This is a genomic window from Colwellia sp. MT41, from assembly GCF_001444365.1.
Classification (GTDB): domain Bacteria; phylum Pseudomonadota; class Gammaproteobacteria; order Enterobacterales; family Alteromonadaceae; genus Colwellia; species Colwellia marinimaniae.
On record NZ_CP013145.1, the window covers coordinates 1672472 to 1787814 of the forward strand.

Annotated in this window: 80 protein-coding genes and 6 pseudogenes (2 of these 86 running past the window's edge); 57 read left to right on the top strand and 29 right to left on the bottom strand. The window is 37.3% G+C overall.

Annotated features, from left to right (window positions below; all coding sequences use genetic code 11):
- The 7 genes from CMT41_RS07195 to CMT41_RS07225 form a co-directional block, all read left to right on the top strand.
- Positions 1 to 3807, top strand: partial view of a type I polyketide synthase gene (locus tag CMT41_RS07195; RefSeq protein ID WP_058028169.1) — the end only. Its footprint begins 4464 nt before the window's first position; the window shows 3807 of its 8271 coding nt (coding positions 4465–8271); the start codon falls outside the window, past its left edge; the stop codon is at positions 3805 to 3807.
- Positions 3807 to 6437 carry a PfaB family protein gene (locus tag CMT41_RS07200; RefSeq protein ID WP_058026795.1) on the top strand — a complete coding sequence of 877 codons (2631 nt, stop codon included), beginning with the start codon at positions 3807 to 3809 and terminating at the stop codon, positions 6435 to 6437. The genes CMT41_RS07195 and CMT41_RS07200 overlap by 1 nt, the downstream gene beginning before the upstream one ends.
- Positions 6438 to 6936: 499 nt before the next feature.
- Positions 6937 to 12933 carry a hotdog fold thioesterase gene (locus tag CMT41_RS07205; RefSeq protein WP_058026796.1) on the top strand — a complete coding sequence of 1999 codons (5997 nt, stop codon included), beginning with the start codon at positions 6937 to 6939 and terminating at the stop codon, positions 12931 to 12933.
- A gap of 294 nt (positions 12934 to 13227) precedes the next feature.
- The gene (locus tag CMT41_RS07210; protein ID WP_058026797.1) at positions 13228 to 13515 is read left to right on the top strand and encodes a GIY-YIG nuclease family protein; all 288 of its coding nucleotides are present in this window, start codon (positions 13228 to 13230) and stop codon (positions 13513 to 13515) included.
- Between the two features lie 373 nt (positions 13516 to 13888).
- Positions 13889 to 14176, top strand: a complete 288-nt coding sequence (locus CMT41_RS07215; protein WP_058026799.1) for a GIY-YIG nuclease family protein — start codon at positions 13889 to 13891, stop codon at positions 14174 to 14176.
- Between the two features lie 487 nt (positions 14177 to 14663).
- Entirely contained in the window at positions 14664 to 16262 is a 1599-nt protein-coding gene (locus CMT41_RS07220) for a PfaD family polyunsaturated fatty acid/polyketide biosynthesis protein (protein ID WP_058026801.1), read from the top strand.
- Positions 16263 to 16415: 153 nt separating this feature from the next.
- Positions 16416 to 16766: a hypothetical protein gene (locus CMT41_RS07225; RefSeq protein WP_058026802.1), complete on the top strand. Its 351-nt coding sequence runs from the start codon at positions 16416 to 16418 to the stop codon at positions 16764 to 16766.
- Between the two features lie 27 nt (positions 16767 to 16793).
- On the opposite strand, the gene CMT41_RS07230 is transcribed toward CMT41_RS07225, so the two are convergent.
- Together CMT41_RS07230 and CMT41_RS07235 are read right to left on the bottom strand one after the other, a co-directional pair.
- Entirely contained in the window at positions 16794 to 16988 is a 195-nt protein-coding gene (locus tag CMT41_RS07230; RefSeq protein ID WP_058026804.1) for a hypothetical protein, read from the bottom strand.
- Positions 16989 to 17012: 24 nt separating this feature from the next.
- Positions 17013 to 17438, bottom strand: a complete 426-nt coding sequence (locus CMT41_RS07235) for a VanZ family protein (RefSeq protein WP_057180675.1) — start codon at positions 17436 to 17438, stop codon at positions 17013 to 17015.
- Positions 17439 to 17702: 264 nt separating this feature from the next.
- Between CMT41_RS07235 and CMT41_RS07240 the strand changes: the two genes are divergently transcribed.
- The gene (locus CMT41_RS07240) at positions 17703 to 17942 is read left to right on the top strand and encodes an RNA recognition motif domain-containing protein (RefSeq protein WP_057180676.1); all 240 of its coding nucleotides are present in this window, start codon (positions 17703 to 17705) and stop codon (positions 17940 to 17942) included.
- 90 nt (positions 17943 to 18032) lie between these two features.
- On the opposite strand, the gene CMT41_RS07245 is transcribed toward CMT41_RS07240, so the two are convergent.
- From CMT41_RS07245 to CMT41_RS07250, 3 genes are all read right to left on the bottom strand, one after another.
- On the bottom strand, positions 18033 to 18299 hold the full coding sequence (locus CMT41_RS07245) for a hypothetical protein (RefSeq protein WP_232300034.1): 267 nt from the start codon (positions 18297 to 18299) through the stop codon (positions 18033 to 18035).
- A gap of 307 nt (positions 18300 to 18606) precedes the next feature.
- Complete coding sequence (locus CMT41_RS19030; protein ID WP_157466300.1) at positions 18607 to 18756, bottom strand: hypothetical protein; 150 nt, start codon at positions 18754 to 18756, stop codon at positions 18607 to 18609.
- A 56-nt stretch (positions 18757 to 18812) separates the two neighbouring features.
- The gene (locus CMT41_RS07250; RefSeq protein WP_057180678.1) at positions 18813 to 19136 is read right to left on the bottom strand and encodes a hypothetical protein; all 324 of its coding nucleotides are present in this window, start codon (positions 19134 to 19136) and stop codon (positions 18813 to 18815) included.
- A gap of 234 nt (positions 19137 to 19370) precedes the next feature.
- Here CMT41_RS07250 and CMT41_RS07255 point away from each other — a divergent pair, with 234 nt between their 5' ends.
- Positions 19371 to 21044 carry a M28 family metallopeptidase gene (locus tag CMT41_RS07255; protein WP_058026807.1) on the top strand — a complete coding sequence of 558 codons (1674 nt, stop codon included), beginning with the start codon at positions 19371 to 19373 and terminating at the stop codon, positions 21042 to 21044.
- 156 nt (positions 21045 to 21200) lie between these two features.
- Here CMT41_RS07255 and ybaK read toward each other — a convergent pair whose 3' ends face one another.
- From ybaK to CMT41_RS07270, 3 genes are all read right to left on the bottom strand, one after another.
- Positions 21201 to 21668 (bottom strand): Cys-tRNA(Pro) deacylase, encoded by a 468-nt coding sequence (ybaK, locus tag CMT41_RS07260; RefSeq protein WP_058026809.1) that lies wholly within the window; start codon positions 21666 to 21668, stop codon positions 21201 to 21203.
- A 142-nt stretch (positions 21669 to 21810) separates the two neighbouring features.
- Complete coding sequence (locus CMT41_RS07265; protein ID WP_082606469.1) at positions 21811 to 22764, bottom strand: GGDEF domain-containing protein; 954 nt, start codon at positions 22762 to 22764, stop codon at positions 21811 to 21813.
- A complete protein-coding gene (locus CMT41_RS07270) occupies positions 22742 to 23113 on the bottom strand; it encodes a group I truncated hemoglobin (RefSeq protein ID WP_057180682.1) in 372 nt (123 codons plus the stop codon). Before CMT41_RS07270 ends, CMT41_RS07265 begins: the two co-directional genes overlap by 23 nt.
- Before the next feature lie 975 nt (positions 23114 to 24088).
- Between CMT41_RS07270 and CMT41_RS07275 the strand changes: the two genes are divergently transcribed.
- Together CMT41_RS07275 and CMT41_RS07280 are read left to right on the top strand one after the other, a co-directional pair.
- A complete protein-coding gene (locus tag CMT41_RS07275) occupies positions 24089 to 25090 on the top strand; it encodes a Fic family protein (RefSeq protein WP_058026810.1) in 1002 nt (333 codons plus the stop codon).
- A gap of 785 nt (positions 25091 to 25875) precedes the next feature.
- On the top strand, positions 25876 to 26517 hold the full coding sequence (locus tag CMT41_RS07280) for a class I SAM-dependent methyltransferase (protein WP_058026812.1): 642 nt from the start codon (positions 25876 to 25878) through the stop codon (positions 26515 to 26517).
- 472 nt (positions 26518 to 26989) lie between these two features.
- Here CMT41_RS07280 and CMT41_RS07285 read toward each other — a convergent pair whose 3' ends face one another.
- The 6 genes and pseudogenes from CMT41_RS07285 to CMT41_RS07305 all read right to left on the bottom strand — a co-directional run bounded on the left by CMT41_RS07285 (position 26990) and on the right by CMT41_RS07305 (position 32036).
- The gene (locus tag CMT41_RS07285; RefSeq protein ID WP_058026813.1) at positions 26990 to 27772 is read right to left on the bottom strand and encodes a hypothetical protein; all 783 of its coding nucleotides are present in this window, start codon (positions 27770 to 27772) and stop codon (positions 26990 to 26992) included.
- Between the two features lie 392 nt (positions 27773 to 28164).
- Positions 28165 to 29433, bottom strand: coding sequence for a tyrosine-type recombinase/integrase (locus CMT41_RS07290; RefSeq protein WP_058026815.1), 1269 nt, complete (start codon positions 29431 to 29433; stop codon positions 28165 to 28167).
- Positions 29414 to 29695 (bottom strand): excisionase, encoded by a 282-nt coding sequence (locus CMT41_RS07295; RefSeq protein ID WP_057180684.1) that lies wholly within the window; start codon positions 29693 to 29695, stop codon positions 29414 to 29416. Before CMT41_RS07295 ends, CMT41_RS07290 begins: the two co-directional genes overlap by 20 nt.
- 155 nt (positions 29696 to 29850) lie before the next feature.
- Positions 29851 to 30228 carry a hypothetical protein gene (locus tag CMT41_RS07300; RefSeq protein WP_058026817.1) on the bottom strand — a complete coding sequence of 126 codons (378 nt, stop codon included), beginning with the start codon at positions 30226 to 30228 and terminating at the stop codon, positions 29851 to 29853.
- A gap of 107 nt (positions 30229 to 30335) precedes the next feature.
- Positions 30336 to 30506, bottom strand: a pseudogene (locus CMT41_RS19355) (transposase); the annotation flags it as partial.
- A gap of 660 nt (positions 30507 to 31166) precedes the next feature.
- The gene (locus CMT41_RS07305; protein ID WP_198149793.1) at positions 31167 to 32036 is read right to left on the bottom strand and encodes a WYL domain-containing protein; all 870 of its coding nucleotides are present in this window, start codon (positions 32034 to 32036) and stop codon (positions 31167 to 31169) included.
- Between the two features lie 116 nt (positions 32037 to 32152).
- Here CMT41_RS07305 and CMT41_RS07310 point away from each other — a divergent pair, with 116 nt between their 5' ends.
- The 17 genes from CMT41_RS07310 to CMT41_RS07385 all read left to right on the top strand — a co-directional run bounded on the left by CMT41_RS07310 (position 32153) and on the right by CMT41_RS07385 (position 55530).
- Positions 32153 to 32422: a DUF4258 domain-containing protein gene (locus tag CMT41_RS07310; protein ID WP_057180690.1), complete on the top strand. Its 270-nt coding sequence runs from the start codon at positions 32153 to 32155 to the stop codon at positions 32420 to 32422.
- Complete coding sequence (locus tag CMT41_RS07315; RefSeq protein ID WP_057180691.1) at positions 32419 to 32736, top strand: hypothetical protein; 318 nt, start codon at positions 32419 to 32421, stop codon at positions 32734 to 32736. The genes CMT41_RS07310 and CMT41_RS07315 overlap by 4 nt, the downstream gene beginning before the upstream one ends.
- Positions 32726 to 33376, top strand: a complete 651-nt coding sequence (locus CMT41_RS07320) for a peptidase M15 (protein ID WP_057180692.1) — start codon at positions 32726 to 32728, stop codon at positions 33374 to 33376. The genes CMT41_RS07315 and CMT41_RS07320 overlap by 11 nt, the downstream gene beginning before the upstream one ends.
- Before the next feature lie 29 nt (positions 33377 to 33405).
- Entirely contained in the window at positions 33406 to 34644 is a 1239-nt protein-coding gene (locus CMT41_RS07325) for a DUF2130 domain-containing protein (protein ID WP_057180693.1), read from the top strand.
- Positions 34645 to 34711: 67 nt separating this feature from the next.
- On the top strand, positions 34712 to 35647 hold the full coding sequence (locus tag CMT41_RS07330; RefSeq protein WP_057180694.1) for a phospholipase D family protein: 936 nt from the start codon (positions 34712 to 34714) through the stop codon (positions 35645 to 35647).
- Positions 35648 to 35719: 72 nt separating this feature from the next.
- Positions 35720 to 39157: a TM0106 family RecB-like putative nuclease gene (locus CMT41_RS07335; RefSeq protein WP_057180695.1), complete on the top strand. Its 3438-nt coding sequence runs from the start codon at positions 35720 to 35722 to the stop codon at positions 39155 to 39157.
- A gap of 572 nt (positions 39158 to 39729) precedes the next feature.
- Positions 39730 to 41208 carry an IS66 family transposase gene (gene tnpC / locus CMT41_RS07340; RefSeq protein WP_058028170.1) on the top strand — a complete coding sequence of 493 codons (1479 nt, stop codon included), beginning with the start codon at positions 39730 to 39732 and terminating at the stop codon, positions 41206 to 41208.
- A gap of 146 nt (positions 41209 to 41354) precedes the next feature.
- Complete coding sequence (locus tag CMT41_RS07345; RefSeq protein WP_057180699.1) at positions 41355 to 42677, top strand: sensor domain-containing diguanylate cyclase; 1323 nt, start codon at positions 41355 to 41357, stop codon at positions 42675 to 42677.
- 394 nt (positions 42678 to 43071) lie between these two features.
- A complete protein-coding gene (locus tag CMT41_RS07350; protein WP_232300064.1) occupies positions 43072 to 44319 on the top strand; it encodes an IS4 family transposase in 1248 nt (415 codons plus the stop codon).
- Positions 44320 to 44824: 505 nt separating this feature from the next.
- Positions 44825 to 44986 carry a hypothetical protein gene (locus tag CMT41_RS19035; protein WP_157447797.1) on the top strand — a complete coding sequence of 54 codons (162 nt, stop codon included), beginning with the start codon at positions 44825 to 44827 and terminating at the stop codon, positions 44984 to 44986.
- A gap of 114 nt (positions 44987 to 45100) precedes the next feature.
- Positions 45101 to 45787: an RNA polymerase sigma factor gene (locus tag CMT41_RS07355; RefSeq protein ID WP_057180700.1), complete on the top strand. Its 687-nt coding sequence runs from the start codon at positions 45101 to 45103 to the stop codon at positions 45785 to 45787.
- Complete coding sequence (locus tag CMT41_RS07360) at positions 45784 to 46371, top strand: hypothetical protein (protein WP_057180701.1); 588 nt, start codon at positions 45784 to 45786, stop codon at positions 46369 to 46371. Before CMT41_RS07355 ends, CMT41_RS07360 begins: the two co-directional genes overlap by 4 nt.
- A gap of 429 nt (positions 46372 to 46800) precedes the next feature.
- The gene (locus CMT41_RS07365) at positions 46801 to 47355 is read left to right on the top strand and encodes a hypothetical protein (RefSeq protein ID WP_057180702.1); all 555 of its coding nucleotides are present in this window, start codon (positions 46801 to 46803) and stop codon (positions 47353 to 47355) included.
- Positions 47355 to 48038, top strand: coding sequence for a GIY-YIG nuclease family protein (locus tag CMT41_RS07370; RefSeq protein WP_057180703.1), 684 nt, complete (start codon positions 47355 to 47357; stop codon positions 48036 to 48038). The genes CMT41_RS07365 and CMT41_RS07370 overlap by 1 nt, the downstream gene beginning before the upstream one ends.
- Before the next feature lie 255 nt (positions 48039 to 48293).
- On the top strand, positions 48294 to 53243 hold the full coding sequence (locus CMT41_RS07375) for an nSTAND1 domain-containing NTPase (protein WP_058026820.1): 4950 nt from the start codon (positions 48294 to 48296) through the stop codon (positions 53241 to 53243).
- Positions 53244 to 53881: 638 nt separating this feature from the next.
- Entirely contained in the window at positions 53882 to 54625 is a 744-nt protein-coding gene (locus CMT41_RS07380) for a DUF2786 domain-containing protein (protein ID WP_083494236.1), read from the top strand.
- A 23-nt stretch (positions 54626 to 54648) separates the two neighbouring features.
- The gene (locus tag CMT41_RS07385; RefSeq protein ID WP_058026824.1) at positions 54649 to 55530 is read left to right on the top strand and encodes a hypothetical protein; all 882 of its coding nucleotides are present in this window, start codon (positions 54649 to 54651) and stop codon (positions 55528 to 55530) included.
- A gap of 48 nt (positions 55531 to 55578) precedes the next feature.
- On the opposite strand, the pseudogene CMT41_RS18600 reads toward CMT41_RS07385, so the two are convergent.
- Positions 55579 to 57120: pseudogene (locus CMT41_RS18600) on the bottom strand (IS3 family transposase).
- Positions 57121 to 57382: 262 nt separating this feature from the next.
- Here CMT41_RS18600 and CMT41_RS07400 point away from each other — a divergent pair.
- Positions 57383 to 58429: a tetratricopeptide repeat protein gene (locus tag CMT41_RS07400; protein ID WP_058026827.1), complete on the top strand. Its 1047-nt coding sequence runs from the start codon at positions 57383 to 57385 to the stop codon at positions 58427 to 58429.
- 40 nt (positions 58430 to 58469) lie between these two features.
- Positions 58470 to 58630, top strand: a pseudogene (locus CMT41_RS19040) (transposase); the annotation flags it as partial.
- An 84-nt stretch (positions 58631 to 58714) separates the two neighbouring features.
- On the opposite strand, the gene CMT41_RS07405 reads toward CMT41_RS19040, so the two are convergent.
- Positions 58715 to 58954, bottom strand: coding sequence for a hypothetical protein (locus CMT41_RS07405; protein WP_057180708.1), 240 nt, complete (start codon positions 58952 to 58954; stop codon positions 58715 to 58717).
- Between the two features lie 350 nt (positions 58955 to 59304).
- Positions 59305 to 59679, bottom strand: coding sequence for a hypothetical protein (locus tag CMT41_RS07410; RefSeq protein WP_057180709.1), 375 nt, complete (start codon positions 59677 to 59679; stop codon positions 59305 to 59307).
- A 1285-nt stretch (positions 59680 to 60964) separates the two neighbouring features.
- On the opposite strand from CMT41_RS07410, the gene CMT41_RS07420 reads away from it, so the two are divergent.
- Positions 60965 to 61507, top strand: a complete 543-nt coding sequence (locus tag CMT41_RS07420) for a recombinase family protein (protein WP_058026830.1) — start codon at positions 60965 to 60967, stop codon at positions 61505 to 61507.
- Positions 61508 to 61610: 103 nt separating this feature from the next.
- Here CMT41_RS07420 and CMT41_RS19045 read toward each other — a convergent pair.
- Positions 61611 to 62005, bottom strand: a pseudogene (locus tag CMT41_RS19045) (DDE-type integrase/transposase/recombinase); the annotation flags it as partial.
- A gap of 1298 nt (positions 62006 to 63303) precedes the next feature.
- On the opposite strand from CMT41_RS19045, the gene mobI reads away from it, so the two are divergent.
- The 4 genes from mobI (at position 63304) to CMT41_RS07440 (ending at position 66814) form a co-directional block, all read left to right on the top strand.
- Positions 63304 to 63813, top strand: coding sequence for a conjugative transfer protein MobI(A/C) (mobI, locus tag CMT41_RS07425; protein ID WP_058026831.1), 510 nt, complete (start codon positions 63304 to 63306; stop codon positions 63811 to 63813).
- A 244-nt stretch (positions 63814 to 64057) separates the two neighbouring features.
- The gene (locus tag CMT41_RS07430) at positions 64058 to 64249 is read left to right on the top strand and encodes a hypothetical protein (protein WP_058026833.1); all 192 of its coding nucleotides are present in this window, start codon (positions 64058 to 64060) and stop codon (positions 64247 to 64249) included.
- A gap of 376 nt (positions 64250 to 64625) precedes the next feature.
- On the top strand, positions 64626 to 65906 hold the full coding sequence (locus CMT41_RS18610) for an ImmA/IrrE family metallo-endopeptidase (RefSeq protein ID WP_083494239.1): 1281 nt from the start codon (positions 64626 to 64628) through the stop codon (positions 65904 to 65906).
- Positions 65903 to 66814 carry an IS3 family transposase gene (locus tag CMT41_RS07440; protein ID WP_058026835.1) on the top strand — a complete coding sequence of 304 codons (912 nt, stop codon included), beginning with the start codon at positions 65903 to 65905 and terminating at the stop codon, positions 66812 to 66814. The genes CMT41_RS18610 and CMT41_RS07440 overlap by 4 nt, the downstream gene beginning before the upstream one ends.
- 3 nt (positions 66815 to 66817) lie before the next feature.
- On the opposite strand, the pseudogene CMT41_RS18615 reads toward CMT41_RS07440, so the two are convergent.
- Positions 66818 to 67918, bottom strand: a pseudogene (locus CMT41_RS18615) (IS3 family transposase).
- 213 nt (positions 67919 to 68131) lie between these two features.
- Here CMT41_RS18615 and queE point away from each other — a divergent pair.
- The 10 genes from queE to CMT41_RS07500 all read left to right on the top strand — a co-directional run bounded on the left by queE (position 68132) and on the right by CMT41_RS07500 (position 87674).
- Positions 68132 to 68812: a 7-carboxy-7-deazaguanine synthase QueE gene (queE, locus tag CMT41_RS07455; RefSeq protein WP_058026838.1), complete on the top strand. Its 681-nt coding sequence runs from the start codon at positions 68132 to 68134 to the stop codon at positions 68810 to 68812.
- A gap of 220 nt (positions 68813 to 69032) precedes the next feature.
- The gene (dpdE, locus tag CMT41_RS07460) at positions 69033 to 72107 is read left to right on the top strand and encodes a protein DpdE (protein WP_058026840.1); all 3075 of its coding nucleotides are present in this window, start codon (positions 69033 to 69035) and stop codon (positions 72105 to 72107) included.
- Entirely contained in the window at positions 72107 to 74632 is a 2526-nt protein-coding gene (gene dpdF, locus CMT41_RS07465; protein WP_058026842.1) for a protein DpdF, read from the top strand. Before dpdE ends, dpdF begins: the two co-directional genes overlap by 1 nt.
- Positions 74623 to 75573, top strand: coding sequence for a protein DpdG (dpdG, locus tag CMT41_RS07470; RefSeq protein WP_058026844.1), 951 nt, complete (start codon positions 74623 to 74625; stop codon positions 75571 to 75573). Before dpdF ends, dpdG begins: the two co-directional genes overlap by 10 nt.
- A complete protein-coding gene (gene dpdH, locus CMT41_RS07475) occupies positions 75573 to 78641 on the top strand; it encodes a protein DpdH (protein WP_058026846.1) in 3069 nt (1022 codons plus the stop codon). The genes dpdG and dpdH overlap by 1 nt, the downstream gene beginning before the upstream one ends.
- Positions 78638 to 79432 (top strand): hypothetical protein, encoded by a 795-nt coding sequence (locus CMT41_RS07480; RefSeq protein WP_058026848.1) that lies wholly within the window; start codon positions 78638 to 78640, stop codon positions 79430 to 79432. The genes dpdH and CMT41_RS07480 overlap by 4 nt, the downstream gene beginning before the upstream one ends.
- Before the next feature lie 28 nt (positions 79433 to 79460).
- Positions 79461 to 83885 (top strand): protein DpdJ, encoded by a 4425-nt coding sequence (dpdJ, locus tag CMT41_RS07485; RefSeq protein WP_058026850.1) that lies wholly within the window; start codon positions 79461 to 79463, stop codon positions 83883 to 83885.
- Entirely contained in the window at positions 83882 to 84484 is a 603-nt protein-coding gene (gene dpdK / locus CMT41_RS07490) for a phospholipase D-like domain-containing protein DpdK (protein WP_058026851.1), read from the top strand. The genes dpdJ and dpdK overlap by 4 nt, the downstream gene beginning before the upstream one ends.
- Positions 84471 to 86669 (top strand): protein DpdD, encoded by a 2199-nt coding sequence (dpdD, locus tag CMT41_RS07495; protein ID WP_058026853.1) that lies wholly within the window; start codon positions 84471 to 84473, stop codon positions 86667 to 86669. Before dpdK ends, dpdD begins: the two co-directional genes overlap by 14 nt.
- A 153-nt stretch (positions 86670 to 86822) precedes the next feature.
- Positions 86823 to 87674 (top strand): hypothetical protein, encoded by an 852-nt coding sequence (locus CMT41_RS07500; protein WP_058026855.1) that lies wholly within the window; start codon positions 86823 to 86825, stop codon positions 87672 to 87674.
- A gap of 20 nt (positions 87675 to 87694) precedes the next feature.
- Here the strand turns inward: CMT41_RS07500 and istB are convergent.
- Positions 87695 to 88463 (bottom strand): annotated as a pseudogene (gene istB, locus CMT41_RS07505) (IS21-like element ISShfr5 family helper ATPase IstB).
- A gap of 31 nt (positions 88464 to 88494) precedes the next feature.
- Positions 88495 to 90039 (bottom strand): IS21 family transposase, encoded by a 1545-nt coding sequence (gene istA, locus CMT41_RS07510; protein ID WP_058028173.1) that lies wholly within the window; start codon positions 90037 to 90039, stop codon positions 88495 to 88497.
- Between the two features lie 205 nt (positions 90040 to 90244).
- Between istA and CMT41_RS07515 the strand changes: the two genes are divergently transcribed.
- Together CMT41_RS07515 and CMT41_RS07520 are read left to right on the top strand one after the other, a co-directional pair.
- Positions 90245 to 91276 carry a hypothetical protein gene (locus CMT41_RS07515; protein WP_058026859.1) on the top strand — a complete coding sequence of 344 codons (1032 nt, stop codon included), beginning with the start codon at positions 90245 to 90247 and terminating at the stop codon, positions 91274 to 91276.
- Positions 91277 to 91456: 180 nt separating this feature from the next.
- Positions 91457 to 91963, top strand: a complete 507-nt coding sequence (locus CMT41_RS07520; protein WP_058026860.1) for a hypothetical protein — start codon at positions 91457 to 91459, stop codon at positions 91961 to 91963.
- A 174-nt stretch (positions 91964 to 92137) separates the two neighbouring features.
- Here the strand turns inward: CMT41_RS07520 and queC are convergent, their stop codons facing one another.
- From queC to queD, 5 genes are all read right to left on the bottom strand, one after another.
- Positions 92138 to 92794, bottom strand: coding sequence for a 7-cyano-7-deazaguanine synthase QueC (queC, locus tag CMT41_RS07525; RefSeq protein ID WP_058026862.1), 657 nt, complete (start codon positions 92792 to 92794; stop codon positions 92138 to 92140).
- 37 nt (positions 92795 to 92831) lie between these two features.
- Entirely contained in the window at positions 92832 to 94031 is a 1200-nt protein-coding gene (locus tag CMT41_RS07530) for a DGQHR domain-containing protein (RefSeq protein WP_058026864.1), read from the bottom strand.
- A complete protein-coding gene (dpdA, locus tag CMT41_RS07535; protein WP_058026866.1) occupies positions 94031 to 95428 on the bottom strand; it encodes a tRNA-guanine transglycosylase DpdA in 1398 nt (465 codons plus the stop codon). Before dpdA ends, CMT41_RS07530 begins: the two co-directional genes overlap by 1 nt.
- 67 nt (positions 95429 to 95495) lie before the next feature.
- Positions 95496 to 96410 (bottom strand): hypothetical protein, encoded by a 915-nt coding sequence (locus CMT41_RS07540; RefSeq protein ID WP_058026868.1) that lies wholly within the window; start codon positions 96408 to 96410, stop codon positions 95496 to 95498.
- A gap of 3 nt (positions 96411 to 96413) precedes the next feature.
- The gene (gene queD, locus CMT41_RS07545; RefSeq protein WP_058026870.1) at positions 96414 to 96776 is read right to left on the bottom strand and encodes a 6-carboxytetrahydropterin synthase QueD; all 363 of its coding nucleotides are present in this window, start codon (positions 96774 to 96776) and stop codon (positions 96414 to 96416) included.
- 143 nt (positions 96777 to 96919) lie between these two features.
- Here queD and CMT41_RS07550 point away from each other — a divergent pair, with 143 nt between their 5' ends.
- Together CMT41_RS07550 and CMT41_RS07555 are read left to right on the top strand one after the other, a co-directional pair.
- Positions 96920 to 97111: a hypothetical protein gene (locus CMT41_RS07550; RefSeq protein WP_058026871.1), complete on the top strand. Its 192-nt coding sequence runs from the start codon at positions 96920 to 96922 to the stop codon at positions 97109 to 97111.
- A 1801-nt stretch (positions 97112 to 98912) separates the two neighbouring features.
- Entirely contained in the window at positions 98913 to 99395 is a 483-nt protein-coding gene (locus tag CMT41_RS07555; protein ID WP_057180719.1) for a low molecular weight protein-tyrosine-phosphatase, read from the top strand.
- 179 nt (positions 99396 to 99574) lie between these two features.
- On the opposite strand, the gene CMT41_RS07560 is transcribed toward CMT41_RS07555, so the two are convergent.
- On the bottom strand, positions 99575 to 100630 hold the full coding sequence (locus CMT41_RS07560; RefSeq protein ID WP_057180720.1) for a 3-deoxy-7-phosphoheptulonate synthase: 1056 nt from the start codon (positions 100628 to 100630) through the stop codon (positions 99575 to 99577).
- A 186-nt stretch (positions 100631 to 100816) separates the two neighbouring features.
- The gene (gene ppsR, locus CMT41_RS07565) at positions 100817 to 101626 is read right to left on the bottom strand and encodes a posphoenolpyruvate synthetase regulatory kinase/phosphorylase PpsR (RefSeq protein ID WP_057180721.1); all 810 of its coding nucleotides are present in this window, start codon (positions 101624 to 101626) and stop codon (positions 100817 to 100819) included.
- Between the two features lie 332 nt (positions 101627 to 101958).
- On the opposite strand from ppsR, the gene ppsA reads away from it, so the two are divergent.
- The 7 genes from ppsA (at position 101959) to CMT41_RS07595 (ending at position 113734) form a co-directional block, all read left to right on the top strand.
- Positions 101959 to 104352 carry a phosphoenolpyruvate synthase gene (gene ppsA, locus CMT41_RS07570; protein ID WP_057180722.1) on the top strand — a complete coding sequence of 798 codons (2394 nt, stop codon included), beginning with the start codon at positions 101959 to 101961 and terminating at the stop codon, positions 104350 to 104352.
- Between the two features lie 291 nt (positions 104353 to 104643).
- Positions 104644 to 107853, top strand: a complete 3210-nt coding sequence (locus CMT41_RS07575) for an FAD-binding and (Fe-S)-binding domain-containing protein (protein ID WP_058026873.1) — start codon at positions 104644 to 104646, stop codon at positions 107851 to 107853.
- Positions 107854 to 107908: 55 nt separating this feature from the next.
- Positions 107909 to 109069 (top strand): porin, encoded by a 1161-nt coding sequence (locus tag CMT41_RS07580; RefSeq protein ID WP_057180724.1) that lies wholly within the window; start codon positions 107909 to 107911, stop codon positions 109067 to 109069.
- Between the two features lie 506 nt (positions 109070 to 109575).
- Complete coding sequence (locus tag CMT41_RS18620) at positions 109576 to 109737, top strand: hypothetical protein (RefSeq protein ID WP_157466302.1); 162 nt, start codon at positions 109576 to 109578, stop codon at positions 109735 to 109737.
- 254 nt (positions 109738 to 109991) lie between these two features.
- Entirely contained in the window at positions 109992 to 110987 is a 996-nt protein-coding gene (gene pheS, locus CMT41_RS07585; RefSeq protein ID WP_057180726.1) for a phenylalanine--tRNA ligase subunit alpha, read from the top strand.
- A gap of 11 nt (positions 110988 to 110998) precedes the next feature.
- Positions 110999 to 113437, top strand: a complete 2439-nt coding sequence (pheT, locus tag CMT41_RS07590; RefSeq protein WP_058026875.1) for a phenylalanine--tRNA ligase subunit beta — start codon at positions 110999 to 111001, stop codon at positions 113435 to 113437.
- Positions 113438 to 113440: 3 nt separating this feature from the next.
- Positions 113441 to 113734: an integration host factor subunit alpha gene (locus tag CMT41_RS07595; protein ID WP_057180728.1), complete on the top strand. Its 294-nt coding sequence runs from the start codon at positions 113441 to 113443 to the stop codon at positions 113732 to 113734.
- 372 nt (positions 113735 to 114106) lie between these two features.
- Here the strand turns inward: CMT41_RS07595 and CMT41_RS19050 are convergent, their stop codons facing one another.
- Complete coding sequence (locus CMT41_RS19050; RefSeq protein WP_157466304.1) at positions 114107 to 114277, bottom strand: hypothetical protein; 171 nt, start codon at positions 114275 to 114277, stop codon at positions 114107 to 114109.
- 235 nt (positions 114278 to 114512) lie between these two features.
- On the opposite strand from CMT41_RS19050, the gene CMT41_RS07600 reads away from it, so the two are divergent.
- Positions 114513 to 115343, top strand: partial view of an ABCB family ABC transporter ATP-binding protein/permease gene (locus CMT41_RS07600; protein WP_058026877.1) — the beginning only. Its footprint extends 981 nt past the window's final position; only the first 831 of its 1812 coding nucleotides appear in the window; the start codon lies at positions 114513 to 114515; its stop codon lies beyond the right edge, outside the window.

Genomic DNA, 115343 nt, shown 5'->3' on the forward strand with positions numbered 1-115343 from the left:
ATCCCTGATTTACCTGAGCTTAACCCAGAAGATTTAGCCGAATTAAGAACCTTAGGCGAAATTGTAAGTTACATGCAATCTAAAGTAGCAGCGGCTCCTGTAGCTAATGAAACTGCAAGCACCGCAGCCAACGCGCAAGCTAATGATAGCGCACCAGTCATTGACCTTGAACACATTCAGTCTGTAATGATGACAGTAGTAGCTGAGAAAACTGGTTACCCAACTGAAATGTTAGAGCTTGATATGGATATGGAAGCCGATTTGGGTATCGACTCCATCAAACGTGTTGAAATCTTAGGTGCTGTACAAGAAACCATCCCAGATTTGCCAGAGCTTAATCCAGAAGATTTAGCTGAATTAAGAACCTTAGGCGAAATTGTTAGCTATATGCAGTCTAAAGTTGCAGCGACGCCTGTAGCTAATGAAACTGCAAGCACAGCAGCTAGTGCGCCAGCCAATGAAAGTGCACCAACAAATACAGTTACACCAACAATTGACCTTGAACACATTCAGTCAGTAATGATGACAGTGGTAGCGGAGAAAACTGGTTATCCCACGGAAATGTTAGAGCTTGAAATGGATATGGAAGCAGACTTAGGGATTGACTCAATTAAACGTGTTGAAATCTTAGGTGCTGTACAAGAGACTATTCCTGACCTTCCTGAATTAAATCCAGAAGATTTAGCTGAGCTTCGTACCTTGGGTGAAATCGTAAGTTACATGCAATCTAAAGTTGCTCCAACTGAACAAACTTCCGTTGAAAATAGTGTAGTAGGGAGTACTGCCGACTCAAGCACTCCGGCGATTGATGCTGACTATATTCAAAGCGTAATGATGACAGTAGTGGCCGAGAAAACTGGTTACCCAACTGAAATGCTTGAACTTGCCATGGATATGGAAGCAGATTTGGGTATCGACTCAATCAAACGTGTTGAAATTCTAGGCGCGGTGCAAGAAACTATTCCTGATTTACCTGAGCTTAACCCAGAAGATTTAGCAGAGCTGCGCACTTTAGGCGAAATCGTTAGTTATATGCAGTCTAAAGTTGCACCGACCGAGCCGACTGACCCAAAAGGTCCTGGTACTAAAACAGCGTTACCAGTAGCTGAAAAATCTAGCGATGTTAGTGCCAGCTTTCAAGGGGCACCCAGTGCCACAGTGGCGTTAACTGCCTTATCTTCAATTAATAAAATTGTGCAAACCTTCGCTAGTAAAGAGCAAGGAGCCAACGCACTAATCGTCGATGACGGTACTGGTGCAGCAGTAGCACTAAGCGCCAAGCTTATTAAACAAGGTTGGCAGGTTACCGCCTTAAAACCTAACTGGCTGGTTAGTAGCTCGAAAAAAGCCTTTAGCAAAGCAGTTAATGTTATTGAAATTGGTAGCAGCGAAAAAACCCTTGATGAAGGACAAATTAAAGACATCATCGAGAATAACGAACAACTTGATGCGGTTATTTATCTGCAAAGCCCTAGCATTAAAGGAACTGACTCTAAAGGTAAAAATACCGTTAATGCTATTGAATACCCTGAAGCGGCAAAACAAGGCTTAATGTTAGCTTTTGTTTTAGCCAAGCTGTGTAAGGTTAAGAATGCAACTAAAGCACGTGCTTCATTTGTTGTGGTAACACGTCAAGGTGGCGCGTTAGGTTTTGTCAATGCCGAGGGCGCGAATCAAGTTAAGGCTGATGTTAAAGCAGATTTAGTACAAGCGGGTTTAGCTGGTTTAGTTAAAACTCTGTCTCATGAATGGGGCTCTTCTCAAGGTGAAGGCGATAATGCAGTTTTCTGTCGTATCGTTGATTTATCAACTAAGTTAGCTGCAGATAAAGCGGCAACTATCATCAGTGATGAATTACTTGATATCGATACCAGCATAGTAGAAGTAGCTCATGATACGGATAACCTAAGTAACAACATTGGCGCACGTTTAACGCTAACTGGTGTGGCTACCGACAGTTATGCACTTGCAGCTGGCTCAAGTATTGATAACAAGTCAGTATTTTTAGTCAGTGGTGGCGCAAAAGGCGTAACCGCTCATTGTGTTATCGAAATTGCTAAACAATACCAGTCTACCTTTATCCTACTAGGTCGTAGTGTCTTTGACGAAAACGAGCCAAGCTGGGCACAAGGTATTACCGAAGAAGTAGCGCTGAAAAAAGCCGCGATGCAAGCCTTGATAGCTGCAGGTGATAAACCAACACCGGTGAAAGTGACGCAATTTGTTGGTCCAGTATTGGCAAATCGTGAAATTGCGCAAACCTTAACGGCAATTAAAGCCGCTGGCGGTCAAGCACAATATGCTGCTGCAGATGTTACTAACAGTGATAGTGTTACTACTGCTGTTGCGACCATTATTAAAGACTTTGGCGCTGACTATGCAAAAATTACCGGCATTATCCATGGCGCTGGCGTATTAGCCGATAAGTTTATCGAGCAAAAAACGCTAGCAGAATTTAATGCGGTATACAGCACAAAAATTGATGGTCTGTTATCGCTACTTGCAGTGACTGAAGAAAAAAACATTAAACACTTGGTTTTATTCTCCTCAGCTGCAGGTTTCTACGGTAATCCAGGTCAGTCTGATTACTCAATTGCCAATGATATTTTAAATAAAACCGCTTATCGCTTTAAAGCGTTAAACCCCAGTGCGCAAGTACTTAGTTTTAACTGGGGTCCTTGGGATGGCGGCATGGTAACACCTGAGCTTAAACGTATGTTTAACGACCGTGGTGTGTACATTATTCCGCTTGATGCGGGCGCAAAACTATTGGTTAGTGAATTAGCGGCGGACAATAACCGTTGTGCACAAATCCTAGTCGGTAATGACTTATCTAAAGATAAAAGTAAAGACCAAGCAGCAGGTGACTCTGTAAAAAAGCCACAAGTTAGTCGCTTAACAATAAGTGTTAGTAAAACACTTTTAGCGACTAACAATGCTTTTTTAGCTGACCACACTATTGGTGATGAACAAGTATTACCAACCGTGTGTGCTATTGCCTGGATGAAAGATGCCAGCGAACAAGCTTATCAAGGTTATCACTACCAAGGTTTAGACAATTACAAACTCTTTAAAGGCATCATCTTTGATGGCAATGAAGCGAGTGATTATAAAATTGACATGAACGCTGAAGTGTTTGACGATGGCGTTCGTTTAGTGGTTGAAACTAAGATCTCAAGCATCAACGCCCAAGGTAAAACCGTCTTTCATTATGGCGCACAGCTGACGTTAGTGAACAAGCTAGCAGTTAGTCCAACGGTTGAGTTAACAGTACCGGCAACAGGTGAAAGTGCCGCGGCACTTTATAGCAACGGCACATTATTCCATGGCCCAAGCTTACAAGGCATAAGTGAAATACTTGAGTGTAACGAGCAAGGGTTATTATTAAGTTGCCAAGTACCGGAAGTCGCCAGTGTTAAGCAAGGTGAATTCGCGCTGCCATGTTTAGGCAATATCATTGGCAAAAACCAAAGTAACATTTTCGCCAATGACCTTGCTTACCAAGCGATGTTAGTTTGGGTGAAAAAACAACTCGGTTTAGGCAGTTTGCCCTCAAGTACGCAAAGCTGGACGGTATACCGTGAAGTAGCGCTAGGTGAGCGTTTTTACTTGCAGTTAACCGTAGTTAAAAGCTCAGCAAAAGGCAAACAACGTGGTTCGTTAGTGGCAGACATACAATTTATTGCTGAAAATAAGCAGCTATTGTCTGAGTTAAAATCCGCTAAAGTGACCGCCAGTGCCAACTTAAATGGTTTGTTCTTGCCTAAAGCTGCGGCTAAAAAGGGCAACGATGAGGCAAGTGCTTAATGGCGAAAGGTAATTATAGCAGCGCCATTATTGGTTTAGATGCTCAGTTTGAAAATCAATTCACTGTGCAAAATAATATTGATAATGTCGAGCGAGCGCTTTACTTAGGTAAAGTGCAAGGTAAAAGTTTAGGTAAAAGTTTAGGTAAAACGCAAGGCCAAGAGCAAGATAAAGCGCTCTTGATAAGCGTTAAAGCCTCTGTTGAGCGAATGGCGCTTGCTAATAAAGTAAACAGCGCTGATATCAAGGTTATCGTCCTTGCTGAAAACGCTGCCAGCGAAATGGTCGACATTGATGTTGATGTAGATGTTGATAGTGCAATTGTGGTGAGTTCATTCGCTCAGGCCATGTTACAACTTGATGTGCTTATTGGTCAACATGCTTTAGTGGCATTAGTTGGTGTCAACTTAGCAGAAATTCTTAGCCACGCTTTGTCAGCAGAGCCAGAACAACAAAGTTCTGCTGGGAATGACTTAGCCGTAGAACCAGTAACTACTATCAGTTTTGATGAGACATTTACCGGTTATCAACACTGTCATGGCATAGCCGCGATATTATTTGCCTCGATAAGTTTTGCGCAAAGCAATAACAGTTATGTTTACTCATGGTTAAAAGGTTTTGCCGTTGGTGATGAGGTAACTAATTTTACTGAGGTGACCGAGGTTACTGCATCTGCACTCGATAATGCTCAAGTTAGCGCTAATGATATTGGTTTGTTAGAAGTTTCAGCATTAGCGGATAACAAGCTTTCCTTAGCAGAGTCTAGTGGTTTAATTGCCAGTTATGCTCATCAGAAAAAACTAAACACGGCAGTTTCTTGTGCCCGTAGTCTTACCGGTGAAGGGGCGGGTTTTTCGCAAGTATTTGGACTGTTACGCACTATTATTGCTTTGCAGCAGCGATATATTCCTGCTATCACTGATTGGCAACAGCCAGCAGAACATGAGCTAATAGACTGGCAAAACTCAAGTTTTTATCTTGCTACTGAGGCTCGACCTTGGTATCCACATCCAGAGGGTAATGCTCATCTGGCTGCGTATAGTTGTTTGGCGGCTAACAATGACTACTGCCATGTGATATTGGCAGAAAACAAAATTATTGTTGCCGGTGAAAAACATCCCTTGGTGGATATTCGTGACAATGGTTTTATTGCTTGCAGTGATTTGAAAATGGTACTGGTGGCAGCAGATGACCAGCAAAGCTTATTATCAAAGCTCACTGAGCTTGAAAACGATTTACAAAGCAATTTAGTAATGCCGGCGCAATCAATTCAAGCTATTGCGCTCAGTTATTACCAGCAAGCTAAATCTATAAAAAACACCTACAGCATTGTGTTGTTATGTGAATCAAAAACCGAGTTATTAAAAGAAGTAGCTTCTGCTAAGTCAGGCATTGTTACTGCACTTGCAACGGGTAAAGAATGGCGAACGCCAAAAGGCAGTTATTTTACCCCTAAGCCAGTAAATAGAGATTTAACTGTAAGTGAAGACTCCAACAATGTCTCGTTTTTATATCCGGGTATTGGCGCGACTTATATCGGTTTAGGTCGCGATTTATTGCACTTATTTCCTGAAATACATCAAGATGTTGCCAATTTAGCTGATGATATTGGCGCCAGTTTAAAAGATACCTTATTAAATCCCCGCTCGGTTGTTAGACCTAGTTTTAAAGCCCTTAAACAGCTTGATTTAGACTTGCGCGGTAATTTAGCCGATATCGCTGAAGCCGGGGTTGGTTTTGCTTGTGTCTTCACCAAAGTTTTTGAAAATGTCTTTAAACTTAAAGCTGACTTTGCCACAGGTTATAGCATGGGCGAAGTGAGTATGTATGCGGCGTTAGGTGCGTGGCAGCAACCGGGTTTAATGAGCGCACGTTTAGCCAATTCTGACACCTTTAATGAACGTTTATGTGGAGATTTATTAACCCTGCGTGAACATTGGGGCTTGCCTGAACTTAGCGAAACGACCGGTAAAAATGATGAGTTTATTTGGGAAACCTACACCATTAAAGCCACGTTAGCTGAAGTTATAGCTGCCAGTGAAGGTGAAGACCGAGTTTATTGCACCATAATCAACACCCCAGACAGCTTATTAATTGCCGGCTACCCAGAAGATTGCCTACGGGTCATTAAAAAGTTAGGTGTGCGCGCTATGGCGTTAAACATGGCTAATGCGATTCATAGTGCACCGGCAAATATCGAATATGATGATATGGTTGAACTTTATACCATGGATGTGACGAGTCGTTTGCCCACCAAAATGTACTCAAGCTCGTGTTACTTACCGATACCACAGTTGAGTAAAGCCATTGCTCACAGTGTTGCTAAGTGCTTGTGTGAACGCGTTGATTTTCCTCGTTTGATTAATACCATGTATGACCAAGGTGCACGGGTCTTTATTGAAATGGGGCCTGGTCGTTCATTGTGTAGTTGGACGGATAAGATTTTAGATTTTGACCTTAACGGTAAGGGTAATGGCCAGCGTAAACCACGTGTTGCTGTGCCAGTTAATGCCAAAGGCACCAGTGATGAATTAACCTATTTTAGAGCCGTGGCAAAATTGATAAGCCATGGCGTGACGCTAGATCTACAGCGCTTATTTTATGGTTCAATAATCGTGCAGAAAAAATAAAGTAAGTGGATATCCGACAAGTGAACTCGGATATGACGAAAACATGGTGGTTATACCGTAAGTGTGTGAGGCACTGGTCTCACAGCCGTCAATAACGAATGTGAAGTATGGTGAGGTGAATTTCCTCTAGTCGTCATCCCCGAAGTGTCTAATCGGGGAGCCATGTTGGTGATGTTTAGAATAATAACGAATGTGAAGTATGGTGAGGTGAATTTCCTCTAGCCGTCTTCCCCGAAGTGTCTAATCGGGGAACCATGTTGGTGATGTTTAGAACAATAACGAATGTGAAGTATGGTGAGGTGAATTTCCTCTAGCCGTCATCCCCGAAGTGTCTAATCGGGGAGCCATGTTGGTGATGTTTAGAACAATAGAATTGTAAATAAAATTGACTACAGGACAATGGGTTGCAGGCATTGTCTATTAAATGACGTCCATGCCAGGTCCGACAAAAGACTCGGCTGTGACGTTAAAAAGAATTATAAAATTTTTCGAGGAAAGTATGGAAAATATTGCTGTTGTAGGTATTGCTAATTTATTCCCTGGCTCAAGTGCGCCGGAAGAATTTTGGCAAAAATTACTTAAGAAACAAGATTGTCGAAGCCAAGCCACTAAAGAGCAAATGGGTGTTGATCCGGCCAAGTACACCGGCAAGAAGGGTGATACTGATAAGTTTTACTGTGTGCAAGGTGGTTATATCCGAGGTTTCGACTTTGATGCCACATCGTTTGTGCAAGCCAAAAATGGTTTAACCGCTGATTATCTCAATCAATTGGATGATTTAAACCAATGGGCGCTTTATGTTACCCAGCAAGCGTTAACCGATGCCGGCTATTGGCGCAGTGATAAACTTGCACAATGTGGGGTGATTTTAGGCAACTTATCGTTCCCAACCAAGTCATCTAATCACCTGTTTATGCCGCTTTATCATCAAGTTGTTGATAGTGCATTAAAAAACATCCTGCATAAAGATTTTCAGTTAAGCCATTTTTCACCTCTGCAACAAGCCAACTTAGCGGAAAACCTTCATGCGGATAATGCTTTAGTTGCCGGTTATCCGTCGGCGTTATTAGCCAAAGCGGCCGGTTTAGGTGGCACACACTTTTCTCTTGATGCTGCTTGTGCGTCAAGTTGTTATTCAGTGAAATTAGCCTGTGATTACTTGCATACTGGCAAGGCTGATATGATGTTAGCCGGCGCAGTTTCTGGCGCTGATCCTATGTTTGTTAATATGGGTTTCTCCATTTTTCAAGCGTATCCAGCCAACAATATTCACGCGCCCTTTGATAAAAACTCACAAGGTTTATTTGCTGGCGAAGGCGCTGGCATGATGGTGCTTAAACGCCACAGTGACGCGGTGCGTGATGGCGATAAAATTCATGCCATTATCAAAGGCGGTGCTTTATCAAATGATGGTAAAGGTGAGTTTGTCCTTAGTCCAAATACCAAAGGGCAGGTTTTGGTTTATGAACGTGCCTATGACAATGCCGGTGTTGACCCTCGTGATGTTGATTACCTTGAATGCCATGCCACAGGCACGCCCAAAGGTGATAACGTTGAGCTTGGCTCGATGGATACATTTTTTAGTCGTTTTCCCCGAGAAAACGGCAATAAACCTTTGCTTGGCTCGGTAAAATCTAACTTAGGTCACTTGCTCACTGCCGCGGGAATGCCGGGCATGACCAAGGCAATTTGGGCACTGAAAGAAGGCAAAATTCCAGCAACGATAAACCTAAATGAGCCACTCACGTCAAAAAATGGCTATTTAGGGGCAGAGCAAATGCCTACGGACACTATTGATTGGCCGATAAAAGCTAATAACAAACCGAGAACAGCAGGGGTGAGCGTATTTGGTTTTGGTGGCTCTAATGCGCATTTGGTTTTGCAAGAGCCAACACAAACATTAACACCGGTAACTAACACAGTGAAAGCCCGTCAACCGCTAGCTATTATTGGTATGGACGCACACTTTGGTGGCGCTAAAGATTTGGCCAGTTTTAACACGCTGATTCAGACTAATGGCAATACCTTTCGTGAATTGCCGACTAAGCGCTGGAAAGGCATTGAAAAGAACAGCGACGTGATGAACGCCTTATCTTTAACTAAAGCACCTATGGGTGGCTATGTTGAAGATTTTGATATCGATTTTCTCCGTTTTAAAGTACCACCCAATGAGCAAGACTGTTTAATACCACAACAGCTAATGATGATGAAAGTGGCTGACAATGCCGCTAAAGATGCTGGCCTTAAAGAAGGTAGTAATGTTGCGGTCTTAGTTGCTATGGGCATTGAGTTAGAGCTGCATCAATACCGTGGTCGAGTTAATTTAACGACGCAAATTGAAGAAAGCTTATTACAACAAGGTATTAGCTTAAGTGATGAACAGCGCGAAACCTTAACCAATATTGCCAAAGATGGTGTTGCCCACGCTGCCCAGCTTAATCAATATACCTCCTTTATTGGTAATATTATGGCGTCACGTATCTCAGCGTTATGGGACTTCTCTGGCCCCGCCATTACCTTGTCGGCGGAAGAAAATTCTGTTTATCGCTGTATTGAATTAGCGGAAAATTTATTCCAAACCTCAGATGTCGATGCGGTGATTATCGCTTCGGTTGATTTAGCCGGTTCGATAGAAAATATCACCTTAAGACAGCACTTTGGTAAGGTATCTGTTGATGCCGAAAGTGCCACTAATACATTGGATCAAGAGCAATGGTTAGTAGGTGAGGGCGCGGCGGCTTTTGTTATTATTCCTGAGTCAAAAGTACCGCAATCAAAAGTTGGAGAGCGCAGCGTCTACGCCACAATCGACAGCATTAGTTTTGCTAACGGCTGTGATGAACAGGCCATTGTTAAAGCCGCTAACAAATCATTAGCGCTTGCCGGCATTCAAGCCGCAGATATTAGCCAGGTAGAAGCCCATGCCAGTGGTTTTATTGCCGAGAATAGTGCAGAAAAGCAAGCGTTACCAAAACTGTACTCAGGCAAGACTATCAGCTCGGTTAAAAGCAATATCGGTCATACCTTTAATGCTTCAGGTGTTGCCAGTATTGTTAAAAGTGCGCTGCTTTTAGATGAGCGATCAGCTAAAACGAATACCGCGACTGATATTGCCCGTTCTCACATTGCAGTGAATGGTTTAGGAAAAGATGGCAGTTGTGCTCACCTTATTTTATCTTCAAGTAAATATGCTCATCAGTCAGCACCGGTATCTACTTTGACACTAGCCGGTAAGCCAAAACCTAAATTAATTAAAACCATTACCCTAGGTGGTAATGCCATTTTCGATGCTATTGTCGCCAAAGGGCAATTAAGCGACATGGTGAGTATTAAACACGCTTTTACTGGCAAAGTATTAACACCAGTAAAAGTAGGAATTACCTTAAATAATGTCAAGCCTAAGCTGCTTGCGCAACTAGCGGGGCAAGAAAAACATCATAGACCAATTCAAACCCTAGCTAATGTTCAAACTCAAGCCAAAGCCCGATCAACAATCGTAACTGGAGCACAAGTGAAAAGTACCTCTCAAGCGACTATTAAAAACAATGTAAAACATAAGGTCAGTAAAGAAATTTATCAAGAATCTGCTACGCATCAGGCATTTTTGACCACTCGTCAAGTAGCAGGTCAGCAAATTTCTAAGCTGATAGCAATGCAAGCCAACGCCAGTGCCGGCCAACCCGCTTATAGCGCCGAGCCTCAGCCGGTAAGTATTGTCCATACACCTGAACTTGCTGTTGTTAGCTCAACGGTTAACACCGCAACTTTAGCTGTGGTTAATGATAACTGGGCAGAGCAAACTGGTTTTAAAATTAAAGGTCCTAAAGGTTATAACTATCAACCACTGCAATTAAAAGAGCAATTTAGCCAACCGGAAAAAATCATTTGGGATACTGCTGATTTAGTTGAATTTGCTGAAGGTGATATTGCTAATGTTTTTGGTGAAGAATATAAAATTATTGACAGTTACTCACGTCGGGTACGTTTACCCACCACAGATTATTTGTTGGTATCACGGGTAACTGAGCTTGACGCGACCATCAATGAATATAAAAAATCATATATGTGTACTGAGTATGATATTCCTGTCGATGCACCTTTTTTAATTGATGGCCAGATTCCATGGTCGGTATCGGTTGAATCAGGCCAATGTGATTTATTATTAATTTCTTATATCGGTATTGATTTTCAAGCCAAAGGTGAGCGTGTTTACCGACTACTGGATTGTGAATTAACCTTCTTGGAAGAAATGCCCTTTGGTGGCGAAACCCTGCGTTATGAAATTCACATTGACTCTTATGCGAGAAATGGCGAACAACTATTATTCTTCTTTCACTATGACTGTTATGTTGGTGATAAAAAGGTATTAATCATGCGTAAAGGTTGTGCCGGCTTCTTTACTGACGACGAATTAAAAGACGGTAAAGGTGTTATTCATAACGATAAAGACAAAACGGAATTTGCCAATGCAGTTAAAAGTTCATTTACACCCTTATTAAATCGTCCACGTGATCAATACGATTACGCTGATATGATGAAGTTAGTGAATGGCGATGTTGCCGGTTGTTTTGGCGCTGATTATGATCAAAAAGGCCGTAACCCGTCATTAAAATTCTCCTCAGAAAAGTTCTTAATGATCGAACGTATTATTAATATTGATGCCAGTGGCGGTCATTGGGGTCTAGGAATTATTGAAGGTCAGAAAGATTTAGCCCCTGATCATTGGTACTTCCCTTGTCACTTTAAAGGTGATGAAGTGATGGCTGGCTCATTAATGAGTGAAGGTTGTGGTCAAATGGCGATGTTCTTGATGTTGTCATTAGGCATGCACGCCAATATGAACAATGCGCGTTTCCAACCTATGCCGGGTGAGTCGCAAACGGTTCGTTGTCGTGGTCAAGTTCAGCCGCAACATAATACCCTGACTTATCGCATGGAAGTCACGGAAATGGGCATGCAGCCATATCCGTATCTTAAAGCCAATATTGATATTATTCTTGATGGCAAAGTAGTGGTTGATTTTAAAAACTTGGCGATGATGATCATCGAGCAAGATGACAACTCGCCGTACCCAGTTACCTTACCTGACAATGTCGCCTTAGTAAGTGAAGTTGCTGCCACAGTAACCAGTGCAGCAGCAAGTACTGAAGTTACGGATAAAGTAAGTAACGAGCTTGACGAGCGTGGCATTAACCCGTTTAAACATATTGAACGCCCGTTAATGAAAGTAATGTCTGACTTTGATGCGCCAAAAGAAAAGGGTGTAACCCCGCTGCTGCATTTTGAAGCGCCAATGGTTGCCGGGCAAAATCGCGTGCCTGATACCGCGCCGTTTACCCCGTGGCATATGTTTGAATTTGCTACCGGTAATATCTCAAAATGTTTTGGCGCTGATTTTGACGTCTACAAGGGCAGAATTCCTCCGCGTACACCTTGTGGCGATTTACAAGTTGTCACGCAAGTGGTTGAAGTTACTGGCACACGTTTAGAGCTGAAAAAATCATCCAGCTGTATTGCTGAATATTATGTACCTGAAGATGCTTGGTACTTTACTAAAAACAGCGTCAATAACTGGATGCCATATTCATTAATTATGGAAATAGCGCTACAACCTAATGGCTTTATTTCAGGTTACATGGGCACTACCTTAGTTTACCCAGAAAAAGATTTATTTTTCCGTAACCTAGATGGCAGTGGTGACTTGCTTAAACAAGTGGATTTACGCGGTAAAACTATCGTCAATAAGTCGGTATTGTTAAGTACTACCATGGCTGGCGGTATGATCATTCAAAGCTTCACTTTTGAGCTTTATGTTAAAGATGATAGCCAAGCGGCACAAGCGCTTGATAGTCACGATTTATTTTATAAAGGCACGGCAGTATTTGGTTACTTTGGCGCAGATGCCTTAACGAACCAATTAGGCATAGATAACGGTAAAGTCACTTATCCGTGGTTTGTTGATAACAATACCCCGAAAGCAGATATTGAAGTGTTTGACCTAACGGATAAAACGTTAGCGTTATACCAAGCTCCTGCTAATAAGCCGCATTATAAACTTGCTGGCGGACAAATGAACTTTATCGATACCGTCTCTATTGTTGAAGGTGGCGGTAAAGCCGGTGTCGCTTATGTACATGGACTACGCACCATAGATGCCAATGATTGGTTCTTCCGTTACCATTTCCATCAAGACCCAGTTATGCCAGGCTCATTAGGTGTTGAAGCGATTATTGAATTAATGCAAACCTACGCGCTGAAAAATGATTTAGGTGCCCAGTTCACTAATCCAAGATTTATTGCACCAGCAACCTTAGTGAAATGGAAATACCGTGGTCAAATCACGCCACTCAATAAACAAATGTCACTTGATGTGCATATCACTGATATCGTTAAATCGGATGGTGAAGTACGTTTAATTGGTGATGCTAATTTATCGAAAGATGGTTTACGTATTTACGAAGTGAAGGATATTGTATTATCTATCATCGAAGCTTAAGTCAAAGCTCAATAGCACTGCACTAGCACCTCAATCGTCATTCCCGCGTTGTCTTGGCGGGAATCCATTGTTTTTAATGCACTGCGGCAAACTGGATACAGGACAATGTGCTCCATGCATTGTCTAAGTAAGTGGCATCCGTGCCACGTCCGACAATAGATTTCGGGTATGACGGAAATGAGATAGATCACTGCTAATAGTGAGGCGCTAATTTCTCAGCCGTCATCCTCGAAGTGTCTAATCGAGGATCCAGTGTCACTAATGACATAAGGATCAGTTATCAAGGAAGATAATATGAAAAAACCTGCGGTATATATACTAGCAAGTAAAAGGAATGGTACTTTATATATAGGTGTTACCAGTGATTTAGTTAAGCGTATTTGGCAACATAGGAATCATGTTATTAGCGGTTTTACCGATCTGCATGAAGTAAATCGCTTAGTGTATTTTGAGCAGCTTGATGATATGTATGCAGCTTTAACTCGTGAAAAACAGTTAAAAACATGGCATAGGGCTTGGAAAATCAGCTTAATAGAAAAAACTAATCCTAGCTGGCAAGACCTATACGATGACACTAGATAGTTAGAAAATGGATACTCGATCAGACATTTCGAGTATGACGATAAATGAGAGTTGTAAAGCGATAGGCAGCAGTCTCTTGCCAATATTAATCAACTTACCTTACAACCGTCATCCCGTGTTGTCTTGGCGGGAAGCCATGGGTAGCAGTGAAGAATTATAAGAAGTAGCAAACTGGATACAGGACAATGTGCTCCATGCATGGTCTAATAAGTGGCATCCGTGCCACGTCCGACAAGAGACTTCGGGTATGACGTAATCAGTAGCGAGTTTGCTTGATTGCGAGGCACTAGCCTCTCAGCCGTCATCCTCGAAGTGTCTAATCGAGGATCCAGTGCTCTTATCTTTAAAATATGCAGTTATCAAGGAAGATAATATGAAAAAACCTGCGGTATATATACTCGCGAGTAAAAGGAATGGTACTTTATATATAGGTGTTACCAGTGATTTTGTTAAGCGTATTTGGCAACATAGGAATCATGTTATTAGCGGTTTTACCGACCTGCATGAAGTAAATCGCTTAGTGTATTTTGAGCAGCTTGATGATATGTATGCAGCTTTAACTCGTGAAAAACAGTTGAAAACATGGCATAGGGCTTGGAAAATTAGCTTAATAGAAAAAACCAATCCTAGCTGGCAAGACCTATACGATGACACTAGATAGTTAGAAAATGGATACTCGATCAGACATTTCGAGTATGACGATAAATGAGAGTTGTAAAGCGATAGGCAGCAGTATCTTGCCAATATTAATCAACTTAATAGAAAAACCAATCCTAGCTGGCAAGAGCTATACGATGACACTAGATAGTTAGAAAATGGATACTCGATCAGACATTTCGAGTATGACGATAAATAAGAGTTGTAAAGCGATAGGCAGCAGTATCTTGCCAATATTAATCAATTTAATAGAAAAAACTAATCCTAGCTGGCAAGAGCTATACGATGACACTAGATAGTTAGAAAATGGATACTCGATCAGACATTTCGAGTATGACGATAAATAAGAGTTGTAAAGCGATAGGCAGCAGTCTCTTGCCAATATTAATCAACTTACCTTATAACTCGTCATCCTCGAGTTCACTTAATCGAGGATCCAGCACTAGGTACCAATGTAAGAATAATATTAAATAAAAGAATTAGGAAATAACATGTCGAATTTAAGTTTTAATAATAACAATGCCATCGATTGGGCATGGAAAGTGGATGCCAAAGACGTTAAAAGTAACAATGTTGAAATTAAATCAGCCTTACTGGATTTAAGTAAACCAGTGTACCTGGCTAAAAAAGGCAATGATTTTGGTGTCGCCAATGTCACTTCAACGTCAGGTGTTACTGATGTCTTAGCTTTTGCACAAAAGTTAAACCCTGAAGATTTAGGTGATGATGCTTATAAAAAGCAACATGGCGTTAAATACGCTTACCATGGCGGCGCTATGGCTAATGGTATTGCCTCGGTTGAGCTAGTAGTTGCTCTGGGTAAAGCCGGATTTTTATGTTCATTTGGCGCAGCAGGTTTAGTACCCGATGCGGTGGAAGATGCCATTAAACGTATTCAAGCTGAATTGCCTAATGGTCCTTACGCGGTCAACCTTATTCATGCACCAAGCGAAGAAGCATTAGAGCGTGGCGCGGTTGAGCGATTTTTAAAGTTGGGTGTTAACACCGTAGAGGCTTCAGCTTACTTAGGTTTGACCGAGCATATTGTTTGGTATCGCCTTGCAGGTTTAAGTAAAAATGCTGATGGTAGTGTTAACATTGGCAATAAGGTCATAGCCAAAGTATCACGTACCGAAGTAGGGCGCCGCTTTATGGAGCCGGCACCACAAAAGTTGATTGATAAATTATTGGCTCAAGGTAAAGTTACCCAAGAGCAAGCCGAGCTCTCCAAGCTTGTTCCTATGGCTGATGATATTACCGCTGAGGCAGACTCTGGCGGCCATACCGATAACCGCCCCTTCTTAACGCTATTACCAACCATTATTGCCCTACGTGATGAAGTGCAAGCTCAATATAACTTCTCACCCGCATTGCGCGTCGGCGCTGGTGGTGGTATCGGAACGCCTGAAGCCGCACTAGCAGCCTTTAACATGGGCGCAGCCTACATAGTGCTTGGTTCAGTAAACCAAGCCTGTGTTGAAGCTGGCGCCTCTGAATATACCCGTGAATTATTATCAAAAGTAGAAATGGCCGACGTTACTATGGCACCTGCGGCAGATATGTTTGAAATGGGCGTTAAATTACAAGTAGTTAAACGTGGTTCAATGTTTGCCATGCGCGCTAAAAAATTATACGAGCTCTATGTTGCTTATGATTCAATTGAAGCTATTCCTGCGGATGAGCGTTTAAAAATTGAGAAACAAATTTTCCGGGCAAACTTAGACGAAGTTTGGTCTGGCACGGAAGCATTTTTCCAAGAGCGTGATCCCGCCATGTTAACACGTGCACAATCGAGCCCTAAACGTAAAATGGCACTTATATTCCGTTGGTATTTAGGCTTAAGTTCTCGCTGGTCTAATACCGGCGAAAAAGGCCGTGAAATGGATTATCAAATTTGGGCAGGTCCAAGTCTTGGCGCTTTTAATACCTGGGTCAAAGGCACTTATTTGGAAGATTATACTCGTCGTGGCGCAGTAGATGTTGCTTTGCATATGTTAAAAGGTGCGGCTTATTTACAACGGGTTAACCAGTTAAAGTTACAAGGAGTTAGCTTAACGACTGAATTGGCCAGTTATCGCACGGATGATTAGTCAGCTGGTATGTAATCTTTACGGGTCTAATTCCCCGTCGCTTGCGGCGTAAAGGATTTTGGCCTTCGATTAATTTAGATGCCCCTGTTCGCGTAGCGAATTTAAGCCGAAGCGAACAGCCTTGGCGTGGGGGTATTTATTAAAGGAATTTATATGCCCACATGTACCGAATTTGCCGTGTTTGAGGTCAAACATGCTAATTTAGCGCGAGTTCTCGCCTTAAGTGAGTCGCTTTTTGCTGAAATTAATACTGAGCAAAAGAACATTGTTGCCCATGAAATATTAGTGAAAACTGCTGTTGCAAAAGGGCCTTTAAAAGAGCAGTTAAAAGAGAATTCAGTCGAGGGTGTACAAGAAGTTTGTTGGCATCTCACTTGGGCAAACGTTGCCGCTGTTGAGGCAAGTTCGAGCAAATGGTCAACCTACCCAAGCGCAGCGGAAATAGAGCGTTTAGTGGGTAAAAAGCTCTATTACGGACACTTTGTTAGTGTGATAGCAAAATAATACTCTTGCTGATATACCCATGTTACTTCAGTGACTAAAATCATCTTGCTTTGAAAAGTTTTGTAAAGCACCCGTTTGATAATAAACAAAGGACACGGCTCTCACTTTGATATCGCTACCGTCTTGTTCAAATAATGCTGATTCTAGGCTAGCGTTAAAAACTAAAGGCACTAACGTATTACTGTCTATCGTTGATGAATGCTCAATCACGCAATGAGGCATACTTTTCTCCGTTATTTAAGCTAGTTACTTAATATCGTTACTTAGTGAGTTTTTCGATTTTAATGTCATTTTATTTAAATAACTTGTCACGACACTGAAAAATGCTATACCAATAAAATCGGCCGACAAGTCAATTAAATCAAAAGTTCTATGGGGAATAAAGTACTGACTAAACTCTTCAATAACGACAAAGATAAACACCAAAATACTGCCTAGAAAGAGTTCCCTTGAAAAGAGAGGGAATGATTTAAACCTAAAGGCAATATTTGTCGCCAGGGTTAATAGACCAAATAAAAAAAAGTGGCCAAATTTATCCCCATAGGGAATACGGGCGACTAATTGAAAGAAAACACTATTCTGTCCGGTATTTGCTAAGTAAATAACCCAAAGAATAAAGCCGAAGAAAGCGACCGCAGCCAGAGGGATGAGTGTCTTTAAAAGGTGGCTCATATACCAATGAACCTTGGTATATAACCATCAGCGCTTGTCGCTGTATAGAGGGAATATTTCATCGTTTTATATTGCTCCTGCGTAAATATTACATCTATTGAATTAGCACAATTCTTGACTGCTTTTTAGTCATTTTACCCTCTCGGCAAAGGCAGGCCATCAGCTCGGTGTGGCTTACCTTTACCGTAAGGGTAAATAAAGTTACTTAGTCTGCGGTAAACTATGAGATAATTGAGATCGAAATCACATACTACATGGTCCATTATGAAACTTTTAGTTCGTAACCTTTCCCGTTCAACCACTGAACAAGAAATCCGTATTTTATTTTCTGAACATGGCTCAGTCACTGAATGTAACTTAGTTTTAGATCAAGCAACAGCTAAATCAAAAGGTTTTGCTTTTGTCGAAATGCCTAATGAAAAGGAAGCAGCCGCGGCACTGTCTGCTTTACATGAAAGTAGAGTTGCAAAGAATAAAATTAGAGTGAAAATAGCGCAAAGCTAGCGCCAAAAAGATAAAGTAAAAGCAAAGCCAGCGTTAAGTTAATGTTGGCTTTTTTGTCGGTTAGGTGTTCTTGTTCGTCCTATAACTACTCTAATCTTGTTTTTTCTTAGGTCTAGCAAAGTTTGCATAAATTGTTACCGCTACACCCGTAATAAGAGCAAGCATGGCAAAGCCAAACATGGCATCATCTTGGGCTTCGAAAGCAAAAAGGTATATAGCTAAGGCAACCAAGAGCAAACCCACTAGCACAAAAAGTTTTGGGTGTGCAGAGATGAGCCCCAATGAGTGAATATTTTTCACTGCTTTAAATTTTACCTTGGTTGACGCTTTTCGTTTGTGCTTATTTGTTGGCATCATCAATTCCTCAGATGTTATATCGCTGTTTTAAGTGGCTCAAATATGGAATGGCGTGATTTGCACCGCATATAAAAACACTAAGTAAAAACCTTAGTTTATTTCACTAGCTTAATCAAATACTTAATAACTATTATAGGGGTAAAATAGCCTGTTGAACGAAAATAAGATTATCAAAGGTAAGAAACTTAGCTAGCTATTAACCTAAAAAGTTGCAACCACAGTGACGCAGCAACCCATCAGCCTCAACACGTTCTTGATAAGTCCCTCCCACCCAGTATGCAAAATCATTAGCTGTACAACAAGAAAGTCATAACTCTTTATCTTTAAGAGTAGGGTCTAGAAATGAACTACAGCCATCAGATGTGCACGGTTTAATCTCATCTTCTGCATATACCGAGGTTGAGGCAATGCCTAAGTAGTATGATGAGGAGCCAGAATTTGATGCTGACACTGCCATATAAAGTCCGTTTAAATGGAAAAATAATTATTTAAAATGAATTAATTTAAAATGAATTAATTGAGGAAATTCATTTCCATCATGGCGAGTATTTGCTTCACGCTAACGTCTTTTAATACATGCTCTGATGAAGAGTGCACTACACCAGCTTTATCACCAAAGGCAATATTGACAGAGTCAGGCTTGCTATCATGTAGCACTAAGACGATTTTTTTATCCATAGTGATGCAGTCAATGGTTATCGCATCCGCATTCATGCCTTGCTTACGTAATGTTTTATCCATAATACCCATCAAGGTATCGACCTTTTTATTGCGGTCATAAAATAAATCATTGGCGGTGGCGACTATATCTGAGAGCAGTGTTAAGGATTCTTTCATTTTATTCTTATAAGTAAGGTGGCTGTTTAAACTGACAGGCGAGAGAACGGCTTACTGTAAACTAGCGAGTAGCTAAAATCTATCGCTAAGTAAAGCTATCGCTTTACCTTTGTGGCAACGGTGCGTGACAGTTAACGTACCTTGACCTGTGTTGATTTACCTATCCATACTGGTTAGTTGTTTTGAGAACATTTATACTGCGACCATCTTTTTCACAGTATAAGTATACTTATTATGATAAAAAAAATTGCATTATCACTTCTTTCGGTCGCCGTGCTGGTAGGTTGTGTGGCAACAACGTCTGATGACTCTTCTCAAGCTAACTCTTCACCAGTTAGCTCTTCACCAGTGAACAGTGCTCAAGACATTAGTGCTAGCTATGACAGTATCAATACCGCGCAATTAATTAAGCATATCAAAGTGTTATCATCAGATGAATTCGGCGGTCGTGCGCCATCAAGTGAAGGTGAAAAACTGACCCTTGCCTACTTAACGGAACAATTTAAAGCTTTAGGTTTTAAGCCAGGTAATGGTGATAGCTTTTTACAAGAAGTACCACTGGTATCTATTGAAGCATCAAGTGATATGACCTTGGCTATTGGCGGTAAAAACTACCAATACGGTACTGAGATGGTCATGGGCAGTGCGCGAATTAGTAATTTTGAGCAGCTTAAAAACTCTGAATTGGTTTTTGTTGGTTACGGTATTAATGCGCCAGAATATAATTGGAATGATTATAAAGACCTTGATGTTAAGGGTAAAACGGTTGTCATTTTAGTTAATGACCCGGGTTTTGCTACGCAAGATGCTGAGTTATTTACCGGTAATGCCATGACTTACTACGGTCGTTGGACTTACAAGTATGAAGAAGCAAGTCGTCAAGGCGCTGAAGGGGCCATTATCATTCATGAAACGGCACCCGCATCATACGGTTGGTCGGTGATAAAAAACTCGTGGACAGGTCCTCAGTTTAGTTTTCAACGTGATGATTTAAATAAAGACCGCGTTGCCGTAGAAGGGTGGATCAGCCGTAATGTTGCCATTGAGTTGTTTGACAAAGCCGGTCTAGATTTTACTAAAATGAAGGAACGTGCCGCCCAAGGCAGTTTCAACATAGATATGGGTGATTTAGATGCCTCTATTACCATTAAAAATACCATCAAAAAGTCAATATCGTACAACTTTATTGCGACCTTACCTGGACAGAAAAATGCCGATGAGCATATTATATATTCTGCCCATTGGGATCACCTAGGTACTGATTTATCTAAAAAGGGTGACCAAATTTATAATGGTGCTCGTGATAATGCCACCGGCACTGCCGCATTGATTGAAGTCGCTGAAGCGTTTGCAAAATTACCTCATAGACCTGAGCGTTCAATCACCTTTTTAGCGGTAACGGCGGAAGAGCAGGGTTTACTTGGTTCTAAGTTCTATGCAGCAAATCCCATTATCCCAGTGGCGAAAACCGTGGCTAATATTAATATGGATGCCTTGAATGTAAATGGTAAGAGTAAAGATGTTGCTGTTTATGGTTTAGGGCAATCAGAGCTTGATAACTTTTTAACTAAAGCGGCGTTAAAGCAAAACCGTGTGATCTCGGGCGATCCAAGACCTGCAGCAGGCATTTATTACCGCTCTGATCACTTTGCTTTTGCTAACGTTGGTATTCCAGCGTTATATGCAAAAGGTGGAACTATACCCGCCGACCAAGCAACAGCAGATTTAAGAGCGAAGTTAGACCCCATTTTAGCTAAGTGTTATCACGGTCTTTGTGATGAATACAGCGAAGAGTGGGACTTAACCGGTGCTGTTGAAGATATGCAATTGTTCTTTGACGTGGGCGTAGAGTTATCTAAATCTGGCGTATGGCCACAATGGAGCAAAACTTCTGAGTTCAAGCGTTAAGAAAAGGTGTTAAGAGTAGCCTTAAAATTATTATCTACTATAAGGTTAGGGCGACTCATCGACATGAATACTCATTGGTCCTTAGAAGTATTCATTAAGAAAATGGTAGTGTCATAGGGTACTACCATTTTTTTTCGCTATATTTTCGGGATAAATTTACTGACAAATGTCCGCCATCGTTGCCTGAGTTATGCCAGCCAGATCATTGGGACTTAATTCTATTTCTAAGCCTCTTTTGCCAGCACTAACAAAAATGGTAGTAAATTGTTTTGCCGTTGCATCAATAAAAGTGCGCAAGCGCTTTTTTTGTCCCAGCGGACTAACACCGCCAAGTACATAACCGGTTGAGCGTTCAACATCTATTTTTACTGCCATTATGGCTTTTTTTCCTGAATATGCCTTGGCTATCAGTTTCATGCTTAACATGGCTGATACCGGTATTACAGCGACAGCCAAGGCTTTATTATCAATACTCACCACTAAGGTCTTAAAAACTCTATTTTCAGCTATGCCAAGTTTTTGTGCTGCTTCACCACCATAAGACTCACTTGTAGAATCATGCTGGTACTCATGTAGATGATAAATAACCTTATGCTGTTTGGCGGCATTAATTGCGGGTGTCATTTTAATCTCTTTAGGGGAAGGTTATTGAATCAGTTTGAATATTGCCAGCTAGAACGCTATTTTAGGTGAGCATTTACTGGTGTGGGAATACTTCACTTAAAAAGACACTATTAAAGGCAACATAACGTTAGCTAGGTAATTTTTATTTACTGTTTCTAGCAACATCCTTTGTATAAAGTACATTTCCTCTTTTTTCGAATAATTCAGTTGAAAAAGGAATCACACATGAACGCCCATGTTGTTTAGCATAATATAACGCTTTATCTGCATTATTAAGTAGTACATCAAGGGTAGTGCCATCTTTTCCATATTCAGATACCCCAGCACTAAAGGATATATAGACCGTTTTGTCAGTTGGTGTATCTAATTGCATATCCTTTATGGATGCTAGTATTTTTTGAATATTACTAGTGCTAGTTTCTTTATCACTTTTATGTTGAATAAGACAAAACTCCTCGCCGCCAATGCGAGCAAAAAAAGACATAGGTGTGATTATTTTCTTTATCTGCTGACAAAACCGCTCTAACACATAATCACCAAATTCATGACCATAGCTATCGTTAAATTCTTTGAAATAGTCTATATCAAGAATACTAATGGAACATTTTAACGTGGGGTTAGCATTTTTTAATTCGTTAAATTTGGTAAACAATGCGCGCCGATTTGCTGTTTTTGTCAGTTGATCCGTATGGGCCAACATAAACATTTCATTACTATATTCTTCAAGCATAGCGCTTGAGCTCTTTAATAAGTATTGAGTTTTTTTCAGTTTACTAACATCTTGTACGTGGACAATAATAAGTTCATTATTCTTATAGGCGTTAAATTCATAAATATATTTTTGTCTTACTCTTATGACTTCTAGCTCAAATAAGTGAGCTTCGGTTTTACCTTGGTAGATGCAAGTTATTTCATTGAGTAACTTTATTACTAATTCATTTACTACATTAATGCTGCCATTAGCATTGCATAGTTCATCGAAGCTTTTATTCTTGAAGAGCAATTCTTTTTTAATCCCAGAAAATAAAGCTATCGGCATCATAAGTAAATCAAATGAATTGAATTGGCTTTGATTATCCATTACTGTTGAGTGCATAAAATAGTCTCTTTTTATTAGAAAGTGTATTTATAATCATTTCTGCATCAATTCTCTCCATACCAAACTCCAATAAAGAAAGCTTCAATAAAGTAATAACCTCATTCCACACCTCTTCATTAATATTTAAGTGCTGATGCACTGACTTTAAGTGCAGGTCAGTAAAGGATGTGGGACCACCTAATAAGGATGTTATAAAACGGGTTTGATGATCTATCAGTGTTTCCATATTACTATGCTCAAAATATACTCCTACGAGCACTGAATCGAGCATTTTTTCATAAAAATTTTCAATCAAGTTATGGATCGAAGCAAAACCGCCGTATTTAACAAATAATGAAGAGTGCACTAGTGAATCCTTATACTATGATGCTAATTATTATTAGAAAGTTCATCAGCCAGATACATTCCTTTTCATCTAAGGACGTTAAGCCGTTTTAATCATAGAACAAAAATAAACATCGTGTATTTTAATGCAGCTAGCTAAATGAAGTATGTTGATGATTAATCAATCATATAACTAAAACTATTCATTAAAAATATAGGTGAAATTTTGATTGCTGGTGGCTTGTTTTACCGCCGAAGTAAGGGGTTCAGCATACTTAATAGAGCAAAAGAGTCATTAAGTAATGGTGTATTTCATCATGAAAGTAACCCTATAGATAAATTCTTGAAATTAACTTAACTTAAGTAGTAAGTAGTAAGTAGTAAGTAAGTGAAGCGACGATAAGTGCCAATTTTCTAGTGGCAATATTTTAAAAATGCCAATGTTTGAGGTTGGCAAAGTGAATGCTGGGTTAGGATGATAAGTATAATTGTTATATTGTTCTTTATTTTTTGCTGAAAAAAACAGACAATAAAATTATCAATCTACTCCCGCGCAGCTGAAATACTGTTTGCTGCTATAGCTAGTGGGAAAATTCAGTAAACTACTCGATAATGGTGCTAAAAATGTCTAACAGTATAAACATAAAGGGAATTAACTTAGTATTATTTATCTGTATGGGCAACATACGCAAGTACTTATAAATCAATAACTTAAAATCATTCTCCAACGATTCCCCAACGATACCCCAATTCAGCTCCATCCAACCGACAAATATCAGGTAATAACAAGCCACTCAATCGAGGGGGGTTATAGTCTTGTAAATATTTGAAATATTGATGACTAACTATATAAAGCAAAAGACATTACCATCAACTCATAATTGAGAATAATCAAGTCTTTGGTGTTAATGTAATGTCGTATAAATAAAAGTTTGTCTGATAAATTATTTTATGAGACAATGCCGTATAAACCAATAATTGTCCGATAAAAATTCTTATGCGACAAAATAATACTGAAAAAGAACTCGTGTTAAATTACATAAGTTCGGCCAACAAAGCTGTAACCATCAGTGATATTAAAACAGCTACAGATTTCCAAGTTGACAATCGTACAGTACAACGGTGGCTGAATAGTGCGGCTAAGCAGGGTTTAATTTTAATTACAGGCGAGAGAAAGGCTCGTAAATACGTAAGCATGCCGGTGAAGAGTAAACCGACCTTTAAATTTTTAGAGGGCTTACCTAGCTCAAAACAACAAGAGTTACTGAGCATGTTGCGTACTATGTGGACGTACAACTCAACAGCACTTGAAGGTAACACACTAAACTTAGGTGAAACGCAGTTTATATTAAATGAAGGATTAACCGTATCGGGTAAGCCTTTAAAAGATCATAAAGAAGTCATGGGGCACGCGACAGCTATAGACTTACTTTACGATATGGTCAGTAGTGAGCTGACGTTAAGTAAAATCAAACTACTACATAAAGCCGTTCAGACTGACATTATATTCGATATAGATAAACCTTATGGCGATTTCAAAGTCGTACCTAATGGAACCTATTTAATACTTGATGATTTACTTGAAGGTAAGTCAAGTGTATACCATGCGTACTCACGACCATTTGAGGTGCCAAAACTTATCCTTGGTTTAGTCGAGTACATTGAGTCATGCAAGCCCCATAGTATTGACGAAGCGATCACTATGTATGCAACTGCTCATTTAATCTTTGGTCAGATACACCCATTTTGGGATGGAAATGGTCGTATTGCACGTTTAATAGCTAACCTTATTTTACTGAGAGCGGGCTTCGCTCCTCTTGTTATACCAGCCACACGTAGGCTGGATTATATAAATATTCTTTCTAAATACAGTGCTAAATATGAAGCACCTAGTGTTGGGAAACCGCTATATCACCTTGGAAATGAGCTTAAAGCTTTCATTGATTTTTCCAAAGAATGCTATCAAAATACGATAAATCTTATTGAGAATATCAAGTAAGATAAACTAAAGCTGACATTTTTGTCCGATTATAGGAGATGAAATAATAAGGCAATCATTCATACTTACCGCTCGAGCAGTTAGTTCTCCGTAGGATGAACTTTCGTTAAAAAGTTAGCCATAAGCGTATTCTATTCGCACAAAGTGCTCATAACTTCTATGGCGGTATGTGCCCCCATTGCGCCATAGGAATATAAAATTTAGGTCTGCTTTATGATCGGAAAGCTGCCCCTCGTTACATCTAATTATTTATGCCACCAACAACAGATTAATGATTAAAGTCGAGCTTTTAATAAGGTCCACTTTCGTATCAAAGTGGTCGTTAGCTGGGATGATGTTGACAGGTGAATTTAGACCGCTTTGTGGTAATAGTTATCGTTCATAGATAACGAACCACTGGCGGCTTTGAGCTTAAGTGTAAACCATATTATGACATAGCCCCTTCAACTGCCAATGGCTGCAAAGAGTATAGAGGGAACAAAGATGATGCTATAGTTATAAGATTGTAATTTTCTCTTTGTGATCGTGAAATGAGTCACACAACCTATTTTCGCAACGTCGGCTAAGCCTTAAGTTCTAAAGATACTTATCGTCCAGCTAAAGTCAACTAACTGGTGAGCATTTGACCTAGATAAACACACTAGATTTCAAAACCCAACTTCCGCAATGCGGTGTGATTTTAAATGGTCCGTGCAGTTTTTCTGGAAGAATTTGATGCCGACTATTTTCTAAAAACAGAACCAAGTATTGTATTTAATGAATACTGAATAATTGAAAAAACAACTATGAAAAAACAACAACCTAAATCGGTGCTCGATCGAATTGAATCTGAAACACTCGACCATTATGAACAGAATGCACTGTCGTTTTGGGAGGGGACTCGCGACCATGATGTCACTCAGAATATCGAGGCTTTTATTGCAGCGCTTCCCGTAACAAAGCCGCTTAATATTTTAGATTTTGGTTGTGGACCTGGCAGAGATTTAATGACGTTTAAATTAATGGGTCATAACCCCATAGGTTTAGATGGGAGTAAAGCCTTTTGTTTGATGGCTAAAAAGTACAGCGACTGTAATACACTCAACCAACAATTTTTGCATTTAGACCTTAAAGCTCATAAGTTTGATGGGATTTTTGCCAATGCTTCTCTGTTTCATATTCCTAGTCAGGAATTGGTCAGTGTTTTAAAAGTGTTACACCATAGTTTACGACCCAATGGTATTTTATTTTCGTCTAACCCTAGAGGTAATCAAGAAGGTTGGTCTGGTCAGCGTTATGGTCATTATATGGAGTTAAAAATTTTCGAATATTATTTAGCGCAAGCTGGCTTTAAAGTGCTTAATCATTATTATCGACCCGCTGGTAAACCGCGCGAACAACAACCTTGGTTAGCTGTTATCAGTCAACGGGAAGAGAAAATTAATTAACAGACACCCAGACTTATCAAGTATTCCAAAAGCAGTTTTTCGTTGGACATTGATTACAAGTTAATGCTCACTTCCACCACACAGCGGAAGTTTTTACACAGAGATATGGGGTCAACCAGAGGTCAGCTTTGCCAACACAACAGTCGTTCACGTAATTGTATCGGCATGACTTCAAAGTGCGCATTCCGGACGTTAGCGGTAGTCATAGCTAACGTCCGCTTCAAGCTCATACCTGTCATTGGTATTTTACCTCTTAACGCTAACTAATGCCACACATCGGAAGTTAGCATTTGAGAATTTACATTGAAATGATTTGTATTTTTTGATCTACAACAGACATGGCTGAACAATCACATTAGGCTACAAGTTTTCTGAAAGCAGACGTTACCCATAGATAAAAACATGAGTCTTTTGATGACGATTTTTATCTATGAGTCGTTCTGCCTGAGAAGTACTACCACTCAGTACTATACTAGTGCCTATGATTATTAGCGTGTTCCAGTGTCCAGGTTACATGTGTAATCCGTTTATTGTTGTTACCTAGGTCCATTTCGAAAACTTCCATTGGCCCGTGCTTGGAAACAAGACGACCCCATCCAGGGGGAACTGCAGCAGGATTACATTTTGGAGATTTTGGATTACAACTACTTCCGCCACCGTCACTACCACTAGCGATGTCAAGATCGTAATAAATATCTTCTAACTCGGAGTAGTCATGCGCGTTTGGATGTTGATTACTAATAGGATCTATTGTGTAATCCATGCAAGTGCCTAGGTTGCGATTACTAAAATTCACATCTTGATGACCTAAACCAAAGGTATGACCAATTTCCTGGCAAGTAACCATTTGTCGCCATTCAGGCGTATCATAACGTGCAGTATCAAAATAACTATCGTTTAATTTTACGTATCCGGCGGTTATATGACCACTGCTTACTGATATACCCGCTATTCCTAGCCAACCGTTATTGCCATACCTGAGATTACATACCTGCACATTACCTGTTTGAGTCTTACAGCGTCTCGCGCTTGTAGATCCATCGACAATGATTGTGGTAATGACTGAAGACACGTTCCAGTCACTTGATGCGAGAGCTAAATGACCGAACCACTTCTCGGTAACATTGTTACCTAAATCCAAAAAAAATGGATTACTAGATCGTTCCCAATGGTATGTGCTCCAAGCATGGCCCGCTAATGCGCTCGATGTGAATGCGATTGTAGATAAGATGAGTAGTGTATTAATTGTCTTCATTTTAATGCGCTCCTAAAATCTTTACAGCGATAATATCAAGTATAGATTCTTGTCTAATAACTATAGCAAAAATTTATTAACAGGCTAGTGTGTGTTACTTGCATTTTATGGTCATAAAATGGCGCTCAAAAGCGATTTCGGCAACGTCTACTAAGTTGAATGTTGAAGGTAGCTGTAGACCCGCTTAAGTCAACTACTGGTATACAGTTGACCACGAAAAACATTCACAATTTTTAACTCTTACTTCTTCTTTGCGTACTAAGTGATCATTAAAAATTAGATGATGAATGACCGCTTTGGTGGCTAAGCGGACTATTTATTGTGATGAATACCTGTCTAAATTAGGTCGGCTTTGTGGTACTAGTTGTCACTATAGAAATGAGATTTTTAATTTAAACAGCTTCAACTTTGGACCAATCACAACCACGTATATCGTTATAAACTTCTGTCATAGCTTCATGTTTATGGCCTAGTAATTTCTTGGTGTTAATTCCTTGCTCTCGATATTCACGCTCAGCTAATGATCTCAGCTCATGAAAAGTTGGTGGTGTTAAAATATATTCTAGACCAGTTGCTTTAATGGCTTTGGCGAAAGTTCTCGATACTGTATCGGCATGTAACGGATCACCAACTTTATTTGTTGAACGAGCAACTACATGGTGTAAGACGAAAGGCGAAAATTTAAAAATGTTAGCCTGGTTAATTACATCACCCACAGACAAGCCTAATTTATTCATTTTTAGAGATAATGGTATTCTCAATAAATTCCCTGTTTTCAATTGAAAAACACAAAGGTCATCATTTTCAATAAAGGAATAGGGAGCATGCTGAACTAACTTGGCGAAACTGGTGTATTCGCCTGTAACAAAGTGATTAGGGTTTATTCTATAGGCTTTGTACCGTTCATCCCAATCTTTACCCTTTCTTTTACGCATCAAACATAAATCTGTACGGCGCTGGGCTGTTACTACCGCAAGCAAGGCCGATAATCTATGAGGCTCATATTTATAGGCATCAATCGTTTGCTTGAAGTGTTCATAGGTTAAGCGTTCACGCTGTACTTTTGCAGTTGGGTTTAACGTTTTACTAGCAACATTTTCATTCAGGTAAGAGATCCCTTTACCTAGCGCAATTTTGTAAATGTCGATATAGGTAGAGCGAACGGACTGTGCCATTCTATTTTTGCCAGCCTTTACATAACTAGTGATCAACTCGTCAACTTGAGAAACGCTGATATCAGCAAAAAACAAATCTCCATGAGCCTTTTCGATCGCTAAAACGATATTCTTTTTAGTCCTGTAAGTATTGGGCTTCATGTAGCCTTGTTTCAATTTGTCCTGACAGTATGAAATATATTGCTCTATCCACTCTTTTAACTGAATCCCAGTACAAGTATTACTAGGCAGAGCAAGGATCTTACTCACCTTAGCATTGGCAATTTGGCCATATAAAACAGCATTTAAAGCAATAGCTTCTTCTTTAGCTGTTACAACATTAGATCCAAGACTATGAAACTGTTTGGTAGATTCAGGGAAGCGAGGATCACCAAAGCGAGGGTCTTTATACTGACAACTGAAACCTGTTTTACTGCGCTTATCACGTTTTATATACAGGTTTTTGATGTTGTGCCTATTCAACTCATTACGCAGCTTTGGAGTCATTATTGATAATCCTTAAAATTTTATCGTTCAATACTATATTGCTTGATTGATTTTCTTTTAATTCATTTTGTGCATGATCAGTTCGTTGTGCTTCGATAGTTTTTTCAACGTATTTAGCGTCAGGGTGTACTAACCATCTATTTCCAATTTTTTTTGGAGCAGGGTTTATTAAACCCTCACGTGACCATTTAGTTAAAGTAGCCATGGAAAAATGCACATCGTATGATTTTCCAGCCCAATCTTCTAATGTAATTAATTTCATTGCTATTCCTTGAGTTAAGTTAATTAGTACTTGTTCACTGTTATTCTAAGCTAGAAGTGACATAGCTCTACGTTGCATTATCCTTTTTTTAGCTAAAAAAAGGATGGCTAGCGCACTTTGATATGTTCGTAAGTATTTGACTCAACTTCACAGCTTTAGAGCAAACAGTCGTTGAAGCTTAGGATGATTGATAATGGCAAAACAGTAGTAAATATTCTGACAAGGTGCTCATAAAACGCATGAGTAGGTATTGAATAATCAATAAAAAATAGAATTGGGTAAGTAAAGTGGTACTTATAGTGTTCCTTTTTTGCCTGAGCATCTTCGGGCGTATTGACTAACTCTAAATAAATGATGTGCTCAGAAACTCTTAGTTCAAAGTTAATTGTGAGGTCTTGAACATACAAGTTAACGACTTGCTTTTGATAAGTAGTGTCAACGTCGCACGCTATTAAATAATTAGCGAGTAGTTTATCGTTGTTACTTTGATACTCTGTTATTTGTAAGGGTTCATTCGTTGATATATTGGACATAGTAAATACCTAGTTGATTAGAGTATTTACTATTTGATCACGAACGTGAAAACGCGCAACTAGAATAACAGTGGCTTACTCATGAATGTGATAACCTCAGCTCATTCGGAGCAAGCATCGAGAATGTCATTATATCCTTGAAAACACCAATTCGCTAAATGATGTTGGCGTAACCAACTCCGTACTTGTTCTATTGGATTCAGTTCGGGATGAATAAGGCGGTAACTTAATGATCGTTAAGTTGTTAATTTATCGGCTAGGGAAGTTTTTGACCAACCAGTTTTTCTTTATTCCAGCTAGCTTTTGGGGTGTATGGAATCATGTTATACATAATAGTGCTCCTAGGGGTAAAGGGACTATAAGTATGGCTGTGAGCTAATGTTCAAAGTTGTGCGCTAAGCGGACGTTAGCATTGGTTTCACTAACGACAGTTCTTCCGACAAAGCAGTCGTTAATAACTCAAAAAGTAATAGCTGCAATGTGGTAAAGGTCGAGGAGTCAAATGACTTACTTCGGATTTTTGTTGCTAAAATGGTGACTTTAGTTGTTCAGGATAACTAAGCTTAAATTAAAATCATATCGGCAATTTGTTGAATTTTATTGATTGAATCTACCAGACAAAACTTAAAATCAGCGTATATAAAGTAGCAAATCTTATGGCGTGTCTATTTTATAGTAGTTAATATTGGTAACTTCCCCTTGTAAAATCATAATTAATAATGAACTCACTATATAAAGTTAAGGGGCTAAGTCGAGTTGTTATATTTTCTAGCTCAATGATCCCAATATAGTGCTGGTTGCATCTATTTTTACCGTTAACTTCTGAAATGGACAGCAAATAAGCCTCGGCTGCTGATGTTAAGAACATAACTTTAGCGAAACCATGGTAAGCGTATAGCTAACGATGCCGCGCAGAAATTGTTGAGTTAATAACCCCATCAAAATAAATACTTCTTAACCTCATCTAAATTTTCAAGAATAACAGAATGCGGCATGTCAGCACTATAATCACGAAAGGGAATATGCATAAGCTGCAAATAATATTGAGCAAGTGGTGCTCTTATATTTATCACTTGTTTCATACCATCCATACCACGCTCTCGGGCAAATAATTTTTGTTGATCTGCTGTGTAACTAGGGTTTGGCACAATGACCAAGTCAATAAAGGTATGCCACAGTTTATCCTCTGGAACTTTGTGATTTAGTTTTTCATAAATCGTTTCTATATCACCCAAGAATCGACCTAAAACAAAATCTTTGTATTTTTTATCTTTTTCACAGTAAGCGCGAACGTGCCAGCGGTAACCACTGGTCACAAGTGTATGGGGAATAATATTTCTTTCTTCGCCTAATGGATTTTTTACCGAGGCATATTTAACATCTATGCGCTCTTTGTTACGGCAAGCTTTAATCAATGCCCTGATAATTTTAGGTTCAACAGCTCTGTTTGGTGGTGTTATTAATTCAATAGGTGTGTTTACTTGAGTTATTGAGGATACGTGTGAAGATGCATCTTTATTGAAGGATAGAAACTTAAGGTATTCATCAAGACTGCCATCGGTGTATTTAGCTTTGAAATACTTAGTGGTTTTGTAGCCTTTTAACTTAGTATCATACTCTAAATTTTCAGGGCAAAGGTTTCGATAATAGGTAATATCCTTTGATGCCTGTTGCCGTTTTATGCCGAAAGCTTGCATCATGCTCTTAGATGTAAGTCTTCCCTCCCAAAGGGCGATCATTTCAATCAGCCTAAGGCGCTGATATAGATCTAACTTTAATTCTCTATCTAAATTTCGCTTAATATTCACAATTAACCTGCCTGAAAAGTGTACATGTATATGTATACATTTATTGCATGTATCAAAAAGATACATATACTAGTTGTTATTGTCAATTAACTATTTCACTTAAATGGAGAGCGGTTATGTACACCAACCATGCACTAGTCAGAATGCAGCAAAGAGCTATTTCTCAAAGTACCATTGAAGCCTTGTTAGAGTTTGGTGAAATTGAATTTCATCGGGGCTGTGAAGTTTTTAGTTTACGAAAGTCTATTTGTAAAAAGCTAATAAAGCTAAAGATTATTTCAAAATCTTTATTTGAAAAGCTAAATGGCACTTACGTGATAATGAAAGGTGATTTAGTGATTACTGTTGGTCACCGTTACCGTAGATTTAAAAGGAGCAGAAAATGAGTCTATTAATCAATGTTGTTTTTGTCTACTTCGCGGTAGCTATTGCCAAGTTTATATTGCTGCTGCCAGTTACCTACAAGCAGGCACGATTTATTGCGCAGATATGTGAGAGTGAACAAAATTTTGTTCTTCTTAATATTCAGATGGTAATGTCATATGTTTTGGTAGTTTTAATCTGGCCTTATTGTCTTATGTCAGAGAAGTGGCAGTTTTTTTGTTTTCAACCATTTAATCGTGAAGCAAAAGCTGCGATAGCTTCGGCGCTAGATATTGATCTAGAAAATATAAATCAAGAGGGATCTGATGATGAATAAAGCTTTATTTAACGAGTTAGAAAAGATTGGTCGAATTCAACTCTCTGATAATTTCTTTATGCGTGAGTTTTTATATTCTGAAATAGCAATCGCTAACAACATCAGCAATTTGCCAGATGATTTAGACAAAGCAATAGAGGCCGGCACACAATTATGTGAGCAGATCCTTGAGCCGATGCAAAAAGCCTGGGGGCGAATTCATATTCGTTCGGGTTATCGCTCAAGTGCTGTTAACGACTTTGGTAATAAAAATAAAATGAATTGTGCTTCAAATAATACTAATTTTGGTGCACATATATGGGATGTTGCGGATGGCAATGGTTTTATTGGCGCTAGTGCCTGTATTGTTATTCCGCGTTTTTTACCCTATTTTCAAAAAACAGGTGACTGGGCAGTATTAGCTTGGTGGTTACATGAACATTTACCTAACTACGCTGATATGTGTTTTTTTAATACTAATGCGGCTTTTAATATTAGATGGTCACAAAACCCAAATGTGAAACAAAACATTAAGTCATTTTTAGTTAATCCAGATACCGGTAATAAAGAGGCGTTAGTTAAAAATGGCATTGAGCACGAAAAATATAAAAATGTTTTGCCTCTAGTGCGCTTTACAAATATCACCAATCTTGTAAGTTAAGTTAAGTTTAGTAAGTTAAGGAGTAACCTATGGAAAACATTATTCATTGTCCTAAATGTAATGAGAAAATTGATGTTTCTGATGCTATGTCACAACAAATGGAACAGCAGTTAAACGACAAGTATCAACAACAGTTGAAAAAACAAGATGAAGCGATTGCAGCAAAAAAAAATAAAATGGATGAAGCTGCGCGGCAGTTAGCCTTAGACAAAAAATCATTTCAACAAGATATTGACCTTAAAGTTGCCCAACAACTAAAAGCGGATAAAGTAGCATTAACTAAACAATTAAAAAGCCAGTTCGAACAAGATAACCAACTAGCTATTTCTGCGTTGCAAGATGATTTGACAGAAAAGTCGAAAAAACTAAAACTAATTCAAAAAATTGAAATAGAAAATGAACGGCTAAAACGAGAAAAAGATGAAGCCGTGCATGAAGCAAACCTCGCCGCTGAAAAAGCCATGTCTGTCCAGCTTAAAATTGAAAGAACAAAAATTAATGAGCAAGTTCATACCGAGCATGAATTAAAGCTTAAAGAACACCAGTCGCTTATCAATTCACTAAAAGAACAAATAGATATAACAAAACGTAAAGCAGAGCAGGGTTCTATGCAATTACAAGGTGAAGTACAAGAGTTAGCCATAGAAGAGTGGCTAGAAGCTCAGTATCCCTTTGACCAAATCGAAGAAATCAAAAAAGGTGCGCAAGGAGCCGATTGCCTGCAACATGTGGTTAATTCACTAGGCACTGAATGCGGCACTATTTATTATGAGAGTAAGCGAACCAAAAGCTTTCAGCCCAGTTGGATAGAGAAATTTAAACAAGACATACGTGATAAAAATGCCAGTGTTGGTGTATTAGTTACTGCGGTAATGCCCAAAGACATGAAACACATGGGGCAAGTTAACGGTGTATGGATTTGCACCTTTGAAGAGTTCAAGGGCTTAAGTTTAGTGCTAAGAGAGTCACTGATTAAATTATCAAAAGCGATAGCGGTACAAGAAAATCGCGGCGACAAAATGGTGATGATGTACAACTACTTAACCAGTAACGACTTTTCTTCGCGTGTAGAAGCTATAGTTGAAGGTTTTACCGAATTGCAAACTGATCTTAATAAAGAAAAACTAGCCATGGCAAGACTTTGGAAGAAACGTGAAAAGAACATTGAAAAAGTGCTGCTCAATACTACTGAAATGTTTGGTTCAGTGAAGGGTATTGCCGGTTCTTCGGTTGCTGATATAGGGTTGTTGGAGCTAGCGGAAGACTAAGTCTGTTACATAAGTTATTTTGATTTTATTAAATATAATAATTAACTAAACCTTACAAGGATAAAAAATGGAATTCCTATGTGATTCTAACGCTATTTTAAAAGCAATCAGTAATTTAATTGAAGGGCATTTGTCTGAAAATCCTATTGAAATAGCCGTAGCGTTTTGGGGGAAAGAATCCTCTGTCATTCTTAATGAGAATAAAAAGTTTAGTCTAATTTGTAATTTGAATATGGGAGGCACTAACCCTAATGAAGTTAAAAAAATATTAAAATTATCAGGTGTAAATATGCTTCAGCATGACAAGCTTCATGCAAAAGTGGTCATATCAAGTGAAGGAGCAATTATTTCTTCAGCTAATTTATCTTCTGCGGGGCTAGCATTTGATGGCAAGAAGGCTTCAAGTTGGAGAGAAGCGGGAATATATGTAAGTAATAAAAACCCTGAATATCACAAAATAAAAAAGTGGTTTCTTAATATAAAACAAGAGTCTAGAAAAATATTATCCGAAGATATCATCAAAGCACAAAAAAAGTGGGCAAAAAGAACATTTGAAGCTAACTGTGAGGGAGATGATATTAAAGTGAGTAAATCAGTTTTGCCAAAAACAAAACTTCAGACGTTTAACACCCTTAATAAACCAGGAAATGGTTTGCCTTTATATTTACGCTCAGCTGCTGCAGTAGTCGCTCTTAAGGGGGAAGGGGGAGGGGCTATGCCATATGATGCTTTTGTTTTTCTCTTTTCTGGGGACGGTGGTAGGGCATTTACTACTCACAAAAAAAGATTCAACATTAACTGTGATACGCAGAGTGTTAGTTTAGAGCCTGACTCTATTGGGTATTTCATTGGTGCTAATGGAAGTGTCGAAACAGCAACTGATAAAAAAAGAAAGAAACTGGATAATGATATTGTAAATGCTCTTGCTAATTGGATGATTAATGAAGGCCGAATACCAGAAGAAGCTAAGGGAAGGATTACAACTTGTGATTTTGAGGTGTAATAATTTTTTATTTGTAATTTACTAAATTTCTATGTTTATTTATCTAAAACAATAAAAAAGAAAGGAATCTCTATGTTTAAAGAAAACAACAACATCATCTTCTCGCCTACCGACTTAACTACCTTCATGAGTAGTCCTTTCGCCAGTTGGATGAATCGCTTTAAAATGGAATTTCCAGCTGACGCACCTCAATGCGATGAAGTTGATGCTTTATCTAGCTTGTTGTCTAAAAAAGGATTAGAACACGAAGACAATATGCTTACTCTGTTGCAAGAGCAGGGGAAGAGTGTTTGTGTTATTAAAAGTGAAGTTGATGGCAAAAAATTAACCATAGATAAGCAAAAATCAGCCAGTATTGCCGCCATGCAACAGGGCGTTGATGTTATTTTTCAAGCTGTGCTAGAGCATGCCTCTTTTCGTGGTCATGCGGATTTCTTAATTAAAGTGCCAGGTAGCAGTACCTTAGGTGACTATCATTATGAAGTATGGGACACAAAACTTGCCAATAAAGTAAAACCTTATTTTGTTATTCAACTTTGTTGTTATGCTGAAATGCTAGAGGCTATCCAGGGGGTATTACCACAAAATATCGTCGTAGCACTGGGTAACGGTGAGAATGAAAGCTTACGCACCGAAGATTACTATTTTTACTATAAAGCACTAAAAACGCAATTTATTGACTATCAATCCAAATTTAACCCGAGTAATCACCCTGATCCATCAGACTCAAAAGAGTATGGCCGTTGGTCAAACTATGCAGAGCAATTATTTGTAGACAAAGATCACCTTATCCAAGTCGCCAATATCACTCGTTCACAGATAAAAAAATTAAACCAAGCGGGAATTATTACTTGCGAACAACTAGTTGCAACTAAACTTGAGCGTGTTTCTGGCCTAAATTCCAGCATACTTAGCGCGCTTAAAGCTCAAGCAAATATCCAAAAACAAAGCAATGGCCAAATGCCACCGTTATTCGAAATTAAACACCATGAAAAGCATAAACAACAAGGCTTAGCATTACTACCTCCACACTCAGACCTAGATGTGTTTTTTGATATTGAAGGCTATCCCTTAGACGAAGGCGGTTTAGAATATTTATGGGGAAATACTTATTTTGATGAGCAAGGTACCAGACAATTTATCGATTTTTGGGCGCACGATGCCGAGCAAGAAAAAGTATGTTTTAAAGCCTTTATTGATTGGGTATATGCCAGATGGCAACAAGATCCCTCCATGCATATTTATCACTATGCCAGTTACGAAATAACCGCATGTCGTAAATTAATGAGCCGTTATGGTATTTGCGAAAATGAGGTAGACCAGCTGCTACGCAATGAAGTGTTTATTGATTTATACAAAGTGGTTAAAGGTGGCCTGTTAGTGGGTGAGCCCAAATATTCCATTAAAAATGTTGAGCATTTATACCGTGGCAAACGTGAAACCGAAGTGGGTAGTGGTGGTGACTCAGTAGTTGTTTATGAGCACTGGCGCGATAATTTTCAAAAAGGCTTGGATGGCGGAACTTGGCAAACATCAAAGACTTTAAACGCTATACGCGATTATAATATTGACGATTGTGATTCAACCCAAGAACTTGTGGCATGGTTAAGATTACAGCAAGCCAATAATGCCATTGAATTTGTGGGTAAAACTGACGTTGTTGAACCTGAAATATCAGAAGAAGTAAGCGAGCGAACCCAACTTAGAGACAGGCTATTACAACGGGCAGAGCAAGAGCGTATCGCCGGGAAAGAAAGTGAAGCCAAGATCAGCGAAAATTTAGCCTGGACGCTTGAATTTCATCGCAGAGAAGCCAAACCGGTATTTTGGAAGCTATTTGACCGATTAGGCAGTGAAATTGACGTACTAATGGATGACATGGACTGTTTAGCTAATTGTGTTCGCACATCATTAGCGCCTTTTAAGCCATCTGCCAGAGCTAGAAACTTAGCTTATGAATATACCTTTGATATTGAACAAGAGTTTAAAAATAGTTCGTCAAACTATTATGTACTGGGTGAAGTAGATGAGAACGGAAAAAATATTAGCGTTTCTACAAACAAAGAACACAGTGATTTAGAGAAAGGCACAATAGTATTAACTTCCAGGCATGAACTGCCTTCACTAGTTACTCTAATCCCAAATGAATATGTACGGCCTGAACCCATTCCTAGCGCAATTACTGCAGTCATTAAAGAATATGAAAACGGAATTTTTGAAGGCACTGCTATTGCTGACTTTTTATTAAAACGCTCACCTCGCATTAAAGGGCGTAAGCACAATAAAGAAGCGATAGTGACTGCAGATAATGCTCAAGAGCGTTTGGCACAAATTATTAATGCAGTAGAAAATTTAGATAATAGCTATTTAGCTATTCAAGGGCCTCCGGGGACTGGTAAAACCTACACAGGTAAGCACATTATTGCGGCACTGGTAAAAAGTGGCAAACGAGTAGGTATTGCCAGTAACAGCCATAAAGCCATCAATAATTTATTAGCGGGTGTAGCCCAATACTGCAACGAACAGAATATTGCCGCCAATTGTTATTGCACCAAAGATACTGGTAACGAAATATCAGAAAATCAAATAACTGTAATCAAAAATGCTGAAATAGCTAAAAATGCAACGCAAGGTTGTGTTATTGGCACCACGGCATGGGGGTTCTGTAAAGATGAAGTCGAAAATTGTTTTGACTACTTATTTATAGATGAAGCAGGGCAAGTTTCCGTTGCCAACCTTATAGGCATGAGTAGGGCAACTAACAATATAGTATTGATGGGCGACCAAATGCAGTTGGGTCAACCATCACAGGGTACTCATCCGGGTGAAAGTGGCTTATCTATTTTAGATTACCTACTTAATGATACCCCTATTATGCCTGCACATATGGGCGTGTTTTTAGATACAACTTATCGTATGCATTCAAAAGTGAATCATTATATTAGTAATGCAATTTATGAAGGTCAGCTTAAAACCGATGTTGATAATGATAAACAATGTATTGAAGTACCTGATAATTATCAAGGCGCTTTAAACCAAACAGCCGGTGTTATTTTAGTACCTGTTGAGCATCAAGGTAATACTCAAGCAAGCATTGAAGAAGTTAATGTTATTAAGTTGCATGCTAACGAACTACTAGGGAGAAGGTATACTAACAAAGAAGGAAAGACTAGCCATATAACCTGGGATGATATGTTATTTGTAGCCCCTTATAATCACCAGGTAAGCAAATTAAAAATAGCACTAGGCGAGCAAGCCAAAGTGGGTAGCGTTGATAAGTTTCAAGGGCAAGAAGCACCCATTGTATTTTTCAGTTTATGTTCAAGCGATGCATCAGAATCTGCCAGAGGCATAGACTTCTTGTTTGATAAACACCGTATAAACGTAGCTATATCACGAGCACAATCCATGGCCATAGTGGTGGCTAACCCAAGTTTATTTAACACGCCAGTTAACTCAATAAAACAATTGGCCAAGGTAAATGTATTGTCGAGGTTGTTGTTCGAATAACTCTAAGTTCTACGACTAACCAACGTTAGTTCAATTTATATTTGAAGAGTATAAAATGGATTTAATCTGGTATTAGTATCTTTATAGTGAAGTTATTGTGGGGCGTATTTCATTGGAACTTTCCTGATGAATAATGGTTTATATATGGTTAGTCAAACTATGTTGATTTGAATTAAGTCAATCTCTTCAAACATAAGGCTAGCAATCGTCTGAGTATTGAATGGCATGTCAGAAATTGATGTTCACTAAATAAAATTAAACATCCCATGATTTAACTGTAAGCGTATAGCTAACGACACCTGCCTCTAGCGTTTGATCTCATCTACATTATCTCCTCACTTAATTTAGGAGATAAGCATGAGAATTTCGCGTAGCCAAGAACAATGGCAAACCATCATTGAAGATCAACAAACCAGCGGCTTAGCCATTATTGATTATTGCCAACAGTAGCAATTATCAACGTCGAGCTTTTATGCCCTAGGAAGAAACTCAGCGTGTCGTCAGGTAACTTTGTTCGCGCCAAAATAACACAACAGGTCGAACTCGTTGAAGAGTATGAACAACTCAAACAAATGCTGCTTGAGTTGCAGCAACGCATGGAAAGTGAATTAGCCGAAAAAGACGTAGCTTATCAACTATTGCTTGAACGTTACAATCTCAAACTTGCCCAAGAATACGGCAAGAAATCAGAAAAGATGCCGGGTGCTGATGAAGTATTTAATGAAGTAGAGTTCGTGCTTGATGAACACGATAAAAAACTTCTGGCCAAAGAAAACGCTGACGTGACAACGAAAATCAAGCCAAAACGTAAGCCTTTACCTCAAGCACTGCCGCGTAAAGTAGTGGTGGTAGATATTGACGAAAGCGACAAAATTTGTGATTGCTGCCAAAGCCCGTTGCACAAAATGGGTGAAAGTAGCAGCGAAGCCTTAGAGTTTGTGCCCGCTCATATCAAAGTCATTAAGACCATTCGCCCCAAATACACCTGTCGCCAATGTGAGCGTAATGGCATTGAAAGTGTGGTAAAAACCGCCTTGATGCCAGCAACGCCAATACCAAAAAGTATTGCGACACCGAGTTTACTCAGCCAAATAATCACCTGTAAATATCAATTTGGCTTGCCGTTAAATCGCCAAGAAACGATGTTTAGTGATATTGGACTTGAATTAAGCCGTCAAACCATGTCGAGTTGGATGCTGCGCAGTGCGCAATTACTTGAGCCACTGTATAGGCGCTTGAAAGAAATACTGCTGGCAGAGTCAGTCATTTTTGCGGATGAAACACCCTTGAAAGTTATCAAGGCAGAAAAGGCGACCAGTTATATGTGGGTGTATTGCTGCGGCAGTGATAGAGCAAGTGGAAAAACCAATATTGTTTTATATGATTACCATAACAGCCGCGCAGCACAATGTACGATTGACTTTCTTGATGGTTACCAAGGTTATATGCATGTTGATGGTTATGCAGTTTATGGGCTAACCGAGGCCAAATTAGTCGCCTGTCTTGCCCATATCCGTCGTAAGTTCGTTGATGCGAAGAAGATACATGCCAAAGCGAAAACAGGTAAAGTTGATGTGGTATTAAACTTAATCGGCAAGCTCTACGGCATAGAACAACGTATTAAAGGAAAGTCGAGTGAAGATAAGTTCAACATCCGGCAGTCACACGCTAAGCCAATCGTAAAAGAACTACATCACTGGCTGATAAAGCACAAAGATAAAATCCCGCCTAAAAGTAAACTTGGCGAGGCCATAAGCTACAGTTTAAATCAGTTTGATAAATTCCAACGCTACCTTGAAGATGGCAGACTCTCGATTGATAACAATCGAGCAGAGCGAGCAATAAAACCGTTTGTGATAGGTCGCAAGGCATGGCTGTTTTCAAATACCTGCAATGGCGCTCATGCGAGTGCTATTCTCTATAGTCTCGTTGAAACGGCTAAGGCTAATGGCCTAGTCGTGCATGATTATATCTCAAGATGCTTGCAACATATTGCTGAGCAACCAAACAACCTTGAACCGCTGTTACCATGGAATATTGAGCGCGGCTAGGTGCCGATCCCTATACGCTTACCTTGAACGGGGAACTATTCATCGATTAAAGCTATTTTGTAAAAATACATTAATATAAAAGTTACCTATAAAATAGATAATTGTGGTATTTTTTAATGAGTTAAGAAAAGGCTTAAGGATACAGTATGGTTTTGGCTAAAAAAGACGAATGTTTAATTGTACTCAGCGAAGATAGTTCTATTAATCAAAAAAAGCTTATAGATAACAACGGAAATACGATTTTAATTGTTGATAAATCTTGGAGTGATGAACAAATTTGGCAAGCATTGGACATCGCCAATCAAGCCTTTAATTCAGGTATAATGGTTGCCAATGAGAATAAATCTAATGAAATACAACGAGCTATCAATGTAAAGACTAGTGAGTTAAGTCAACAAATAAGAGATAATGAAAGATCGGAATTATTACTTAAGTCTTTATACCGTATATCAGAATTAACTAATGGATCTTTATTGGATATCGATACGTTTTACGGACAGATCCATAATATTGTAGGTAAATTAATTAATACTTCGAATTTTTACATTGCTAAATATGACAAAAAAACTGACTATTTATATTTTGAATATTATAGAGATGGCTTTACAGATGAAGCGGCAAAAAAATTCTTTAAACCGAGGGAATTAAGTAACCATTACACAGAGTTGGTCATACGCTCCGGCGAGATAGTGTTACTGTCTCGTGATGAAATGGAAGAGCTGTATAGAAAAGGAGAGGTAGTAAAGGCTAGAGCAGCCGTTCGTTCATGGTTAGGTGTTCCTCTTATTCACTCTGGAGAAGTACATGGCGCTATGGTAGTTCAAAGTTATCAGAAAGATTTTATCTATAATCAGTCGGATGCAGAACTGTTGAACTTTGTTTCTCAGCATGTTTCTACAGCAATTAAACGTCGAGAAGTTGCTGACTTTGAGCTTCAAAATCGAAATTTATTAGAACATACCGCTTCACATGACAGCTTGACTAATCTTCCTAATCGAGCGTCGTTCTTTGGAACACTTAGTCAAGAAATCGCTTATATGAAACTTAATAATAATTACGATTTTGCTATCTTATTTCTTGATCTAGATGGCTTTAAAGCTGTTAATGATACTTATGGACATCATGTTGGAGATTCTCTCCTTAAAATAGTCGCAAAGAAATTAAAGGGCTTTGTTCGGAATAATGACACTGTTGCTCGTTTAGGTGGGGATGAGTTTGTAATCATTATTAAAGAGTTAATTGAAAAGGAAACAGCTTTTGAAATTGCTAAACGAATCACAAAGACTCTTGCTTTGCCAATAATGATAGAAAATAACACAGTAATTATTGGTACTAGTATCGGAATACTTTTTAGTGACGACAGTTACGATAGCGCCGACATCATGCTAAGAGATGCTGATGCAGCCATGTACAGGGCAAAAGAAAAAGGAAAAGGGCGTTTCGAGGTTTTTACAGCTATTGAAAGTTAGTAACTTAATAGTGTAGAGGACTAGTTAATTTGTCCTTTTAGCTAGAGATATCATCGATTAAAAAATAAAATGCTGTGGTCAATATTAGTTAGCCACAACCAAGCTATTCTGACAATAAACAACATGAAGGGGTAATAGAGCTATTCGTTACAGTGTTATAAACTTGATGCTTGGGGCCCTTCGCATCTCATTTTAAAAAATTAGTAAATTTCCAATGAAGTAGCCATTTTGTTAATGGCTACTTGGTGCGCATCAATGTCATTAACTTAAGGTTAAATTATGCATTTACAATGGTTTAGCTAGTTGCTAACCTAGCTATGAATTAAAAATAGAGAGAATTAACCAATGAGCTGTTCAGTATTTAATTCAAATAGTACAAAAATTAACCGATAAGATTCATTCTACTGAGTTTTTAGAAAATCACCGTAAGACACCTGCCAATTTCACCCGAAATCGAACCCTTACTTTCCCTCGTTTAATTAGTTTTATGTTGAATGCTCTTAACGGTTCAATTCAGGCAGAGCTCGTTCGATTTTTTAATGTTATCGATGATAGTTACTTATCAACAACGTCAGTTAGCACCGCTGCTTTTTGTAAAGCGAGAATGAAATTATCTCATCAGGCATTTGTTGAGCTAAACGATGATTTAGTTCAGGAGTTTTATGAGGTTGCAAACATTAATAAATGGCAAGGTCATCGTCTGTTAGCTGTTGATGGCTCTGTCACACAACTCCCAGATTCTGACGAGTTGCTGCAACGCTTCGGTAAAGCTCATACACAGACTAAAAGGCCTTGTGTTCGGCTTTCTCAGTTATACGATGTTAAAAATAATATAACGCTAGATTTACAGGTAGACAGCTATTCAACAGGTGAGCGTGACATGGCACTGAAACATCTAAATAAAACTCAGGCAGGTGACTTAGTGCTTTATGACAGAGGTTATCCTGCCGTTTGGTTTTATAAATATCATCTGCTGAAAAACATTGATTTCTGCATGCGTATTGTTAAAAGCTCTAATGTTGTTAAAGCTTTCTTAGAAAGTGGGAAATATAGCGATATTATCGATTTCCCTTGTGTTGAAAAGTCTCTTCGTCGATGCAGAAAAGATAAAATATCAACAGAATCGCTAAGTTTAAGATTAGTGCGAGTTGATTTACCCTCAGGTGTTCCTGAGGTACTGGTCACGTCACTTATTGATGAGCAAACATATCCTACTTCTATCTTTTCTGGTTTGTATCACCAACGTTGGGGGATTGAAGAAGATTATAAAGTGTTGAAAAGCCGCCTCACCATTGAGAATTTCTCTAGTGTTTCCACTGAAGGTGTTTTACAAGATTTACACGCTAAGCTATTAACTAAGAACCTTGCTGCTTCTGCGATCCATGATGCAAAACGAAAAATAGAAAAACCTAAAAAGAATAGGCGCTATGATTATAAAATCAATTTCACCTTTGCGATAAATCAGCTCAAAGATAATATTGTTCGGTTCACAATGAAGCTAGCTGATCTTGAGCTATATGAATTACTGATAAGTAAAATATCAAAGAATTTAAGTGTTATTCGACCCAACTGTAAGTTTGTTCGACAAGACCGTAGAAACAAGACAAATAAATACCCTATGAATTATAAACGTATGTGCTAAATCCTTAAGTTAATGACATTGTTGTGCGCATTGAAGACATAAAACCCTCCTGAATATTAAGGTCAACTTTCTGATCATAAAGCTGACATTACTTTCGTATTTCTATCTCGCTATGGGGCATAAACCGCCTTAGAATATTCTAAATTAATACTGGGTCACTTCGCCACTACAAAGCCATAAATTTAGCCTTTTAAAAAGAGGTCTCTGGATTTAAACTAACGTTGATGCCATCAAGTGCAAGCGATTTAGAAAGTTTTTATCCGCAGAGTTGATGGTGCTTTATTTATCATTCAAGAGTATCTGGGCAACTTAGGTTATATTAAATATATTTTGATCGAAGAGGCAGTGTAGGCAATTTAAACAACTATCGTGCCTATATATATTAATACAACTCCTATCCTCACAAACATATGCGCCACTAAATATTGCCCTTCACGAGCATAAGATCTCGCAATTTAATTTTAAATTAAATGTTAACTTTCACATCAATAGCTAGTTTTACTATATGAACATGAAAACTTATGTGATTGAACGAATGAGACAAGCTTGTCCATACCTTAGTTTTGGTCAAGTCGTTAGGTTAAGTGATGCTAGTAAAATCATTGGTTACAAGGCTATAGGCTTCAAACGTACTGGCGAAGTTATCTGGCAAAGAGGGCTATTATAAAGCACTAACCCTCTATGTTAAGAATGGTATAACGTATTCCATTTGAATGAACTCTTTAATGTCATATAATTATCTTTTATCAGTATTATTTAAATGAATAAGGATAGTAATTTCATGGGAGCGAACAATAAAGAGATAGCAAAATATTTGTTGTTAATAAAAAAAATAACTGCTTGGAAAATAAAATCTCCAGACCACAAATATTTAGTTGATGATGTTGTTCAAGAGGTCTTCCTTAAGTTATTTAAACAGAATTTTTTTGATGAAAATAAGTTTGAATCTGAAGATGATCGAAAAATGATAACCAGTTACATAAGGCGAACTGTCCATTCTTGTTATCTGGATCAGTTGATAGTATTGGGCTTTATCCGAAGGTTAACTAAAGCAGAAAGGTTATCTTTGGTTGGTCCGTATGAAAACATTAAAAAGAAAAAAATAGAAGATACTTGTGAAGGTGACATAGCACTTCCACCAATTGAAAGCCCAGAACAATATATTTTTGTAAAAGAAGCATATCAATGGATAAAAAGTTGTTTTGATAAATTACTGCTTAATATATCTAATTTTGATAGACAAAAATTTTTTGAGGCTGCCTTTTGGGATTTTAATGAATATGATTTGCCATTAAATAAATTGGCTGTTCATATTGGCTATAGTTCTAGTAACCCAACGCAAGAATTAAAACGTTTTATTGATAAAATATCTTTGTGTACCCAACCTCATGGTGTTGTCGTAACTAATCCGCATGAGCAAATCCAATTTTTACGAGAATTAATAGCACATTCAGAGGAAAGAACATGAAAAATATAGATATAACTAAGCAGATTTTATTAATGCATGAAAGCGATGTTTTTAACGATATGGTAAATGAGGTAGAAAAAGAATTAGCTGAAGGAGTACCTAAATCATTGCAGGATGAACTTGATAAATTTATTGCGAAAGCAAACTTATCCGCTGACAAACCTACAGATAATATAATCCCTTTTAATAGAAAAAAGAAAGAAAACATATATGAATTTGCTGAGACGGTGTTGCTTGCAGCATCAGGAACTTCATTAGCCGAATGGTTCTCTCAACCGATTAACTTTGGTGGCGCTGGCTTTATATTAGATGTAAGACGTGTGATAGGCTCAGATAATGAAGTTGACTTATATCTTACTCCCAATACAGATAACAGCGCTCAAATGAGGAGTTCATTATCATCATATCTTGGTAAGTCATTAGATATTTCTATTCTAAATGACGGTGAATATCTATTAACGGCCACTATATATGTTGATGAAGAAGGCACGGCTGCTGAAGGAAGTGGCTATTTGAGTAATAGTGAAAACATGAAAGGGATCAAAGGTAAAATCAGCATAAATATTCTTATGAACGACAATTGAAATTGTAAAAAACTCCATCGATGGAGGGATAATTTTTGCTCTTATATTCATGATATTTCGTCCCCCCCTATCTATTTCACCTGTTGGCTTTATGTGATTTTGTATACTCGAATTACATAAAGACAATCAACACCTGAAAAATATACTCCCAAACATTAATTTCCTTATTTTTATAAATCAACAGCTCTAAACATCACTAAATTCCCCTTAGTCAAAAAGTCACCCTGTTTTATAACAATCTTTAAATAAACCCGTAATAAGTACCTTAATTACAATACCTTAATGGGTATTTCTAATACTTTTAAATTAATTTGTTAATTCTTACCAATGTAGGTTGTTTACATATACAGAACATAAAGAAATTAACTAACTATAAGTTTCAACTCAAAAAGAGCACTGAAACTATTTAAAAATATTAAGGAAGTAAATATGTGTAATTCTCATAATCATAGTGCTGGTTGTACTTGCGGATTTGGCGGTGAAGGTCATTTAGGCGGGGGCGGTGGCTCATTAACTGAAAGCTACGCTTTCCAACCCAGAACGTACAATAGTACCGTACAGGAATACAAGCATGATGATATATGTGCGCCAACAACTTGCCAGTATTGCCAGAGCGAAATTTACTTTGTCAGACATAACGGCGGCAGTGTTTGGCTTGATGAGCTAGGCGCACCTTGGCATAAACACCAATGCTTTTACCCTGATGATATTACCCCTGTTATAAGCACAAAATATGTGCCTGATGAGTGGTCAGTTGGCATAATTTCCCGCATTCAAATTATCAAAAAGGGAGAGGCAAAAATTACCCTTAACACGCTTGCTGGTAAGGAAAGTGAGCATGATTACACTTACCCTGATTATTATGATTTTATAGCTGAGTATTTGGGCAGCTTGGTGATGATCAATAACCAAAATTTCACCTTGAAAAAAGTGCATACACCAAAGCCAAAAAAGCAACATCTTGAAATAATGAGGGTAAAATAATGCAAACAACTTTTAGATTATGTAATGGCTTAACAGCAAGCCAAGTAAAGGCAGCCCCTTTTGTGATTTATGCTCATAAGATTAATGGGCAGGTATACATTGGGAAAACTAAAGATCCCGTTTACCGCTGGAATGCTCACTATGATGCATGCAGCAGCACAACAAATAGCGAATATAACAACCCCTTTCAGGTGGCATTAAGAAACGCACAATGCGCATGGACTGCAACAGATCATTACATTTTAGCCGTTAGCGATTGCGCCAACGAGATCAGAATATTTGAAAACATAGCTATCTGCAAATATAAAAGCTCACTTAATGCAACAGGGCACTGGGGTTATCGTGATACTGCGGGCATGTTTAAACCGCTCAGCCAGTGGAATAATACGGTAACATTGTTTAGGGATGAAAGCCGTGATGTTGAGTGGGGGCTTGCTAAAACTGATGCTGAGCGTGATGTATGTATTGCCCGTGTTGAGCGTGGCAGGACTAGCCCAACAAGCTTAGTTTCAACGGGTAAAGATGGTAATTTTCCCGCTGGTTATAAAATAAATTGCTCAAGACCAGCACGTAAAGGGCACCCAGTTGGCTCACACGTTAAGGTATTGGTCAGTTGGCATGCTAGTGGCAATCAATTAGTTGGAAAAAAGCATGATGTTTTTGTACCTGTTAATATTAATTAAAATAACACCTAAATTTGAGCGCATTGTTGGCTAGGATTTATCTAATATGTAGTTAAATGATCTACTTTGTTAGGTGGCGGCATTAAATCTTTATAGCGTTGATACAATAGCGCTATAATTTTATCCTGTTTTAGCAAAATTGACTTGTTTAGTCCTAGAGGTCAAAGATAGTGAGTAATTAAAACCACTAGAGAGAAGTCAGCTCATGGTAATGTAGGTAATGATATACAAATTTAAGGTTAAAGTTTTAAGCTAATGATTTACATACTCACCAATACAACAACAGTTTTGCAAACTGAGGTTCGACCACAAGAAAGTCAAATTGGTGACCCTTCAGTTAAAGCGCAGTTAAATTTAACGCTTAAACAAAAATTAACTCCCCAATCTTTTCAAGATCAGCAGCGCTATTTAAATAGTAGTGCTATTGCCGCTTATGTTTCATTAAATAAATTGGACCAGCGCCAGCGTTTTCGTGCTGGTATCAATTTAACAACACAACATAATGATAGTTTCAATTTCAGCCAAGGAAGTTCTAGCAGTGGTTTAGGCTATGCACTCGCTCTTTTTGAAAGCTGGTGGCGAGTTGTTTTAAAAAAGCCAGGTAAGTTTGAGTTCCCAATTTTTGCAACAGGCGAGATATTAACATCAGGACATGTACAACCGATAAGCCATATATGCGAGAAGATTGATTCTGTTTGTGCTTATGTAGAAACAAACCAAGACCAATTTACCCAATTCTCTATATGTTATCCAATACAAAACGATGATGACATAACAAAAGAGCAACGTAAAAAAATTGCGGACTTAGGTGGGGTTTTAGTAACAGTAACACGGCTACAAAATTTAATTGGTGAACTATTAGGTGATAGTTACGATGGTGATCCTCTTGGTCGCTGGGCACCATTTAAAGGGTTAAGTAGTTTTGAATATGAAGACAGTGTTCGTTTTTTTGGCAGAAGCAAAGACGTTAATCGTTTGTATGATGATTTAAAACAAAACCAAGGTTTGCTGATTGTTAGTGGTGCAAGTGGTACGGGAAAATCATCATTAATTAAAGCAGGATTAATCCCCAAACTAGAGCAAGAAAATAATCAGTTTAGCTGGGCTTATACTACGCCATCAAAAGTACCGGAAAATATTGGGATAATCGGCTTTCTTTTTGAAGAGTTAAATAAAGCTTGGCAGATTGAGAAAAAAGGGCTGTCGATCACTGAGTTAATATCAACCTTTGCTAGGTCGCCAAATAAAGCAATTGAGAAAATTAGCACTATCGTTGACGATAAAACACCTCCATGCTTAATCTTCTTTGATCAGTTTGAGGAGGTGTTTAGCCAAGCAAACGAAAGTATTGTTATTATCCTAAAAGTTTTAAATGAGCTAGCAAATCAACTGAAGCCGTTATATATAGTGTTGGCGCTTCGTAATGAATACCTAGGTCGTTTATTAGATAATCAGGCACTTAGTTCACCCGTTATATCTAATGTGGCATCACAGCTTGAACTAGACGATTGGCAAGCAATCATTCATGAACAATCAGCATTTTCTGGGATTACTTTCGAGCATGATAGCGAGGGTGGTGCCTTAGATAAAGTCATCATAGATGAGGCATCTAAAACACCTTATGCACTTCCTATGGTGGAGTTTCTATTAGAGCAGCTTTACCTCAAAGCTACGTTAGAAAATCCAAATGCAACGGAACTAAAGTACCTACATTATAAAGAGTTAGGTGGTCTTACTGGTGCCATTGCTTATAGAGCAACTCAAGTATTAAAAGACAATCAAGCCAACGAAAAATTAATCGCTCAGCTTTTTGATACTTTCGTGGGTTTAAATGGCGATTTTTTACCTTATGCTAAACAAGTTGATCTAAATAAACTAGAGGCAGACTCACCCCAAACTTTTAAACTGGCTCAACAATTTATTGATGCGAATTTAATTGTCAGCGTAAACAATAATGCTGACAACACTACTGTTAAATTGGTACATGATAGTTTGTTTAATAACTGGAATGAACTGAAGCAATGGGTTACAAATAATAAAGATTATCTAGAGTGGCGCTACAGTGTTGATGGTCAATTTTTACGTTGGTGTTCGGAACAAAAAAATAATTACCTAATTAAGGATAACAGGTTACTCAAAGAAGGCTGGCGTTATTATAAAAATGGCATTGTTAGTGATAACCGTTTAGCAAAATACCTTAAATTATCTAAACGGTATAAAACTAATGTTAGATTTAGCTTTTCCTTTATTTTTATTATATTACCTCTATTACTTAGTTCGATTTACTATTGGGACCAACAGCGAGTTAAGAGTAAGTACTTTGCTAATATCGTTGAAGTACAGAGTGTGCCAAAAGGTATTTATGAGTTAACAGAAGAGGAACAGAAACATTTAGGAAAATACTATCGATTTGATTTCCAAGGAGGCGTGTTAAAAAAACTTAGCTATCAAAATAGTGTTGGAATATTGATAACAAACCCCCATAAGGATAAAGCTGCCATTTGGGAGTATAAGTATACTGCCGATGGTAAGTTATTGTCAGTAGATATAAAAACTAATGCCAAGAAACGAAAGAGAGTCGATACTTATCAATTCAATAAAAACCAATCATTAGTCACTATAGGTAAAAATCATGGTGATGGTGATTCTTATAGTTATTTGTTGAGGGACAGTTTTAAAAAACTTGAAACAGAAATTTCTGGTACACATAAGTACAAATATTTTTATAATGAATCAGGATTTATCACTAAAAAGTATTATTTGAATGCATTTGGTAATAGAGTTTTACATTCCGGCCTCTCATGGTTTGGAGAAGAGTTTACCTATACAAAGGCAGGACAAGTCGCAACTCAATTGTTTTTAGACCTGAACGGTCAACAAATTAAATCTACTGCTAATAACTCTGTACCTACCTCTGTAAAGTACGAACATGACGAAAAAGGATTTAATATTAAGGAAGAGAGTGTATTTGAGAGAGACTCTATTATAAAAGTTAGAAAATATGATAACTGGGGTAATAATAAAGAAATTAGACAGACTAATAAACTTAAAGAATTAATCGGAAATACGAATAAGCCAGCTCGTACTGTTTTTAAATACGATAGCTCAGGTAATATGGTAGAAAAGCTTACGTATAATCCAAAAGGTTCTCTAGTAGAAGGTCTAGGGGGATATTCAAGGAGAGTTATTAAATATGACAAAAATGGCAGGGCAAGCCAGCTAAATGATTATGTTCAAGATTTTAACTCCCCAAATAACACTGTTGATGGTTGGAAAAAGCTCTCTACCATAAACTTTTTATATGATAAAGATGGAAATTTTAAAGAAATCAGTAATGCCCCTTCGTTAGGTGATAATTATATAAGAACAAGGTTTATCTATGATGATAAAGGAAATGCAATTGAACAACGAGTTTTAGATCAATCAGGGGTGTTTTTAAGTGTAAGTGGTAATCATTCATACGTTAAATATAAATACAATGATTTAGGAAACATTATAGAGCAGGCGTCCTTTGTAGGTGAAGAGGAAGTAGCTCTTTATGATGATGATTATCACAAATTGGTATTATCTTACAATGACGCAGGTATTAATACTGGGCGAGCATATTTTGGTAAAAAGGGTGAACCTGTTGCAAATAAAGATGGTATCTGGAGATATGTTTATGATTATGATGATAACAATCGATTGAAATCAACAAGTCATTATTATCCCAATAAAAATTCTAAAATGATATTGAAGAATGATCAGTCTGGAAACCAAACTGAGACCATCTACTTTGATGAAAATGGTAAAAGAGCACTAGGCGAACATGGTTTTTCTAAGCGAGTGTATCGTTATGATGATTCTAATAACAAGATAGAAACTTCATACCTGAACGAAATGGACCAGCTTATGATGTCTTCTGAGGGGTTTGCAAAACAAGTCATTGAATATGATCCATCGGGGCTTTTTATTAAGAGAATATTAAATTATAAAAATACGGATAAGCTGGTTGATTATATAAGCTTAATTAAGCCCAAAAACCTTCCAAAAAATCAATATAAGAAGAATAAGGTAAAACTAAAGCTTTCATCTAATGTATTGGGAGCTAAAGTGTTTATCAACGGTGTTTTTCAGGGAACTACTGATTATGCTCTAGAGGTTATTCCTGGTGAAATTGAATTAAGAATTGAATTAGAAAAGTACACGACTTATAAAAAAACAATTGAATTATATAATGACCAAATAATTGATGTGCAATTAACCCTAAGGCCCAAGCTTTCCTTTGATGAGTTAATGATTAAGGCTAAAAATGGGCAAGCCCTTGAACAAAAACTGTTGGGGGACTACCTTGTAGCTCTATCTCTAAAGTCTAAAAAAAGAAACGGTGCGCTTAATTGGTATAAAATGTCTGCAAAACAAGGCTTTGCTCCAGCAATGCGTTTGATGGCAAGTTGGTATTTAGGTTCCGAAATATCTAAAGGAGACTTTTCAAAAATAGCAAAAAAAGACCTCATTCAAGGTGTAGATTGGCTTAAAGGATCAGCCAAACAAGGGTCTGGGGAATCACAATATGATCTTGGCTATTTGTATGAACATGGTCATATAGGTGCAAAAAACATAGATACCGCATTAAATTGGTACGAAAAGTCTGCCGAGCAAGGTGATTCACGTGCTCTTTCTAGACTAGGAAGACTTTATTTTCTTGGGAATACAGTTAAGCAAGATCGTAGTAAAGGACTCCACATGTTGGAGCTAGCGGCACAGTTAGGTGTTAAAGAATTATTTACTATTATTACTTCTGCATATAACGGAGCATGGGGAGAAGAGTTTAATGATTTTGCTAAATCATATTATTGGACTAAAAAAGCTGTAGATATAGGTAATATAGAAGCTTATTCATATCTTGGTTATGCATACTATGAAGGGATAGGTGTAGATTTTGACCAAAAAACAGCAATGAAATGGCTTATGAAATCCGTTGATAGCAAGGCTAAAAATGCTTCAACATCCATTGCAACGATGGGGCTTATTTATGAAAAAGGCAGAAATGGTATCAAAAATTATGAAAAAGCTTTTGATTGTTTCAAAAAAGGAGCTGCTTCAGGTAATGCTTTATCAATGTATAAACTGGGAGTTTATTATTCAACGGGTTACGGAACTCCAGTTGATAAAAACCAGGCATCGTATTGGTTTGAAAAAGCAAAAACTAATGGCTATAAATAATCAAAGTAACGTTGTTAATGGTTAAAAAACATCTATTGTTATCAATAGTGGACAAAAAATGAGGAAGACAATAATTCACAAAACAATGGCTATGTTATTTCTAATGAAGCCTTTCATAAATTTCAATAACTGACTTATAAACCCCCTAGCTTATAACTCAACCACCACGTCTAATCGCAGATTACACTTCTAATTTAACCTTACGCTCCTAAGGTTAAATTAGTGAATTAAATTATTTTTCAACTAATTTAAATTAAATGTTAATTCCCTCAGTTTATCTCCGTTTATTTAAATGAAGGCAGAAAACCTGCATTTAAATAGACACTCAGGAGATAGAGTTATGAGCCACCTACAAAACAACAATCGATGGATTTTCCGCCCTCTAACCAGCCAAGAGGATGCACCATGTTCCACTTAGCATTTCCAATATTCATATTAGGTTTACTTTTTTGCTTTTACTTTTTGTTTACACAGGACAGTGAGAAGGCCGTTGGATTAGTAATTAACACCGTAGGCGTATTGGTGGCTCTGGTAATATTCGGCTTGTTATCCTTATTGGTTTTATAGCTTTTAAAAAACACATTCGTTGGATTTTAAAATTTATTCCGAATCCAAGCCAGACAAATTCTAAGGATAATATGATGAGTAGAGAAATAAACAAAAACGACCTTGCGGTTGTGAAGAAGAAAATTAATAAATATTTAGCACTTGCAGCTAGGAATTCTAGTGAGCATGAAGCAACTCAAGCTATGATTCGAGCAAGTAAGATGATGGAAGCTTATGGTCTGATTGAACTTGACTTAGATAAAGCTAAAGAAGATATGAATGAGGTTGAACATCTCCTTATATTTAATCTTCAAAGAGAGAGAAGTTTAGTCAATGCTATAGCTAGGAACTTAGGGATATTTACGCTGTATATGCCAATGAACGAGTCGGAAAATAAATGGAGTTGTATAACTACTTTTGTTGGTGAGCAATTTGGAATCGATACCGCGCTAGTTACTTTTGAAGCTGCTCAAAATATTATACAAACAATGAGATATAAATACTTGGAGGATAAGTTGAAGACAAATGAGCCATTCAATGATAAAACAATATTGGACTACGGTGACGGTCTTATCAGTGGTCTTATTAAGAGGTTTGATGTGCTTACTAATAAAAGAGCTACCACTAATATTCAGACAGGTGAAGCAAGGGAAAGCTTGGATGGTAAAGGCTTAGTTCCAGTAAATCAAATGTACAGTACTGCTGTAAAATGGAGTGAAGCACAAAATGGTGGTGTTCATGATACATCCCCTAGTATTGAATATAATGTTAATGATGATTACCGTAACGGTGTTGTTGATTCTAAAAAAATAAATCTGAACAATGCTTTAAATTAATAAAAGAATTTGTTGGAGGATTTATGAATAAGGCAGATATTCTTAAAATGCTTGATGAGGAGGATGAAATAGATAACCCTTCACCTCCTAAGGCTTTTACATATACAGCCCCTCCTACTAATCCTTCAAAAAAGGAAGTTGATAGGCTGAAATCTGAAAATGCTAGGCTTAATAGCTTCTGGGTATCTTCTGAGAATAGGTATAACAGTCTTGAGATTACAAAAAATCGTCTTAAGAGAGAACATGACTCTTTAAGAGAGAAATATAAAGATCTTCAGAGTGTAAACTTAAATATTATCAAGGAAAAGGAAGTTTTAAAGAAAAGATATGAAGATATACTAGAGGAAAATATTCATTTGAATATGACAGAGGAAACTATAGAAGAAAAGATTGAACCTACTAAATCTAGCAATACTTTTATGGACAAAGTTTTAATTTCTATAATTTGGTCTCCAATTATATTTTCGGTATTTATATTCTTAGGTTATTTCTATAATGCATTGCCAGAGCAGAAATACGCATCACAGACAATAAGTGCACCTTTAAAGGTGAAATCTGCACCTCTAAAAGTAAAAGCTGCACCTTTTAAAGAACCTGTGAAAAAGGTTTTAAAGTCTATAGAGCTTATATCTACTCAAGACTGTATAAGCAATATAAAATATCTTGATAAAAATCATGATATACATGAAGAACTAATTTGGGAATGGACTGAATACGCTGGTTTTGAAAATACTAAAAGTAGGTATTTAGTGGATGGTCGTGACAACTGGAAATATAATATAGAAAGAAATATATCCATAGATAATTATATTGTAATGCAATGTGAAAATCACCCTCCATTAAGAACAAATAACCCAAATCTAAATGATAGGTACAGAAGAGCCACTGAAAAAATGAGCAAATAACAGACTTTGTGAAACCGGTGTTTTTCAAGGCAGTTGTCGCCTAAATTGTTAAGCAGCTTCTTTGTATTGCTCTGGATTTAGCTCCACAGCGCCTATTGGCTGCCAGTTTATTTCACTTTTTGACCATCGCTCTGGATGCTCTTTTCTTTTTTCTTGATACAACGCTTTTCGTTTCGCTAATATTTCGACATCAAGGCCTTCATGCCTTTGGTTTGGCGTGACAAACCTGATCCGACTATGGCGATGTTCATTGTTGTACCAGTAAACGAACTCTTTTACCCACTTACGTGCCTCATCTAAAGATTTAAAACCTTTACCAGGCCAGCTAGGATGATACTTAACCGTTCTAAAGAGTGCTTCTGAGTACGGATTATCATTACTTACCCTTGGGCGACTTCGCGGGCGAGGTAATAACACCTAAATCATACATCTTGGCTCGCATCGTCAAACTTTTCATGGGCGCACCATTATCCGAGTGCAATACTAAGTCTGTTTTCAAACATTTTTCGCTCCAAACACTACGCTCTAATAACGCTGCCGCTTGCTCACCTGTTTCATTGGTATGAACTTCCCAACCAACCACTTTACGGCTGTAAATATCTTCAATCATATACAGGTAATAATGTTGGCCTATCACGGTTGTTGGCATATAGCTGATATCCCAACTCCATACTTCTTTGGGCTTTTTAGCGGTATAACTCGTTGGCCTTTTATGGCTATTTCTCGGTTTAGCTTTACCTCTGTGATGCAGCATGTTCTCCGCTTTTAATAGGCGATAAAAACTCGACTCAGAAGCAATATATTCACCTCTGTCTGCCAGTATGGGTACTATCTGGCTTGGTGGCAATGAGGCAAACTCTTCCACATTACAAACGTCAATAACGGCTTGTCGCTCTTTTGCACTTAGCTTGTTCAGCGGCTCTGGCCTAATAGCTGTTGGTCTTTTATCTTCACCAATAGCACCATCAATACGCCAACGCTGTAAAGTTCTTGTTGATAAGCCAATAACCTCACAGGCCTTATCTTGCCTCGCACCTGATGCTACTGCTTTGCTAACCAACTTTGCCTGGTTTTGCCTATCGGTCAGCGGTATTAGCTGTCTTCTTTTTCCTTCCAATAGGCATCGAACTTTTTTCCTAATACGAGCAATGCAGCAGTTTCTGCTAAGGCCTTGTCTTTTCGGTGCAGCTCACGCTCTAATTCTTTAATACGTTTTTTATCTGCTTTTTGCTCTGGTGTGCTCTTTGTTTTTTTTGTCGACTTAGCAGTACTCCCTGCGATGAAAGCTTGTTTCCATACTTTTATTTGCTCAGGATACAAACCTTTGGTTCGACAATATTCACTTAAATCAACCTCCGATAATGTGGAGGTTTCGATCACAACAGCAAACTTCTCTTCGCTTGACCACTTATCTGACGAACTAACTTTTGACACACTAAAACCTGAGACATTGAATTGCTTTTGCCAACTATACATTGTTGAAATATTAATGCCTTCTTGCTCAGCAAACTTTCTGACCGACAAACCACTTTGACTTAGCTTATTTAATATTGCTTCTTTAAACTGGCTTGAATACCTTTGATAATCCACTAACTTAAACTTACCGCACCCTGTTTATTTATAAAATTAATTGAGGCGACAACAACCCTGACACAGGGGGAAAACAAGAAAATGACAACTAAAATAGTTTGTGATTGAGCACCTAATTTACCTACACTCATAAGGTTAAATTAGCTAATTAAATTGTTTTACAAAATAATTTTAATTAAATGTTAATTCCAGCGGCTTATCTCCGTTTGTTTAAATGAAGGCAGAAAATCTGCATTTAAATAAACACTCAGGAGATAGAGTTATGAGCTACCTACAAAACAACAATCAATGGATTCCCCATCCTTTTCATCGAGCAGAAAATAGACCTATGACGTTTGTTAAATGGCTATTTATTACTTTGTTATTTATGCCTGCTTGCTTTGCACAGACTTCATTTGAACAAACAATGATTGCTGCTAAAAGTGGGGTCGTAGAGTCTCAGTACGAACTCGCGCTGATGTACTTTAACGGTGATACAACAAGAAAAGATTATAAAAAAGCTTTGTTTTGGAACACAAAAGCCGCTGCACAAAACTCTATTAAAGCAAAATACCATTTAGCCCTAATGCACCATAGTGGTCTAGGTACTGACCAAAGCTACGAGAAGGCAATACAGTGGTATACAGCACCTGCTAGGAATGGACTTGTTCAAGCTCAATTTAATTTAGCTCATATATATGATGATGTTGATAGCGGTTTTGAGGATACATCAGAAGCAATCTATTGGTATAAAAAATCCGCTGAACAAGGTGACTCTGATGCCCAATTTAATTTAGCGCTTATATATGATGATGTTAATGGCGATTTCGAAGATACATCAGAAGCAATCTATTGGTACAGAAAAGCCGCTGGACAAGGGGATGCTGATGCGCAATTTTATTTAGCGCTTATATATGATGATGTTAATTGCAGTTTTGAAGATATATCAGAAGCAATCTATTGGTACAAAAAAGCCGCTGAACAAGGAGATGCTGATGCTCAATTTAATTTAGCGCTTATATATGATGGTGTTAATGGGGGTTTTGAAGATCTATCAGAAGCAATCTATTGGTACAAAAAAGCCGCTGAACAAGGGGATGCTGATGCTCAATTTAATTTAGCTCATATATATGATGATGTTAATGGCGGTTTCGAAGATACATCAGAAGCAATCTATTGGTACAAAAAAGCCGCTGAACAAGGGGATACTGATGCTCAATTTAATTTAGCGCTTATATATGATGGTGTTAAGGGGGGTTTTGAAGATCTATCAGAAGCAATCTATTGGTACAAAAAAGCCGCTGAACAAGGGGATGCTGATGCCATTTGAATATTCTAGAGTGACAGAACATTACATTTACACTGCTATTATATGCAAAAGACTCACAGGAAAGCTATATGCAGATAAAGGTTATATCGGTAAAAAGTTAAGTGAAACCCTGAAAAATTTAATGTTGATTTGATAACAACGGTTAGAAAAGACATGAAAGTTAAATTTAATTTCTGGAATCGTGGCTTATTGTTTAAAAAATAAAAGCCACGTATTAAGCTGTATCCTAGTGGGTTTTGACTGATGGCAACCTAATAAAAATATGCTGCTTTTCCAGATCTCAGGTTACTTTTCTCTAGATAATGGTAAATCAAATGTACTGTCAGATAGCATGCAAGAACCACCGACTAAGATTCTATTTTTCCATTGATTAATTAAGTTTTCGTAAGTATTTGTTGCAGCATTATTATGTAAACTTTCAGAGCAGATTGACAAGCCTGAGTCAGTTAAACTGACAAGGGCTTCCGCAAAGTGGTAGAAGTGATCATAAACCGACTGTCCCCCAAGCTGCTTAATTTTTGGCACTAATCCTAACCTAGTGCCAATGTTCCATTAGTGGTAAAAGTTGACTCCCAGATTCCACTAGATAGTTTGTAGTTCAGAAAGTGTTTTTCAAAAATCACTCTTGACACATATTATGGGATGAAAGAAAATTCACAAACGACTCATCTTAAATACACTACATAACTCTTTTAAAGTTAAGGTTGGACCGTAGTTATCACTTAAATTCATACTATTCTCCTTTAATTTCAGTATTTACTAAAGCCATGATATATGAATAAAAAAGGTGAAATCACCAAATAACGGAGCTTTTTTCTATTACTTATCATCAATTCACTGTTTTTTTTACTCGATTTTATAGATATAGTTAAAGTTTACTTTGTTAAGAAGACGGGTTTATCTGGAATAATTGTGTACGGAAAAACCTGTGTAAAAATCATTACAATATGATCAAAAAATGCTTCTGCTGGCATTGCTGAATCGATACAGAATAATACGAAATGTGTAAATTTATTTTTATAATCATTCAGTTTTCTAAAGCCTTCCTCGGGTGTTGCTACGAGTTCTATATATACCTTTCGTCCATCAATAATTAACATGAAATTATTTTCTTCTTTATTAATTACACTTTTACCAAAGGTAAAGCTAATTTCACTGGCAGATAGATAGTATGCAAATAGCTTTTCATTTTTGGTTTTATGTTGTGCTTCAGGGAGTTGTTTATTTTTTCTTACGTTCGTTGATTTCATGGTTAGTACCTTATTAACTTTTAGTACCACCTATTTGATCATGAATTTTAAAATGGGCAACTTGACTAACATTTTTAACTTTATTGCTTTATTTATATAAGCGTCAACAAATTAAAAGAACGTGGAAGTAGTGGTTGTGAGCACTGTTGCGGACATTAATATAGCCTCTATTACTCTTCATGACCCTATTGGAAGAGGAAAGTCATGAATTCTGTGACAGTACAGCAGTACTACCGAAATAGCCCTAGTAGCTAAAGTGTTTTTACAGTTGATCGTTCTTAAATAGGTGGTATTTTCATAAGAGAAGAGTGGATGGCAATTATTCATGCTTATTTAATTAGATGGTCTATAAGGAAGTAAAAGGCTAACAACACCACTCGAACAGGAGCTTATAGTCTTTTAAGGATTTCAGTATTTATGAATACTGTTTGGGCTTTTCATACAGAACAAAAAGTAATTTTAAAAAGGGTAGCTGATGAAAATAATGATTGTTTATTTGTTATTTAGCGTCTTAGCGTTGGGTTACGGAGCATACCAAGACGGTTATACAGCGCTAACATTTATCATTGTTAGCTTTTTGATAATATCTGTTGTTACCTATGTTGGAGTGCTTTTGATTGATAGGTATAAAGCCAAAAACATAGTTATGAATAGGAATAAAAAGTGAGGGTTTATTGCTTTTATAAGTTAAAAACCAATAACGATTAAATAGGCCTACTGTGACATATAAAGGGTATACCGAGTGAATGAACTTAATAAAGATAAGGTACTCATACAGGCGGTGAAAAATATTTGTAATATATTACTTATTGAAAAAAAATCAGTTATTTATATCGTTTGGAATTGAGCATGATCTTAAAATGCAAAGTAGATGCCAACTTAACGATGATGAAATTGAAGTTCTAATGCAGTTACTCCAAATCCATCGATTCTTAGGTTCTTTTTGTTGTGAGATATTAAGTTTATCCATCACTGGCTTGATTGTGAAAATAAGCATTTCGACACAACACCTAGGCAACTACTTTATAGCAGGACAGGGATTCAACGCTTGTGTGATTATTTTAAAATCATTTTGAAACATTGAATAAAAGAACTAAAGCAAGGTGTATGAACCAAGTGGTTGGAACAACATGGCTAATATATGTTGGTCGCATTACAGTATTTCAATTTAGCTACAGTCAAAATGTAACACTTACATTTATTGAAAATCGTTTCATTTAACTTCAGTTGCGCGATTAACTTTCACAGTTACAGTCTTGTTTAAGAAGTTAAATGAGGCAGTAACATGAAATTAGGCAATATCCGTGTATCGACCATCGAACAAAATACCGCTCGCCAATTAGATGGTATTGAACTAGACAAAAGATTCGAAGACAAATGTTCAGGATCTAATTCCGATCGACCAGCGCTTAATCAATTAAAAGATTATGCAAGAGAAGGGGATACAGTACTGGTTCACGACATTAGCCGTTTGGCTCGAAACATCGAAGATCTCATAAACTTGATAAAATTCTTCAATGACAAATATGTGACCATTCAGTTTGTTAAAGAAAATCTGATTTTCAGCCATGACTTATCAAACCCAATAAACAACTTAATGCTTACCTTGCTTGGTGCTGTCTATCAGTTTGAACGAGAGATGATTTTAGAAAGACAAAAAGAGGGGATAGCACAAGCTAAGTTAGCCGGTAAGTATAAAGGAAAACCAAATACGATTAATCGCCAGGCGGTTTGGGCGTTATTAGATCAAGATTTATCAATTCGTAAAGTAGCTAAAGAATTAGGAATTAGCCCCGTATCTGTTCAAAAAATTAAATTTGAAAGATAATAAAGTGCTTTTTATTAATGACTCTCCCACAGGTGTTCAGCGGAGACTAAATCGGGTTTCTTAATGATTTTATATGATTTAGCCAATGTAGTGGTTGAAGTGGTCAAGTAAAATTGGCCACGGATTTGTAGTTTAGCCAGTACATTCGTTCAGATTCATTTGGACTTAATCCTGCGTTGTACATATACGGCCTAGTCTGATTGTAATAAGTCATGATGTAATTAATGATCGCTTGTTTGGCTTCAGTACAATTCTTATAGCCTATCGTTGGTACCCATTCTGTTTTCAAACTTCTAAAGAAGCGTTCCATTGGTGCTTTATCCCAACAATTTCCTCGACGACTCATACTTTTTTTATTTGATAACGCCAAAAGCGCTGTCTAAACTTCCTGCTCGTATAATGCGTCCCTTGGTCTGAATGAAAGATAACACCTTTTTGTCGTGCTCTTGATGCAAATGCCATAGTTAATGCTTTCGCTGTTAGCTTAGTATCAGGCGAATTACACTCAGAACGCCTGCAGGAGACTAGATTGTTAAAGCATGATAATAAATAATTTTGAACACACCCAATGGCCGATAAGCGATCCTTTTTATGATACTTAGTCATATTTAAGGGGTGTTTAATAAATAATTCGAGAAATTCAGCTGTCAATCGTTCCAAGATTGGAGGCCCTAGAGGGCGGATTCTTGGACATTGCGAATAAAACAGAAGAAAAAAAACAATTGTCTTGGCATTTTCCTCCCTACAAACGCGCAACTACTAATGTTTTTAATAAAGTATTGATTATTGCCTTGGCATTGTCCTCCCTACAAACGCGCGCAACTACTAATATTTTTAAAAAATCCCTAATTTGCGTCTTGGCATATTCCTCCCTACAAACGCGCAACTACTAATATTTTTAAAAAATCCCTAATTTGCGTCTTGGCATATTCCTCCCTACAAACGCGCGTTACTAATAATATTTTTAAAACAGCACTAAATATTTATGCTTTGGCATTTACTTCCCTACAAACGCGAGAAAGGCCAACTTCTGCCTCCCTATAATAGGCCATGGCAATGTTTGCCCTACAACCAACCCTTAGGGAGAACCCTATACTTAAAAGCGGTGCGGGGTATATTCTTGTAGTTCATGTTGAACTTACCGTAGTGGCGGAATCGTTTTTTATTTCGATACTCTTGGATAAGACAGTTTATATCTAAGTGTAGTCTCCTTGCATTTGGCCTTTATCAATGTGTCTGCTTGCCTTTAACTTGGCGTTGTTAGTCGTATCCTTTACATTCGCTTGGGGGTTCCTTTGATAGGCTTACGTCTTAACTTTAACTAATCATACGACGTGGATATAAAACCATTACCTGAGTCACATATTACTAAGCACTTTTTTCTTTTAAGTCAGTAGCGGTCGAGAACCATGCCTTACCATTCGCGTGGGTGCCTCACCATCAGTCCGTAGATTATCCCGCCTGTAATAAAAACTTTAAACAGGCCGAAGGATCCTCTAATTGATTTTGTTTTGCTGCGGCACTAAACCGCTGTAGTACTGCATTGACACCAAAGTCCATTTGAATTCCCTAATTCAGTACTGGTTCGGAACTCTTGTACATAGAGATATTCGTCTTTAGTTAGGTTTAGTGTTCGTTAAGACAGAGCGTTATTCATTAATTGCTTGGGTTTGTTGCAGTCAAAAGCCCCTTACCGGCTTCGATGGTTACTAAGAGTGCTAAAACTCAACGCTTAGTGGGTAATGACTTATATGGGCAACTGATATATTAGATAAAACAATAATCGGGAGAGAAATGTGAAAGTTAGTGCTGTTGATGCCGTGTCAGCGGTTGATATGACAGATGTCGAACTGATCGCGAATGACCTTAACCAAGCAGCATATGTCGCAAGAGAAGCGCTAATCAATAAGGCTGAGGAAATCAAACAAACCTATTGGGACTGGTGGAAGGTGGTGAACAGGGAAATACTCACCGCAATATCTCAAGGTGATCAAACAAAAAAGACTGGTCGTATTACACCTAGGATAAGGACGGATAAAGGGAAAGTGATAATATTTTGGGAGAAGAGACCTAGGATTGCATTTGGATCTCCGGGCTCACCCAAAAGGTCGTATGCAACATATATTGCGCCGACCCAAAGGAGGGGGTACACGAAAACTCAGCTTGCCAATATGTGTCAGAGTTGGGAGTGGCAGGCGGTATGGGATGCTGAATTAAAGTTCCAGCAGGTCCGGGAATTGTTGGATATTAATAACGAAACTCTGAAGAGTTTAAGGGGCTATTTTAAGAAAACACAATCAAGTTAACTGGGGTAATTATACATGACTTTGGACTCTTTGAGTGATAGTAAAACGGCAGGTCACCTTGCCAAGTTGATCCTATTAGACATAGCTGCTGTGACCGGTAAACCATACTGGCACCGAGGCTCTAAGATGGGTTTCTATCTTTGTTGATGAAGTTCACGCCGCTGTGGCAGGTAATGACGCGTTAATTAATTTACTGGCTTAGGGGCGTGCAGCTGATATTCCGGCTTTAGTTCAAGTAAAATAAATGCTCCCTGAAAGTTGGGGCGGTATAGGTAATAATATGTCATTTCATTGTATAAAAAACACTCATAGTAGTTATGAGTACCTTGATACTTATATGGGTATACCTGCATTTTTACGAAGAAGTGTTGATGAGCCTAAACTGTTTGATAATGCTCCAATAACCTATCGAATCAATCAACCTGAGTACTTGTGACATAGCATTCAAAAACAATGTCGAGTATTAACCAAACAATTGCCGTGTAACAGCATAGTTAAATTAGAAAAATTTGGCTTGCCCATGGGGTTTGTCAAAGCGCTGACATTAGTACTAAATCAACACCAGAAAAATGAATGCTCAGAGTACGATATTATTTGTGGCTTTATCTTGGCGCTCGCTAAAACGTTTAACTGGAAATTATCATTTAATTTCAAACGCTGCCTAACAAGGGATGTAAACTACCTAATAAAGTAGAGAATCGAATTAAGGATATTGTGAGTATTGTGAACAGTAATTCTTGGCATGACAAATTTATACAGTAACCTAAAGATGAACAACAGTGATATATACAATCGATTAAAAGGAAGGTTAAATGGACGTTTCTACCCCGTATGTAAAAAATAGACTAGATCATTTTGAGGATTGTGCTTCTGCTATTGATTCACTTTTTGTTCAGGCATACTCAAAAATAGGCAACGAGAGTTTTAATGAATTCTTAAACTTTATAGAGCGCTTTAATCACCTGTCTGTATACAACGCTATGTTGGTAAGAATTCAAAGACCAGGCACTTCGGCTGTTGGTACGCTCAGGCAGTGGCAGAAACTTGAGCGTTATATTAAACCAACAGCGGTGCCAATTGTTATTCTCCAAGCCTTTGGACCAGTATCATTTCTTTACGATTATGCAGATACTTATGGAGACGTTATCTTTGATGACTCTCAAAACCCACTGAGATCCAAGGGGCTAACACCTAAAAATGCCCTGAAACAAACGATAGAGAAGGCTAAAACTTTTGGCATAAAGGTAAATCTAGTCCTTAACTATGGTGCTTTTTTAGCGGGAAATGCCACAAGGTTTACCGAAACCATCAAGAACGAAGATAAAAAGGTAATCTATAAGTTTGAAATTAATATTAATGCCAACCTTGATGAAGCCACACAGTATTCGACATTAGCTCATGAACTAGCCCATATTTATTGCGGTCATTTAGGTCAAGATAACAAAGGACGTTGGCCAAATAGAAATCATTTATCAACGGCATGTAAAGAATTAGAAGCTGAGGCTACATCATGGCTTGTCAGTAAACGTTTAGCACTAACGACCAACTCAGATGCATATTTAATCATTAAATTAAGTAGAGGGCGTGGACGAATTGTGAAACATTATTCAGCACAAAGAAAAGAATCGGCACTTCAGAAGATGATGCCACCGAGTAATATATCGATCACCCAATTATCTATCGAGATGGGTATTGGTGAATCAACCTTGTATAATTGGCGTAAACAAGCAGTTAATAAGGGGCATTTAGTGCCAGGTGATGGAAAGAATACTGAACAATGGTCTTCAGCAAATAAGTTCTCTGTAGTGTTGGAAACAGCGTCGTTAAATCAAGCAGAATTGGCGGAGTATTGCCGTAATAAAGGCCTTTATGCAGAACAGATCGTAGCTTGGCGAAGTGCTTGTATGGATGCTAATGCCAATGTTAAAGAGCAGGAAAAATCCTTCCTAATTGAAGTAAAAAAAAACAAAAAACAGATTAACCAATTAGAAAAAGAATTGCTTAGAAAAGACAGGGCGCTAGCTGAAACAGCGGCGTTATTGGTGCTAAGAAAAAAAGCAAATGCGATCTGGGGGGAAATCGAGGACGAATGATCCTCGACTCAGTTCGCATTCAAGCAGTTGAATTAATTAACGAGGCCGTTGCTTCTGGCGCGGCAAGGTTTAGAGCCTGTGCCGAGCTTGAGATCAGTGTTAGAACTTATCAACGCTGGATTGTTGATGGGAATATAAAAACAGATGGTAGGCCAAGTGCCCAGCGTCCTGAGCCTAAAAACAAACTGTCAGAAGTGGAACGAGGCAACTTGTTAGCCGTGTTTAATAGCGACGAATTCAAGAGTTTGCCACCAAGTCAAATCGTCCCAGCATTGGCTGATAGAGGCGTTTATATTGCTTCTGAATCGACTTGTTATCGCGTTCTTCATGAAAAGAAACTGCAAAACTCTCGTGGTCGCAGTCAGATAAAAGAAAGGAAATCGCCTACGACACATTGCGCGACTGGGCCTAATCAAGTGTGGTGTTGGGATATCACTTGGTTGCCTGGTCCCGTGAAAGGGCTACATTTTTACCTATATTTGATATTAGATATATTTAGTCGAAAGATTGTTGGCTGGGAAATTCATGATGACGAATCAGCAGAAAATGCGTCGACATTGATCAGAAAGACCCATTTAAAAGAAAGTGTTAGAAATAATCCGCTTGTGCTGCACTCGGATAATGGCAGCCCAATGAAAGGCTCATCAATGCTTGAAACACTTTATAGTTTAGGCGTAGCATCGTCATTTAGTCGTCCTCGTGTGAGTAATGATAATGCCTACGCCGAGTCGATTTTTAAAACGTGTAAATATAGACCTGATTATCCTTATAAAGGATTTTTAACGATTGATGAAGCACGTGATTGGGTATTGAAATTTAGCCACTGGTATAATTTTAACCACAAACATAGCGGGATTAAGTACGTCACTCCTAACCAAAGGCATTCGGGGTTGGCGGACAAAGTGTAGTGGTCAACTAATTTTGGCCACGGATTTGTATTCAAGCCAGTATCTTTTCTCTGACTCATTTTGTGTTAGTCCTCCGTTATAGCTGTGGGGTCTAACCTGGCAGTAATATCCAATAATGTATTTAACAACCGCATTTTCAGCTTCAGTAAATGAACGATAACCTATTGTCGGTATCCATTCTATTTTCAAGCTCCTAAAGAACCGTTTCATCGGGCTATTATCCCAACAATTACCACGGCGACTCATGCTTTGCTCAATTTGATAACGCCATAACAACTGACGGTAATTTCTGCTCGTATATGTGCTTCCTTGATCCGAATGAAACATGACGCCTTTTGGTCGTTCTCTCGATTCAAATGCCATCGATAATGCTTTCGTTGCTAGCTTTGTGTCTGGCGAATATGACATTGCCCAACCCACTAACTTTCGTGCAAATAAGTCCATCACAGCGGCTAAGTAAGCCCGACGAGTTCCAGTCCAAATAAACGTAATATAACCACACCAAACTTGATCAGGCTCTGCTACTGTAAACTGACGTTCAAGGGTGTTCGGTATAGCAACATGTTCTTGTGCTGTCTTTTTATATTTATGGCTAGGAATCTGACAGCTCACTAGTCCTCGCTCCAGCGGAGCTGTTACTTTCAGAGTAAATGCTTTTGACCATAGCCAATGCCTCAACCTCTTCAGGTTTAATGCTTCTAGCTTGCTTTGCCCAATACTTGTAGCTGCTACGATGTATCTCAAATACTTCACAGCAACGTTTAACTGCATGACTCCCTTTAAGGGCTTTGATTATCGTGAACTGTTCAGCGAGTCCGACATCAAGAGAGCCGTAGCCTTTTTTAGATTTCCTTCTCTTCTTCAATACGTGCAATGAGTCTTTTGAGTTCACGGATTTTAAGTTGGTCTGGTGTTAATGGCATAGCTTTGCTTGTGATGCCATTTCCCTCGTTTCTTAACTGACGAACCCATTTATCGAGTGATGTATTTACCGACATTCATAGCCTGTGAAGCTTCGACTACTGAGTAGCCTTTATCAACGACTAATTGAGCGCATTCAAGTCTGAATTCGGGAGCGAAATTGGGTCTTGTTCTTTTTGTCATGATGTCACCTAAAGTTTGATGAGGTGCATAATAGCACCTCTAATTAGGTGGCCAAAATCACTGTACCACTACAAACACGTTAGATATCTAGGTGTTATCTTGGATACAAAGCAGTGGTCAAAAGGAGTTGACCACTGTAGATAGTGATAATACTGTTTTAATTATGTTAATATTTTGTTGATTATTACCTGTATCATCTAACCAGAAGCAATTATGAAAAAAGAATTAACCTATAAAATAAACGAAATTTTTGAAACGCTCCAAGGTGAAGGTTCTTTTACCGGTCAACCTTCAATATTTATAAGGCTACAAGGGTGTCCTGTAGGGTGTTCCTGGTGTGATACTAAGCATACATGGCTTGTATCACCTGAACAGGAAGTAGAACGAAAAAACATCGTGGCTAAAAAAGTAGAAAATGAAAATTGGGGAGTCTTTACAATTGAACAGTTAAAGGCGTTATTTCTCTCTGAAGGTTATCAAGCTAAACACATTGTGATAACAGGCGGTGAACCATGTATGTATGATTTATCACCTCTTTGCATAGAACTTGAGGCAGTTGGTTATAGTTGTCAGGTTGAAACATCAGGTACTTTTGAAATCCAAGTCTCAGAAAAATGTTGGGTCACTGTTTCTCCAAAGGTAAATATGAAAGGTGGTTATAAAGTATTGAAGTCAGCACTGTTACGAGCTAATGAAATAAAGCACCCTGTTGCAACGGAGCAACATATAGATGACTTAAAAGCTTTGCTAATTGAACATGCAATTGTGAATAAGCAGATTTATATCCAACCAATAAGCCAAAAGAAGAGAGCTACAGAATTAGCTATTCGATCATGCATTGAAAATAATTGGAGATTATCAGTACAAATGCATAAATACATTGGAATTGAATAGCTTCAATTGTTTGATATAGAACAACTTGTTTGTAATATGAATATAATATAGTGTAGTTGTACAAACAAAGTGTAATTATGATTTATGGCTTTTTTTCTTCGAGCATGGAAGTGTCAATAGTACATAAATTTACAGTATCGTTGCTTAATTTTAATTACACTCATTTCATATATAGGGTCTGTGAACTCAGGTTGTTTTTAATTATCACAAGGAGTAAAGAGTGAAGATAGGTGTAGGTTCTTTAGTTGAAAGTGAAAGCGCTTTCAAAGGCGTTGGTAAAGTGGTTTCTATTTCTAGCGAGAGAAAAAGTGCGACAGTGGGGTTCTTTACTTCACCGCTATCTCCAAGTTCGAATCAAATTGAAGTTGCCGGTTCTGAGCTCATTGGTAAATCAAAATTATTCGAACAAACCTTAGTTTATTGTAAGGTCGGTAAGTCTCAGAATTGGCGAGCAGGTTTTTATGATGGACAAAGACCGAATGACCAACACTTAATTAAATATAACTATGCAGATTCAGATGTGGTTTCTATAGAAGAAATATTTGTACCCAATTTAGTAGGAAGCCCTCAATTTTGTCCTGCTGACTTCTTAGCTGGAAGAGCAACAACTTCCCCTATGTACATTAACGATCGAACATTATTTTTTAATTCTTATTTAAACCAACGAGCCTCTTGCGCCTCAATATCCTCTATTCCTAGTAGTGCCGTTAATTTAGAAATACATCAACTATCTGTTGTTCTCCAAGTGTTGAATGATGATGTGCAAAAATACCTTCTTGGTGATGAAGTTGGTTTAGGCAAAACTATTGAAGCTGGTTTTTTGGTTCGTGAACATATATTAGAATATAAAGACAATGCTTGCGTTCTCATTTTAACCCCTCCTTCTCTTGTTCAGCAGTGGCGGGGTGAAATGATTCAGAAATTTCATTTAGAAGATGTAATGGATGAGATCCTTGATGAAGGAGATCAAAAAGTTTTTATAGGAAGCTTCCAAGATATTCTGACAGCTAAATTCATTAGTAAAAAACCTACAATGGTTGTTATCGATGAAGGTCACCAGTTAGGTGAGTTTGCTTGGGGAAAAGAAAATAAAGATATATTTGAAAAAATAGCATCTGCTTGCCATAACTCTATATCGACAATTGTTCTTTCAGGCACACCCATTACAGGAAATACTAAAAACTTCTTAGCGATGCTGCATTGCTTGAACCAGGATGCTTACCCGTTAAATGACGAAGGAATAACTTCATTTAATAACAAGATTGAAGAAAGAGAAAAATACTCAGGAATATATGGTGCATTAGTTCCAGAAAGTGATGATTTTACATTGGAAGGTATTGTTGAGCAGATAGATAATTTTGATTTTAAAGACAATGAATTAAATTTGCTAATTGATAACCTGAAACCTCATATTGACTACTTCTCAGAAGATAAAGATGAAAATCTCCGTAAGTTGGCGATAAAGGCAGTACAAGATTACTTTGGGGATAAATATAGACTATTCCAACGTTTTATAAGAAACAGAAGAGGAGCCAAAAATAGCTATATTGAGCAAATGTTTCCGGGTTTGGGCGAAAGTAAGGTAGTAACATGGAAGATAGGCAATGAATTTGTTTCATTAGATGAGCAATTAGACGATTACCGTAATAGTTTAATGCATACGGAGTATAACTTTGTAGGAATTACACAGAAGAATTATTTCCAATGGATAGATGCTTTACTCATATCTCCATCCTCAGTTATAGCTAAAGCCCAGGCTGTAATCGCATCTGAAACTAACATTGCAGATGAAGAAAAATTGATTTTGACAACAATGATTGAAATGGGTCATGTTGAACAATCAAATAAAGATGAGTTATTACTGGAAGAGATTACTGAATGGTTGAAAAAAAATAATAATGGAAAAATAGTTGTTTTTTGTGGAAATAAGGATGTAGCTGATAATGTTTATAAATTTATAGAACAACACCTGGATTCAGTTGAAAGACATATAGATGGGAAGTTCCCTGCCTTTAATACTTCATCTCTATACAATATTCTCATTTGTGATCAATCAGGAGAGGATGGTCTAAACCTACAAGGAAAACAGCGCCTAGCAGTCCATTATAGTTTACCCAGAACTGTAATGAGAATTGAGCAACGAATTGGTCGCTTAAATAGATATAGTGCAAGCAGTACTGGAGTACTTCCTGTTGAGAACTTAGTGCTTATTCCATATCGAGAAGGATTTTATAGTTCTTGGGCTAAGTTATTAAAAGAAGATATTGGTATTTTTAATCAAAATTGCTCAAGTATTCAACTGGTACTAGATTCGAAAATTGAATCTTACAGTGAAAAGATCATTAATCAGGGATTTTCACAATTATCACAACTTTCTGAAGAGATTGCAGGTGAATCAGGGATAGTTGCAAAAGAAAGAAAGAAAGTTGCAGATCAGGAAGTATGGAATGGAATGCAGGTAGATCTTTCTGAAATAAAAACATTCTCAGAAAGGCTAAGAATTGTTGATGAAAATGCAGATGATTTAAGTAAAGAAATGCAAGGTTGGATTAAAAACAGCCTTAGATTTGACTCTAGAACAACTGAGGATGATAACTTTGTTTTTCAATATAAAGTAGGACGAACCCGATTAAATATTGATGAGTTTATAAGTCATTGTATTTTAGGAATGGATTTTGATAGCGGCTTAAACAGTCCTTCCACCAAACCCATGAGTGCATCTAGAGATCAGAGCGCGAAAACCGGTTCATATCCATTTAGGTATGGGCAACCTTTTGTTGATACTATTTATTCATTTTCCCAAAAAACTACGTTAGGTATATCTAATGCGATTATTAGAGAAATAAATGTAGCCTTAAGCGAGCCTAAAACATTCTTTAAATTAGATTGGGTTTGTACATTAGAAAGTGGTTGTCAAACAAGGGTTAATCAACGGAACAAGGATCGAAAATTTGCCCCTATGGTTCTCGAACGTTGGGTAGATGAATTGGGAAATGAAGTAAAAAAAGAGGCATTATTAAATATACTGAATAAACCTTATGAAAAATCACGAGATTCAACGAAAGGGTTGTATAAGGATTACAATGTTAGCGTAGGCTTTGAACGTGATCTGTGGGATTTAGTTGATTCATTTTTAAACAAAGATGAATGGCGAGATTTAGTATTGAGTGTTGCCTCAGATTGCAAAGAAAAAGTAAGAGTTGAACTTAATCAACAATATGATTTATCTTCAAGTGAAGAGTTTGGAATAAATTTATCTACTATGAGGTCTGTTACTTTGGTAGGTAAATCGTAATGAATAATTCAATGATTTCCTCATTATTTTCTGATGCAGAGTTAGATGCTTTGCATCAGACTGTTGATTTTATAACAGTCCATTACCCTGAGAACCATTTTGCACAGAGACTAAAAAAAGTAGTTCATGGTGATAAAACCAGCTTGCTTGACCTACTCTTATCAATCAAAGATTACTTGTATTCATCTCGAAAAAAACTTGATTGTAAACATAATAACTTTCAAATACCTAGAAGGTTTACTAGTGAAGAAGAACACCTTTGCTCCAAAGCTTTGTTGAGTTATCAAGTTGGCTCGAATTTACTTACGCTAGTTGTTCCAAAAACATCAAAAAAGTTAAGTGAAGTATACGAGCAGAAACAAAAACGCAAAGTAAAAAAAGTAGAAATGGACTTAGCGTTAATTTCAAGATTATCAGATGATGAATATACCCATTACTCAAGTGCAGGCCAAAGAATGGCCGTAAGAGTAGCCTTAACATGCTCACAAAATTCGACTATTTTCATTAACTTGCCTACAGGGTGCGGTAAAACATTAGTCGCCCATGCTTGTATGTTATTTAGTCAAAGTAAAAAACTAACAATAGTTATTGTGCCTACCGTTGGATTAGCTATAGAGCAAGGTAAAAGAGCAAAGCAATTACTTGAAAAAGCAGATGATTTTTCTGTTCAAAATTATGCTTGGCATGGACAATTGTCTGATGGTGAAAAATCTGAAATTCGGGAAAATATTAATAATGGGGTTCAAAAAGTAATTTTCACTTCTCCTGAATCAGTTACTGGAAGTTTACTACCTCTATTATTTCGATTAGCTAAGCAAAACTCTATTGCGAATATCATAATTGATGAAGCGCATTTGATTGACACTTGGGGGAGTAATTTTCGCTCAGAATTTCAACGTTTTGGCGCTTTAGTGGCATCCTTAAGGCAAGTAAGTGAGTCACCTTTTAAAACTATTCTTATGTCAGCTACTTTCACTCAAAGCAACATAGACTCTCTAACTACCTTGTATTGTGAGCCAAATATCGATCCTATTGTTGTAAATGGAAATTTCTTACGACCTGAGGTTAGCTCATCATATGAAAATGTAGATGAGAGTAGTCATATTCAAGCTGTTGTTGATCGAGTTATTGCTTTACCGAAGCCGCTGATTCTATATACAACACTTGTTCAGGATTCTAAGGATTTAAAGAGTAAGTTGAATGATATAGGACTTAATAGAATTGCTCTGTTTAATGGTAAAACGGATATTCCCTCAAGAGAAAAGATAATTGAGCAATGGCAAAATGACGAGTTAGATATAATTATTGCCACTTCAGCATTTGGTGTGGGAATGGACAAGTCAAATGTAAAAAGCGTAATTCATGCCTGTATTCCTGACAACATTGACCGTTATTATCAAGAAATAGGTCGTGCAGGTAGAAACGGTAAAGCAGCGACTTCTGAAGTGATTTACTACAATAAGCAACTAGCTAAAGCAAAAAAAATAAATAGTGAAATAATCATCTCTACTGAGTTAGGGTTTAAAAAATGGAAAGGGATGTGGGATAGTAAAATTGATATATCTTCTCATTCCGTGCTGAAAGGTGATTTATATCAATTGGATACTTCGTATTACCATGACGGACTCAGTAAAAAGAGCGATAGAAATGAAGATTGGAATTGGTTAACACTTTTGTTCATGCAGCGAGCGGGTCTAATTAGAATTTTTTATGATATACCGGAGATTGAGGATGAAAGTGAATTAAACGACTTTGAAAAAAATGCTAAGCGAAAAGAGTATTGGAAGAGATATAACAACAACGTTTTAGTTCAAATCCTAAATGAGCAATATCACTCTATTCCATATTGGGAATCAAATATTCAAAAACATCGTGAAAAAGAAATTAAAACTCAAGATAAGGGCTTTATAACCTTATCTGAGAATATTACTTCCCTTGACAAGCCAATTTGCAAAGAGTTAGTTAAATATTACACACTGAATGGTCTTAGCCCACAAAGGGCTTGTGGGGGATGTATGATGTGTGATGGTTTTTTACCTTCATTAGGTGATAATGTGTTTGTCGATAATTATAGTTTTTCAAATTCATTTCCTTCATCTTTAACTGAGTATGTATCCTTCGACAATGTATGTAGTGTTTATTACGACAAAAACGAAGAGCTTTCCACTGATTTACAATGGTCTAAGTTCATTAAAACCATGCTTGATAAAAAGTATATCTACTCTGTTAAAGGTGACTTGACCTTTTTAAAAAAAATACAAAATAAACTTCCCAAAGGTTTTAACTCATTTTGGATATCTCAAGAAGTTACAGATAACAGTAATATATGGCCCACTCTATATATCGCCTCACTAAATGATTCAGAAGTATCAATCCCTGTTTTAGAAGAGCAAACAACATTCTTTATAGCCGAGCGCCAAAAAAAAACAAAATCAAGTAAGTATCGCTTGTGGTGGCAAGATAATAATAGATCAATTCCATTAACAAACTTCATTAAAATGGCGGAGAAGAATACGTGTCAGTAATTAATAATGCCAGTCCAGGCAGTCATATCCCATCCCTAATTTTTATTGATCGTATATTAAATCGAAAAATCACTAAATCTTCAGATTTTATGACTTTTGAATCGATAAATAATCAAAATGCCCCAGGTAGTTTATTTATTGATGAGAATAAGGATGAGAAAGGGAGCTTTAAAATAAAAGGTAACCCTAAAAAGAAGTTGCCAGAAACTCTTAAATTCTGGACAGAACAAGGCCTTTGGGACATTTCTGACGAAGGGGTTAAAGCTTTTTCAGCACTATCTAATAATTCTAATATATCTTCTAGGATCGTACGTTCTATTTTCAATAAAAAATATGACATTCAAACAGGTTCATCAATAGAACCACTGATTAGAGGGATATGTTTATTTTTGGCGTTAGATAAATATACTTTTGCAGGGGAAAACTTTTTTAAATCGACGGATACGCCTTCAATAAGTGCCCGATATATACCAGATAGGGCGGAAGATGATACTCGTTTAACTATTAATGATTCGGAAAGCCTTACATTTACTGAATATGGTTTACTTCTTGGGTATATGGAGAAAGTAAGTAAAGATAAATATGTTGTAGATCCAACTCGACTAATTAAAGTTTTTCTTATGGATATTTTTACTGATGTAAGTGAAGAGAGTATCAGTATCCAGACTTTTATCGAACGATTGAATTGTCATATACCTATTTTCGATGGAGGAAAGTATAGAGTAGAAATCGAGGCTATGATGCAGTCGAAAAAAAGTAATTGGCAACCAAACCCTCCCCACACATTATCTAAAAGCCTAAGTCATGCTTTGTATCGGCTAAATTTAGAAGGGTTCATTTATTTAGACCGACTTTCTGACTCTTTAGATGCTGTCACTCTATCATTACCAAATGGCGAAATCAGAACGGTAAGCCATATTCGTATTGTTGGAGAGAAATAATGAATTTACAAAGCTATTGGCCAACTAAAAAAAATATTTTTGAATGCATAAAGACTGAAGCAGAAGAATTGTCCGATCATACATTATTAGCCGTTCATGAACCTATGCATTTAAAAAAGTATGATGAAAAAGGGACTAAAGACAATGCAACGGAGAATGATCTACTAAAACATTTTTTAAAAATAGAAAGACCTATTCCTATTGTTGCCTCGGCAGGTATGGGGAAATCACATTTAATCAGATGGCTACATGCTAAATTAAAGGTTCAGAAAGTTGTCACTGATGAAAAGTGGCAAATTGTTCGACTGCCTAAAAATGCAAGTTTAAGGCAAACATTAAATTTACTACTTGATGGCTTAGAAGGAGACGTCTTTGACCAAGCCAGAAAAAGAATTGAACAAGTTGGTAGTGCGCTAACTGAAACTGAGGTGGCAGATCTATTTGTTACATTTACCTCTCACAGAATAAAAGATATTGGAAATGAAGCTTTAGATGCTCTTAGAGAAGACAGAAAAAATGCTGTTTTAAAAGATAAAATTTGCATGTCTAAGTTACTTCCTAAATTAATCACTGACCCTCATTTTAAGACTCAATTATTGGATAAAAAAGGTTCTGTATATAGTATCGCCACCAGATGGATTAAAGGGGCCTCAGACGAAGATATATATAACACTGAATATGAAATTACTTTAGATAACTTTGAGTCAATGCTTGATGGAATAGAAGTTGATGATTTATCTTTACCAGCGAGAGATTGTATACGTGAACTAAGGTTAGGTAAGGATGCAGGTGATGTAGAGCAAAGAAAAAAAGTGGTAAGTATATTAAATGAAGCAGTAGGTAAGGCAACTCAAACAGCTTTTCAACAGTTATTTCAGTTTAACAATGGCAATTTTCAAGATTTGTTCAAAGAGATTAGAAAACATCTAAAAAAATTAGGTCGAACGTTAGTTATTTTGGTAGAAGATTTAGCGGCAATATCAGCAATAGAAGATGTATTGATTGATTGCCTTTTGGAAGAACGTCAAGAAGATCTTTGTGTACTAAGATCGGTTATTGCTGTGACAACTGGTTACCATGGTTATATGCGTAGACAAACTACGATTAGATCAAGAGCACTTTTTGAATGGCATATTGAACAAGATAGTGACACCCAAGATAACATTCCTAAACGAATTGTTGATTTTTGTAGTCGGTATATAAATGCTGCAAGGTTTGGTAGTACCTTACTTAATACCAAAGTTAGTTTAGAAAATCAAAATGATGAGATACCAATTTGGGGATGTGAACTTTCAGAAAGTGAATCTGAAAAATTAAATGCTTTTGGCAGTTCATCACTAGGAATCCCTTTATTTCCGTATAATCAACAAGCACTTAATACTTTAACAAAATGGTACTGTATAGATCAGGATAAAAATGTCGTATTTAACCCGAGAGATATCATAAATGGGATACTCCTAAATTTACTTCGTGATCATAGGGATGAATATTTAGAAGGAAGTTTTCCACAAAACCTTTCTATCAAAGAAACAATTACAACGTTAAATAGCGAAATACAAAACTTAGGGTTAGTCTCACCGAGAAAAGCACAGGTTCTTTCCACCATATGGGGAGAAGGGGTGAACCTCAAATCTGTTCAAGAGTCATTGAATAGCAATGTGGCTTTAGCTTTTTCAATGGAAGACTTTGCACAAAAATTATCTTCAGATATCAAAATAGATATTCTTGACGCACCCGAAGGTCCTACTTCAGGTGATGTGGAAATACCATTTACAACTAAAGTGAAAGATGATGTTATTTTGAAAGAAATACAGCTTTGGTTTAATGGTGAAGCACCTATATCTATTGAATCAGCTAAAAGAATAAGGACTCAACTTTTAGAAATGATTGAAAATTTTCAACCTTCATCGTGGTCTGGTTTTGAAAATGCAACAATATTTGCAGATAGAAAAAATAAAAATGTCTATGAGTCTGTATTTAAAAGAGCGAATCTGTATTTAATAGATATACCTTATGCTGAAAATAACCCCACTGGATGTATTCATTATTTTTGTACTGACAATGATTTTAAAGACGATAAAAAGTCAATGTTCTTTCAACGTTCTGCATTAGCAATTCTTCGTTATCATAGTTTTAATAAAAAAGAGGAAACTAAGGATTGGAATTACCCTGAAGGGTATGATGATTTTATTTACTACACTAAATTTTCAGAGTTTTGGGTTCCCAATGTTATTCAATTAATGCTTAAAGATATTAGAAGTAAATATTTAGTAGACTCAATAGCTAAACACATATTACTAATGAAAGGGTTAGGCATAAAAACTGAAGGTACTCTACAGAGTACCTTGCTCAAAAAATCTATACATATTGCAGATGCATTGAAGCCTGCTATAAATGATAAATATCATGCGTTTAGAAAAGAATTATTGAGTCAATGGGATAATACGCAACAAATATGGTTGAGTTTGATACAAATTAGTAATGTCGCGTTTGATAATGATATTTTTAATTTCGCTCAGAAAAAAGCAAAAAAACTAAATCAAGAATTATTAACACCATTACAGAAAAAACTTAAGAACGAATCTGTTTTGGAATTAAAACCAGACATTGACTTGATAGAAAATCATCTTATCGATTGCACTAATTTAGAAGAGTTTTTCAACCTGTTAGAGGATATAAAGTCTATTTATAAATCCATATCAGATATGGGACTTTATCCCAAAGACTTTATTACAAGACCTATTTTAAGTAAGGATATCAAAAAAGTTACCGATGGTTGTAAATGGGTTGAAGTTCAAAATACTATAAAACTATTAACTGCTAAGGATGAATTGACGCAATTGGAAATTCTTTCATCTTTGGATGGTGAAATCATTAAAAATGTATGTAAAGTCTTAAGGAATTGGCAACAATTTAATACTAACGTATTGCCAAAAATAATTCAGGAAAACAATACAACCAGCACCCAGCAAGTAGATAAAATTAATAAAGACATAAAAGCATCGTTTGCTTCCATTGAAAAGAGTCTGGATGAATTCAGCGAGTATGTATTGGAGGTAGTGAAATGAGCACAATAAAATTACAGGTTAAAGAACTGCAAGAGCAAATATCTCTATCTGCAAACGCTCAAAAAAATGAAACTATTATTAATGCCAATTCAAATATATTAAAACGTTTGAATGCCTCTTTAATTAAATTAGAACGAGCAAAAACTAAATTCAATACTATGCCGCTTATCAGTTCACTCGATAGCCAATTAATTCCTCATCGTGAGGGTGATGAAAGCAATGGATATTTAATCAGTGAAGATAAAGAATTCATACTAGGTAATGATATTGAAAGTTTATTAGAAGGCTCTAAAGATTCCATGTGTACTTTTTCTGAAAAATGGAATGACATGAATTATAAAGCTCAACAGGATGAATCCTTAAACAATTCAATACATTCTCTTGAAAGTTTTACAAAAATAATCAGTAGTTTAAACAATATTTATTGGGAAAAGTGGGTGATTAATTTAGAGAATGACTTTGTTGTAGAAGACGTTGTTTTAGAACAACAAACTAGTCTTGGCAAGAAAGAGGTTTATAAAGATTATAATAAGCTTAAAGCTACATTTGATGTAGAGAAGCTTTCAAAAGCTGTTAATTCCGGTTTAGTTTCTTCTCTAAATTACATGAAAGAAGAGTTGATTAAGTTGCGTGACCAAATGGACAAATCTGAACTACCTGAAGATGTCGTCAAGTTCTTAAAAGAACTTGACGCTCCGTGGTCAACTCCAACTTTGGAACTTGTAACTCCCGCTGTTTTTGAGTGGTTAAGCAAACAAGGTCTACTTCAAAAATTAAAAATTTCACGTTAGTAAGCTAATTAGTAGTATAGAGGGAATTATGATCGAACAGAGCCTACTTTTGTCATGTCTTGATTTAATTGAAGAAAAAGAAATTAAATTATTAACATGGGGTGATACAAGTTTCTATTTTAATAAGAGTGAAATTATAGAGCTTATAAAATTAAAAATATCCTCCGATTGGGAAGATGTTTTCGAAGAGTTATGTGACCAGAGCCTAATTGTTGAGGTGAAATCTTCTTATACGGTTGATTGTTATCGCTCTCGAATGGCAGAAGCAATTTATCTTTATAGCAACTTGAGACAGTGGTTTCATGGGCAAGATTTAAGAAATGCTAAAACTTTAGTTTCCGATTTTCGTTTTATTCGTCGCCCACGACAATATCCCAACAGAAACATATCGTCTTCAATTGCGATTAGCCAACTGAAAGAAGAATTAAAGCTGTCTAATGAGTACAGTAAGGTGATGTTCTCATTATTAGGGGAAGGCAGTAGTTCATTTAATCTTTCAGGGTTTCAAATAAGGGCGACAGAAAGAATATTAGAAAAATACTCACATCACTTGTCTACTCCAAAGCTGAATCAATCTACGGGGACTATTGTTTGCTCTGGTACAGGTAGTGGTAAAACACTTGCCTTTTATTTGCCCGCTTTAACACAACTTTCACAAAATATTTGTAGTGATCAAAGTAACCGTGTTCAAATACTAGCGATCTATCCACGTAAAGAGTTACTTAAAGATCAGTTTAATGAAACCTTTAAGCAAGCAAGATTGTTAGATGATTATTTGTTAAGTAATAATAAGCGAAAAATTAAAATAGGTACATTTTTTGGTGACACATTAGATGGCGAATATTTAAATGAAAAAATAAAGTTTAGTGCCATTGAGTTTGAGTTATTAAAGTGCAAATGCTCTGGAAAGTTAAAGTGGTTAGAAGAGGATGTAAAATTAAAGAAAGAAATACTGACTTGCAGTCGCTGCGGAAATAAAATCAATGAAGATGAGGTTGGTCTAACACGCCAGTCTCCAGCCCCTGACATTCTGTTTACAACGACAGAGATGTTAAACCAACATCTAGCAAACAGTAAATATAATCACCTTTTCGGTGTAGATACAAACAACCCTATCCCACTTGTTTTACTTGATGAAGTTCATACTTATGAAGGCACAACCGGTGCTCAAACGTCATACCTACTAAAACGATGGATGAAGCGTTCAGAAAACAAACCTCATTTTGTTGGACTATCAGCAACCCTTAGTGATGCGGTAGGATTTTTTGGCAGTTTAACGGGAACCGCAAAACATAATATAGAATTAATTGAGCCACTATCTTCCGAAATGATTGAAGAAGGTGCTGAATACCTATTAGCCTTACGAGGTGACCCGGTATCCCAATCAGCTCTTCTATCGACAACCATTCAAACGGCAATGCTGACTCGGCGTATGTTAGATAGTAATAATAAAGAACCAGTATCAAAAGGTACTTTTGGAACAAAAACATTTGTTTTTACAGATGATTTGGATGTTAATAATCGACTTTTCGAGATGATTGCAGATGCTGAGGGTTGGAGTCACGCATTTAAAAAACTAACTCCAGAAGCTGAGCCTTTAGCATTTCTAAGAAGCGAAAAACACCCTGATTACCACACTAATAAAGAACAAATTCAGTTACTTGGGCAAGACTGGTCAAATTGTGAATATATTGGTCACAGTACTGAAGAAGACGACCGTGCAGACGTAGGGCGTACTTCAAGTCAAGATTCAGGGGTAAGTGAAACTGCTGAGATTATCGTTGCAACAGCTTCTTTAGAAGTCGGTTACAACGATTCTAAAGTTGGAGCAGTTATTCAACACAAAGCCCCAAGAGGTGTAGCTTCATATCTACAACGTAAGGGACGTGCAGGGCGGTCAAGAGGAATGAGACCTTGGATGATAACTGTTCTTTCGGATTATGGCCGTGACAGAATAGCTTTCCATCGATATGAAAACTTGGTTGATCCGGAAATTAAAGTAAACAAACTACCTGTAGGAAATAGCCATATTCAAAAGATGCAAGCAAGCTTGGCCACATTAGAGTGGTTAGGAAAGGAAATTGGTTATGGCAGTATTTGGTATTACCTGAGGAACCCCAATAAGCACTCGAATAATAAAAAATACCTTACTAAATTAGAAAAAATTATAAATGCCTTATTAGATGATTCAGGTAAAAAAACCTCATTAACAGCATACTTAGTGTCATCACTTGGGATTAATAGACTGGAAGTTGAAAAACTTTGTTGGCAACCTCCCCGCTCTTTATTAATGGATTTTTTACCTAGTTTATTGCAAAAATTACGGACTAATTGGTCAATAAATGGTCAGGAGTGGTTAGGTGTTCAAAGTAAAGGCTCTCCGATGCCGGAATTTATACCTGCTACATTATTTAGTGAATTAATCCTCCCATCACTCGATATATCACTACTTAGAGGTAATAAATCGGATAGAACTCAGGAATGGCAAAATATGGGCTTCTTTCAAGGATTAAAGGAATATGCTCCTGGAAGAATTTCGAAAAGATTTACATTAAATAATCGTTATGAAACTGACTGGTTGGTTCCTGAAAGTTTCGAACCTACCGCTGGAGATGATGAAGAGATAGGATTTGAAGTTGATGATGCTTTTGGACTAAACCGAGACTTTCTTAAAGAAATTGTTTCTATGTCTGGTGAACCGATAAAAATCTATCAGCCAAGGCAAATATTAACTAAACGACTTGAATTAAAAAATGTTACAGAAACAAGTAATGCTTTCTTGAATTGGGAAAGCCTATTCGAAATTGATGAAGACAAACAGCAATTAACGCCTCCTGTTAATTGTGATTGGAAAGGATATTTGAGTAATGTGTGCTTTTTTGAGCACAAACATATGCAACCCGTTGAGGTAACAAGGTATACAACAGGTTCTAATGCACAGATTAAATTTAAGACTAAAGAGACATCTAATATTAAATTTAATTGGCAAGAGCAAGGTTGTTTCGTTGGTATTGGCACTATCCAATTTGTAGATGGAATGAGATGGCGTTTCAACTTTTCTGATGAGCAGTTACTCAGTTTGGGATCAAATGAAAAAGTTGAATCTTCCTTACGTTTGTCCTTTGTCCAAGATAGTTTTAGTAACTCGTCAATTTTTAATAATACTTTCCAAGCAAATTGGATTTTTGAATGTGTAACTACAACAGTTATGTTCATTTCAACGCAAAAAAACTTATCCCTTCAAGACTCAATTAAATATATGAGGTCTAAAGAGGGGCGAGAGTTATTAAATGTTATTCCTTTAGAGTTATTTCAATTAAATGTTTTGAGTGAGGATGAAGATGAGGAGCAAGCTTTACAAAGTGAATTAATTTCATTTTTATCGAATGATTTAATTATTGATGAAATTAGCGGTTTATTAACCCCTTTATATGCTGAGTTATCAGGTGAGTTTTATATTTCTTGGCTGAGAATATTAATGTCGAATACTCTCTCTGGAGGTATTAATCAATTGGTAAGTACGGTATTGCCCGATGTTGGTGATAATGATTTAAATGTTGATCCTGTATGGGTCGGTGATGAATTAACTATTTGGCTAACTGAAAATGAGTCCGGTGGGGTTGGTATAATTAATAGATTTGAGAATGTATACAGTAACGATCCTCTCAATATTCTAAATCATTTTTCTAGGAGTTTTCAGGCTGGCGATTATGAACATGTTGACTTTGATATTCATCAATTATTGTCAAAGCTAGAATGTGACGAAAATTTAGAATCTTCTTTTAAAACTCACCGAGAGTCCCAAAATTTTAGTGCACGAGTTGAAGCAAATACAACAATTAACGACAATTTAAGAAAAATGGGAATCATTTTATCTCATAGCTTCAATAGTATTTTGCATACGAGAATATTAAAGGCAGGTAGTTCAAAAGAAACAGATAGAGATTTAAAAAATTGGATGGATAGATGGAAAGCAATCGAAAATGAGTTAAAGATTGAGATCCCTTTAAATATTGCATCTTTTCTGATTGCCAAAGAAATTACATCTGATACGAATGTAACTATAAACAAACTTAAAGATAAAGTAATTGGGCAGTTATGGCCTAGAGGTAATGTTATACGCCAGTCCAGTACACAGTTTTATAATCGTTTCATGAGTGGGAATAATAGAACAGAAAGACTAATTGTAGAACAAATGATATCTGATAATGGTGAAATAATTAATTATGGAGATAATTGGGTGATCGAATTACAGAAAGGAATTATTACTAAAGGAATAGTTAAATTTGTAATCCCACCTGAACACATTTCCAAATTAAATCAAATTATTTTAAAAATAAATACAATTCAGATAGATCAATTAGGTATGTTTTTCCACATTAGGCTTAATCGAATTGATAGACAATTAGGTGAGATAATATTATTTGTCGAACTGGTGGAGGCTATTCAATGATTGACCAAAATACTCGTAAGATACTAACAAACACACCATTGGGTAAGCGACATTTAAAGGAAGTATTAGGGAGTACTTTTGCAGGATTAATTTTATCACCACAAGAAATTTGGTTAGTAACTGCCTGGTTTACTGATTTTGAGATATTAGACAATCGTTCTGGGAACTGGAGTTACCTTAATGCCAGTTGGGGTAATCGAATGATTACTTTTATAGAATTATTAGAAACAGCGGTACTGAACGGATGTAAACTTAATCTTGTAGTCAATGAGACTAAAACGAATGAACCTGCGCTTAATTCTTTGAAAAACAAGCTGGTTAATGAAGATGATTTTAGATTTGAAATATCAAATAAAGTACATATTAAAGGGCTAGTTACAGAGTCGTGTTTTTTTGATGGGTCAATGAACTTTACCTTCTCTGGGGCAAACAAAAATGATGAGTTAGTAACTATTTCTGGTGACATGCATCAAATTTCAACTACTAGAATTGATTTCAATAATCTTTATTTCAAAAACCACCAACAAAAACCGAAAACGATAGAAAACCAAATTGTTGAAATTGAAGAAGATGAGGATGATGAACATGACTTTTTCTAGCTATCCATCTTGGCTTTTAGGTTTCTTTACAAATGAAAATGCAATTGAATTAGAAAAACAGTCTGAAGAAGTCTCTGGTTCTATAAATTTATTAATATTGAAGTCAATACGGAATCTGGAATCTAGCACCCCATACTTTTTACCAGCTTATGTTAACGGTAAATTATATTTCTATGGTATGTGTCCAGACATTAAATCATTAAATGAGTTAAAGAATTGTTTATATTACGGGTTAGGTTCATCACATACTTCTTCATATGAAATAATAAAGTCACCCGATCTTAAGTTTGAAAAGTCGTTATTATTTAATCAATCGCACGGCGTAATTAGGTTTTCTCAAATTATTACCGACAAGTTCAAGGAAGATACTAATTATATAGTTAAAACGTTAAATGAAGTCTCTACACGATTTGAAGCCAAACCTAACTTTGCCAGTGTAAGGCTACGTCCAATAGGACGAATTCTACGTGATTTCTTTTTAGCAAGTCGTGAAGGTGATGGAGAAAGTGCATTAGCTTTTTATAATGAAGCTAAGGGCTCAGGTAAGTTAAGTCATAGAAACCTAGTTGGTCTTGAACTTCAATCCTTGGCTATTAACGCTTCATGGCATGAAATACTTGAACATGAAAATTTACCTGATTATTTAGCGGGTATAATCCCAACGAGAATCTACCACTTATTAATTCGTGCATTGAGGCATGTAAATAATTTAGATTTAACAGATTTATCAAATGTAGACTGGGTTGGTTTAAAGTCTAATTTAGTCGATTATGAATCGTTTATACTTTCAAAACCTAGGCTGAAGGTAGAAGATAAATACAAAGGAGACTGGGAAACTTGGTCTGCTTTGGCTGTAAGTATTGGAATCGATAAAAACGACATCATTTCATTTTCACCTAGCTTTATTTCAGAAGAGTGGGTGAGCGAGTTATTTGGAAAGGTTGAATCCTTCATTGAAACTCGTAATACTTTATCAATAGAGTCTTCACAACTTCAAGCTTTATTTGATACCCCTATAAGTCTTGATGTAGTTGCTCAAGTTCTGGACTACTCAAAAGCCTGTATGCCCTCTGAGGTTAGTGAAATATTCAGTTGGCTAGAAGAGCTTCCTTTTGAAATTCGTCAAAAAACAAAAGCATCTGCTCCCTTTAGGAAGTTATGGAGTTCATTAGAAGATTATATATATGGTAGTAATAATGAAGCTGTAATTATTGACGAAAGTGAGGTTGTTGATACAACAGCAGAGAGCCCTAAAGGTTCTGTCATTAACTCTTGGAATGACTGGTTTAAACACTACGCTAGTGGAGAGCTTATTAATTTTGATTTAATAAGTGAGTGGCAACCATGTGAGTTCGACATTAAATTTATTACCGAGGCAATATCAACTTCAGCAGATGCCGAGAGTATTCGAAATATAGCCCCTCATTTACTAAGTTGGCTAGATGATAACAAGGTAGAAACCACTAGCACTTTTTGGTTAGGACTTATTGAGTTAATTGCAATGGATGATGAAACTTCATACATAACAATTGGCTTGATGAGAGATTTAATTCAAGGCTTACTCAATACACCTCACTCTAAAGAGCAGTACTCGTCTGCAATAGAAGCTTTTGAGGTTGTTGTGAAGGTAGAAATAAGTCGAAAGTCACTACCTATCATTATTGAATTTAGCGAAATGTTATTTGATTATGCGATAAAGTCACAGGAAGTAGTGAGATATTCACTGTGGAATGGCATATGCCAATATTCGATAACTCATTGGTCTGATATTGATTTCGAACTACAAACAGTACTTATTTGGTTGGATAAAAATATAGCGCCAGAAGATAAGTCTTTTGAGCACTTAATCAGTGAGGATAATTCTTCTGATGAAGGTGCAACAATTTCTTTAAAAGATAAGTTAATCGGCATATCAACACTTACCGAGAAGGCAGGACAACGAGCCGCTGAAATGCTACAGAGTTTGTTTCCTGGAGTTGTTGTTAAGCTTAACCATGATAAAGTCGCCACAGACAAATTAAAGAACCTTGCTTCTAGCGCTGATTACTTTATTTTTTGCAATAAGAGTGCTGCGCACCAATCATATTATGCCGTTAAGGCAATTAATAAAGATATTATCTATTGCGATGGAAAAGGAAGTTCTTCAATATTAAGAGCAATGTTGGATAAGTTAAATGGGCGTTGAAAGTAAATTTTTTATCAAATTAGAAAGATAACAAAGACAGTCATATTAGTTAATTCATTTCTCATAGTAAATAGATAACTTAAGTAATTAATTTATAGTTTTAGAAATGTCATCTAGCAATATCTAAAACTTAATAATAAGGAAAATATAAAAATGGCAAAAATAAAATTAAGATTATTAGATGATCTAAATAAAAGTAATAGAGGCACACAAAAATCTCTTGTCCCAAAATATATTGTAAAAATAACAGCTAGTGAGCTAAATAATTACTTTAAATATGACTCTTCAGGTAAGAAGCACCCTTATAAAGTTGCAAACGACTCGCTTATTGTCTTGGATGAGAATGTTCAAAGAGGTATTACTGATTTAGGGCGTATTCGACAAGAAGAAAATAAAGTAAAAGATATAAAAAATTCTCTACTAGGATTAAACACCTTAGCACCTAAAGCGTTTATGGGAAACCTTGTTTGGAATATTAGAGAGCAAGGTGGAGAGATCTTTGAAATATCAACAAGCCTTAGAGAGAACAAAGCTGCAATACAAGAAATTCAAATTAATACTAAAAAAATCTATTTACCAGATTCTGCACATCGCCATTTAGGTATCTGTGAAGCTTATAGAGAATATTTAAAATCAGATGAAACTTTTGATAAGTTTGATGAGGATTTTGAGTTTGCTATTGATGTATATAATTTAAGCTTACAAGATGAAAAACTTCTATTCAATGAATTAAATTCAAAGCAGAAAAAAATAACGGCCGCTAAAGCAAAAGAGTTGGATACCACCTCACCTATCGGTAATTTGAAAGATAATATTTTAGCGTATGACCAAGCTAATGAACGATTGTTTTTTCAGAATATTGAAGTTAATTCAAATACTAATGATCGACATACATTGATGACCATGTCGGTATTTACAGCCTCTATTAAAGCGATGTTTGGTTTGCTGCGTAATACCATGATGCCGATCGGTCGATACTATTCAAGCCGATCACTTTTTTGTTAATTCAGTAGACCTTCGTAAATCTAACTTGAGTGATCGCCATCAGTCAAGGAATTTAGTTTTTTTCGCATTGATTCACCTTTTAATTCTAACTTAATTGCCCCGTGAACAAGCCGATCTAAAATGGCATCAGCATGAGTCGATTCTCCGATCATTTCATACCAATTTTCTATCGGTAATTGACTGGCAATTAAGGTCGATTTTGTATCGTATCTAGCATCAATTAATTCCAGTAAATCACTCCGTTGTTGAGCCGTTAATGGCTCTAACCCCCAATCATCTAAGATCAGTAAACTGGCCGAGCTAAGCTTGTTAATTAGCTTGCGATAACTGCCATCTGCCTGTGCCAGAAACATTTTTTCTAATAGCTCTTTGAGCCTAAAATAGTAAACGCTATTCCCTTGTTGGCAGTGGTTTTGACCAAGCGCGCAAGCGAGATACGTTTTGCCACAGCCAGTTGCTCCTGTGATCAAGATATTTTGATGAAGGCGAAGCCATTCCCCTTGCTTGTGCCAATGAGCGGATCTGTGTTTTATCTAGTTGTCGTTCTGCGCCATAATTTAACTGGCTAAGCGTGCCGCCAACTCTGAATTTAGCTTGTCGAGTTAAGCGATCAATTTTTCGTTGATCACGTTGTGTTATCTCAACATCAAGCAGTAAACTTAACCGCTCTTCGAAGCTCTGTTCTACGTATAGATTGGGCTGTTCATACTGTTGCTGTAGCGCATCACGTATGCCGCTTAGCTTTAAGTTACTTAATTGACTATTGACTTGTTGAGTTATATTTTGCATAGGATTTCCTTTGTTTTATTGAGTGTTAGGTTTAATGGTAATAGTGGTTGCCACGGATATTTTGATGGTCAATATCTTGGAGTAAATCACCTTGGGCTTCTGGCAAGGGCTGTTTATCCAAGCCCTTTTCTAAGATGGTCTTTACTTGTTTTACACGGGTAACGCCTGTGGCTAAGGCACGATAACAAGCCGCTTCAAGCCGTTGTTCGGTATATTTCTTACCTAAGTTCAATAACCCCATACAAGCGCGATAGCTTTGCTCTGGATGCTTTTTAGCTTGCATCAATTGTATGACAAACTGCTCAGTTGATGCGCCGAACTTACTTGCCCAACGTTCAAACCGTTGTGGCGTCCATTGCTGCTGTTTTTGATGAGCGACTGGCATATGCAAATCAAGTGTAGTGTGAGCACCTTGTCGGTGGGATCTTGGGTGAACAGCGACTTGAACGCCTTGATGGTAAAGTGTCACCAATTGTCCTGTGGCATGGGCTTCAAGCTTTTGTTTTATCAAGGTATACGGCACTGAGTAATAGTGTTTTTCAACTTCAACATGGTAATCAATATGCACGCTAACTTGTTTGACCAAGGTGTAACTGTAAGCCTGCGTAGGTAGCGGTTTTAACGCAGGTTTGTCAATGGCTTCAAACTGGCTAAGCCTTGAACCAGGGTGCTTTTTCATTTGCCGCTGGTTTAAATCGACCAGTAATTCTTGTATTTTTACGTTGAGTTGGCGCAAGCTAAAGAAGCTTTCATTACGAAGCCGTGCCATGATCCAGCGTTCGACAATTTGCACACCTACCTCTGCTTTGGCTTTATCCTTGGGCTTATATGGTCTAGCAGGCACAATGACCGTATTGTAATGTGTCGCCAATTGCTGGTAGGTTGGATTTATGTCAGGCTCATACCGACAGGGTTTTGTTACCGCACTTTTGAGGTTGTCAGGAATAACTAGCGCTGGCACACCCCCCAGAAACTCAAAACAACGGGCGTGACTCATCACCCAATCTTCGAGTTTTTGACTATAGGTAGCCTCAGCATACGTATAATTAGATGCGCCCATCACGGCGACAAACACCTGTGCCGTGCGGCATTCACCTGTACTCGCATCAACAATATTCATTGTTGGCCCGCAGTAATCGACAAACAGTTTTTCACCTGCTTTATGGTTTTGGCGCATGGAAGGTTTTTGACATTTAAGCCATGCTTTGTACTGTCGGCAGAAGTGGGTGTAACTGTAAAAGCCCTCTTCGTGTCGCTCTTTGTATTCTTGCCAAAGCAGTAATAGCGTCATCGTTTTGGGCCGCAGCTCCTGCTGAACTAATGACCAGTCAGGAATGGTAAAACCTTTTAATCTAGGTTTTGTTTTGAAGAACGCTTGTTGCAGGGAGTGATCATCCCACTTCTCATCAAGCGGCCAGCAAGTGATCCCTAGCTTTGCTGATTTACAGGCATATTTAGACACAATTGACGGTGAAATTGATAAGCTGTTTGCTATCTTTCGATGACTGAGTTTACAGTCGTATTTTAGTCTTAAAATCTCTTTAAGTTTACGCATTGAAATAGGTGCCGTTGGCATGGTTATTCTCATCATCAAAAATGAAAAGGATAACGGTTAAAAACACCTACTGGTTAGACAAAAAAGTGTAAAAATTGAACGATACCATTCAAGCCGATCACTCAATACCATTTTGACCGAAAAGTGATCGGCATCGATGGTATTGAGTGATCGCGATGGATAGTATTAGGTGATCGGCTTAGATGGTATTAGGTGATCGCTATGCATGAGAATATGCAGTTTGCCACTTATTAAAGAATGTAAAGATGATGAGGATTTGAAAAATGAACTAGCTCAATATTTTTGTGATTTCTTTTACAAACTAAAGAGTGAAATAGTTATTAACTGTAAAGTTAGAAATAAAGATATAGAAATTAGTCCTTTTGACAGTTTATATTTAAAGTATATATATCAAGTCGAAAATAGAGACTACGATAGTGAAGAAGATTTGGAGGATGCGCTAAAAAACGCTAGAGAAGTTGCTTGCGAATTCAATGAAAACCTTAGATCTCAAGATAAAGTTAATAGTAACCCAGTTATAAAAACCTTAGCAAAAATTGGCGGTTTAATTCGAAAGATGGAAGACTGGGAGGAGGTCATTGAAAATCTACAAAGTAAAATTTTATCTCAAAAAGATGGTAAGTTTTTTCAAGTTGGTAATGATGAGTTACTTGAAATAAGAGAATCAACAGGTGAACCTATAGCGACACTTAATACAGATAATAAGAGCATAAATATTCAGGTAATGACAGCCACTCTTAAAACAATAGAAGACTTTTTTTTACAAGAGTTGTCATTAAATCGAGAATCAAAAATCACCTTATGTATCAATGATAAATTTAAAAAAGACTGGGTAGATGGTGAGCTTAATTATACTCATAGTGTATCTCGGAAGGATAAAAATTATCTAGATATAAATGTCCAGTTTGATGTCGGTTATAAAGTAGACCTAAAACCACAAGAACTATCACTTAGAGTGGAACCAAGTATCGCTTGGAAAGGTTCGAAGTTTAATGGAAAAAAAAGTATTAAGGCAAAAAAAATTGAGAAGTTTAAAGGCTATCAAGATGAATTTTATGGTAGTGGAATTAAGAGACTAGAAGCACAATTTGAAGTTACTCTTCCTGCTTATGATAATAATGATGACGATATGTTTGATATTAAATTTTATTGTAGTATCCCTATGCTAAATGGGTTGCTAGAAATTGTAACTTTTACCTTAAGAGTTCAGCCTGAACTTATGGCTATAGTAGAATAATATGTCGTTAATGAATATTGATTCGATACTCAAAAAGTTAAATAAAGGAAAATGTTTAATTTCTGGTAGGACACTCGAGGATTTATCTGAGTATGTTGTTTCAAAGAGTCAATTTCCACTGCTTTATAAAGGTTTAATGGATAAGGAGGAAAAAAAAGTTTACTTTTAATAGTTAAAACAATGGTTGCTAATAGAGTGAGTATCTTGGAGTTAGATAATTTGTTTTTAACCAAAATATCTATTTTTTTTAGTTTAATTTTAAATGCAAATTATAAAGGTGGAGATGAATTATTTCTGCAAGCATACATTTTTATTTTATGGAACCAAATTAAATTTCATGATTCACTCATCAACGTTAAAGGCGATATTTTTTGGATTTCGAATAATATAGATAATATTGGTGAAAAATCGCATTACCATGAACTCTTAAAAAATATTTGTGCAGTTGCACGAGTTGATTTGATAGCAATCGACCAAAAATTAGGAGTTCTATATTTAATTGAGATAAAACGTAATGAAGTTGACGACAGATGCATAGGTCAAATTATGAGATACTATGAGTCTAGTAATGAGATTTTATATAAATTAAGTAGAAAGCTTAATATTAATTATATTAGGCCAATGGTAGTATGTCAGAAGGTTTCAGTTAACATTTGGAATTTGGAAAGGGTTACCTTCTTGTTATAGAGATATAATTGATTTTTATAGTTACAAAAAAGTAGATGATCTTACAAATAATGTTAGATCTATTGAGTTTAAAAACTCTAGAAAGAGCCTTTTATCTAGTTGGGTGAATAATTAAAAAAACCTTCATATATTCTGGTCAAAATTATTTGACCAGAATATTAAAAATACCTTTCTCTAAAAATATTTAATTGGATCTTGAGTTTTATTTTTCTCAAATGCCTCTAATCTCTCAACACATGACCCACATGTACCACAGGATTTTTCTAGACCTTTATAACAAGTCCATGTTTGAGAGTAATCTAGTCCCATTGATATCCCATCTTTAAGAATACCAATCTTATCTGTCTCTAAATACGGAGCATGAACATAAATAGGTTCAAAATTTGCCACTTTAGACGCTTGATCCATTACTTTTACAAACTCTGGTCGACAGTCTGGATAAATCATATGGTCACCCGAGTGAGCACCATACCAAACACCTTCGGCCTCTATATCTACAGCGTAAGCAATGGCTAACGATATCAGAATCATATTACGGTTGGGCACGACAGTCGATTTCATGTTATCGGCTTCGTAATGCCCATCAGGTACCTTAATATCGTCAGAAACTAGTGACGAACTGGTAAATAATGTAGAGATAGATTTTATATCTAAAATTTTATGTGGAATGCCAAGATCACTACATACATCACTTGCGTAAATTAGTTCTTTATTATGCTTTTGGCCATAATCGAAAGATAAAGCATATACATCAAAACCCTCTTTTACGGCTTTATTTAAAGCCGTAAAAGAGTCCATGCCGCCTGAATATATAACAACAAGTTTTTTCATTTCTTAAATCTCCTTAATTGCAGTGATCAAGTAAGACTTAGCTAAAGTACACATCGTATTCAGCCTTAAACTCTTTCTCTACTTCATAAATCTTTAATAAGTTACCGGCAAATAATTGTTTCTCTGATGTTGTGTTTTGGAAGTCATGCCACCTACGTGAAAATTTTATATCATCACCACCTTCTTCTTCGCTTCTTATTAGTCCCAGGCTCCAAGATGTTTTACTGAAATGGCATTTATGAGCAATAAGCTTTAACTCTTGAACAAAAAATTCAATTGAAGGGGTGTTTACTGTATTTGACGGCTTGTCTTCGAGAAATACTCTTATCATATGACGACATAAAAAAGAAAAACCAAATATGCTAGTTCCATGGATGATGTATGTATCTTTCATGCTTTTAGATATGTTTTTCCATTCACTTTCAAATACAATTGTGACTGCTATCCAAAAATTATTAATTATTTGGGTAAACAACTGTTTTGATTCTTTAGTTAAGTCTTGATGCACTCGAACGTTGATAGACTTCAATATCATTCGCTCAACATTTGAAATAAATTCTGTAATTGATGATTCAGCAATTTTTCCTTGAGGGTTGCCATTTGACTTTATGAGGTCCTTTAAAGGGGGGGTTCCATTATTATTATCACCGAACCCTAGTTCTTCAGAAATTGATAAAGGAAAAGCCTTTATTGCTAATGCTGGCGGTTTATAAATATTTTCATTGAGTGCTAGAGCATTTAATTGCACTGATGTTAAGGGCTTACCAAGGTTAAGAATCAGAAATTGCTGAATATAGTCATTTTCATCCTCAGAGATAAAAATTGAAACAGGCAAAGGGTAGCTTACATGAAAGCTGTTTTTAACTCCTCCTGAACGCTGTTGGCCATCTACAATTGAACCAGGTAACTCCATTGAAGGGGAGCCAGGAGAGTATGGAACTTCTAAATATCCAAAGTCGCTGCCTTCTTCTATAGGTGTAAAAGTTACTGATTTATTAAAGCCAATAACCAGGTTAGCTAATATAGTAGATTTGGGCGATTCTACATAATCTTTAATTGATTCAATGTGTTTAGGTAGTTCACTTCTTTGATATCCATGGATATATTTGCCTTCCCTTGTTATATGAACAATCTTAGCAATATCTCTTACTTTCTTACCTTCTACCCAGCCACAGAATACTTCGACCTGATTAACGATTTTTTTAATTACTTGAATTCTTAAAATAACTTTTTCCATTATTTGTTAACCTTAATCACAATATTTTTCATATCATCAATAACTTTATCTTTATGCTTTGTCACCATAGCTAAATTATGAATACCTCTGCGACGGTTTGTTTGATTTGAACGAAAAATAATATTCATTATTCCATTCTCGCAAACACCGCAAGTACAGGTTTTCCATGGCCTTTCTAATAAGAATTTTTTTATTCTTAGTTTGTCTTTGTTAAGTAGAGACTGTTTAACAGGCGTGATTTCTTTTGCTAAATAATCGGCAGTAGTTACTTTTTCATAAGCCATAAGAGCCTTAAACGTAGCGTCAAAATGTTCGCCTGTTGCGTCATACTGTATTAATTTTTCAATACAGTCTGTTTCAAGCCTTTTAACACATTCATTTGTAGATAGCGCATTGTTGGATAGGTCTATATCAATTTCATTATTGTTAAGCATTTTAGCTACTAGGCTTCGAATTTCATGACGATGCTTATCAATTAACTTTTGAACATTATCATGATCACATTGACGAATTCTTATTGATAAAGACTGGATTATTTCATGAGCGTCATCATTAAATTCAAAGTATTTACCTGCTTTAATGCCTTGCATAAGTGGAGATGTACTATCGGCACTAGTTACACCATATTTTACATATGCAGGAATATTCTCAAATCTACATATTCCTAGCAGATGAAATTGTGTCTCTTTCTTTTTATTTAAAGAAAGCGTTTCTAGCAAGTCTAGCAAGTCTGGGGTTTTGGACTTAATCATACCGCCGATTGTAATATGCGTATATCCGATCTCTTCTAGTTTCTTTACGGAGCTAATAAATGATTCCTTGCTAAAACCATGAGCTACACCATAAGGAATAAATGATTTGTCTTTAGAGCGCTCTAAGAATAGTTCTGCGTTATCTAAGGTTATTTTTATTCTGCGTTCAGCTTCCCTAATATCTGCATATGGCATGGCTTTTAATGCCTCATCATCTTTAGCATATTGAAAAACGATGTGATCGAGAGATATTCCACAATGAAATCCACCTCTATCATAAAACTCAACTAACTCATCGATGGTGAATGGCGGTTCTGGTTCGTTAACATAATCAAATGCGCCACAATCGCCCATTAGTAATACATTTTTAAACTTATCTTGGGTTAATCTTAGGAATTTCTTCGCGCCATAGTAATAGAAGTCCTCAGTGAGTTCTTGAGTGTAGTACTTCCCTTTTTTTTGCATTGTTCCAATACCAGCCAGTGAAACAAGCATACCGTTATATGGAAGCTCATTTAAAATTTCATGAGGGTAGGCGTCATCATCATACTTTCGATGATTCTTTGTTTTTTCATTGGTAATGCCATTAAAATTAGGATCGACAAAATCTAAATTGTCTGGGAAATAATAATTAAAAGTTGTCACGTAAAACCTATGTATTATGGATAGTTGTATATAATTAATTGAAGTTTTCTATTATTAAATAGCAATATTAAATCAAGTCTTTGAATAGCCGAGTAAATCGCTTTTGTTCACATGCTAAGTTTTTACTTCTTAGTCTTTTTAGCAACATTGAAGCCGACATTTTGGGCCCTTGCTGAAATTTTAACTCTTTTGTAATAAAGCTGTTAATCTCATCATCTGAAAGCTTTTGACGATTATTAACTAATAGTTTTTCAGATGTATTTTTTAGGTGATTGTATTTATCAATTACCTTTTTATGGCTAAACCCATTAACTTCATCTTGTTCTAGCAAGTACTTTGCTAATCTTATGTTTAAAGATACTCGCCCACCTTTTAGCGTGCGACAAAAACTAGCACTGGACTCTAAAAAAAAAGGTGTGAGTTTTTCATCTATATTATGCTTACTTGAAACAATAAAAAGGTTTTTATGTGTAAGCTTTTTATTGAAAACTAGTTCTTTTAGCTCAGCTTGTATTACTCGTAAATAATCAGGAGAGGCAGCTATAAAAAAAACATCATCAGCATTAGTTGAAACCAATGAGTGAAGCGAGTGGCACTTCAAATTCACACTATTTCTTATCTGGTGCAAAGCCTTCCACCATTCGTTATTCGTTAATCCTGTTTTATTAATTGAGTTTTCACTTCCATTTGAAAACGTCGCATCATAAGAGCCAATGTTTGATGAGCTATGAATTAATCCATAACCTGCTGATAGAACCCACAAGTCTAGATTTGGAATTATAATGCTCTTAGCAACTTTCCAATGGTCACCAGCATAAAGTTCAATTGCGGGAACCTTTTGTTCTGCATTTTCAAGGTGCTTACACCAAGAGTTAACTATAGTTTGAGAACTATGCTTTTTTGTCAGGCTTTCTAATGCTACTTTACCTTGAATATTTCTTTTCTTAAGGTTTGTACAATTAGTGATTAAGTGGATTTTCAAAAATTACTTACCTTTATAAATAACACCACATGTGCAGGTTTCCATCAATTCAATCGCAGAAAGCTCTGATAAATTTGGTTTTAATTTTTCCCAGATCCATTTTGAAATAATTTCAGCTGTAGGGTTTTCTAAGCCTTCAATGTCGTTTAGGTAATGATGATCTAATTGGTTATAAATTGGTTTGAAAATTGTTTTTATGTCTGAAAAGTCTATAAACCAGCCCGAATCTTTATTTATAGCTCCTTCTAAATGAATTCTAACTTTATATGAATGTCCGTGAAGCCTCGCACATTTATGTCCAGTGGGAACATTGGGTAATTTGTGTGCTGCTTCGAACGTAAAGTCCTTATATATGGCTGTATTCATGGTTTTCTAGGTAATTCCACTGTCAATAAAATCAGCATTATACACTAGAAGCATGTCTGCAGCCACTACTATCGATTGTTTAATTATAATGTCTTGCTATAGTGTCCTAGCACTAAGGTGGAAATAAATTAAGTGGTGAAAATATGAAAATAGAACAAAAAAAATTACTCGTTAAAGTTATTTTGACTTTGCAAAGTGATCATAACGGTTGTAAAGAAGAAGCCATAAATATGGCAAAAGAAGCGCTAGGCATTGATGTTGAGCATAACTCGATTCGGGAAATGATTAATAAAATATCTGAAGAGCAAATTGAGAAGTTTATGGCGTTACTTTAAATGAATAACAAAGCATGGATCTGCTAGGTATACGCTTCAAATGTTGGTTTGTGAAGAGGGTTCTCAGCAATCAATTGAAACTACACTATCAAAGTTTCAAAGCGATTATTAAGTTAACATACCTATTTGTGATTAATGTAAATCTTTTCGATAGAACAACGATGTTAACTATTTAATGAAACTTAGAGACCTCATTAAGGAATAAATAGTAATACAGAGTGCTAAATAGTTATCGAGAGGAGAAATTTATTTTAATGGTCGAGCATTTTATGCCTTTAAACAAAGTGGTTGGCTAATGTACCTAATTATTAAAGATAGAGTTAATTTTAGCGGTTGGGTGTTATGTGTTGATGGAATTTCCATTGATAATATATCAATGGATGAAAAGCTTGAGTTTGACGGACTTACTTTTACAAGTTTCATAAGTATGCGGAATACTTAAGCAAATCTTTTTCATTCAACAAGGGGGTCCTAAGAAAAACATTATCTGTTTATGGAAATAATCGAGCAATAGAAGTAGTAAAGTTGTGTAGGTTAATTCCTAATCATAACGGTAAAAATGTATTTGATTACTTATGTATAATCTTTTCGAGAAAGGAAGTACTAGATTTAAAAATAAGAAACAGAGTGCGTTTGAGTTAAACATCAATAATGCCTGATAATATAAGGAACATAACTATTCCCGTTGTATCTATCCATTGGGCAATTATTAATGGGGTTACTGACTTTGATACTCTTGATATATTAGAAGACAATTTTATTTAAACTTTTTCTTCTGAAGGTGATGAAAAATCTTTTCAGTTGTTCAATGCTTTAGAAATCTATTTAGATAAACATCTATCCTCCACTATATTTGTAGTGGTCAATTGATTCTGGCCACGGATTTGCATTAAAGCCAGTATATATGACCTTCACAATGAGAACGATAGCATGCCATTATAGACAATGTTTTGAGCATTAACTTCACCAGAGTAACTCAGAAAATAGCTAAAGGATCATTTTGAAATGCTAAAACCGTTTTATCGACACATTGAGCTAGTCAAATGTGTCTGAAAGCGATTATTTAGTCAATATAGATGATTATTCGGAAGATATAAGACAAAAAGGTGTATTTAATATCCAATAAGGTTCCTAGGCATTGCAAAACGTTACCAAGAAATTCTTTTAGTTAGATAACGAATAGTAATTACAATAAATGGCAACTTCTGGTCTTAAAGTTAAAGGTCATTAACTATCTTTAAGCAAAACTATTAGACTTAAACATATTGTTCTGCGGTAGTTATAGGTATTTAAAGTAGGGGATATAGCGTTACTCTTATTATAAGAACGATAAACTGCCGCATAACATCCAACATGTTGAAAACAATATCCTGCTCTCTATTATTACTATTTTAAGGTGTGTACATAGTTGCGTACATATAATTAATTGATAGCCTGTAAGTCAATTAAAGTAAGTGGGTTTCATAATCGTGCCAATTCCTAGATCTTTTATCGTCCTAGTTATTCTCAAATAGTACTGCTGTATCATTATATAACCCTCATTGTATGGGAGCAGAATTGATATTTTCTTAAATAATATCGTTGGCTCTCCATCGAATCAATGGTTAGTTTAAATTCAGTTTTGTTGATTTTACTTTGTTATATTAAACTATGTTTTTATTTTGAAAATTGAGTTACTATTTCAGCCTAGCGTTTGAATTTAGGGTATATAATCCTCTAAATATTCCCCAAAACAAAACTACAAGTTGTTGATTTTATTAGGGTGTAAATACTCAAAAACCAACAGGTAACGGAAGGTAAAATGACTAATAAGACGTTGAATATTAAGGGAATTAACTCGGTATTATTTATCTGTATGGGTAATATTTGCCGCTCGCCCAGTGCCGAAGCGGTTTTTAGACATAAAATGAAAGCGCAAGGCCTAAGTCTGAAAGTCGATTCTGCGGGGACACTGGGTGCTCATGCCAAAGAAAAACCCGACCATCGTGCGCAAAAAGCGGGTATTGCCCGTGGATATTCCTTTGACGGTATTAAAGCACGTCAGGTGACGGTGCAAGATTTTAGCGATTTTGATCTCATTCTAGCGATGGACCATGACAATATTGACGAATTAAAAAAAATAGCACCACCGGCTATGTTAGATAAAATACACTTAATGTTAGATTTTGCTGTTGGCCATGAAGAAGAGCAGGTACCCGATCCGTATTATGGTGGCGCTAAAGGTTTTGACTATGTACTTGATTTGGTTGAAGCGGCCAGTGATGGTTTATTAGCAAAAATGTAAAGCGGTGTAGTTATCCAACCTGCGTGACTATCTACAGTCGTAGTTAAATTATCTCTATTTACAGCAGTAAATTAACGCAACATGTCATAGAGATATAAAAAAACCTTAGTCAAAAGCTAAGGGTTTTTTATCTAGCTAATAGCTTTTTCTCGGTGGAGGAGTAGACAAAGCCCGATAGTTTAACTGGCGAAGCGCGTTTTCACCGAATCAGCCAGTAAGGCTAAAATATCATCACTGACCGTTAAATCAACACAGGCATCGGTAATACTTTGTCCATAAGTTAACGGTATTTCTTTTTTCACCGCTTGTTTGCCCTCAACTAGAAAGCTTTCAATCATCACACCAAAAATACTCTCTTCACCCTGGCAGATTTGCTCAGCAATAGAGCGAGCGACATCTATTTGCTTATTATGGTCTTTATTGCTATTACCGTGGCTACAATCAACCATAATGCTTTGCGATAATGATGCTTTTTCAAGTTGTTGACAGGTCTCTTTAATATCAGCCTTATGATAGTTAGGGACCTTGCCGCCGCGTAAAATCACATGGGCGAAGGGGTTGCCATGGGTTTGGTAAATACACATCTGGCCACTTTTATCCGGCGAATATAAGACATGCGGTACTCTTGACGCCTGAATCGCATCAAGGGCTATCTTAACGTTACCATCAGTGCCATTTTTAAAACCCACCGGGCAAGACAGCGCAGAAGCTAATTCACGGTGAACTTGGCTTTCAGTAGTACGTGCGCCAATAGCGCCCCAACTGATCAGATCTGAAATATACTGACCGGTAACCATATCTAAAAACTCAGTACCAGCCGCGAGTCCTAAGTCATTAATAGCGACTAATAAGCCGCGTGCTAATTTTAGCCCTTTGGCAACGTGAAACGATTTATCTAAGTCAGGATCACTAATTAAACCTTTCCAACCCACGGTAGTACGTGGCTTTTCAAAGTAAACACGCATAACAATGAGTAATTCATTTTGATACTTGTCACGCAATACTGCCAATTTTTTAGCGTAATCAATGGCGGCAGTGGTATCGTGAATAGAGCAAGGGCCGATAATTACCAGTAAACGTTTGTCTTCACCACGAATAATGGCTTCAATTTCTTTGCGGCTTTGCATAATAAAAGCGGCGGTGACCGCACTTAGGGGAATTTGTTCAGCAAGCTCAGCGGGAGAGGTTAAGTTTTCAATTAGCGTGGTGCGTAGTTCATCGGTTTTAATGGTCATGAAATTCTAATGTTTTTGGTTTTAGTTTGGCTTTAGTTTGGTTCGCAATAGGGCGCGCATAAACTAATTTATGCGCGCTAACATAGCTAAATTAGCCGCTAATGTGAACTGTTATTACTAATAAAAAGCGATAAAAGCAATAATATCACCATAAGTTGATATTAGCGTGCGATTAGTTCGCTGAAATTAATATTTGTAACGCTGTAAGCCTGTTTCAGACAGTATTTTAGCGGTTATCTCTTCCACCGAAAACTTGGTGGTATTGATGAAAGGTATCTTTTCATTCTTATAGAGTTTTTCTACTTCTCTGACTTCCATGCGACACTGTCTGGCCGACGCATATTTACTGTTAGACATACGACCTTCTCTTATATCCATTAGCCGCTGTGCATTGATGGTTAGGCCAAATAGTTTTTTCTTGAATGGCATTAAAAATACTGGGATTTTTAACTCTTCCATATCATCATCAGTAAAAGGGTAATTTGCCGCTTTAATGCCATATTGCAGTGCTAAATACAGCGCGCTTGGTGTTTTACCTGAGCGGGAAACACCGACTAAAATAACATCCGCTTCTTCATAATTATTTATATTAGAGCCATCATCATTGGCCAGTGCGTAGTTCACCGCTTCTATCCGATAATCGTAGGTTTTTTCATGAATACTATGAGTTCTATGGGTTTTAGGTTTAGCTTTAAGGGCTAATTCTTGTTCAAGTGGCGCCACGAACGGTTCTAAAAAATCATAAAGCACAGCATCACAACTCTCAATGATTTCTCGGATATCATTATTAACAAAAGTATGAAAAACCAAGGCCGGTTTGCCTGCACGGCGTGTTGCTTTATCTATACGTATTTTTGCTTCTTGCGCTTTTTCAGTGCTTTCAACAAATGAAATGGTATGGTGCTCAAATTCAGTAGGAAAGAGAGATAGCAGTGCATGACCAAAAACTTCAGAAGTGATGGCGGTGCCATCAGAGATGTAAAAAGCTGAACGCATAATTTAATTGTCTTAATTGAATAGTGAATTTATTGTGTAAGTGAGTATGAAAACTTTTAACTTATATTTTATTATGACTTTTATTTACTATAACTGGCAGTGTAGAATGTACTTAACTACAAAAATACCAAGTCTATCAAGTGGCTTCACTCAGTGATAATTAAAAGGCTTTGCGGCAAGGCATTGATTTGCAGGTAATGATTATTCTCTTATCAAAATCAATAATGCTGCATGGTAATGCTTTTAAATTCACGAATGAAGCTTTGAGTTGAGAATTAACTTAATAGAATTAGTATGATTAAACAAATTTATTTTTTAATTGGAGAAGTGTCGTGCAAGAAAATGTTCTTTGGTATCAAAACTTAGGCATGAATGATGTTGACCGCGTCGGTGGTAAAAATGCATCACTTGGTGAAATGATTTCGAATCTAGCGAGTGTTGGTGTGCAAGTGCCTACGGGTTTTGCGACTACGTCATTTGCCTTTAATGAGTTTTTAGAGCAAAGCGGAATTAATGAAAAAATTTACCAATTACTGGATGGTTTAGATGTTGACGATGTTAATGCGCTAGCCAAATGTGGCGCTACTATTCGCCAATGGATTATTGACACACCATTTCTCCCGCAAATGCAGCAAGATATTGCCGCGGCTTACGCAAAACTTGCCGGTGATTTCTCCGATGATGCCTCTTTTGCGGTACGCTCTTCAGCCACCGCTGAAGATATGCCGGATGCTTCTTTTGCCGGCCAACAAGAAACCTTCTTAAATGTACGGGGTTTTGACGCGGTAATGGTTGCCATTAAACATGTATTTGCCTCATTGTTTAATAATAGAGCTATTTCATACCGTGTTCACCAGGGTTATGACCATCGTGGCGTGGCACTGTCTGCGGGTATTCAGCGTATGGTGCGTAGTGATATTTCATCCTCAGGGGTGATGTTCTCTATTGATACTGAGTCTGGCTTTGACCAAGTGGTCTTTATCACTTCAAGCTTTGGCTTAGGTGAAATGGTGGTACAAGGGGCAGTAAACCCTGATGAATTTTATGTTCATAAACCAACACTTGCTAAAGGTAAACCTGCGGTAATACGTCGTAATATTGGTAGCAAAGCCATTAAAATGGTGTTCACAGACAGCCAAGAGCATTCAAAGCAAGTTGAAATTGTTGATATTGATGCGGCGGACTCTAACCGTTTTTCATTAACCGATAGCGAAGTTGAAGAGCTAGCTAGACAAGCGGTAATCATTGAGAAACATTATGGTCGTCCAATGGATATTGAATGGGCAAAAGATGGCTTAGATGGCAAGTTATATATTGTGCAAGCGCGTCCTGAAACGGTTAAGAGTCGTGAAAATGCTAATATCATGGAGCAGTTCCACTTACAAAAAGATGACAATATTACCGTGGTTTGTGAAGGACGCTCAATTGGTCATAAAATAGGTAGTGGTGTAGCGAAAGTATTATCGTCACTGGCTGACATGGATCAAATCTTACCCGGAGATGTGTTAGTTACCGATATGACTGACCCTGATTGGGAGCCTATCATGAAACGCGCCTCAGCGATTGTTACTAATCGTGGTGGTAGAACCTGTCATGCCGCCATTATTGCCCGTGAAATGGGTATTCCTGCGGTTGTCGGTTGTGGTAATGCCACTGAATTGATTAAAACGGGCGATAAGATAACTGTATCGTGCGCCGAAGGTGATACCGGTTTTATTTATAGTGGCGAATTAGATTATCAGGTGAAGAGATCTGAAATTAATGATATGCCAGAGCTACCGCTTAAAATCATGATGAATGTTGGTAATCCAGACCGAGCTTTTTCTTTTGCTCGTTTACCACATGCGGGTATTGGTTTGGCGCGTTTAGAGTTTATCATCAATAAAATGATTGGTATTCACCCGAAAGCCTTACTTAATTTTGATGAACAGCCGGCTGAGTTACAAGATGAAATTAATGACATTATCGCCGGTTATGACAGTCCAATTGAGTTTTATATCGCCAAATTGACTGAGGGTATCTCAACCTTAGCGGCAGCATTCTCACCAGAAAAAGTGATAGTGCGCATGTCTGATTTTAAATCAAACGAATACGCTAACCTTGTTGGCGGTGCAGCGTATGAACCGCACGAAGAAAACCCTATGATAGGTTATCGCGGTGCAGCACGTTATATTTCTAAAGATTTCAGAGCGTGTTTTGCCCTGGAATGTGAAGCAATAAAACGTGTTCGTAATGACATGGACTTAACCAATGTTGAAGTGATGATCCCGTTTGTTCGTACCCTAGAAGAAGCGGCTCAGGTTATTGATATTCTGGCTGAAAATGGCTTAAAACGTGGTGAAAATGGTTTACGCATCATTATGATGTGTGAGTTACCATCAAACGCTTTATTAGCCGATCAATTTCTTGATTACTTTGATGGTTTCTCTATCGGTTCAAATGATTTAACGCAATTAACACTGGGTTTAGATAGAGATTCAGGTTTAATTGCCCATTTATTTGATGAGCGTGATCCAGCAATAAAAATGTTGTTATCTATGGCCATTAAAGCCTGTAAAAAACGCGGTAAATACGTGGGTATATGTGGTCAAGGACCTTCAGATCATGAAGATTTTGCTGCTTGGTTAGTGGAGCAGGGCATCGATAGTATATCGTTAAACCCTGATACCGTATTGCCAACCTGGTTATACCTGGCGGAACAATTAGCCAATAAAGCTAAAAGTTAGCTTTTGCTGAGCAAAAACAATTGAAAATAAGCGGCTTACTCGGGTTACTGACTAAGTCGCTTTTTTATGTTCATTTGTTAAAACTTACCCTTGCTGTGGGTTAAATAAACGCTAACATCGTAATGTAAATAAAAATCTTAATAATCAGAGAAATGTTTTTTGCATGGAATATAGCAAACTATTCATTTTAGTTACCATATATTGAATATAGGCTCGTTTTTAGGGTAAAAAGCCATTTCTTCCATGATATACTCAGGCCACTGTCCTGTTTTATTTTAAAGTTAAGTCGTTATGCTTCCCCATATTAGTCATCAAAATCATCTTCCGCCCTTATATGACGATTTTATCCGCTCATTAAAAGGTGATAATTTTACTGGTGATATTAATGCCAGTTACAGCGCTCGCCTAGCTGTCGCCACCGATAACAGTATTTATCAACAGTTACCGCAACTTGTTATTCACCCGCGCACAAAAGCCGATATTGTTTTATTGGCTAAAACAGCCAGTGATGAGCAATACCTGACTATTAAATTCAGTGCTCGTGGTGGTGGTACTGGCACTAACGGGCAAAGTTTAACCCCAGGTGTGGTGGTTGATTTATCTAAATACATGAATAAGGTGTTAGAGATAAATGTTGAGGAAAAATGGGTCCGTGTTGAAGCCGGTGTCATTAAAGATCAACTGAATGATTATTTACGCCCTTATGGTTTTTTCTTTGCCCCTGATTTATCTACCTCAAATCGCGCTACCGTAGGCGGTATGATCAATACCGATGCTTCAGGACAAGGCTCGTTAGTTTATGGCAAAACGTCAAACCATGTTTTATCGCTTGAGTCGGTACTTGCTAATGGCGAGGAATTTAATACGGAGCCGATGGATTTAGCGCAAGCACAGGACTTAGCTGGATTGGAAAGTAGTCATGGCCAGACTTATGCTAAAATAATGGCGCAAGTACTTGAGTCATGTATTGAAAATCGTGTCTTGGTGTTAGAGAAGTTTCCCCGCTTAAATCGTTTTTTAACCGGTTATGATTTAGAACATGTCTTAACGGCCAATGATGACGGCGATATTATTGGCGTTGATTTATCACGTTTGATCACCGGCTCCGAAGGCTCATTGGCTTTTGTCTGTTCAGCCAAGCTAAACATTAATGTTATCCGTGTTGCTAAAACACTCATTAATATAAAATACGACAGTTTTGATTCGGCCTTGCGTCACTCCCCAGCCTTGGTTAAAGCCAAGGCAACTTCGGTTGAAACTATAGATTCACGGGTATTGGATCTGGCTAAGCAAGACATCGTTTGGCATAGTGTTCGTGATTTAATCACCGATGTGCCAGGAAAAGTCATGGATGGCATTAATATCGTTGAATATAACGGCGATAGTATTGCCGATTTAGCCGAACAGGTTAGCGAGCTTACCTCGGTATTGGATGATTTGATTGCTAAAGGTGACAGTGCTGATAGCGCTTTATCAGATTCCTTATCAGATTCTTTATCAGGGAAGTCATCAGCTAACTCTGCAGGTAATTGTGGCGTAATTGGTTATCAAGTGACTTCAGACTTAGCCAGTATTAACAAAATTTATGCCATGCGTAAAAAAGCGGTTGGCCTATTAGGTAAAACCGCCGGTAGTCAAAAACCTCTTGCCTTTGCCGAAGATACGGCCGTGCCGCCAGAAAATCTTGCCGATTATATTGTTGAATTTCGCGCGCTACTAGATGGCTATAAATTAAATTATGGCATGTTTGGTCATGTCGATGCGGGAGTGTTACATGTGCGTCCAGCACTTGATATGTGTGATCCAGAGCAAGAAAAGCTCTTACGGATCATCTCTGATAAAGTGGTTAAATTAACGGCCAAATATGGTGGTTTGATGTGGGGCGAACACGGTAGAGGTTACCGCTCTGAATATGGGCCAGAATTTTTTGGCGATAAATTATTTACTGAGCTGAGAAAAATCAAAGCGGTTTTTGATCCACATAATAAAATGAATCCAGGTAAAATTTGTACGCCATTTGCTTCTAATGAGCAATTAGTTAGTGTAGATGATACCAAACGTGGCTTCTTTGATAGACAAATTCCGGTCACGGTTAAAGAGTCATTTACCGCTGCCATGGACTGTAATGGTAATGGTTTATGTTTTAACTATGATGCCGATAGTACCATGTGTCCGTCGAGCAAAATTACTGGCGATAGACGACATTCACCTAAAGGTCGTGCTGGCTTAATGCGTGAATGGTTACGTTTATTAGAGAAACAAGGTGTTGATATTCTTGCCCTGGAAGACAAGATTAATTCCTCGAAAAGTTTTTGGTCGATAAAAGAGATACTGAGTAGTGCCGCGGAAAAATTGCGCATTAATTTTATCAGTAAACCACAGCAAGATGACAACGGTAATGGCGATTTTTCCCATGAAGTAATGGACGCGATGCAAGGCTGTTTAGCCTGTAAAGCCTGTGCCAGTCAATGTCCGGTAAAAGTAGATGTACCTGACTTTAGGTCGCGTTTTATCAATATATATTATTCACGTTACGCTAGACCCTTAAAAGATCATCTAGTGGCTAATGTGGAAATACTTGCGCCGCTAATGGCGAAAGTACCAAGAATTGTTAATGCGGTACTGAGCACTAAGCTCTATGACAAGCTATCTGCGAAAACCATTGGCTATGTTAATACGCCGTTGTTGTCGGTACCGACCTTGAAAAAACAAGTGAAAAAAGCCGGTTTTTCAGGCTTTGACTTAGCTAGGTTACAAGCGTTAACCCCAGCACAACGTAAAGGTTATGTACTGATAGTACAAGACCCATTCACTTCATTTTACGATGCCAATACGGTACAAAGTATGATGAGCTTGATTAAAAAACTGGGCTTAGAGCCAATATTATTGCCTTTTAAACCCAATGGTAAAGCGCAACATGTCAAAGGCTTTTTAGCGCGTTTCGCTAAAACGGCAAAATCAAGCAGTGAGTTTTTAAATCAACTGGCAACACTTAATATCCCAATGCTGGGCATGGATGCGTCCATGGTGCTGTGTTATCGCGATGAATACGCTAAAACCTTGCAAGAAAAACGCGGCGACTTTTCGGTGTTACTGGCCCATGAATGGTTATTAGACTTTATTCAGCAAGATAGCACTTTTAAATCGACATTGCTCTCAACTGAGCTCTCAAAAGGTAAGCCATTCAAACTGTTTGCTCATTGCACCGAGAAAACCGCCTTGGTAAACAGTGAAAATGAATGGCAAAGCATTTTTGCTCATTTTGGTTTAGCCTTAGAAAAAGTGAGTGTGGGTTGCTGTGGTATGGCTGGGACTTATGGTCATGAAAAAGTCAACTTAGAGAACTCTAAAGGTATATATGAGTTAAGTTGGCAAACTAAAGTAGAGGCTTTAGATAGCGAACAAATATTAGTGACTGGTTTTTCATGTCGTTCGCAAGTGAAGCGTTTTAGCGCGTTAAAAGCTAGACACCCGGTAGCCGCAATACTTGCCGCTATGTAAAAAAATTCAGATAAATAACTAGATAATCAACACATACACCTAAGGATTTCAATCAATGCACAAGATAACCTCGTTAACAACGGTGGCCTTATTAGCCAGTTTTATGCCAGTTGCCCAAGGACTTGAACTTTTTAATAATGACAAGAGTCGCTTAGACTTTAAAGGTAACTTATCGGTTTATTATATTAATAGTGGCGAAACAGCGGAAATCAATGATGGCTTCTCTCGTTATACTTTTTCTCTGTCGCATCAAATGAAAGACAACTGGCAAGCAGTCGGTTTGCTTGAATGGGGCATACAAATATCAAATACTGCTGATCACATATATGTCGGTAATAATGGTTTAACCAGTACCGGACCCACTACGGATACCACATGGCTAAGGTTGGGCTATGTTGGTTTTGAGCATGAAACCTATGGTCGCTTTACTATGGGTAAGCAGTGGGGCGTTAGCTTTGATGTTGCCGGCGTTACTGATCATTTTGAAATTTTCGGCGCTGATGCACAAGGGACGTTTAATTTTGGTACCGATGGTGGTTTCTCAGGCTCAGGTCGTGCAGAGCAAGCTATCCAATATAAAGTTAATTATCAAAAGTTTAGTTTTGCTGCTCAGTACTTGGTTTCTGACGATGAAGTTAGAACCAGTGAAATCCCCGGTGCAGAAGATGCCTTTGGCGTTAAATTTAATGATTCATATGGTTTAGCTGTTATCTATCAAGCACCGTTTGATCTCGGTTTCGGCCTAGCTTATAACAAAGCGAAAATAAGCTTAATTGCGGATATTGATAAAGTAAATGATTACCGCCAGTCAGCGAAAGCTGATGATCAACTTATCACGGCACATATTACTTATCGACCTTATGGCAGCCTTGGTTTACATGTTGCAGTCGTTTTTACTGATATGACTTATCATGAAGTTAATGATATCGGTACAGTTATGGCTAAATCGAGCGGTGTCGAGCTATTTGCTGCTTATCGATTTGATAACAATATTTCTGTTATTGTTGGTTATAACTCGTTGACCGACGATTCACCAACATCAATCGACTCAGTTAGTGATTATCATCTGAAATATTATATTCTTAGTGCTAAATACCATTGGGATGAAAATTTTTATTTTTATATCGAAAGTAAAATTGATGACTCTATCTTGGTTGCAGCAGGCAGTAACCAAGGTGAAAATGCAACGGGAGTTGGCATGATGTTTGTTTTCTAAAGACTGGTCTGCTAACGTTTGCTCACTGTATCCTAAAAGATAATAACTTTGTCTGAGCGGCGCTTAATTTTATTGTTAAAAATCTCTATGGTGTTAGGTTTCTGCCTATTACTGATAGGGATTTATTTGCATATATTCAGTGCTTATACCCGTTACCATTCAAAGTGCTCGATTTCAGTGGGAATTAAAAGGGCTTTAGGCAAGGGAAATAATTGAAGCATAGTCATTCTATGGTTTAATTATTTAACGCGGTTTAAAGTCTTTTTAAACACATCGAAGAAGCGTTTGAGCAATATCACTTCATCGTTGCTGTAACTCATAATGACGCGACATGGATGTAGCTTATTAGAGAATGCAGACGGTACAGGAAGTACCTTATACGGATAATGCAGGAGCAATTATCCTGAGCATATTCTCCTGAACAACCATTATTTCATCACAGCGCCTTGAATTGAAATTTCTCAAGCACTCTGAAACATGCATCTTGAATGGTACCGGGTATATATATGACCTCACTGGGGGTGACCGGTATTCTCATTAGCGCCACATGTTTCGCCTTTGGTATGGTTTTTTCTTTGCCCACTAAAATGTATTTGACCTTTATTTTAATGCAGCGAGAAGCGGAACATAACGCTAAGGTGGCGAAGAAAAATAAGAGCAACTCCTAAATAGCGAGGTATAACTGCCACTATTTATCCAGCAGACAAAAGTGTGTTTTACCTCTATAGCGCATAAACATACTATTTATTAGCATTTATTCATTAAAAATCCGCTATTTCCCCTACCTAACAACGTGTTTTCGTGTAAAATCAATGGCATTTTTATTATATGAATTAGTCTATTGGTAAATACTTTACCTCGCTGGCCTTTTCATAAGAAAGCTAATTAAAGTCGTTTATCTACCCCCGTTTTAGAGGAAATCATGAGCTTAGACACCACCACTATAGATGCTATTGTTGCAGAGGCAGAAATTGCCATTGCGGCAGCGTCAGATCCAACTGCACTTGATCAAGTGCGCGTTCACTTTTTAGGGAAGAAAGGTTCATTCACCGAGCAGATGAAAGGCTTAGGTAAATTACCCAAAGAAGAAAAGCCTAAAATGGGACAAGTAATTAATACGGCTAAACAAGCCGTACTTAAATTACTTAACGACCGTGGTGAATTATTACGTGCCCAAGAGATTAAAGAAAAACTAGCGGCAGAGTCTATCGATGTCACTTTACCAGGTCGCGGTACTAAAATAGGTGGCTTACATCCAGTAACGCGCACTATTGCCCGTATTGAAAGCTTCTTTGGTGATTTAGGTTTTGAAGTTAAAGTCGGTCCAGAAGTTGAAGATGATTATCACAACTTTGATGCCTTAAATATTCCAGAGCATCACCCGGCCCGTCAAGACCATGATACTTTCTATTTCAATCCAAAATTAGTATTACGTACTCAAACATCCGGTGTACAAATTCGTACCATGGAAGTTGAAAAGCCGCCACTACGCATTATTTCTCCAGGTAAAGTGTATCGTAATGATTATGACCAAACACATACACCAATGTTTCATCAAGTAGAAGGCTTGATGGTCGATAAAGACGTTAGCTTTACTCACCTTAAAGGCATTTTGCATGACTTCTTGCATCACTTCTTTGAAGAAGACGTAGAAATTCGTTTCCGCCCTTCATATTTCCCCTTCACTGAACCTTCTGCTGAAGTAGATATCATGGGTAAAAATGGTAAATGGTTAGAAGTATTAGGTTGTGGCATGGTACACCCAAATGTTTTACGTAGTGTTGGTATCGACCCGGAAATTTATACCGGCTTTGCTTTTGGTATGGGGGTTGAGCGTCTAACTATGTTGCGTTATGGCGTAAATGATTTACGTGCATTCTTTGAAAACGATCTTCGTTTCTTAAAACAGTTCAAGTAGGAAAACTCATAATGAAATTTAGTGAATCTTGGTTACGTGAGTGGGTTAATCCTGCACTTTCTTCTGCTGAATTAGCGCATCAAATTACCATGGCCGGTCTAGAGGTTGACAGTGTTGACCCAGTAGCGGGCGAGTTTAGTGGTGTTATTATTGGTGAAGTGGTTGAATGTGGCCCACATCCCGATGCGGATAAGTTGCAAGTAACAAAAATTAGTTTAGGCGATTACAGCTCTGCTACCGTAGAAAAAGGCGAGTTGGTTACTATCGTCTGTGGTGCTAAAAACTGTCGTAAAGGCTTAAAAGTTGCGGTAGCAACAGTCGGCGCGGTACTGCCAGGCGATTTTAACATTAAGAAAGCAAAATTACGCGGTGTTGCCTCTTTTGGTATGTTGTGTAGTGAATCGGAAATTGGTTTAGCCGATGACTCAGCGGGCATTATGGAATTAGCTCAGGATGCACCAGTAGGTAGCTGTGTTCGTGAATATTTAGATTTAAATGACGTTACCATTGACGTTGATTTAACGGCTAACCGTGGTGATTGCCTAGGCATTAAAGGTTTAGCCCGTGAAGTAGGTGTGTTGAACTCTTTAGCCGTTACCGAGCCAACCATTACCGCAGTAGTGCCAACGATTGATGATGTGCTTACTATCAATGTTGAAGCGAAGCAAGCTTGTCCTCGTTACTTAGGTCGTGTGATTAAAGGCATTAACCCAAAAGCAACCACGCCACTGTGGATGGTGGAAAAACTTCGCCGTTGTGGTACCCGCTCAATCGACCCTGTTGTTGATGTCACCAACTATATATTGCTTGAATTGGGTCACCCAATGCATGCCTTTGATTTAGCCAAACTTGGTAGTGGTATCAATGTTCGTTTTGCTAACCAAGACGAAAAGCTCACCTTATTAGATGAGAAGGAAGTAACGCTAAAAGAAGGTACTTTAGTTATAGCTGATGACGGTGTTTTAGGTAAAGGCAACGCATTAGCCATGGCTGGTATCTTTGGTGGTCTTGATTCAGGTGTTACCAGTAACACTACCGATATATTTTTAGAAAGTGCCTTTTTTGCGCCGCTAGCTATCTTAGGTAAAGCACGTCAATACGGTTTGCATACCGACTCTTCCCATCGTTATGAACGTGGCATAGACCCAACGTTACAACATGATGCCATAGAGCGTGCTACAGAGTTATTGCTCAGTATTGTTGGTGGTCAAGCCGGTCCAGTGGTAGAAGCTAAATCTGAGGCTGACATTCCGCAAACAAAAGACGTAAGTTTACGTCGTGAAAAGTTAGATAGCCGTATTGGTCATCACATTGATGATGAGCAAGTTAGCGAAATTCTTACCCGTTTTGGTTTTACTGTTAGCACCACGGGTGACGGCGTTGCTAGGGTGTGGCAGGTGATTGTGCCCGCTTACCGTTTTGATATTAAAATTGAAGTCGATTTAATAGAAGAAGTTGCCCGCATCTATGGTTATAACAATATCCCCAATGTTGCGCCCAAAGCAATGTTGAAAATGCGTGAGCAAAAAGAAGCCAAGCTTTCTTTAATGAACCTAAAACTAGTCTTAGTCAATCGTGATTATCAAGAAGCGATTACCTACAGTTTTGTTGACCCGAAAGTACAAACATTATTACATCCAGGGGCCGAGGTGATGACGTTACCACACCCTATTTCTTCTGAAATGTCGGTAATGCGCTTAAGTTTATGGACGGGTTTGTTACAGTCTATGGTTTATAACCAAAACCGTCAGCAAGGTCGCGTGCGTTTATTTGAAGCAGGTTTGCGTTTTGTGCCCGATGAAAGTGTTGAAAACGGTGTTCGTCAGCAAAACATGTTAGCCGGTGTTATTGGTGGTCTTCGTGTTGATGAACATTGGAGCATGGAAAAAGCAGCCAGCGACTTTTATGATATTAAAGGTGATGTTGAAGCTTTATTAGCACTTACGGGTGATGCTCAAGCTTATGAGTTTTCAAAAGCTGAAGTTGAGGCCTTACATCCAGGTCAAACCGCACAAATTACTAAGAATGGTGTTTTTGTAGGTCATGTTGGAACCTTACACCCTGAATTAGAAAGAAAATTAGGCTTAAACGGCCGTACTTTAGTTTTCGAGCTATTATTATCAGAAGTACTGGTGCAAAAAATCCCTGAAGCCAGCGACATATCTCGCTTTCCTGCCAATCGCCGCGACCTAGCGATAGTGGTTAAAGAAGACGTTGATGCAAAAAAAGTGTTACAACTTATTGAAAAGGTTGGCGGAAATTATTTAATTGATCTAAACTTATTCGATGTATACCAAGGTCAAGGAATTGAAGAGGGTTATAAGAGTTTAGCCATCACCTTAGTATTACAAGATACCAGTAAAACTCTTGAAGAAAAAGACATCACCGATGTTATCGATAGGGTTGTTGAAACCTTAAAAACAGAGTTAAATGCATCACTGAGGGACTAAGCAATGGCGCTTACAAAAGCAGAAGTAGCAGAACATTTATTTGAAAAAGTTGGGCTGAGCAAGCGTGACGCAAAAGATATGGTTGAAATATTTTTTGAAGAAATTCGCGAGACCTTAGAAAGTGGCGATCAAGTTAAACTTTCGGGTTTTGGTAATTTCGACTTGCGACAAAAAAGCGAACGTCCTGGCCGTAATCCTAAAACTGGTGAAGATATTCCAATTTCTGCCCGTAAAGTCGTTACCTTTAGACCAGGACAGAAACTGAAAAGCCGTGTAGAAGCAGGAAATAGCAAATAATCTAGTGACAAATACACGGAATGTATGTTGGGCTAGTTTAAGCTGAGCGAGCTTTGTTGCTCGCTGTTTCTGCTTTGTTTTGAGCGAAATTCAGTAGCTACTGAGCCAAAACGGTAGCTAACAACTAATACCGAATAAAGAATAAAGAACAAAACCCGCATTAGCGAAAGCTGATGCGGGTTTTTTATGTTTAACTTGCTCTGCACAGCTATTAATCACTGTTTAGGTTAATACGCTCGTGTACCCTGAAATTATCGACTTTTACTTTTACGGTTACTCTGGTGTCAATTTGTTCAATAAAGGCTTTAGCGTCGCGAATAGAATAGCTCAGTGTGGTATTTTCCGGTCATGCAGTGTTGTCATCGTTAAAAATCAATGGATGCAACTTTTCAGCGAGGTAGCAAAGCCGATAATAAAAGCCCCGATAATGAATTCTGCAATAGCAAAACGTTTGGCAATGCTAATAGCGCCAGTAACAAGTATTTTTGCTGAAAAAACAGCTAAGATAATGGCGACAATTAATATACCGGCTGGTATTAACATTTCTATTCCTTAGAACGTTATCAGGGATGTTTTGTGACGTTACTTGGAACTTAGTCGTAGTTGAGGGATAACGTATTTTTAATATCTGAATTCTAAGGAAAAAATCCCTATGAAAGTAAGATATATTACATAATAGGTAGGTTATATTGCCTTTATATTTTATCATAGCCTTTTCTTTTATAAGCTTTTCATACATAAGCTTTTCTTTCATAAACATTCACTCATAAGGTAAGCTATGCGCCCCTCTAGTTATCCCGACCAAGAAGTCCGCTCTATTAACTGGCAAGCTTTTAAACTGATTTTACCTTACTTGTTTGAGTATAAAAAACGCATCGCCTTCGCTATGTTGTGTCTAATATTCACTAAAATTGCCAGTGTTTATTTACCTTTTATCCTCAAAGATATTGTTGATAGCTTAGATGCTAATAACACCGATAAGCAAAATTCTGCCCTGATGATTGTGCCGCTAGCCTTAGTTGCCACCTATGGGGTAGTACGCTTTTCGATAGTGGTCTTTGCTGAGATCAGAGATACATTATTTGGCCGGGTTACTGAGCGCGCTATTCGGCGCATAGGTTTAAAGGTATTTCGCCACCTTCATGCGCTTGACTTAGATTTTCACTTAAATAGACAAACGGGTGGTTTATCCCGAGATATCGAGCGGGGCACCACAGGCATCAACTTTTTAATGCGTTTTATGGTGTTTAATATTGTGCCGACCTTGCTTGAAATCGTTATGGTGGTAACCATTCTCTTTGTTAATTACGGCATATGGTTTGCTGCAATTACCTTGACTTCGATTATTAGCTATATCGCCTTTTCTGTTTACGTCACTGAGCTGCGTACACGTTATGTCCGCGAGGCAAATCAAGCTGACTCATCAAGTAATACCCGCGCTATTGATAGTTTACTGAATTACGAAACGGTAAAATATTTCACTAATGAAGAGTATGAAGCGCAGGCGTATGATAAGCATCTGTCAGTTTGGGAGCAGGCTAAAATTAAAAACCGTTTATCATTGTTTGCCCTTAACGGAGGGCAAGCGTTGATTATAGCCTTTGCCATA

Bases quoted from the DNA above. Each gene is read 5' to 3' on its own strand.
- CMT41_RS19030 (WP_157466300.1), bottom strand. From the start codon at position 18,756: ATGGCAGTGTCAGCATCAAATTCTGGCTCCTCATCATACTACTTAGGC.
- pheS (WP_057180726.1), top strand. From the start codon at position 109,992: ATGAGCTTAGACACCACCACTATAGATGCTATTGTTGCAGAGGCAGAA.
- CMT41_RS07210 (WP_058026797.1), top strand. From the start codon at position 13,228: ATGAAAAAACCTGCGGTATATATACTAGCAAGTAAAAGGAATGGTACT.
- CMT41_RS07520 (WP_058026860.1), top strand. From the start codon at position 91,457: ATGGTTGCTAATAGAGTGAGTATCTTGGAGTTAGATAATTTGTTTTTA.
- dpdK (WP_058026851.1), top strand. From the start codon at position 83,882: ATGATTGACCAAAATACTCGTAAGATACTAACAAACACACCATTGGGT.
- CMT41_RS07300 (WP_058026817.1), bottom strand. From the start codon at position 30,228: ATGTCCAATATATCAACGAATGAACCCTTACAAATAACAGAGTATCAA.
- CMT41_RS07430 (WP_058026833.1), top strand. From the start codon at position 64,058: ATGCTCCCTGAAAGTTGGGGCGGTATAGGTAATAATATGTCATTTCAT.
- CMT41_RS07480 (WP_058026848.1), top strand. From the start codon at position 78,638: ATGAGCACAATAAAATTACAGGTTAAAGAACTGCAAGAGCAAATATCT.
- CMT41_RS07345 (WP_057180699.1), top strand. From the start codon at position 41,355: ATGGTTTTGGCTAAAAAAGACGAATGTTTAATTGTACTCAGCGAAGAT.
- CMT41_RS07285 (WP_058026813.1), bottom strand. From the start codon at position 27,772: ATGAAGACAATTAATACACTACTCATCTTATCTACAATCGCATTCACA.
- CMT41_RS07440 (WP_058026835.1), top strand. From the start codon at position 65,903: ATGATCCTCGACTCAGTTCGCATTCAAGCAGTTGAATTAATTAACGAG.
- CMT41_RS07360 (WP_057180701.1), top strand. From the start codon at position 45,784: ATGAAAAATATAGATATAACTAAGCAGATTTTATTAATGCATGAAAGC.
- CMT41_RS07320 (WP_057180692.1), top strand. From the start codon at position 32,726: ATGATGAATAAAGCTTTATTTAACGAGTTAGAAAAGATTGGTCGAATT.
- CMT41_RS07370 (WP_057180703.1), top strand. From the start codon at position 47,355: ATGCAAACAACTTTTAGATTATGTAATGGCTTAACAGCAAGCCAAGTA.
- queE (WP_058026838.1), top strand. From the start codon at position 68,132: ATGAAAAAAGAATTAACCTATAAAATAAACGAAATTTTTGAAACGCTC.
- CMT41_RS19035 (WP_157447797.1), top strand. From the start codon at position 44,825: ATGAACATGAAAACTTATGTGATTGAACGAATGAGACAAGCTTGTCCA.
- CMT41_RS07500 (WP_058026855.1), top strand. From the start codon at position 86,823: ATGGCAAAAATAAAATTAAGATTATTAGATGATCTAAATAAAAGTAAT.
- CMT41_RS07530 (WP_058026864.1), bottom strand. From the start codon at position 94,031: ATGGAAAAAGTTATTTTAAGAATTCAAGTAATTAAAAAAATCGTTAAT.
- CMT41_RS07225 (WP_058026802.1), top strand. From the start codon at position 16,416: ATGCCCACATGTACCGAATTTGCCGTGTTTGAGGTCAAACATGCTAAT.
- dpdJ (WP_058026850.1), top strand. From the start codon at position 79,461: ATGATCGAACAGAGCCTACTTTTGTCATGTCTTGATTTAATTGAAGAA.
- CMT41_RS07555 (WP_057180719.1), top strand. From the start codon at position 98,913: ATGACTAATAAGACGTTGAATATTAAGGGAATTAACTCGGTATTATTT.
- CMT41_RS07595 (WP_057180728.1), top strand. From the start codon at position 113,441: ATGGCGCTTACAAAAGCAGAAGTAGCAGAACATTTATTTGAAAAAGTT.
- queD (WP_058026870.1), bottom strand. From the start codon at position 96,776: ATGAATACAGCCATATATAAGGACTTTACGTTCGAAGCAGCACACAAA.
- CMT41_RS07265 (WP_082606469.1), bottom strand. From the start codon at position 22,764: ATGCACTCAACAGTAATGGATAATCAAAGCCAATTCAATTCATTTGAT.
- CMT41_RS07245 (WP_232300034.1), bottom strand. From the start codon at position 18,299: ATGATGCCAACAAATAAGCACAAACGAAAAGCGTCAACCAAGGTAAAA.
- queC (WP_058026862.1), bottom strand. From the start codon at position 92,794: ATGAAAAAACTTGTTGTTATATATTCAGGCGGCATGGACTCTTTTACG.
- dpdF (WP_058026842.1), top strand. From the start codon at position 72,107: ATGAATAATTCAATGATTTCCTCATTATTTTCTGATGCAGAGTTAGAT.
- CMT41_RS07250 (WP_057180678.1), bottom strand. From the start codon at position 19,136: ATGAAAGAATCCTTAACACTGCTCTCAGATATAGTCGCCACCGCCAAT.
- CMT41_RS07205 (WP_058026796.1), top strand. From the start codon at position 6,937: ATGGAAAATATTGCTGTTGTAGGTATTGCTAATTTATTCCCTGGCTCA.
- CMT41_RS07290 (WP_058026815.1), bottom strand. From the start codon at position 29,433: ATGACTCCAAAGCTGCGTAATGAGTTGAATAGGCACAACATCAAAAAC.
- CMT41_RS07200 (WP_058026795.1), top strand. From the start codon at position 3,807: ATGGCGAAAGGTAATTATAGCAGCGCCATTATTGGTTTAGATGCTCAG.
- CMT41_RS07315 (WP_057180691.1), top strand. From the start codon at position 32,419: ATGAGTCTATTAATCAATGTTGTTTTTGTCTACTTCGCGGTAGCTATT.
- ybaK (WP_058026809.1), bottom strand. From the start codon at position 21,668: ATGACACCCGCAATTAATGCCGCCAAACAGCATAAGGTTATTTATCAT.
- CMT41_RS07575 (WP_058026873.1), top strand. From the start codon at position 104,644: ATGCTTCCCCATATTAGTCATCAAAATCATCTTCCGCCCTTATATGAC.
- CMT41_RS19050 (WP_157466304.1), bottom strand. From the start codon at position 114,277: ATGTTAATACCAGCCGGTATATTAATTGTCGCCATTATCTTAGCTGTT.
- CMT41_RS07230 (WP_058026804.1), bottom strand. From the start codon at position 16,988: ATGCCTCATTGCGTGATTGAGCATTCATCAACGATAGACAGTAATACG.
- CMT41_RS07330 (WP_057180694.1), top strand. From the start codon at position 34,712: ATGGAATTCCTATGTGATTCTAACGCTATTTTAAAAGCAATCAGTAAT.
- CMT41_RS07220 (WP_058026801.1), top strand. From the start codon at position 14,664: ATGTCGAATTTAAGTTTTAATAATAACAATGCCATCGATTGGGCATGG.
- istA (WP_058028173.1), bottom strand. From the start codon at position 90,039: ATGCCAACGGCACCTATTTCAATGCGTAAACTTAAAGAGATTTTAAGA.
- CMT41_RS18610 (WP_083494239.1), top strand. From the start codon at position 64,626: ATGGACGTTTCTACCCCGTATGTAAAAAATAGACTAGATCATTTTGAG.
- CMT41_RS07515 (WP_058026859.1), top strand. From the start codon at position 90,245: ATGAGAATATGCAGTTTGCCACTTATTAAAGAATGTAAAGATGATGAG.
- CMT41_RS07400 (WP_058026827.1), top strand. From the start codon at position 57,383: ATGAGCTACCTACAAAACAACAATCAATGGATTCCCCATCCTTTTCAT.
- CMT41_RS07385 (WP_058026824.1), top strand. From the start codon at position 54,649: ATGAATAAGGCAGATATTCTTAAAATGCTTGATGAGGAGGATGAAATA.
- tnpC (WP_058028170.1), top strand. From the start codon at position 39,730: ATGCTGCTTGAGTTGCAGCAACGCATGGAAAGTGAATTAGCCGAAAAA.
- CMT41_RS07380 (WP_083494236.1), top strand. From the start codon at position 53,882: ATGATGAGTAGAGAAATAAACAAAAACGACCTTGCGGTTGTGAAGAAG.
- ppsR (WP_057180721.1), bottom strand. From the start codon at position 101,626: ATGCGTTCAGCTTTTTACATCTCTGATGGCACCGCCATCACTTCTGAA.
- CMT41_RS07580 (WP_057180724.1), top strand. From the start codon at position 107,909: ATGCACAAGATAACCTCGTTAACAACGGTGGCCTTATTAGCCAGTTTT.
- CMT41_RS07280 (WP_058026812.1), top strand. From the start codon at position 25,876: ATGAAAAAACAACAACCTAAATCGGTGCTCGATCGAATTGAATCTGAA.
- CMT41_RS07365 (WP_057180702.1), top strand. From the start codon at position 46,801: ATGTGTAATTCTCATAATCATAGTGCTGGTTGTACTTGCGGATTTGGC.
- CMT41_RS07255 (WP_058026807.1), top strand. From the start codon at position 19,371: ATGATAAAAAAAATTGCATTATCACTTCTTTCGGTCGCCGTGCTGGTA.
- CMT41_RS07560 (WP_057180720.1), bottom strand. From the start codon at position 100,630: ATGACCATTAAAACCGATGAACTACGCACCACGCTAATTGAAAACTTA.
- CMT41_RS07335 (WP_057180695.1), top strand. From the start codon at position 35,720: ATGTTTAAAGAAAACAACAACATCATCTTCTCGCCTACCGACTTAACT.
- CMT41_RS07235 (WP_057180675.1), bottom strand. From the start codon at position 17,438: ATGAGCCACCTTTTAAAGACACTCATCCCTCTGGCTGCGGTCGCTTTC.
- CMT41_RS07215 (WP_058026799.1), top strand. From the start codon at position 13,889: ATGAAAAAACCTGCGGTATATATACTCGCGAGTAAAAGGAATGGTACT.
- CMT41_RS07295 (WP_057180684.1), bottom strand. From the start codon at position 29,695: ATGAAATTAATTACATTAGAAGATTGGGCTGGAAAATCATACGATGTG.
- CMT41_RS07310 (WP_057180690.1), top strand. From the start codon at position 32,153: ATGTACACCAACCATGCACTAGTCAGAATGCAGCAAAGAGCTATTTCT.
- CMT41_RS07355 (WP_057180700.1), top strand. From the start codon at position 45,101: ATGGGAGCGAACAATAAAGAGATAGCAAAATATTTGTTGTTAATAAAA.
- CMT41_RS07550 (WP_058026871.1), top strand. From the start codon at position 96,920: ATGAAAATAGAACAAAAAAAATTACTCGTTAAAGTTATTTTGACTTTG.
- CMT41_RS18620 (WP_157466302.1), top strand. From the start codon at position 109,576: ATGACCTCACTGGGGGTGACCGGTATTCTCATTAGCGCCACATGTTTC.
- CMT41_RS07240 (WP_057180676.1), top strand. From the start codon at position 17,703: ATGAAACTTTTAGTTCGTAACCTTTCCCGTTCAACCACTGAACAAGAA.
- CMT41_RS07275 (WP_058026810.1), top strand. From the start codon at position 24,089: ATGCGACAAAATAATACTGAAAAAGAACTCGTGTTAAATTACATAAGT.
- dpdD (WP_058026853.1), top strand. From the start codon at position 84,471: ATGACTTTTTCTAGCTATCCATCTTGGCTTTTAGGTTTCTTTACAAAT.
- pheT (WP_058026875.1), top strand. From the start codon at position 110,999: ATGAAATTTAGTGAATCTTGGTTACGTGAGTGGGTTAATCCTGCACTT.
- dpdH (WP_058026846.1), top strand. From the start codon at position 75,573: ATGAATTTACAAAGCTATTGGCCAACTAAAAAAAATATTTTTGAATGC.
- CMT41_RS07325 (WP_057180693.1), top strand. From the start codon at position 33,406: ATGGAAAACATTATTCATTGTCCTAAATGTAATGAGAAAATTGATGTT.
- CMT41_RS07375 (WP_058026820.1), top strand. From the start codon at position 48,294: ATGATTTACATACTCACCAATACAACAACAGTTTTGCAAACTGAGGTT.
- CMT41_RS07420 (WP_058026830.1), top strand. From the start codon at position 60,965: ATGAAATTAGGCAATATCCGTGTATCGACCATCGAACAAAATACCGCT.
- CMT41_RS07410 (WP_057180709.1), bottom strand. From the start codon at position 59,679: ATGAAATCAACGAACGTAAGAAAAAATAAACAACTCCCTGAAGCACAA.